113 protein-coding genes are annotated in these 110,850 nt (G+C 68.9%); 52 read left to right on the top strand and 61 right to left on the bottom strand.

What is annotated here, in order from left to right:
- Positions 1-151: 151 nt before the first annotated feature.
- Both glpK and ACZ63D_RS08255 read right to left on the bottom strand, forming a co-directional pair.
- Positions 152-1,660, bottom strand: a complete 1,509-nt coding sequence (gene glpK / locus ACZ63D_RS08260) for a glycerol kinase GlpK (RefSeq protein WP_465353564.1) — start codon at positions 1,658-1,660, stop codon at positions 152-154.
- A 22-nt stretch (positions 1,661-1,682) separates the two neighbouring features.
- Positions 1,683-2,432 carry an MIP/aquaporin family protein gene (locus ACZ63D_RS08255; RefSeq protein WP_465353727.1) on the bottom strand — a complete coding sequence of 250 codons (750 nt, stop codon included), beginning with the start codon at positions 2,430-2,432 and terminating at the stop codon, positions 1,683-1,685.
- A 213-nt stretch (positions 2,433-2,645) separates the two neighbouring features.
- Between ACZ63D_RS08255 and ACZ63D_RS08250 the strand changes: the two genes are divergently transcribed.
- Positions 2,646-4,415, top strand: coding sequence for a glycerol-3-phosphate dehydrogenase/oxidase (locus ACZ63D_RS08250; protein WP_465353563.1), 1,770 nt, complete (start codon positions 2,646-2,648; stop codon positions 4,413-4,415).
- Positions 4,416-4,448: 33 nt separating this feature from the next.
- Here the strand turns inward: ACZ63D_RS08250 and ACZ63D_RS08245 are convergent, their stop codons facing one another.
- Positions 4,449-4,982 carry a GNAT family N-acetyltransferase gene (locus tag ACZ63D_RS08245; RefSeq protein ID WP_465353562.1) on the bottom strand — a complete coding sequence of 178 codons (534 nt, stop codon included), beginning with the start codon at positions 4,980-4,982 and terminating at the stop codon, positions 4,449-4,451.
- A gap of 107 nt (positions 4,983-5,089) precedes the next feature.
- On the opposite strand from ACZ63D_RS08245, the gene ACZ63D_RS08240 reads away from it, so the two are divergent.
- A complete protein-coding gene (locus ACZ63D_RS08240; RefSeq protein WP_465353561.1) occupies positions 5,090-6,541 on the top strand; it encodes a class I adenylate-forming enzyme family protein in 1,452 nt (483 codons plus the stop codon).
- Position 6,542: 1 nt separating this feature from the next.
- On the opposite strand, the gene ACZ63D_RS08235 is transcribed toward ACZ63D_RS08240, so the two are convergent.
- The 5 genes from ACZ63D_RS08235 to ACZ63D_RS08215 form a co-directional block, all read right to left on the bottom strand.
- On the bottom strand, positions 6,543-7,814 hold the full coding sequence (locus ACZ63D_RS08235; protein ID WP_465353560.1) for a sensor histidine kinase: 1,272 nt from the start codon (positions 7,812-7,814) through the stop codon (positions 6,543-6,545).
- Entirely contained in the window at positions 7,799-8,188 is a 390-nt protein-coding gene (locus ACZ63D_RS08230) for a DUF1707 SHOCT-like domain-containing protein (protein WP_465353559.1), read from the bottom strand. Before ACZ63D_RS08230 ends, ACZ63D_RS08235 begins: the two co-directional genes overlap by 16 nt.
- Before the next feature lie 8 nt (positions 8,189-8,196).
- Complete coding sequence (locus tag ACZ63D_RS08225) at positions 8,197-8,763, bottom strand: DUF1707 SHOCT-like domain-containing protein (RefSeq protein WP_465353558.1); 567 nt, start codon at positions 8,761-8,763, stop codon at positions 8,197-8,199.
- A gap of 54 nt (positions 8,764-8,817) precedes the next feature.
- The gene (locus ACZ63D_RS08220; RefSeq protein ID WP_465353557.1) at positions 8,818-10,611 is read right to left on the bottom strand and encodes an acetyl/propionyl/methylcrotonyl-CoA carboxylase subunit alpha; all 1,794 of its coding nucleotides are present in this window, start codon (positions 10,609-10,611) and stop codon (positions 8,818-8,820) included.
- Positions 10,612-10,712: 101 nt separating this feature from the next.
- Positions 10,713-11,012: an SAV_915 family protein gene (locus tag ACZ63D_RS08215; protein WP_037816056.1), complete on the bottom strand. Its 300-nt coding sequence runs from the start codon at positions 11,010-11,012 to the stop codon at positions 10,713-10,715.
- Positions 11,013-11,062: 50 nt separating this feature from the next.
- Between ACZ63D_RS08215 and ACZ63D_RS08210 the strand changes: the two genes are divergently transcribed.
- Positions 11,063-11,791, top strand: a complete 729-nt coding sequence (locus ACZ63D_RS08210; RefSeq protein WP_465353556.1) for a hypothetical protein — start codon at positions 11,063-11,065, stop codon at positions 11,789-11,791.
- A gap of 4 nt (positions 11,792-11,795) precedes the next feature.
- On the opposite strand, the gene ACZ63D_RS08205 is transcribed toward ACZ63D_RS08210, so the two are convergent.
- From ACZ63D_RS08205 to ACZ63D_RS08190, 4 genes are all read right to left on the bottom strand, one after another.
- Positions 11,796-13,142: a dicarboxylate/amino acid:cation symporter gene (locus ACZ63D_RS08205; protein ID WP_465353555.1), complete on the bottom strand. Its 1,347-nt coding sequence runs from the start codon at positions 13,140-13,142 to the stop codon at positions 11,796-11,798.
- A gap of 103 nt (positions 13,143-13,245) precedes the next feature.
- Positions 13,246-13,857 carry a Maf family protein gene (locus ACZ63D_RS08200; RefSeq protein WP_465353554.1) on the bottom strand — a complete coding sequence of 204 codons (612 nt, stop codon included), beginning with the start codon at positions 13,855-13,857 and terminating at the stop codon, positions 13,246-13,248.
- A 448-nt stretch (positions 13,858-14,305) separates the two neighbouring features.
- Positions 14,306-15,925 (bottom strand): DHA2 family efflux MFS transporter permease subunit, encoded by a 1,620-nt coding sequence (locus ACZ63D_RS08195; RefSeq protein ID WP_465353553.1) that lies wholly within the window; start codon positions 15,923-15,925, stop codon positions 14,306-14,308.
- Entirely contained in the window at positions 15,906-16,514 is a 609-nt protein-coding gene (locus tag ACZ63D_RS08190) for a PadR family transcriptional regulator (protein WP_465353552.1), read from the bottom strand. Before ACZ63D_RS08190 ends, ACZ63D_RS08195 begins: the two co-directional genes overlap by 20 nt.
- Positions 16,515-16,782: 268 nt before the next feature.
- On the opposite strand from ACZ63D_RS08190, the gene ACZ63D_RS08185 reads away from it, so the two are divergent.
- Entirely contained in the window at positions 16,783-17,499 is a 717-nt protein-coding gene (locus ACZ63D_RS08185) for a tyrosine-protein phosphatase (RefSeq protein WP_465353551.1), read from the top strand.
- On the opposite strand, the gene ACZ63D_RS08180 is transcribed toward ACZ63D_RS08185, so the two are convergent.
- Positions 17,489-18,790, bottom strand: a complete 1,302-nt coding sequence (locus ACZ63D_RS08180) for an MFS transporter (protein ID WP_465353550.1) — start codon at positions 18,788-18,790, stop codon at positions 17,489-17,491. The genes ACZ63D_RS08185 and ACZ63D_RS08180 overlap by 11 nt on opposite strands.
- A 73-nt stretch (positions 18,791-18,863) precedes the next feature.
- On the opposite strand from ACZ63D_RS08180, the gene ACZ63D_RS08175 reads away from it, so the two are divergent.
- Together ACZ63D_RS08175 and ACZ63D_RS08170 are read left to right on the top strand one after the other, a co-directional pair.
- Entirely contained in the window at positions 18,864-19,475 is a 612-nt protein-coding gene (locus tag ACZ63D_RS08175; RefSeq protein WP_465353549.1) for a TetR/AcrR family transcriptional regulator, read from the top strand.
- 12 nt (positions 19,476-19,487) lie between these two features.
- Positions 19,488-19,892 carry a hypothetical protein gene (locus ACZ63D_RS08170; protein ID WP_465353548.1) on the top strand — a complete coding sequence of 135 codons (405 nt, stop codon included), beginning with the start codon at positions 19,488-19,490 and terminating at the stop codon, positions 19,890-19,892.
- A gap of 46 nt (positions 19,893-19,938) precedes the next feature.
- Here ACZ63D_RS08170 and ACZ63D_RS08165 read toward each other — a convergent pair whose 3' ends face one another.
- The 3 genes from ACZ63D_RS08165 to ACZ63D_RS08155 are packed head-to-tail and all read right to left on the bottom strand — an operon-like array spanning position 19,939 to position 23,355.
- On the bottom strand, positions 19,939-20,151 hold the full coding sequence (locus ACZ63D_RS08165) for an acyl-CoA carboxylase epsilon subunit (RefSeq protein WP_465353547.1): 213 nt from the start codon (positions 20,149-20,151) through the stop codon (positions 19,939-19,941).
- A gap of 7 nt (positions 20,152-20,158) precedes the next feature.
- Positions 20,159-21,796 carry an acyl-CoA carboxylase subunit beta gene (locus ACZ63D_RS08160; RefSeq protein WP_465353546.1) on the bottom strand — a complete coding sequence of 546 codons (1,638 nt, stop codon included), beginning with the start codon at positions 21,794-21,796 and terminating at the stop codon, positions 20,159-20,161.
- A 14-nt stretch (positions 21,797-21,810) separates the two neighbouring features.
- On the bottom strand, positions 21,811-23,355 hold the full coding sequence (locus ACZ63D_RS08155) for a hypothetical protein (RefSeq protein WP_465353545.1): 1,545 nt from the start codon (positions 23,353-23,355) through the stop codon (positions 21,811-21,813).
- An 83-nt stretch (positions 23,356-23,438) separates the two neighbouring features.
- Between ACZ63D_RS08155 and ACZ63D_RS08150 the strand changes: the two genes are divergently transcribed.
- The gene (locus ACZ63D_RS08150) at positions 23,439-24,257 is read left to right on the top strand and encodes a GNAT family N-acetyltransferase (protein WP_465353544.1); all 819 of its coding nucleotides are present in this window, start codon (positions 23,439-23,441) and stop codon (positions 24,255-24,257) included.
- Here ACZ63D_RS08150 and ACZ63D_RS08145 read toward each other — a convergent pair.
- Entirely contained in the window at positions 24,254-25,129 is an 876-nt protein-coding gene (locus ACZ63D_RS08145) for an SRPBCC family protein (RefSeq protein ID WP_465353543.1), read from the bottom strand. The two genes, ACZ63D_RS08150 and ACZ63D_RS08145, sit on opposite strands and share 4 nt — an antisense overlap.
- A 31-nt stretch (positions 25,130-25,160) precedes the next feature.
- Entirely contained in the window at positions 25,161-25,862 is a 702-nt protein-coding gene (locus ACZ63D_RS08140; protein WP_465353542.1) for an NAD(P)H-dependent oxidoreductase, read from the bottom strand.
- 70 nt (positions 25,863-25,932) lie between these two features.
- On the opposite strand from ACZ63D_RS08140, the gene ACZ63D_RS08135 reads away from it, so the two are divergent.
- Complete coding sequence (locus ACZ63D_RS08135) at positions 25,933-26,916, top strand: GlxA family transcriptional regulator (protein WP_465353541.1); 984 nt, start codon at positions 25,933-25,935, stop codon at positions 26,914-26,916.
- 125 nt (positions 26,917-27,041) lie between these two features.
- Here the strand turns inward: ACZ63D_RS08135 and ACZ63D_RS08130 are convergent, their stop codons facing one another.
- From ACZ63D_RS08130 to ACZ63D_RS08120, 3 genes are all read right to left on the bottom strand, one after another.
- On the bottom strand, positions 27,042-27,881 hold the full coding sequence (locus tag ACZ63D_RS08130; protein ID WP_465353540.1) for an NBR1-Ig-like domain-containing protein: 840 nt from the start codon (positions 27,879-27,881) through the stop codon (positions 27,042-27,044).
- A gap of 111 nt (positions 27,882-27,992) precedes the next feature.
- Positions 27,993-28,829 carry an alkaline phosphatase family protein gene (locus ACZ63D_RS08125; protein ID WP_465353539.1) on the bottom strand — a complete coding sequence of 279 codons (837 nt, stop codon included), beginning with the start codon at positions 28,827-28,829 and terminating at the stop codon, positions 27,993-27,995.
- A gap of 134 nt (positions 28,830-28,963) precedes the next feature.
- Positions 28,964-29,824: an alpha/beta fold hydrolase gene (locus ACZ63D_RS08120; protein ID WP_465353538.1), complete on the bottom strand. Its 861-nt coding sequence runs from the start codon at positions 29,822-29,824 to the stop codon at positions 28,964-28,966.
- A gap of 70 nt (positions 29,825-29,894) precedes the next feature.
- On the opposite strand from ACZ63D_RS08120, the gene ACZ63D_RS08115 reads away from it, so the two are divergent.
- The gene (locus ACZ63D_RS08115; RefSeq protein ID WP_465353537.1) at positions 29,895-32,834 is read left to right on the top strand and encodes a BTAD domain-containing putative transcriptional regulator; all 2,940 of its coding nucleotides are present in this window, start codon (positions 29,895-29,897) and stop codon (positions 32,832-32,834) included.
- On the opposite strand, the gene ACZ63D_RS08110 is transcribed toward ACZ63D_RS08115, so the two are convergent.
- The gene (locus ACZ63D_RS08110; protein WP_465353536.1) at positions 32,794-33,321 is read right to left on the bottom strand and encodes a hypothetical protein; all 528 of its coding nucleotides are present in this window, start codon (positions 33,319-33,321) and stop codon (positions 32,794-32,796) included. The two genes, ACZ63D_RS08115 and ACZ63D_RS08110, sit on opposite strands and share 41 nt — an antisense overlap.
- Positions 33,322-33,478: 157 nt before the next feature.
- A complete protein-coding gene (locus tag ACZ63D_RS08105; RefSeq protein ID WP_465353535.1) occupies positions 33,479-33,985 on the bottom strand; it encodes a winged helix-turn-helix transcriptional regulator in 507 nt (168 codons plus the stop codon).
- Between the two features lie 72 nt (positions 33,986-34,057).
- Here ACZ63D_RS08105 and ACZ63D_RS08100 point away from each other — a divergent pair, with 72 nt between their 5' ends.
- Both ACZ63D_RS08100 and ACZ63D_RS08095 read left to right on the top strand, forming a co-directional pair.
- Complete coding sequence (locus ACZ63D_RS08100) at positions 34,058-34,828, top strand: SDR family oxidoreductase (protein ID WP_465353534.1); 771 nt, start codon at positions 34,058-34,060, stop codon at positions 34,826-34,828.
- Between the two features lie 19 nt (positions 34,829-34,847).
- Entirely contained in the window at positions 34,848-35,177 is a 330-nt protein-coding gene (locus tag ACZ63D_RS08095; RefSeq protein WP_465353533.1) for a nuclear transport factor 2 family protein, read from the top strand.
- Positions 35,178-35,203: 26 nt separating this feature from the next.
- Here the strand turns inward: ACZ63D_RS08095 and ACZ63D_RS08090 are convergent, their stop codons facing one another.
- Entirely contained in the window at positions 35,204-36,310 is a 1,107-nt protein-coding gene (locus ACZ63D_RS08090) for a C40 family peptidase (protein WP_465353532.1), read from the bottom strand.
- An 80-nt stretch (positions 36,311-36,390) separates the two neighbouring features.
- Here ACZ63D_RS08090 and ACZ63D_RS08085 point away from each other — a divergent pair, with 80 nt between their 5' ends.
- From ACZ63D_RS08085 to ACZ63D_RS08060, 6 genes are all read left to right on the top strand, one after another.
- Positions 36,391-37,200 carry a biotin--[acetyl-CoA-carboxylase] ligase gene (locus ACZ63D_RS08085; RefSeq protein WP_465353531.1) on the top strand — a complete coding sequence of 270 codons (810 nt, stop codon included), beginning with the start codon at positions 36,391-36,393 and terminating at the stop codon, positions 37,198-37,200.
- Between the two features lie 83 nt (positions 37,201-37,283).
- Complete coding sequence (locus ACZ63D_RS08080) at positions 37,284-37,859, top strand: PH domain-containing protein (RefSeq protein ID WP_465353530.1); 576 nt, start codon at positions 37,284-37,286, stop codon at positions 37,857-37,859.
- Position 37,860: 1 nt separating this feature from the next.
- Positions 37,861-38,790, top strand: a complete 930-nt coding sequence (locus tag ACZ63D_RS08075; RefSeq protein ID WP_465353529.1) for a hydroxymethylglutaryl-CoA lyase — start codon at positions 37,861-37,863, stop codon at positions 38,788-38,790.
- The gene (locus ACZ63D_RS08070) at positions 38,780-39,355 is read left to right on the top strand and encodes a GNAT family N-acetyltransferase (protein WP_465353528.1); all 576 of its coding nucleotides are present in this window, start codon (positions 38,780-38,782) and stop codon (positions 39,353-39,355) included. The genes ACZ63D_RS08075 and ACZ63D_RS08070 overlap by 11 nt, the downstream gene beginning before the upstream one ends.
- 82 nt (positions 39,356-39,437) lie before the next feature.
- Positions 39,438-40,238 carry a TNT domain-containing protein gene (locus ACZ63D_RS08065; protein ID WP_465353527.1) on the top strand — a complete coding sequence of 267 codons (801 nt, stop codon included), beginning with the start codon at positions 39,438-39,440 and terminating at the stop codon, positions 40,236-40,238.
- Entirely contained in the window at positions 40,235-40,498 is a 264-nt protein-coding gene (locus ACZ63D_RS08060) for a hypothetical protein (RefSeq protein WP_465353526.1), read from the top strand. Before ACZ63D_RS08065 ends, ACZ63D_RS08060 begins: the two co-directional genes overlap by 4 nt.
- On the opposite strand, the gene hisN is transcribed toward ACZ63D_RS08060, so the two are convergent.
- Positions 40,492-41,283, bottom strand: a complete 792-nt coding sequence (gene hisN, locus ACZ63D_RS08055) for a histidinol-phosphatase (protein ID WP_465353525.1) — start codon at positions 41,281-41,283, stop codon at positions 40,492-40,494. The two genes, ACZ63D_RS08060 and hisN, sit on opposite strands and share 7 nt — an antisense overlap.
- A gap of 42 nt (positions 41,284-41,325) precedes the next feature.
- Between hisN and ACZ63D_RS08050 the strand changes: the two genes are divergently transcribed.
- Together ACZ63D_RS08050 and ACZ63D_RS08045 are read left to right on the top strand one after the other, a co-directional pair.
- On the top strand, positions 41,326-42,027 hold the full coding sequence (locus tag ACZ63D_RS08050; protein WP_009072764.1) for a response regulator transcription factor: 702 nt from the start codon (positions 41,326-41,328) through the stop codon (positions 42,025-42,027).
- 12 nt (positions 42,028-42,039) lie between these two features.
- Positions 42,040-43,323, top strand: a complete 1,284-nt coding sequence (locus tag ACZ63D_RS08045; RefSeq protein ID WP_465353726.1) for an ATP-binding protein — start codon at positions 42,040-42,042, stop codon at positions 43,321-43,323.
- Here the strand turns inward: ACZ63D_RS08045 and ACZ63D_RS08040 are convergent.
- From ACZ63D_RS08040 to ACZ63D_RS08025, 4 genes are read right to left on the bottom strand one after another with little or no spacing between them, the layout of a single operon-like run.
- Positions 43,247-43,951 (bottom strand): HAD family hydrolase, encoded by a 705-nt coding sequence (locus ACZ63D_RS08040; protein ID WP_465353524.1) that lies wholly within the window; start codon positions 43,949-43,951, stop codon positions 43,247-43,249. The genes ACZ63D_RS08045 and ACZ63D_RS08040 overlap by 77 nt on opposite strands.
- Complete coding sequence (locus tag ACZ63D_RS08035) at positions 43,948-44,472, bottom strand: GtrA family protein (protein ID WP_182894448.1); 525 nt, start codon at positions 44,470-44,472, stop codon at positions 43,948-43,950. The genes ACZ63D_RS08040 and ACZ63D_RS08035 overlap by 4 nt, the downstream gene beginning before the upstream one ends.
- Before the next feature lie 37 nt (positions 44,473-44,509).
- Complete coding sequence (locus ACZ63D_RS08030) at positions 44,510-45,010, bottom strand: GtrA family protein (RefSeq protein WP_465353523.1); 501 nt, start codon at positions 45,008-45,010, stop codon at positions 44,510-44,512.
- Between the two features lie 10 nt (positions 45,011-45,020).
- Complete coding sequence (locus ACZ63D_RS08025; RefSeq protein WP_465353522.1) at positions 45,021-47,291, bottom strand: sigma-70 family RNA polymerase sigma factor; 2,271 nt, start codon at positions 47,289-47,291, stop codon at positions 45,021-45,023.
- Positions 47,292-47,547: 256 nt separating this feature from the next.
- Between ACZ63D_RS08025 and ACZ63D_RS08020 the strand changes: the two genes are divergently transcribed.
- Together ACZ63D_RS08020 and ACZ63D_RS08015 are read left to right on the top strand one after the other, a co-directional pair.
- Positions 47,548-48,399: a GGDEF domain-containing protein gene (locus tag ACZ63D_RS08020; RefSeq protein WP_465353521.1), complete on the top strand. Its 852-nt coding sequence runs from the start codon at positions 47,548-47,550 to the stop codon at positions 48,397-48,399.
- Between the two features lie 53 nt (positions 48,400-48,452).
- Positions 48,453-49,787 carry a glycosyltransferase 87 family protein gene (locus ACZ63D_RS08015; protein ID WP_465353520.1) on the top strand — a complete coding sequence of 445 codons (1,335 nt, stop codon included), beginning with the start codon at positions 48,453-48,455 and terminating at the stop codon, positions 49,785-49,787.
- Between the two features lie 171 nt (positions 49,788-49,958).
- Here ACZ63D_RS08015 and ACZ63D_RS08010 read toward each other — a convergent pair whose 3' ends face one another.
- Complete coding sequence (locus ACZ63D_RS08010; RefSeq protein WP_465353519.1) at positions 49,959-50,321, bottom strand: hypothetical protein; 363 nt, start codon at positions 50,319-50,321, stop codon at positions 49,959-49,961.
- A gap of 774 nt (positions 50,322-51,095) precedes the next feature.
- Between ACZ63D_RS08010 and ACZ63D_RS08005 the strand changes: the two genes are divergently transcribed.
- Both ACZ63D_RS08005 and purE read left to right on the top strand, forming a co-directional pair.
- Positions 51,096-52,280 carry a 5-(carboxyamino)imidazole ribonucleotide synthase gene (locus tag ACZ63D_RS08005; RefSeq protein WP_465353518.1) on the top strand — a complete coding sequence of 395 codons (1,185 nt, stop codon included), beginning with the start codon at positions 51,096-51,098 and terminating at the stop codon, positions 52,278-52,280.
- Between the two features lie 11 nt (positions 52,281-52,291).
- On the top strand, positions 52,292-52,789 hold the full coding sequence (gene purE / locus ACZ63D_RS08000) for a 5-(carboxyamino)imidazole ribonucleotide mutase (protein WP_465353517.1): 498 nt from the start codon (positions 52,292-52,294) through the stop codon (positions 52,787-52,789).
- Between the two features lie 51 nt (positions 52,790-52,840).
- Here purE and ACZ63D_RS07995 read toward each other — a convergent pair whose 3' ends face one another.
- Complete coding sequence (locus ACZ63D_RS07995; protein WP_465353516.1) at positions 52,841-54,514, bottom strand: class I adenylate-forming enzyme family protein; 1,674 nt, start codon at positions 54,512-54,514, stop codon at positions 52,841-52,843.
- Between the two features lie 119 nt (positions 54,515-54,633).
- Between ACZ63D_RS07995 and ACZ63D_RS07990 the strand changes: the two genes are divergently transcribed.
- The 7 genes from ACZ63D_RS07990 to ACZ63D_RS07960 all read left to right on the top strand — a co-directional run bounded on the left by ACZ63D_RS07990 (position 54,634) and on the right by ACZ63D_RS07960 (position 60,931).
- The gene (locus tag ACZ63D_RS07990) at positions 54,634-55,791 is read left to right on the top strand and encodes an acyl-CoA dehydrogenase family protein (protein ID WP_465353515.1); all 1,158 of its coding nucleotides are present in this window, start codon (positions 54,634-54,636) and stop codon (positions 55,789-55,791) included.
- A gap of 303 nt (positions 55,792-56,094) precedes the next feature.
- A complete protein-coding gene (locus ACZ63D_RS07985; RefSeq protein ID WP_465353514.1) occupies positions 56,095-56,568 on the top strand; it encodes a hypothetical protein in 474 nt (157 codons plus the stop codon).
- The gene (locus ACZ63D_RS07980) at positions 56,565-57,206 is read left to right on the top strand and encodes a DUF3558 domain-containing protein (protein WP_465353513.1); all 642 of its coding nucleotides are present in this window, start codon (positions 56,565-56,567) and stop codon (positions 57,204-57,206) included. The genes ACZ63D_RS07985 and ACZ63D_RS07980 overlap by 4 nt, the downstream gene beginning before the upstream one ends.
- Before the next feature lie 3 nt (positions 57,207-57,209).
- The gene (locus ACZ63D_RS07975) at positions 57,210-58,676 is read left to right on the top strand and encodes a hypothetical protein (protein WP_465353512.1); all 1,467 of its coding nucleotides are present in this window, start codon (positions 57,210-57,212) and stop codon (positions 58,674-58,676) included.
- An 8-nt stretch (positions 58,677-58,684) separates the two neighbouring features.
- The gene (locus tag ACZ63D_RS07970; protein ID WP_465353511.1) at positions 58,685-59,419 is read left to right on the top strand and encodes an ESX secretion-associated protein EspG; all 735 of its coding nucleotides are present in this window, start codon (positions 58,685-58,687) and stop codon (positions 59,417-59,419) included.
- Between the two features lie 75 nt (positions 59,420-59,494).
- Positions 59,495-60,424, top strand: a complete 930-nt coding sequence (locus tag ACZ63D_RS07965) for an esterase/lipase family protein (protein WP_465353510.1) — start codon at positions 59,495-59,497, stop codon at positions 60,422-60,424.
- An 84-nt stretch (positions 60,425-60,508) separates the two neighbouring features.
- Positions 60,509-60,931 (top strand): hypothetical protein, encoded by a 423-nt coding sequence (locus ACZ63D_RS07960; RefSeq protein WP_465353509.1) that lies wholly within the window; start codon positions 60,509-60,511, stop codon positions 60,929-60,931.
- Here ACZ63D_RS07960 and ACZ63D_RS07955 read toward each other — a convergent pair.
- Positions 60,867-62,771, bottom strand: coding sequence for a GTP-binding protein (locus ACZ63D_RS07955; RefSeq protein ID WP_465353508.1), 1,905 nt, complete (start codon positions 62,769-62,771; stop codon positions 60,867-60,869). The genes ACZ63D_RS07960 and ACZ63D_RS07955 overlap by 65 nt on opposite strands.
- Before the next feature lie 280 nt (positions 62,772-63,051).
- On the opposite strand from ACZ63D_RS07955, the gene ACZ63D_RS07950 reads away from it, so the two are divergent.
- A complete protein-coding gene (locus tag ACZ63D_RS07950; protein WP_465353507.1) occupies positions 63,052-63,480 on the top strand; it encodes a DoxX family protein in 429 nt (142 codons plus the stop codon).
- Between the two features lie 42 nt (positions 63,481-63,522).
- Here the strand turns inward: ACZ63D_RS07950 and ACZ63D_RS07945 are convergent, their stop codons facing one another.
- From ACZ63D_RS07945 to ACZ63D_RS07935, 3 genes are all read right to left on the bottom strand, one after another.
- Entirely contained in the window at positions 63,523-64,227 is a 705-nt protein-coding gene (locus ACZ63D_RS07945; protein ID WP_465353506.1) for a TIGR03089 family protein, read from the bottom strand.
- Between the two features lie 22 nt (positions 64,228-64,249).
- Entirely contained in the window at positions 64,250-65,692 is a 1,443-nt protein-coding gene (locus ACZ63D_RS07940) for an LCP family protein (RefSeq protein WP_465353505.1), read from the bottom strand.
- A 64-nt stretch (positions 65,693-65,756) separates the two neighbouring features.
- Positions 65,757-67,283 (bottom strand): LCP family protein, encoded by a 1,527-nt coding sequence (locus ACZ63D_RS07935; protein ID WP_465353504.1) that lies wholly within the window; start codon positions 67,281-67,283, stop codon positions 65,757-65,759.
- Between the two features lie 117 nt (positions 67,284-67,400).
- On the opposite strand from ACZ63D_RS07935, the gene rfbB reads away from it, so the two are divergent.
- Together rfbB and rfbD are read left to right on the top strand one after the other, a co-directional pair.
- Positions 67,401-68,393 (top strand): dTDP-glucose 4,6-dehydratase, encoded by a 993-nt coding sequence (gene rfbB / locus ACZ63D_RS07930; RefSeq protein ID WP_465353503.1) that lies wholly within the window; start codon positions 67,401-67,403, stop codon positions 68,391-68,393.
- A 29-nt stretch (positions 68,394-68,422) separates the two neighbouring features.
- On the top strand, positions 68,423-69,307 hold the full coding sequence (rfbD, locus tag ACZ63D_RS07925) for a dTDP-4-dehydrorhamnose reductase (protein WP_465353502.1): 885 nt from the start codon (positions 68,423-68,425) through the stop codon (positions 69,305-69,307).
- A gap of 348 nt (positions 69,308-69,655) precedes the next feature.
- Here rfbD and ACZ63D_RS07920 read toward each other — a convergent pair whose 3' ends face one another.
- From ACZ63D_RS07920 to ACZ63D_RS07910, 3 genes are read right to left on the bottom strand one after another with little or no spacing between them, the layout of a single operon-like run.
- Positions 69,656-70,750 (bottom strand): glycosyltransferase family 4 protein, encoded by a 1,095-nt coding sequence (locus ACZ63D_RS07920; protein ID WP_465353501.1) that lies wholly within the window; start codon positions 70,748-70,750, stop codon positions 69,656-69,658.
- Entirely contained in the window at positions 70,743-73,256 is a 2,514-nt protein-coding gene (locus ACZ63D_RS07915) for a glycosyltransferase (RefSeq protein ID WP_465353500.1), read from the bottom strand. Before ACZ63D_RS07915 ends, ACZ63D_RS07920 begins: the two co-directional genes overlap by 8 nt.
- Positions 73,257-73,287: 31 nt before the next feature.
- On the bottom strand, positions 73,288-74,217 hold the full coding sequence (locus tag ACZ63D_RS07910; RefSeq protein ID WP_465353499.1) for a glycosyltransferase family 2 protein: 930 nt from the start codon (positions 74,215-74,217) through the stop codon (positions 73,288-73,290).
- Positions 74,218-74,235: 18 nt separating this feature from the next.
- Between ACZ63D_RS07910 and ACZ63D_RS07905 the strand changes: the two genes are divergently transcribed.
- On the top strand, positions 74,236-75,321 hold the full coding sequence (locus tag ACZ63D_RS07905; protein WP_465353498.1) for a glycosyltransferase family 4 protein: 1,086 nt from the start codon (positions 74,236-74,238) through the stop codon (positions 75,319-75,321).
- A 325-nt stretch (positions 75,322-75,646) separates the two neighbouring features.
- Positions 75,647-76,777: a glycosyltransferase family 4 protein gene (locus ACZ63D_RS07900; RefSeq protein ID WP_465353725.1), complete on the top strand. Its 1,131-nt coding sequence runs from the start codon at positions 75,647-75,649 to the stop codon at positions 76,775-76,777.
- Here ACZ63D_RS07900 and ACZ63D_RS07895 read toward each other — a convergent pair.
- The 3 genes from ACZ63D_RS07895 to ACZ63D_RS07885 are packed head-to-tail and all read right to left on the bottom strand — an operon-like array spanning position 76,774 to position 78,794.
- Positions 76,774-77,748, bottom strand: a complete 975-nt coding sequence (locus tag ACZ63D_RS07895; protein WP_465353497.1) for an amidohydrolase family protein — start codon at positions 77,746-77,748, stop codon at positions 76,774-76,776. The genes ACZ63D_RS07900 and ACZ63D_RS07895 overlap by 4 nt on opposite strands.
- 47 nt (positions 77,749-77,795) lie before the next feature.
- Positions 77,796-78,125: a hypothetical protein gene (locus ACZ63D_RS07890; RefSeq protein ID WP_465353496.1), complete on the bottom strand. Its 330-nt coding sequence runs from the start codon at positions 78,123-78,125 to the stop codon at positions 77,796-77,798.
- A 33-nt stretch (positions 78,126-78,158) separates the two neighbouring features.
- Positions 78,159-78,794: an SRPBCC family protein gene (locus ACZ63D_RS07885; RefSeq protein ID WP_465353495.1), complete on the bottom strand. Its 636-nt coding sequence runs from the start codon at positions 78,792-78,794 to the stop codon at positions 78,159-78,161.
- A gap of 134 nt (positions 78,795-78,928) precedes the next feature.
- Here ACZ63D_RS07885 and ACZ63D_RS07880 point away from each other — a divergent pair, with 134 nt between their 5' ends.
- Together ACZ63D_RS07880 and ACZ63D_RS07875 are read left to right on the top strand one after the other, a co-directional pair.
- Positions 78,929-79,564 (top strand): TetR/AcrR family transcriptional regulator, encoded by a 636-nt coding sequence (locus ACZ63D_RS07880; protein ID WP_465353494.1) that lies wholly within the window; start codon positions 78,929-78,931, stop codon positions 79,562-79,564.
- A gap of 70 nt (positions 79,565-79,634) precedes the next feature.
- Positions 79,635-80,498 carry a glycosyltransferase family 2 protein gene (locus tag ACZ63D_RS07875; protein WP_465353493.1) on the top strand — a complete coding sequence of 288 codons (864 nt, stop codon included), beginning with the start codon at positions 79,635-79,637 and terminating at the stop codon, positions 80,496-80,498.
- A 127-nt stretch (positions 80,499-80,625) separates the two neighbouring features.
- Here ACZ63D_RS07875 and ACZ63D_RS07870 read toward each other — a convergent pair whose 3' ends face one another.
- Positions 80,626-81,120, bottom strand: a complete 495-nt coding sequence (locus ACZ63D_RS07870) for a hypothetical protein (protein WP_465353492.1) — start codon at positions 81,118-81,120, stop codon at positions 80,626-80,628.
- 140 nt (positions 81,121-81,260) lie between these two features.
- Between ACZ63D_RS07870 and manB the strand changes: the two genes are divergently transcribed.
- Together manB and ACZ63D_RS07860 are read left to right on the top strand one after the other, a co-directional pair.
- Positions 81,261-82,340 carry a mannose-1-phosphate guanylyltransferase gene (manB, locus tag ACZ63D_RS07865; RefSeq protein ID WP_465353491.1) on the top strand — a complete coding sequence of 360 codons (1,080 nt, stop codon included), beginning with the start codon at positions 81,261-81,263 and terminating at the stop codon, positions 82,338-82,340.
- Positions 82,340-83,233, top strand: a complete 894-nt coding sequence (locus ACZ63D_RS07860; RefSeq protein WP_465353490.1) for a DNA-3-methyladenine glycosylase family protein — start codon at positions 82,340-82,342, stop codon at positions 83,231-83,233. The genes manB and ACZ63D_RS07860 overlap by 1 nt, the downstream gene beginning before the upstream one ends.
- 1 nt (position 83,234) lies before the next feature.
- Here ACZ63D_RS07860 and ACZ63D_RS07855 read toward each other — a convergent pair whose 3' ends face one another.
- Genes ACZ63D_RS07855 through ACZ63D_RS07825 form a run of 7 tightly spaced genes read right to left on the bottom strand, consistent with a single transcriptional unit; the run spans position 83,235 to position 87,966 of the window.
- Positions 83,235-83,585 carry a hypothetical protein gene (locus tag ACZ63D_RS07855; protein ID WP_465353489.1) on the bottom strand — a complete coding sequence of 117 codons (351 nt, stop codon included), beginning with the start codon at positions 83,583-83,585 and terminating at the stop codon, positions 83,235-83,237.
- Positions 83,586-83,634: 49 nt separating this feature from the next.
- A complete protein-coding gene (locus ACZ63D_RS07850) occupies positions 83,635-83,901 on the bottom strand; it encodes a hypothetical protein (RefSeq protein ID WP_465353488.1) in 267 nt (88 codons plus the stop codon).
- 59 nt (positions 83,902-83,960) lie between these two features.
- Positions 83,961-84,314: a GntR family transcriptional regulator gene (locus tag ACZ63D_RS07845; protein ID WP_465353487.1), complete on the bottom strand. Its 354-nt coding sequence runs from the start codon at positions 84,312-84,314 to the stop codon at positions 83,961-83,963.
- A 50-nt stretch (positions 84,315-84,364) separates the two neighbouring features.
- Positions 84,365-84,892, bottom strand: coding sequence for an NUDIX hydrolase (locus tag ACZ63D_RS07840; RefSeq protein WP_465353486.1), 528 nt, complete (start codon positions 84,890-84,892; stop codon positions 84,365-84,367).
- Entirely contained in the window at positions 84,889-86,283 is a 1,395-nt protein-coding gene (locus ACZ63D_RS07835) for a coenzyme F420-0:L-glutamate ligase (protein ID WP_465353485.1), read from the bottom strand. The genes ACZ63D_RS07840 and ACZ63D_RS07835 overlap by 4 nt, the downstream gene beginning before the upstream one ends.
- Positions 86,219-87,220, bottom strand: coding sequence for a 2-phospho-L-lactate transferase (gene cofD, locus ACZ63D_RS07830; RefSeq protein WP_465353484.1), 1,002 nt, complete (start codon positions 87,218-87,220; stop codon positions 86,219-86,221). The genes ACZ63D_RS07835 and cofD overlap by 65 nt, the downstream gene beginning before the upstream one ends.
- Positions 87,217-87,966, bottom strand: a complete 750-nt coding sequence (locus ACZ63D_RS07825) for a GNAT family N-acetyltransferase (RefSeq protein WP_465353483.1) — start codon at positions 87,964-87,966, stop codon at positions 87,217-87,219. Before ACZ63D_RS07825 ends, cofD begins: the two co-directional genes overlap by 4 nt.
- A 46-nt stretch (positions 87,967-88,012) precedes the next feature.
- Here ACZ63D_RS07825 and ACZ63D_RS07820 point away from each other — a divergent pair, with 46 nt between their 5' ends.
- From ACZ63D_RS07820 to dapC, 3 genes are all read left to right on the top strand, one after another.
- Positions 88,013-88,186 (top strand): hypothetical protein, encoded by a 174-nt coding sequence (locus ACZ63D_RS07820; RefSeq protein WP_167441895.1) that lies wholly within the window; start codon positions 88,013-88,015, stop codon positions 88,184-88,186.
- Between the two features lie 120 nt (positions 88,187-88,306).
- The gene (fdxA, locus tag ACZ63D_RS07815; RefSeq protein ID WP_009072848.1) at positions 88,307-88,627 is read left to right on the top strand and encodes a ferredoxin; all 321 of its coding nucleotides are present in this window, start codon (positions 88,307-88,309) and stop codon (positions 88,625-88,627) included.
- A complete protein-coding gene (dapC, locus tag ACZ63D_RS07810) occupies positions 88,624-89,712 on the top strand; it encodes a succinyldiaminopimelate transaminase (protein WP_465353482.1) in 1,089 nt (362 codons plus the stop codon). Before fdxA ends, dapC begins: the two co-directional genes overlap by 4 nt.
- A 3-nt stretch (positions 89,713-89,715) precedes the next feature.
- On the opposite strand, the gene ACZ63D_RS07805 is transcribed toward dapC, so the two are convergent.
- Both ACZ63D_RS07805 and ACZ63D_RS07800 read right to left on the bottom strand, forming a co-directional pair.
- Complete coding sequence (locus ACZ63D_RS07805) at positions 89,716-90,069, bottom strand: DoxX family protein (RefSeq protein ID WP_465353481.1); 354 nt, start codon at positions 90,067-90,069, stop codon at positions 89,716-89,718.
- Between the two features lie 72 nt (positions 90,070-90,141).
- Positions 90,142-90,762: a TetR/AcrR family transcriptional regulator gene (locus ACZ63D_RS07800; protein ID WP_465353480.1), complete on the bottom strand. Its 621-nt coding sequence runs from the start codon at positions 90,760-90,762 to the stop codon at positions 90,142-90,144.
- 87 nt (positions 90,763-90,849) lie between these two features.
- Between ACZ63D_RS07800 and ACZ63D_RS07795 the strand changes: the two genes are divergently transcribed.
- The gene (locus tag ACZ63D_RS07795; RefSeq protein WP_465353479.1) at positions 90,850-92,247 is read left to right on the top strand and encodes an FAD-dependent monooxygenase; all 1,398 of its coding nucleotides are present in this window, start codon (positions 90,850-90,852) and stop codon (positions 92,245-92,247) included.
- On the opposite strand, the gene ACZ63D_RS07790 is transcribed toward ACZ63D_RS07795, so the two are convergent.
- From ACZ63D_RS07790 to ACZ63D_RS07780, 3 genes are all read right to left on the bottom strand, one after another.
- Complete coding sequence (locus ACZ63D_RS07790; protein WP_465353478.1) at positions 92,240-93,190, bottom strand: CHAD domain-containing protein; 951 nt, start codon at positions 93,188-93,190, stop codon at positions 92,240-92,242. The genes ACZ63D_RS07795 and ACZ63D_RS07790 overlap by 8 nt on opposite strands.
- A gap of 98 nt (positions 93,191-93,288) precedes the next feature.
- Positions 93,289-94,269: a 2,3,4,5-tetrahydropyridine-2,6-dicarboxylate N-succinyltransferase gene (gene dapD, locus ACZ63D_RS07785; RefSeq protein ID WP_465353477.1), complete on the bottom strand. Its 981-nt coding sequence runs from the start codon at positions 94,267-94,269 to the stop codon at positions 93,289-93,291.
- Between the two features lie 29 nt (positions 94,270-94,298).
- The gene (locus ACZ63D_RS07780) at positions 94,299-94,739 is read right to left on the bottom strand and encodes a hypothetical protein (protein WP_465353476.1); all 441 of its coding nucleotides are present in this window, start codon (positions 94,737-94,739) and stop codon (positions 94,299-94,301) included.
- A gap of 42 nt (positions 94,740-94,781) precedes the next feature.
- On the opposite strand from ACZ63D_RS07780, the gene dapE reads away from it, so the two are divergent.
- Positions 94,782-95,855, top strand: coding sequence for a succinyl-diaminopimelate desuccinylase (dapE, locus tag ACZ63D_RS07775; protein ID WP_465353475.1), 1,074 nt, complete (start codon positions 94,782-94,784; stop codon positions 95,853-95,855).
- A 292-nt stretch (positions 95,856-96,147) separates the two neighbouring features.
- On the opposite strand, the gene ACZ63D_RS07770 is transcribed toward dapE, so the two are convergent.
- Together ACZ63D_RS07770 and ACZ63D_RS07765 are read right to left on the bottom strand one after the other, a co-directional pair.
- Entirely contained in the window at positions 96,148-97,206 is a 1,059-nt protein-coding gene (locus ACZ63D_RS07770; RefSeq protein ID WP_465353474.1) for a chitinase, read from the bottom strand.
- A 192-nt stretch (positions 97,207-97,398) separates the two neighbouring features.
- Positions 97,399-99,486 carry a M4 family metallopeptidase gene (locus ACZ63D_RS07765; protein ID WP_465353473.1) on the bottom strand — a complete coding sequence of 696 codons (2,088 nt, stop codon included), beginning with the start codon at positions 99,484-99,486 and terminating at the stop codon, positions 97,399-97,401.
- A gap of 360 nt (positions 99,487-99,846) precedes the next feature.
- On the opposite strand from ACZ63D_RS07765, the gene ACZ63D_RS07760 reads away from it, so the two are divergent.
- Positions 99,847-100,632, top strand: coding sequence for an LOG family protein (locus ACZ63D_RS07760; RefSeq protein ID WP_465353472.1), 786 nt, complete (start codon positions 99,847-99,849; stop codon positions 100,630-100,632).
- Positions 100,632-101,174 carry an LOG family protein gene (locus tag ACZ63D_RS07755; protein WP_465353471.1) on the top strand — a complete coding sequence of 181 codons (543 nt, stop codon included), beginning with the start codon at positions 100,632-100,634 and terminating at the stop codon, positions 101,172-101,174. The genes ACZ63D_RS07760 and ACZ63D_RS07755 overlap by 1 nt, the downstream gene beginning before the upstream one ends.
- Positions 101,175-101,179: 5 nt before the next feature.
- On the opposite strand, the gene ACZ63D_RS07750 is transcribed toward ACZ63D_RS07755, so the two are convergent.
- A complete protein-coding gene (locus ACZ63D_RS07750) occupies positions 101,180-101,854 on the bottom strand; it encodes a lysophospholipid acyltransferase family protein (protein WP_465353724.1) in 675 nt (224 codons plus the stop codon).
- Positions 101,855-101,908: 54 nt separating this feature from the next.
- Between ACZ63D_RS07750 and ACZ63D_RS07745 the strand changes: the two genes are divergently transcribed.
- Positions 101,909-102,814 carry a glucosyl-3-phosphoglycerate synthase gene (locus tag ACZ63D_RS07745; protein ID WP_465353470.1) on the top strand — a complete coding sequence of 302 codons (906 nt, stop codon included), beginning with the start codon at positions 101,909-101,911 and terminating at the stop codon, positions 102,812-102,814.
- Positions 102,815-102,918: 104 nt separating this feature from the next.
- Here the strand turns inward: ACZ63D_RS07745 and cydC are convergent, their stop codons facing one another.
- The 4 genes from cydC to ACZ63D_RS07725 are packed head-to-tail and all read right to left on the bottom strand — an operon-like array spanning position 102,919 to position 108,087.
- Positions 102,919-104,439 (bottom strand): thiol reductant ABC exporter subunit CydC, encoded by a 1,521-nt coding sequence (cydC, locus tag ACZ63D_RS07740; protein WP_465353469.1) that lies wholly within the window; start codon positions 104,437-104,439, stop codon positions 102,919-102,921.
- Entirely contained in the window at positions 104,436-105,935 is a 1,500-nt protein-coding gene (cydD, locus tag ACZ63D_RS07735) for a thiol reductant ABC exporter subunit CydD (protein WP_465353468.1), read from the bottom strand. The genes cydC and cydD overlap by 4 nt, the downstream gene beginning before the upstream one ends.
- A 13-nt stretch (positions 105,936-105,948) precedes the next feature.
- Entirely contained in the window at positions 105,949-106,926 is a 978-nt protein-coding gene (gene cydB / locus ACZ63D_RS07730; protein WP_465353467.1) for a cytochrome d ubiquinol oxidase subunit II, read from the bottom strand.
- Positions 106,927-106,929: 3 nt separating this feature from the next.
- Complete coding sequence (locus ACZ63D_RS07725; RefSeq protein ID WP_465353466.1) at positions 106,930-108,087, bottom strand: cytochrome ubiquinol oxidase subunit I; 1,158 nt, start codon at positions 108,085-108,087, stop codon at positions 106,930-106,932.
- 140 nt (positions 108,088-108,227) lie between these two features.
- Between ACZ63D_RS07725 and ACZ63D_RS07720 the strand changes: the two genes are divergently transcribed.
- From ACZ63D_RS07720 to ACZ63D_RS07700, 5 genes are read left to right on the top strand one after another with little or no spacing between them, the layout of a single operon-like run.
- Positions 108,228-108,545 (top strand): helix-turn-helix transcriptional regulator, encoded by a 318-nt coding sequence (locus tag ACZ63D_RS07720; RefSeq protein WP_465353465.1) that lies wholly within the window; start codon positions 108,228-108,230, stop codon positions 108,543-108,545.
- On the top strand, positions 108,542-109,240 hold the full coding sequence (locus ACZ63D_RS07715; RefSeq protein WP_465353464.1) for a permease prefix domain 1-containing protein: 699 nt from the start codon (positions 108,542-108,544) through the stop codon (positions 109,238-109,240). Before ACZ63D_RS07720 ends, ACZ63D_RS07715 begins: the two co-directional genes overlap by 4 nt.
- Positions 109,237-109,566: a DivIVA domain-containing protein gene (locus ACZ63D_RS07710; protein WP_465353463.1), complete on the top strand. Its 330-nt coding sequence runs from the start codon at positions 109,237-109,239 to the stop codon at positions 109,564-109,566. Before ACZ63D_RS07715 ends, ACZ63D_RS07710 begins: the two co-directional genes overlap by 4 nt.
- Entirely contained in the window at positions 109,559-110,014 is a 456-nt protein-coding gene (locus ACZ63D_RS07705) for an SRPBCC family protein (protein ID WP_465353462.1), read from the top strand. Before ACZ63D_RS07710 ends, ACZ63D_RS07705 begins: the two co-directional genes overlap by 8 nt.
- A complete protein-coding gene (locus tag ACZ63D_RS07700) occupies positions 110,011-110,574 on the top strand; it encodes a DNA-3-methyladenine glycosylase I (protein ID WP_465353461.1) in 564 nt (187 codons plus the stop codon). The genes ACZ63D_RS07705 and ACZ63D_RS07700 overlap by 4 nt, the downstream gene beginning before the upstream one ends.
- The last annotated feature ends 276 nt before the right edge of the window (positions 110,575-110,850 follow it).

The following is a 110,850-nucleotide window of genomic DNA, read 5'->3' as shown; positions in this document are numbered from 1 at the left end:
GCGGTCCCGGGCACCGGAACCAGCACCGGGGCCGCCGCATCCGGTCGAATCGGCCTACCCGCGCATGGTCCGAAACGCAGAGAGGGGAACCCGAGGGAATCCGCTCCCTCAAAGTTCCCCTCCCCGCCGATCTGCCGACTAAAGCCGAGGATCAGTCCTCCACCCAGTCGAAGGTCTTCGTCACCGCCTTCTTCCAGTTGCGGTATTCCTTCTCCCGCCGGGACTCGTCCATCGACGGGTCCCACTGCTTGTCCTTCGCCCAGTTCGTCCGGATGTCGTCCTCCGACTCCCAGAACCCGACCGCCAGCCCGGCCGCGTAGGCCGCGCCCAGTGCGGTCGTCTCATTCACCACCGGGCGGATCACCGGCACGCCGAGGATGTCCGCCTGGAACTGCATCAGCAGTTCGTTCACGACCATCCCGCCGTCGACCTTCAGCGACTTCAGCGGGACACCCGAGTCGGCGTTCATCGCGTCGATCACCTCACGCGACTGGAACGCCGTCGCCTCCAGCACCGCCCGCGAGATGTGGCCCTTGTTCACGAAGCGGGTCAGGCCGACGATCGCGCCGCGGGCGTCGGAGCGCCAGTACGGGGCGAACAGGCCCGAGAACGCCGGGACGAAGTACGCGCCGCCGTTGTCGTCGACCGTCCGGGCGAATTCCTCGATCTGCGCCGCCGACGAAATCAACCCCAGGTTGTCCCGCAGCCACTGCACCAGCGAACCGGTGACCGCGACCGAACCCTCCAGCGCGTACACCGTGTCGTTCGAGCCGATCTTGTAGCAGACCGTCGTCAGCAGGCCGTTTTCCGACAGCACCTTCTCCGTGCCGGTGTTCAGCAGCACGAAGTTGCCGGTGCCGTAAGTGTTCTTGGCCTCGCCCGGCGAGAGGCACGCCTGGCCGAACGTCGCCGCCTGCTGGTCGCCGAGGATTCCGGCGATCGGCACCTCGGCCAGCGCCCCGCGCGGGCGGACCTTGCCGTACACCTCCGACGACGACCGGATTTCCGGCAGCATCGACAGCGGGATCCCCATTTCCGCCGCGATTTCCTCGTCCCACTGCAGGGTGTCGAGGTCCATCAGCAGCGTGCGCGACGCGTTCGTCGGGTCGGTCACGTGCACGCCGCCGTCGGTGCCGCCGGTCATGTTCCACAGCACCCAGGTGTCCATGTTGCCGAACACCAGATCGCCCGCCTCGGCCCTGGCCCGCGCGCCCTCGACGTTGTCGAGGATCCACTTGATCTTCGGGCCGGAGAAATACGTCGCGAGCGGCAGACCGGTCTTCTCGCGGTAGCGCTCCTGGCCGCCGCCGAGCGCGCCCAGTTCGCCGGCGATCTTGTCGGTGCGAGTGTCCTGCCAGACGATCGCGTTGTACACCGGCTTCCCGGTTTTGCGGTCCCACACCAGCGCCGTTTCACGCTGGTTGGTGATGCCCACCGCGGCGATGTCGGTCGGCCGCAGGTCGGCCTTGGCGAGCGCGCCCGCGGCGACCGCGCGGGTGTTTTCCCAGATTTCCTCGGCGTTGTGCTCGACCCAGCCCGCCTGCGGGAAGATCTGCTCGTGCTCGCGCTGGTCGACCGCGACGACGCGGCCGGAGTGGTCGAAGATCATGCAACGCGTCGACGTGGTGCCCTGGTCGATCGCGGCGACGTACGAAGTCATGGATTTCCTCCGGAAAGCTGGATCAGGTCAGGTTGTGCACGGCCAGGTACACCAGCGCCGCCAGCGCCGCGCCGACGAGCGGTCCGAGGACCGGCACCCACGAGTAGTTCCAGTCAGGATCGCGCTTGCCCTTGATCGGAAGCAGGAACGCGTACGCGATCCGCGGGCCGAGGTCGCGGGCCGGGTTGATGGCGTAGCCGGTCGGTCCGCCGAGCGAGATGCCGATCACCAGCACGACGAACGACACCCCGGCGTAGCCGAGCGCGGTGTTGCCGAAGGTCGGCGTCCCGTCCCCGGCGACCTTGTAAGCCGGGGTCAGCAGGATCCAGCCGACGAGAACGAACGTGCCGATGATCTCGGTCACCAGGTTCCACGCCTTGTTCCGGATCTGCGGGGCGGTGGAGAAAATGCCGAGCGTTTCCTCCGGATTCGGATGGTCGTCGAACTGCAGTTTGTAGGTCAGCCAGCACAGCACGGCGCCGAGAATCGCGCCGACCATTTCCCCGATCAGGTAGAACGGCACGTCCGCCCACGAAACCTTGCCCGAAATGGCCAGGCCGAGAGTGACCGCCGGGTTCAGGTGCGCGCCGGTCGGGGCGGCGAGGCTGGCCCCGGCGAACACGCCGAAGGCCCACCCGAAAGTGATGAACAGGGTTCCGGCCTGAAAGCCGTTGTTCTTGCGCAGCACGACGTTGGCCACCACGCCGTTGCCCAACAACAGGAGCACTGCTGTGCCCAGCGTCTCCCAGACGATGATCGCACCCGGACTCAGACTTGGACTCACGCTCTCCGCACCTCCACACTGGACAGTCTGTGCAGGGCCGATCACGTCCGGCCACAGCCCCGTCGCCGGCCCCAGTCCGCGGCACGTTACCGGTGCGTACGCGCGCAATCCATAAGCCGGGCGAAGCAATGTGACCATGATCGTCATGGGTTCCGCCACACGTGTCACCTCGGGGTCAGCGGACGATCACGCAAGCGTGCGATGCTGGAGAAGGTGGAGCACGAGGAGGAACGAGTGGTGACGAACCCGCAGAATGGCAGCGACCCGGCCCAGCTGGGTCCGGTGGGCCGGGAGGAATCCTGGCGGCGCTTCGGCGACGAGACCTTCGACCTGGTCGTGATCGGCGGCGGCGTCGTCGGCGCGGGCACGGCGCTCGACGCGGCGACGCGCGGCCTGCGGGTGGCGCTCGTCGAAGCGCGCGACCTGGCGTCCGGCACGTCCAGCCGGTCGAGCAAGCTCTTCCACGGCGGCCTGCGTTATCTCGAGCAGCTCGAGTTCGGCCTGGTGCGCGAGGCGCTGCACGAGCGCGAGCTGATGCTGACGAAAATCGCGCCGCACCTGGTGAAGCCGGTGAGCTTCCTGTACCCGCTGACGCACCGGATCTGGGAGCGTCCGTACACCGCGGCCGGGCTGCTGATGTACGACACGATGGGCGGAGCCCGGTCGGTGCCGGGCCAGAAACATCTCACCCGTGCGGGTGCCCTCCGAATGGTCCCCGCGCTCAAGCGGTCCGCCCTGATCGGCGGCATCCGCTATTACGACGCGCAGGCGGACGACGCCCGGCACACGATGACCGTCGCGCGCACCGCGGCGCACTACGGCGCGGTGGTCCGGACCTCCACCCAGGTCGTCGGCTTCCTGCGCGAGGCGGACCGGATTTCCGGCGTCCGCGTGCGCGACGTCGAGGACGGCCGCGAGACGGAGATCCACGCCGGCGCGGTGGTCAACTGCACCGGCGTGTGGACCGACGAACTGCAGCGGCTGTCCGGCGGCCGCGGCCGGTTCCGCGTGCGCGCCAGCAAGGGCGTGCACATCGTGGTCCCGCGCGACCGGATCGTGTCGGAGTCCGGGATGATCCTGCGCACCGAGAAGTCGGTGCTGTTCGTGATCCCGTGGCGCAACCACTGGATCGTCGGCACCACCGACACCGACTGGAACCTCGACCTCGCGCACCCGGCGGCCACCAAGCACGACATCGACTACCTGCTCGAACACGTGAACTCGGTGCTCGCGACGCCGCTGACGCACGACGACATCGAAGGCGTGTACGCGGGTCTGCGGCCGCTGCTGGCCGGGGAGAGCGAAGAGACGTCGAAGCTGTCGCGCGAGCACGCGGTCGCGCGGGTCGCGCCGGGCCTGGTCGCGATCGCGGGCGGCAAGTACACGACGTACCGGGTGATGGCGGCCGACGCCGTCGACGCCGCGGTGGTCGACCTTCCGGGCCGCCCGCCGTCGTCCATCACCGACAAGGTCCCGCTGCTCGGCGCGGACGGCTACCACGCGCTGGTCAACCAGGCCGACCACCTGGCCGCGGAGCACGGGCTGCACCCGTACCGCGTGCGGCACCTGCTCGACCGTTACGGCTCGCTGGTGCACGAGGTGCTGGCGCTCGCCGCGGACCGGCCGGAGCTGCTCAAGCCGATCGAGTCGGCACCCGATTACCTCGGCGTCGAGGTCGTGTACGCGGCCAGTCACGAGGGCGCGCTGCACCTGGAAGACGTCCTCGCGCGGCGCACGCGGATCTCGATCGAGTACGCCCACCGCGGCGTCGATTGCGCCGAGCAGGTCGCCCAGCTGGTGGCCGGCGTGCTGGGCTGGTCGGAAGACGAGACCAAGCGCGAGGTCGAGGTCTACCGGGCGCGGGTCGAGGCGGAGCGGGATTCGCAGCTGCAGCCGACGGACGAGTCGGCGGACGCGCTGCGGGCCGCCGCGCCGGAGGCCCGGGCCGGGCTGATCGAGCCGGTCAGCTGAGCTTTCTCGTGAGTGCCGGGGGCAACCCGGCACTCACGAGGGCTTGCGCACCCAGCGGATGAGCGTTTCCCCGGTGGGCGAGGGCCGGTCTTCGGGGCCGACCCGGGTGAACCCGGCCCGCTGCGCGACGACCTCGGACGCGGTGTTGCTTTCGTCGTGCCGGTAGGCGATTTCGTGCAGGCCGAGGCGGGCGAAGCCGAACTGGATCGCGGCCGAAAGCGCCACTGCCGCAATGCCTTTGCCCCGTTCGGCCGGATGCGTCCACACCGAAGCCTCGGCGGTGCCGAAGTCGAGGTCCAGATCGCGCAGCCCGACCTCGCCGAGCAGCCGGCCGGTTTCCGGTTCGGCCACGGCCCACGAGCAGCGCTCGTCGCACGCCCACTGCGCGGCGCGCAGAGTCACGTACTCGGTGGCTTCGTCCGGGGTGCGCAGCTGGTAGTTCAGCACATACCGCCGATGCCGCGGGTCCGCGAACGCCTCCATCAGCGCGGGCCGGTCGTCGAGTTGCCGGTCCGCGCGGAGCTGACGCAGGTAGTACGCGCCCGCGTTGATTTCCACGGGTTCCACGACTCGAGCCTAACCGCCCGGAGACGGGAAACGGCTGCGTGCCGCGTCACTGCGGCGTAGCGGAAAAGCAGTCGCGACGTGCTGAACGGGCTGGCAGCGTTGCGGATATGCCGGACAATCTGCTCCAGTTCGCCGTCGAACACTCTCGCCGACACGGGTGGGACCGCCTTCCCGCTTTCCTCGCCGACGACCGGATGTGGACCTTCGCCGACGTCTACGCGGGGGCCGCCCGATTCGCGGGCGGCTACCGAACCACCGGACTGCGCCGCGGCGACCGCGTTCTGCTCGCCCTTCCCGACAGCATCGAGATGGTCTGGGGCCTGCTTGGCGCGTGGCAGTCCGGGATCGTCGCGATTCCGGTGAATGTCCAGATGAGCCAAGCGGATCTGGCCCGGGACGTCCGCACCGCCGAACCCGCGTTGATCGTCGCCGATCCGGAGACCGCGGGCTGGCTCGACGACGCCGGTCTCGCCCCGACCGCCGGTGCGCGGCAATTGGCCGCCGCGGAGCCGGAGCCGGACTTCGCGCCGGGCGGGGACCATCCGTCGCACGCGCTGTTCACGTCCGGGACGACCGGGGCGCCCAAACTGTGCTTCTACCTGCACAGCAACTTCGAACCGGCGATGCTTCGCACGGACGGGGCCGGGACGGTCGCGTTGTCGATCTCGCGGATGTGTTTCTCCGGCGGGCTGCTCGCCTCGGTGCTGGCCACGATGTGCACTGGCCAGACGTCGGTGCTCTCGCGGGCGCACCCGAGCCCGGCCGCTGCGCTGGAGCTGATCCGCCGCCACGACATCGCGACGCTTTTCGCGCCGCCGAGTTTCTTCGCGCGTCTGCTGCTTGAGCCGGGACACGCCGAGACACTCGGGCGATTGCGCGGCGTGATGTGCGTCGGTGAGGTGCTGTCCGCGCGGTTGTGCGAGAAATTGCTGCCGATCTTCGGCGATCGGCTGGTGAATCTCTACGGTGCCACCGAAGCCGGTGGGTACGCGGTGGGCCGTCCGGCGGATTACACCGACGCGTCAGCGGTCGGGCCGGTCTTCCCGGGGCGTTCGGCACGCGTAGTGGTCGACGGCCAGGAGGCGGCGGGGATACCGGGCGAACTGCAGTTTCGGGTCCCGTACGCCACTCGGGGTGTCGCTCGCGGCGGTCTTGGCCCGGATCAGGTGACCGACGTCTGGTGGCCGACCGGCGATCTCGGCTCGATCGACGCACAGGGCATCGTCCACGTGTATGGCCGACTGGACGACGTCGAAGTGATCGGCGGGCAGAACGTGGTCCCCGGCGAGGTCGAACAGCTCCTCGGAAGCCATCCAGAGGTGCTGGAGGCGGCGGTCAGCGCGGTGCGGCGCGAGGCGGGGGACACGACGCTGCGCGCTTATGTGGTCACCGCTTCGGGGACCGGCGATGACAAGTTGAGCGCGGAATTGATCGCGCTGACCCGGGAACGCTTGTCGTGGTACAAGGTGCCGCAGGACATAACTTGGCTGGAAGCGTTGCCACGCAACGAAAACGGCAAGGTATTACGACGACAGCTCCGTGCGATGGGTGGGCAGTGACTTAAGCGGGCGAAGGGATCGCCGGGAACTCCGCGTGCACGGCGGTCCCTTCCCCGGGCGCGGACTCGATGGTCAGCGAACCGGCCACCCGTCGCACCCGCTGGAGCATCGCTTCCAGCCCGAACCCGGTGCCGTCGCCGCGGTCGCCGGGGGCGAAACCTCTTCCGTCGTCGCGGATGTCGAGCATGACCAGCTCGCTGGTGTAGGTGAGGGTGACGCCGATCCGCGTGGCGCGTGCGTGCTTTTCCGCGTTGGCCAAGGCTTCCTGGGCCACCCGGTACAACGCCACCTCCAGTTCGGGCAGCAACGGCTGTGCGTCGCCTTCGACATCGGCGGTCACCTTGACGCCGGAGGTATCGGACACTCGATTCGCCAAGCCCGCCAACGCTTCCGGCAGATGCGAATCCGCCAACGGCTCCGGCCGCAACGCCTGGACCGCGCGGCGCGCTTCGGTGAGACTGTCCTTCGCGAGCGTGTGCACGTGGTCGAGATGCCGTTGCCGATCCGCCGCTTCGGTAGCCCGGTCGGCGGCCTGCAATTGGGTGACGATGCCGGTCAATCCTTGAGCGACGGTATCGTGAATTTCGCGGGCCATTCGCTGCCGCTCGTCGAGTACTCCGGCCTCGCGGGCTTGGGTGAGCAGTTGTGCGTGCAGCGCCGCGTTTTCCGTCAACGCTGTTTCCAGCTGCGCGTTCGATCGCGCGAGTTTTTCATTGGTGCGACGGCGTTGTTCGTTCTCCGCGCCGACGAACCACGCGACGTACAGAATCGGCCCGACAATCGACACCGCGGTGATCCACGGCGGTGATGGCTGCCAAATTCCCTTGGCCAGCAACGGAACCACTGCCGTGGCGGCCGCCGCGAAGATGCTCCAGCGCGTCGGGAACAACACGAACGCGATCGGGTAGCCGATTGAAGCGAAGGCGGTGAACGGGTCCAGCCGGGAGGTCAGGATGGTCGCACCGGCCAGCAGCACGGCAAAGAATCCGATGGCCAGCAACGGGTTTCGCGTGCGTCGCGGGAAAACCGGGATCAGCCCCAGCAGCCACAGTCCGCTCGCCGCGGCGAGAAGCAGCGTGGTGCGCCATTGCGCGGGGTCGCCGTGCGGTTGTCCGGCGGCGATGATCGTGCACACGGCGAGCGCCAGGATGCCGATCCCGGCGAAAACGGGGCCCGCCCACCGTTCGGCCTTCGGATCGACCGAACCCGGCCGCAGCCCCATCATCGGGCTGAGCCGCGGCGCGTGCTCTCGCGTGCTCAGCGCCGCCGCCATCCGCTGAACAGGAGCAGCAGCAACGGCAGCGCGAACACGATCAGCACCCGCCCGCGTGTCACGATCAGCACGAGGATCGCGAAAGCGATCGAAAGCGGCAGGGAGTACCGCATCACGAACCCGCCGAGCCTGCCGTTTCCACTGTCACGGGACGGCGCGACCGGTTCCGGCCGGGCCGTGGCCAGCAGCGCGCTCGGCCGCGGCGAGGGCAGGTCGTCGAACAACGGCACCAGTTCGCTCACCAGCTTGGCCGAGGTGACCTTCGCCGAGCGGCTGCCGTATTCGTCGATGTCGAGGCGTCCGGTGCGGACGTGCTCGGAGAGGACGTCCAGCGCGTCCTGGCGTTCGGCGTCGCTCAGCCGCAGGTCAGCCATGGTCCGCCTCAGCGGTCCAACCGGCGCTGGCGCCGGTATTCGTCCCGCATCGCCCGGAATTCCTCGCGACGCACCCGATGCTGGTCGTGGCGGTGCCGGTCATGGCGGTGATGGTCATGGTGCTCGAAACCCTTGCCCCACAGCGCGCGACCGACCGCGGTCAGCGCGATCGGCGCGAAAATCACCGGCCACCCCGCGGAGCCGGTGGCGATCAGGGCGATCGCCGCGATCCACACCAGCGGAACCAAAGCGGCGACGACGCGTTGCCCCGGCGACCATTCCTGCTGCCGCGCGGCCACCTCGCCGGACGCCGCGGGCTGCGGCACGGGCACCGGAGCCGGAGCCGGTTCCGGCGCGGCGGTCGCGCCCGCGCCGAACACCGGATGCGGCACCGGCAGGTCGGTGAACAACTCGCCCAGCTCGCCCCGGGTTTTGGCCGCGGTGATCCGGGCGGACCGCTCGCCGAACTCGTCGATATCGATCCGCCCCGCGCTCATGTGCTCGCCGAGCGCGTGCAGCGCGGACTCTCGCTCCTGGTCGCTGATCCGCAGCTGCGGAGACGGAACCTCAGTCACGTAGTCGATGGTATGCCGCGCGAGCGCGCGGCACCCACGACATTCAGCACAACTTCAGTCCTTGAGTTCCAACAGTTGCGTTCCCTGCGTCACCGCGGAGCCGATCTCGACCGAAAGCCCGGTGACGGTGCCCGCTTTGTGTGCGGTGACCGGGTTTTCCATCTTCATCGCCTCAAGCACCACGATCAGCTCGCCCGCCTCGACCTGCTGGCCTTCCTCGACCGCGATCTTCACGATGGTGCCCTGCATCGGTGCGGTGACCGCGTCGCCACTCACCGCTGCCTTCGCGCCGCCAGCCCGCTTGCGAGGCTTGGCTTTCGCCGCCGCGGGCGCGCCGCCGCCTTCGAGGGCGAATCCGCCCGGCAGCGACACTTCGAGCCGGCGTCCGCCGACCTCGACCACGACGTTCTGCCGCGGCGCCTCTTCCTCGGCCTCGACGTCCGGCGCGGTGAACGGCTCGATCTGGTTGTCGAACTCGGTCTCGATCCAGCGGGTGTGCACGCTGAACCCGTTCTCGTCGCCGATGAACGCCGGGTCGTTCACGATCACGCGGTCGAACGGCAACACCGTCGCCATGCCCTCGACCTCGAACTCGGCCAGCGCGCGACGGCTGCGCTCCAGCGCGTTCTGCCGGTCCGAACCGGTGACGATCAGCTTGGCCAGCATCGAGTCGAACTGGCCGCCGATCACGCTGCCGGATTCGACGCCGGAATCGACGCGCACGCCCGGACCGGACGGGGCGACGAACTTGGTGACCGTGCCCGGCGCGGGCAGGAAGCCGCGGCCGGCGTCCTCGCCGTTGATGCGGAACTCGATCGAGTGGCCGCGCGGCACCGGGTCCTCGGTGATCCGCAGCTTCTCGCCGCGGGCGATCCGGAACATCTCGCGGACGAGGTCGATGCCGGTGGTCTCCTCCGAAACCGGGTGCTCGACCTGCAGCCGGGTGTTCACCTCGAGGAAGGAAATGGTGCCGTCGACCGCGACGAGGTATTCGACGGTGCCCGCACCGTAGTAGCCGGCCTCCTTGCAGATGGCCTTGGCGGACTCGTGGATCCGGGCGCGCTGGTCGTCGGACAGGTACGGCGCGGGGGCCTCTTCCACCAGCTTCTGGTGGCGGCGCTGCAGCGAACAGTCGCGGGTGCCGACGACGATCGCGTTGCCGTGCTGGTCGGCCAGCACCTGCGCTTCAACGTGCCGCGGCTTGTCGAGGTAGCGCTCCACGAAGCACTCGCCGCGGCCGAACGCGGCCACCGCCTCGCGCGTCGCGGACTCGAACAGCTCCGGGATTTCTTCGCGAGTACGGGCGACTTTCAGGCCGCGGCCGCCGCCGCCGAACGCCGCCTTGATCGCGACCGGCAGGCCGTGTTCGTCGGCGAACGCGATGATCTCGTCGGCGTCCTTCACCGGCTCCTTGGTGCCGGGCACCAGCGGCGCGCCCGCGCGCATCGCGATGTGCCGCGCGGTCACCTTGTCGCCGAGGTCGCGGATCGACTGCGGGCTCGGCCCGATCCAGGTCAGGCCCGCGTCGAGGACGGCCTGGGCGAATTCGGCGTTCTCGGAAAGGAAACCGTAGCCGGGGTGGACCGAATCGGCGCCGGAGCGCTTGGCGGCGTCGAGGATCTTGTCGATCGAGAGGTAGCTCTCGGCCGCGGTGCTCCCGCCGAGCGCGAACGCCTCGTCGGCGAGGCGCACGTGCGGAGCGTCGCGGTCCGGGTCGGCGTATACGGCCACGCTCTGCAGGCCCGCGTCCTTCGCGGCCCGGATCACGCGAACCGCGATCTCGCCCCGGTTCGCGATCAGGACCTTGGTCACCGGACCGCCTGTGCTCGCGGTGTCCTGCTCGCTCACCACATACCTCCCGTGCCCGTCGCGGCGCTGCTGGTCAACCGGGAGTCTACGGACCCCGGCGGGGCCTGGATTGAGAGGTGGACCACCCAGTTCGGTCCTGTTTATACCCGCCCGGCGGGGGCCTGGTGCCGCAGTTCGGCCGGTAGTTCGGAGTCGAGCACGATCACGTCGTAGGGGTTGACCTGGTGCACCAGCGCCAGGTTCTCGGTGTTGACCAGGATCCACGGCTGGTGTTCGCCGCAGCAGTCGACGAGGCGGTCGAGCGCGGTGAAGGCGACCAGCGCGGTGCGGCCGTCGGGCGTGCGGCGCAGTTCGACGTTGGCTCCGGTCTGGCCGTCGGTGGTCGGGCCGGTGGGGCCGGTCGGCAGGTAAAGGGCCGGAGGCAGATTGGGGTTCGTCACTCCGACAACATAGACGGACACGGTCCGCAAGGTCGCTTACAGTCTCGGATATGCGGATTTGGCCGAAGCGCGTCCCGCGATCCGCGCTGCTCACCGCCGTTCTCGCGGCGGTGGTCACGGCGGCGGCGCTCGTCGTGGTCGTCGTGCTGCGCCCGAAGCCGGACGGCGCGGTGACCATGGCGCCGCGCGAGCCCGCGCCGACTTCGGCGGACGGACCGTCCTCGACCTGCGGCAACGGTCCGTGCCGTCAGCTGGCCGCGGTGAGCGTCGGCGGTACCCCGGTCGTGTTGCTGGCGGACGCCTCGGGCGGATGGGGCCGGGTCCAGGTCGGACAGCAGCCGGGCACCGAGTTCGAGCTGGCGATCACGAATCTGGGTGCGAAGCTGACGGCGACTTCCTTGCGCTGCATCGACGGATCGACCGCCGCGTGCCTGATCCGCGGCGACGCGGCCGGCGGCTCCTATGGAGAACTGCTCACTGAATCCGGCGGAGTGTGGCGCGACTACGGCAAACCGTATTTCTCCGACGCCGGTTCGCTGTCGCTCTACGACGTCAGCCAGGACGGCCGTCCGGACGTGATCGTCGTCCGGCACGAATGCCCGCAGGCGGTGTCCGGCACACCGCGCTGCCAGGCCGCGCCGGTGGTGGCGGAGGTATACGAACTCGACGGCGAGGTGATGGGCTGCACGAGCACCGTCACCTCGCCGTCGAATTTCCGCGGCTGGCCGGACGTCGAGCTGAGGAAATCCCAGCTGCGGCGTTGTTCCGGCAACTCCTGAGACCTCAGGCGGTCGCGGGCCGGGCCGCGCCGCCCTCGTCGCGGTGGTTCGGGCGAGCGGTGTGCGTGCTGAGGATTTCGTCGTCGAGCAAGCCCTCGCTGCGCGCGACGATCGTCGGGACCACGATCTGACCCGCGACATTCGTGGCGGTGCGCATCATGTCCATGATCGGGTTCACCGAGTAGATCAGCGCGATGCCGAGCGCGACCTGCTTGGCGTCGAGGCCGATGAACGCCGTGGTCAGGGTGAGCGCGGTCAGCCAGCCGGTGGTGCCCGCGGTGGCCAGCGCGCCGACCACGGCGACGACCACGATCCCGACGTACTGGCCGAAGCTCAGCGGCACCCCGGCGAGGTTGGCGATGAAGATCGCGCCGATCGCCGGGAACACCGCGGCGCAACCGTCCATTTTGGTCGCGCTGGCGAGCGGCGTGGCGAACGCGGCGTACCCGGGGTCGACGCCGAGGTTCACCGCGGACTGCCGGGTCAGCGGCAGCGTGGCCGAGCTCGACTGCGAAGCGAAGGCGAACTGGATCGCGGTGCCCGCCTTGGCGAAGAACGTCAGCGGGCTCACCTTGGCGACGAACTGCAGCAGGATCGGGTAGACCACGAACAGGACCAGCAGGCAGCCGACGTACACCGCGAGCGTGGTCGACAGCAGCGGGCGGAACAGCGCGTCGCCGTAGTTGGAGACCGCGGCGCCGATCAGGCCGATGATGCCGATGGGCGCGAGCCGCACGATCCAGCCGAGGTAGCGCTGGACGATCTCGAAGACACTGGTGGTGAAGTCGACGAACGGCTTCGCCTTGTCGCCAAGGCTGTAGGCGGCGGCACCGATCACGACGGCGAGGAAGAGCACCTGGAGCGTGCTGCCCTCGGCGAAGGCGGAGAAGAAGTTCTCCGGCAGCAGGCCCTTGATGAAGGCGTCCCAGGAACCCCAGTGGCTCATGCTCTTCGCGGCCTTGTCGGCGTTCTTCGCGGTGGCCGCGACGCCCTCGCCGAGCCCGCCGGAGCCGGGGTTGAACAGCTTGCCGATCGCGATCCCGATCAGCGAGGCGATGAACGACGTGATGGCGAACCACAGCACGGTCTTGCCGCCGAGCCGCGCGGCGGTCCGGCCGCCGCCGAGGCCGCGCAGGCTGTTGATGCCGACCACGATCGCGGTGAAGACCAGCGGAATCACCGCGATCTGCAGCAGCGTCGTGAAGATCGTGCCGATGTGGTCGAGGGTGTCGGTCAGCCAGCCGGCTTCAGTCGTCCGCGCGAGCACGCCGAGACCGGCGCCCACGACGAGCGAGCCGAGAACGGCCGCGGCGAACACGCGCGGTTTGGTGTACGTCCTGACGAAGGACATGTGCCACCCCAGGGAGGTCGAGAGTTTCCGCTGGCCCGGGTGCGGGCCGGGATCGACTTTCCCTGATCACTCGTCCGAGTGACACATCGTCCCAATATGTGAACTAGTTCCACATTTCGGTGACGCTGACGCCCACCTCGGCGAGGAGCTGGCGCAGCAGCGGAAGACTGATCCCGATCACACTGGACGGGTCCCCCTCGACACCTTCGACGAACCACCCGCCGAGCGCGTCGAGCGTGAACGCCCCCGCGACGTGCAGTGGTTCGCCCGTGGCGACATAGGCGTCGATCTCGGCCTGGCTGGGGTTGGCGAAGTGCACGGTGGTGGACCGGGTGCCGGAGGCTTCCTTGGTGCGCTGCCCGCCATCGAGCCGGACCACGGCGTGCCCGGTCAGCAGGACACCGGAACCACCGGCCATCCGGGCCCAGCGCTGCTTCGCGACCTCGGCGGTGGCGGGTTTCCCGACCATTTCGCCGCCGATGGAGAGCATCGAATCGCAGGCGACGATCACGACGTCGGGTTCGGAGACCATCTCGACGACGGCGTTGGCCTTGGCTTTGGCAAGGGCTGAAACCAGTTCGGCGGGCGCCGGATCGGTGAGCGAGGCGGCGACGGCGTCCTCGTCGACACCGGACACGACGACGGCCGGATCCAGACCGGCGGCGCGCAGCACGGCGAGGCGGGCGGGGGACTGGGAGGCGAGGACTAGACGCACGGTCGAACGCTACCTCGGTGAGGCGGGGTGGGCGGGTGTGGGCCGGGGTCGGGTCGCCGAGTTGGTCTGCGGATGGAGCTGCCTAGGCGAGCTGGGAGGTCGCGTCCGGCTGCTGAGGATCTGGACCTCGCCGTACGCGGGGTTTGCGGCGAGCGGCAATCGCGACATCGCCGCTGCGCGATCCGAGCTGCTTTGCTCACTCCGGGCTGGGGAGTGCGCTGAGGAGCGAACGCACCATCGCCGCTGCGGGGTGTGGGCGTGTTTGAGCTTCTGCGCTGTGCCCACTCGGGGTCGGGTGCGCGCTGAACGGGAGGTTCCTTCGCGCGGTCGCCGATTACTCGATCGCGTCCTGACTTTTGCGTCAGAGCTTGGCCAGCCCGGCTCTTCTCTCACCGCCTGACTCGCCCCGGCTGGATCGCGCCCAGCCAGGGCGAGCAAGGTCATCCGTTCATCGCACCGGTTCCGGGGTCGGGGCGGTCGGCGCTGGCATGTGCGGCCGAGGCGACACGCGGCGCAGTGCCGCTGCCGACAAGACTCCCAGTACCAGCACCGCGATCGGCAGGATCAGCGTCGCGCGGGTGGCGTCGGTGAGTCCATTGTGGACTACCTCGGTGGCGAGGCGGCCCGCTTGCTCGGCGATTCCCGCCGGGAGTCCGGGGATCGTGGCTGGGCCGCCGGAGCCGCCGAATTCGCCGGTTGAGGCGGCGGCGTGGGCGATTCCTTCGGCGAACGGGGCGCGGTATTGCTCGGGCAGTTGCGCGGCCGCGGCGGTGGCCTCGCTGGTGATCGAGGCGCTGATCCTCGCCTGCAGGAGCACGCCGATCGCGGCGCTGCCCAGGACGCCGCCTACCTGCCGGGCGGTGTTGAAGATCCCCGACGCGGTTCCGGTGAGCCGCGGCTCTACCGACGCCATCGTCAGGTTGCTCATCGGCGAGAAGATGCAGCCGACGCCCAGGCCGCACACCAGCAACGCCGGGATCAGGGTCCACTGGCTCGTGTCCGGCCGCGCCTGCAGCGCGACGATGCCGATGCCCGCGGCCAGCAATACCAGACCGCCCATCACCAGGTACTTGCCGTTGATCTTGTCCGAGGCGCGGCCGACAAACGGCGCGATCACGCCGGACAGCAGCGACATCGGGGCGGTGAGCAGGCCGGCCATGGTGGGGGAGAGGCCGAGCACCGTCTGGATGTAGATGATCAGCGGCAGGAACATGCCGGTCATGGTGAAGCCGACCGTCGTCGCGGTGAGTGTGCCCGCGGAAAAGTTGCGGTTCCCGAACACCGCCAGCGGGACCAGCGGTTCGCGGCGGTTGTAGTGCTGCCACAGCACGAAGGCGATCAGCAGCACCACGCCGGCCCCGATGATTTCGAAGACCGTGATGCCGCCGAACACCGTGCCCCAGTCGTACTGCTGTCCATTTTGGACGCCGAACACGACGCAGAACAGCCCGGCGGCGGACAGCAGGATGCCGAGCAGATCGAACGAGTGAGAGTGCTTCGGCTGCCAGTCCGGCACCAGCCATAGTGTCAGCGCGATGGCGATGACGCCGATCGGCACGTTCACGTAGAAGATCCACTCCCAGCCGAGGTGCTGCACCAGCACGCCGCCCAGCAGCGGACCGGTGATCGTGGCCAGACCGGCCACGCCGCCCCACGCGCCCATCGCCGCGCCGCGTTTCGCGGGCGGGAACAGGTGGCTGATGAACGCCAGCGTCTGCGGCGTCATCAGCGCGGCGCCAAGGCCTTGCACGGCACGGGCGGCGATCAGCATCTCGACGTTGCCGGAAAGCCCGCACCACAGCGACGACGCGGTGAACACGACGAGCCCGGCGACGAACACCCGTTTCGGGCCGAAGCGGTCGCCGAGGCGGCTGGTGAACAGCATCGGCACGGCGTAGGTGAGCAGGTAGACGCTGATCACCCACACCACCGAGTTCAGCCCGGCTCCGAGGTGCTGCAGCATGGCGGGCACCGCGATGGACACGATCGTGGTGTCCAGCAGAATCATGAAGAACCCGATGCAGAGCGCGCTGAGCGCGGCCCACGGGTTAACCGGTCTTGCGTTCATCGTTTTCCTTGAGCTTGAGTTTGGTGTCCTGGAAAGGGATCCGGCCGCTGTCGAGGTCCGCGAACAGCTGCTCGATCCACGCCAGCTCGAACTTCCGCTGCGCCACGCTGTAGCGGAAATCGAGCCAATAGATTTCGGGGGTGCCGTCGGCTTCCAGCCGCTCGATGATCACTTCGTCGGCGGCCACGCCCGCGCGCAGCCGGGTGATCCGGTGTTCCAGTTCGAGCAGCGCCACGTCGTGTCCGAGGTCGTCGATCACGGCGAGGCCGCTGAGTACGTCGCTGTAGTCCGGCACCACGTCGCCCAGCATTTGCCGGGCTCGTTCCTGGAAGGCGTCTTTGCCCGCGGCTGTCATCGCGTACACCGTGCGCTCCGGCCGTTTGCCGTCTCGCTGTGTCTCGACCGCATCGATGAAACCGTTGCGCTGCAACCGGTCCACGGTGTGATAGAGCGAGCCGGCCTTGAGCTTCACGCGGGTTTCGATGTGCCGTTCCCGCATGAGCTGGGCCATTTCATACGGGTGCATCGGCCGCTCGTGCAGCAGCTCGAGCACGGCGACGCCCAGTGCCGTGAGCTTGGCCGCGACCATGACGGTGTTCCTCCAGGGGTGCGATCGAGTGATCCAACGTGGGTTATTCCACGTGGACTATACGGTGTGGAACAAGCGGCGGTCCAGTGTGATCTGCGCTGGTGAGCAGCTTGTCGCTGACGGTGATGGGTGCTGCGTGATGGGTCGAGCGTAACCAGGGGTACCGACAAAAACCGGCGATCGCCTGTTCGACGGCCCTTTCGGCACCGCTGTCGAGACCGGCTAAGGCCGATTGCCCGTGGCGGGCGATTCAGGCCAGCATCGGCTGATGAGCGAGAACCGGGCAGTGGAGTGGGAAGGCTTTTTCAACACCAGAGACCTCGGCGGTCTCCGGACCCGATCCGGCACTCGCACCCAGCCCGCGCGGTTCTACCGGTCCGCGACGCTCCGGTTCGTCACCGGCGCTGGCTGGGCCCAGGCGCGAGAATCCGGTCTCCGCACCATCGTCGACCTGCGAAACCCGGCAGAGATCGCCACTTACGCCGCCACCGTGCCGCCCGGGATGGCGCGCCTCGAAGTCCCGCTGGACGACGTCGAAGACACCGAGTTCTGGCAGTACATCGCCGACGAGCAACTCGACGGAACCCCGCTGTACTACCGCGTTTTCCTGGACCGCAAAGCAGAACGCTGCGCCGCCGTCCTGAAAGCGCTGGCCCAGGCCGACGGCGCTGTGCTCTTCCACTGTACATCCGGCCGAGACCGCACCGGCCTCATCTCGCTTCTTCTGCTCGCCTTGGCCGACGTCGACCCGGAAACCATCGCCGCCGATTACGCCCTCTCGACCGCAGCAGTCCTCCCGCTGCACCGGGCGCTAGGCATGAAAGAACAAACCGCACTGCTCGAAGCGGCTTTAGCCCGCCGTCAAACGACCGTCCGCGAGACAGTGCTGGCCACTCTCGACGGGTTCGACGTCCGCGATTACCTCGTCCGCGCCGGAATGGCCGCGGACGAGGTCGATCGTCTCCGGGACCGGCTCAGTCGGTGACCTGGTGCAGTTGCCGCGCCCGCCGGCTGCCCAGCGAGTACCAGCCGGCGATCGCGGTGCCGACGGTGAGCGAGGCCGCGCTGATGCCCAGCGACCAGTGCACCCCCACCGCGGAACCGAGCAGCCCCACGGTGAATCCGCTGCCCGCCCGGAGTCCGTTGGCGGACACGCTGTACACGCCGATCACCCGGCCGCGTTCCTCCGGTTTCGCCAGCAACTGCACGACGGTCTGGCCGATCGACATCGACGCCAGGTTCGCCACCCCGCCGATCACCAGCAGTGCCACCGCGATCGGGTAGCTGGCGGTCATCGCGAAGAACAGGCTCGACACCCCGTAGATCGCGGTGCTGACGACCGCGGCGGGCACGCTCGGTTTGATTTTCCCGGTCGCCTCCAGCAGGATCCCGCCGATCACGCCGCCCGCGCCGTTGGCGAAAAGCAGGACGCCGTAGGCGGTTCCGGCGCTGCCCGCGCCGAGATCCTGCGCGAAGATCGGCATCGAACTCTGCATCGAAGCACCGACGAAGAACGCGCCGAGCCCGGCGAGGATGATCATCCCGACCATCGTCGGGTTGCCGCTGATTTCCTTGAGAACCCGCACCGAATCCCGCAGTCCGACCCGTGGCCTGCGGACGATTCCGCCGTCTCGGGTGTGTCCGGTGAACTTGGTGCGGAACAGGAACACGGTCAGCGGCAAGTAGAACGCGACGTTCACGAAAATGCCCGCCACCGGCCCGAGCCCGAGCAGCAGCGCGGAACCGACGACCGGGCCGAAGAGAATGCCGAGGCTGCGGAAGGTGGCGTTGAGCCGGACCGCGCTCGGCAGTTCGGTCGGTCCGACGAAATCGTGCAGCATCAGCTGTTCGCCCGGTCCCCAGATCGCGCCGGCGCAACCGTGCAAGATCAGCAGTACGCAGGCGTTCCACACTTCGAGCGTGTCGGTGACGATCAGGACGCCCCATGCCACGGACACCGTCATGAACAGCGCCTGTGCGGCCTGGATGATCCGGCGGCAGTCGTGCCGGTCGGCCAGCCCGCCGAAATACACCGAGAACAGCAGGAACGGCACCCAGTGGCTGATCACCTCGAACCCGGTGAGCGCGGGCGACTGGAACTTCTCCCACAGCACCCAATAGGTGATGACGTGCTCGATATTGTCGGCCATCATGGCCAGGCCGGTGCCGATCAGATACGGACGGCAGTCCTTGTTGTACAGCGCCGCGAATTTGCGCGGGGCTGCGGCGACCCCGGAATCGGGTTGGTGCGTCGGCACCCCGCACGCGGAACACATGACTGGGAACCCCCTAGTGAGCTGGTACCCGCAACGCTAGACGAGACGTTGCGTCTTGGCTAGACTTCGGCACGTGGGTGACGTCACTGAGCCCGGCGCGCGCCGGCATCACGGGAACCGCTACGGCCGCAGCGAGAACGCGCGCCGCGCGGTCCTGCACGCGGTCGACGATCTGCTGGTCGAGGTCGGATTCGCCCGGCTGACGATGGAGGGCATCGCGGCCAGGGCGGGCGTCGGGAAACAGACCGTCTACCGCTGGTGGCCGTCCAAAGTGGACATTCTGCTCGAGGCACTCGGTGACGACCTCGCCGAGGAACTTTCCCCGCCCGACTCCGGTGACGTCCGCAAGGACCTCTGCGCCCATCTCGCCGCGATCGCGACGTTCCTGACCACCGCCGACGCCGGTGCGGTGTTCCGCGCCCTGCTCGGCCAGGCCCAGCACGACCCGGACTTGGCGCGCCAGCTGCGCGAGGTGCACATCCGCGACCAGCACGCGCGCGACCGGCTGCCGCTCGAACGCGCCGTCGCCCGCGGCGAACTGCCGCCGGATCTCGACCTGGACAGCGCGGTCGAGCAGCTCGTCGGGCCGATCCACTACCGCGTGCTGGTCACCGGCGCGCCGGTGCCGCCGGAGTTCACAGATGGCCTGGTTGAGCGATTCCTGCGGGGGCATCGGCCCGAGTAGGCTTCCGGAAACATGGGAACGGTCTTCTGGCTGGTCGGCGTGGCCGTAGCCGCCGCGGCCGCAGCAGGGATCATCTGGATTTTCCGGGACCGCGCGGGCGGGCTTGACCAGCGGTTGCGCGCGGCCGAGCAGGCGTCGCGCTGGCGATTCCTGCAGCAGCAGTGGGAGTCGGAACCGATGGCCCGGCTCGCGACTGTCCAGCAGGTGCACGCGCTCACCCAGAACGGCGGCTGCCAGGTCCGGATCGTCTGGACCGACAGCTACCACGCCGAGGACGTCGAAATCGAGCACGACCAGGCCGACGCGGGCGACTATCTGTTGCTGCGCGGCGTCGGGCCGCTCGGTTCGATCACCCGGCAGGAACTGCTGGCGCACGCGGGCGCGGACGCGCCGGACTGGGCTCAGCGCGGGCGGTGACTTTCTCGGTCGTGAGTGCTGGCTCGCACCGGCACTCACGAGAGGTTCAGCGAGGCAAGGCCGAAGCGCGCCAAGCCCCGTCGCCAGCCGTCACCGGTGCGTGCAGCGCGGCTGTCCGATCGCCCCACCACGACGTCCGGCGCCGCGCGGGAGCGGGGGCCGAGGCCGAAGCGGCCACGGCCACCACCGCGGTGAGCGCGGCGAGTTCGGCGTCGTCCGGATTGCCGCGGACGACGCGGAGCAGCGGGGTGTCGGTCATCGCGGCCTCACAGGGGAATGTTGCCGTGCTTCTTGGGCGGCAGGGATTCGCGCTTCGTGCGCAGCAGGCTCAGCGCCTTGGCGATGTGACCGCGGGTGTGCGCGGGCGCGATCACCGAGTCGACGTAGCCGCGTTCGGCTGCCGCGTACGGGTTGAGCAGAGTGTCTTCATACTCCTGGATCAGGTCGGCGCGCAAGGCGTCGACGTCCCGGCCCTCCGCCGCCGCGTTGGCCAGCGTCTTGCGGTGCACGATGTTCGCCGCGCCCTGTGCTCCCATGACCGCGACCTGCGCGGTGGGCCACGCCAGGTTGATGTCCGCACCGAGGTGCTTGGAGCCCATGACGTCGTACGCGCCGCCGTACGCCTTGCGCGTGATCACCGTGATCAGCGGGACGGTCGCTTCCGCGTACGCGTAGATCAGCTTCGCGCCGCGGCGGATGATGCCGTTCCACTCCTGGTCGGTACCGGGGAGGAAGCCGGGCACGTCCACGAAGGTGAGGACCGGGATGTTGAACGCGTCGCAGGTCCGCACGAACCGGGCGGCCTTCTCGGACGCGTCGATGTCGAGGCAGCCGGCGAACTGCGTCGGCTGGTTCGCGACGACGCCGACGCTCTGCCCGTCGACCCGGCCGAACCCGACCAGGATGTTGGGCGCGAACAGCTCGTGCACCTCGAGGAATTCGCCGTCGTCGAGCACGCGGGTGACGACCTCGTGCATGTCGTACGGCGTGTTCGGCGAGTCCGGGATGAGCGTGTCCAGCTCGCGGTCGGTGTCGGTGACGTTCTCGAAGAAGCCGGCGGGCGGCTGGTTCGCGTCGAACTCCGGCGGCTCGGACAGGTTGTTCTGCGGCAGGTAGGAGAGCAGTTCCTTGACGTAGGCGATGGCGTCCTCGTCGTCGGAGCCGAGGTAGTGCGCGACCCCCGACTTGGTGTTGTGCGTACGCCCGCCGCCGAGTTCCTCGAAGGTGACGTCCTCGCCGGTCACCGTCTTCACGACGTCCGGTCCGGTGATGAACATCTGCGACGTCTCGTCCACCATCACGATGAAGTCGGTGAGCGCCGGGGAGTAGACGTGCCCGCCCGCGTTCGCGCCCATGATCAGCGAGATCTGCGGGATCACGCCCGAGGCCATGGTGTTGCGGCGGAAGATCTCGCCGTACAGGCCGAGCGAGACGACGCCCTCCTGGATCCGCGCGCCGCCGCCCTCGTTGATGCCGATGATCGGACGGCCGGTCTTGATCGCCAGGTCCATCACCTTGACGATCTTCTCGCCGTAGACCTCGCCGAGCGCGCCGCCGAACACGGTGACGTCCTGGCTGAACACGCACACCGGACGTCCGTCGATCGTGCCGTACCCGGTCACGACGCCGTCGCCGTACGGGCGGTTCTTCTCCAGCCCGAAGTTGGTGGAGCGGTGCCGCGCCAGCTCGTCCAGCTCGACGAACGAGCCCTCGTCGAGCAGCAGATCGATCCGCTCGCGGGCGGTTTTCTTGCCCTTGGCGTGCTGTTTCTCGATCGCACGCGCCGAACCGGCGTGCACGGCCTCGTCGTAGCGGCGATAGAGATCCGCGAGCTTGCCGGCCGTCGTGTGGATGTCCGGTTCTCCCTCGGGCGGCGTCCCGAGCGGCTGCGTCGCACTGCTCATGTGGCGGAGCTTAGCTACTGCGCGGTTGCCGCGCGTGTGGCGTAGGACTCTCTCCTCGCTGTTTCGCAGACCAGCACGCGGCCGTCGAGCGTGCCGATGACGAGCCGGTCCGGGGCCTGGGCGCTCATCGAGAGCGGGACGACGGGGTGGCCGTTGACCCGCAGGTGCTGGCGTCCCAGTTCGCGGCCGTTGGCTGCGTCGAGGGCGACGATCTCGCCGGAGTTGAACGCGACGTAGACGGTGTACCCGATGGTGTCGATCGCGGTGACCTGGTGGTCCGCGGTGAAGACCCACTGGGCTTTTCCGTCGGGGTACGAGCGGCGGACGACGCAGGAGTTGCCGGGCAGGAGTCCGGCTCCGTCGTGGATCGCGGTGGCGTGGACGATCGAGCCGTCGACGAACACGCCGGGGCCGCCGAACAGGTGCCTGCCTTGGGCGGCGTCCCATTCCAGCGGGAACAAACGCTCGGTTCGCCGCCGTGCCGGATCGAAGGCGACGACCCATTTGTCCTGGTGCGCTCGTGGTCCCATGCCTTGCAGGAACAACAGCGTGGGGGAGCGGCGGACATCGAAGAAGTGGTTGAACAGGTCGTAGCCGCCGAGGTCGAAGCGGCTTTCCGGGGACAGAACCTCGGTCGGTCCGGTCGGGGGCCGGATCGCGAGTTGTCCGGTTTCGTCGGTGGTGAGCACGATGGGGTGGTCGAGAGTGCGGAGCCGGGTGGCGTGCCCGTCGGACAGCTGAACGCGTTCGACCGTCGATGCGGATGGCTTCCAGCCAGACCAGGTGGCGAGGACGGCGGCGTCCTCCTCGTGGTCGACGAAGAGCTGGCAGCCGACGCCCGAGGCGGGCACGGACCATGCGCGTTCGCCGTCGGCCGACCAGCACTCCGCGGCGACGTGCTCGAGACTGGCGAGAATCCGTCCGTCGCTCAGCGCGGCGACCGCCCATACCTGCCGCCGGGTCCTTTCCCGCGAGACTGGTGTTACGGCCGGTGTCGTCGCGGGGCCGTCGACCCGCAGCGAGCGGGCTTCCACGGCTCGCCAGTCCGGCACGGTGATCATGGCGGCCATCGCGGGGGAGCCGAGGTCTTCCTCGTCGTCCTCGTTGAGCACCGAAATTTTCGCTTCGAGAGTGTGGTGATTCCGCCAGCGAAGTTCGGTGACCTCGCGGCGGTCCTTCAGCAGAGAGGTCGCGCGGCCGGATTCGAGGTCGAGGATGGTCAGCTCGCCCTCATAGAAGTAACCGCCGTCGTAGGACCCGGAGCCGATGGCCAGGATTGGCAGCTCCGGATGGAACGCCAGCGCATTGACCGGCCAATGCAGGCTCACGAGGTGAACGCATTCGAGCGTGTCGGCACGATAGACGCCGACGCGGTTCCAGGCGGTCGGCTCGGATGAACTCGCCACGCTGTGCCCGGCCCACAGCGGACGTCCCAGCGCACCCCCGGCGGCCACATAACCCGTGCGGGGATCGATCTCGGTCAGCCGCACTTCGCCGACTTCGGCGAACCGGCCGTCGCCGAGAACCTGCTGGACGGTCAGCACTTCGGAGTCGGTCACCAGCAAAGCCTATGCCGGGCGTCAGTTGAATTTTCGGCGTCGGCCTGGCCAAAACGGCCGTTGTCCGGCCTAGGGTGGGCAGCGTGCTGCTCGCCGACGCTTCGGTCCGCTCGCTCGGGCCCGCCGACCTGTCCGCTTGCCTTGACCTCGGAACCGATCGCGGGTGGCCGCGCGAGGAACGGAAATGGGCGATGCTGCTGGACGTCGGCCGCGGATACGGCATCGACGCACCGGACGGCGGTCTCGCCGCGGCGGCGGTGCTGACCCGGACTGGGCCGACCGCGTCAGTGTCGATGGTCGTTGTCGCGAAGGGATTCGAGAGGCAGGGACTCGGCCGTCGCGTGACGGCACAGGCGCTCGACGAAGCCGGTGATGCTGTCGTTTCCTTGCACGCCACGGAAAACGCGCGTCCGTTGTACGAATCGATGGGCTTCGAACTCGACGGCGGCTGCAACGACCATCGAGGCCGCTTTACTGACGACGGTGGTCCGGCGGCGCGGCCGATCGGCCCGGCCGACGTGGCGCGAGTGTACGAATTGGACAGTGCCGCACACGGCTTCGCGCGGCGGGAGTTGTTGAACCGCATGCTGTTCGAGGCCGAGCACGTCCACGTGACCGACGACGGTTACGCGCTCGGCACCGTCCAAGCCGGGGTGCTGGTGATCGGTCCGGTGGTGGCCGCGGACGAGGACCAGGCCCGTGCCTTGATCCGCGGCATCGCCCGCACCACGCCTGGCGATCTCCGGCTCGCGGTGGACCACCGGTTCCCGGAACTGTCGGCGTGGTGCGAGGCGCGCGGGCTGGCGGTCCACGCTCCGGCGCCACGGCTGGTGCTTCACGGAAAAGCGTTGCCCGGCCCGGCCGAAGTGCGGTTTTCGCCGTACAACACCGCGCTCGGCTAGCTGTACCGCTTCCGAACCTCGGCCTTCCGCTCCGGCGACCACGGCTCCGGCTCGACGCCGAACGTCCCGGCGAACAACGCGTTCAGCTGCTCGTGCCGTGCGGTCAGCAGGTCCGGCAGCTGCTCGGCCAGTCCGTCCGGGACGGTCTGGGTCAGCTCCACCCGCACCCCGTCCAGCGGGTCCGCAGTCACTTCCCAGCGCACGCGCCCGGCCGGTTTCCCGTCGTGCAGCCAGGTGTAGGACAGCACCTCCGGGGCCCGCGACTCCAGCACTTCCGCCCCGGTTTCCGGCTGGGGCAGCCGTTTCCAGACGTCCTCGACCGAGGGCCAGACCAGGTCCCGGCGGAACCGGATCGTCCCGCCGTCCAGGACTTCACCGTCTTCCAGGCCGAATTCCTCGATGTAGTGCACCATTCGCGCGTGCCAGTCGGCCGGCGTTTCCGGGGTCCGGCCGTCCAGCGCGGCTTCGAGGGAATCGAGGCAGGCGACCCAGCCGGTGACGTGCCGTCCGGCGCCGAGCAGCGCGATATCCGGTTCGCCGCGGTTGAAGACGTGCGTGAAAGCGAGTTTGCTGCCCGTCCCGTCGGCGGACACCTCGATCCGGATCAGGTCCGAGTTCCAGGTGAACTCGAAGACCTCAGGCGGCCGGTAGCCGACGATCTCGCCCTCGCTGACGTCCCCGGTTTCGGTGAAGGTGAACGTGATCTTCCCGCCCGGCGCCGGGGTGTCCGGCAGGGCGACCGCGGCCGGGAACCAGTGCGCCAGTTCCTCGGGCGAGGTGACCGCGTGCCACACCTTCTCCGGCGGATGGGCCAGGGTCCGTTCGAGTTTCACGCTGGGTCGGCCGCCAGGAGTGGTTCGCAGGATCGCCATGCCGGTATATAACCACGGAGGTATATACGGGTCAAGCCGTCAGATGCGCCGCATACCCGGTCTGACCTGGGGCGACCTCGGGTCGCAGGACGAGCCGCCGGTCGTAGTCGCCGCCGTCCTGCGTGCGGTACGGCAGCGGATCGGCCGTTTCCAGGGAGTGCAAACGTTTGCGCAGCTGCTCGACGACGCAGTCGAACTTCTCCGGCGTCATCCGGTTCGTGCCGGTCACCTTCAACGGCGGCAGGACCGTCATGCCGGTGTAGAAGAGCGTGCCGTGCTGGACGTTGAACAGCAGGTCGTCCAGCGAACCGTGCGCGCCGCGCGGGCCGAGGCTGTCCTCGTGCGCTCCGGCGGTGACGATGACCATCGCGCGTTTCCCGGCCAGCACGCCGTTGCCGTAGCGCAGGGTGTGACCGGTTTCGTCGCGGTAGTCGTAGCCGTAGCCCTGCACGAAAACGCGGTCGAACCAGCCTTTCAGGATGGCTGGGGTGTCCGCCCACCAGAGCGGGAATTGGACGATGACGGTGTCGGCCCAGTCGAGCTTTTCGTGTTCGATCCGGACGTCCTCGGGCACGGTCGCGATCTCGTCGACGATGGGGTTCCAGTGCATGGCGTAGAGGTCGGATTCGCGCACGTCGTGGCCGAGTTCGCGCAGTGTCGCGACGCCTTCGTCGCGAAGCGCGCCGTTGAGCGAGGCGGGGTCAGGATGGGCGTAGATCCACAAGACGTTCATGAGGTCAGGGTGCAACCGGCTAAACGCTCGAAACAGTGGCCCGATGGCCACCTTGTGCAAGAATCGGGCCATGGCTGTTTTTCGGCATCCGGAGCGGCACAAGGTCGCGGTGCTGGTGCGGCACGGCATGCTCGTGATGGAGCTCGGCATCGTCCACCGGCTGTTCGGCCAGGCCAAATCCGCTGAGGGCGAGCGGCTGTACGAGGTCGTCACCTGCACGCCGGAGCCCGGCGACATCCGCACCGACTCGGACTTCGCCATCCCGGTCGCGCAGGGTCCGGAGGCGGTGGCCGAGGCCGACACGGTGATCGTGCCCGCGTCGTCGCTGGAATACGAGCCCACCGGACGGCAACTGACCGCGCAGCTCGAGCACGCGATGAACCTCGTGCGCCCGGACAGCCGGATCGCCTCGATCTGCACCGGCGCGTACGTGCTTGCCGCGATGGGTCTGCTCGACGGCCGCCGCGCGACCACGCACTGGCGTTCGGCATGCGAGTTCCAGCTCGAATATCCGCGCGTGCACCTCGACCCGGACGTGCTCTACACCGAGGACGGCAACGTTTTCACCTCGGCGGGCGTCGCGTCCGGCATCGATCTTTGCCTGCACATGATCCGGCGCGATTTCGGTGCGGCGGTCGCCAACGAGGTCGCTCGCGGCACGGTCGTCTCGCCGCATCGCGAGGGCGGACAGGCTCAGTTCATCCGGCGTCCGGTGCCGGAGCCGCGGTCGTCATCCACCTCCGCCGCGCGAGCCTGGGCGCTGGAACATCTCGACCAGCCGATCACACTGCGCGACCTGGCGATGCGCGAGTCGATGAGCACACGGACGTTCACCCGGCGGTTCCGGGACGAGGTCGGGATGTCGGCGCTGCAATGGCTGACCCAGCAGCGAGTGGAGCGCGCGCGGCAGTTGCTGGAGGAATCGGAGCTGCCGGTCGACCGAGTCGCCGCGGCGTGCGGATTCGGGACGGCGGCGTCGCTGCGCCAGCACTTGCAAGCCGCGCTCGGGGTTTCGCCGAGCGCCTACCGGACCACCTTCCGGCGCCCAGCCTGAACTCGGCGGTCCGTGGCAGCGCTGACCGCGGCTGCCACGGACCGACCCCCAGCGGCACTCATCCTGACGAGCTTGCTGGGGTGTTCGGTACCCCGGCGACCAGGTCTTACAGAATCTGACACGCGTCAGGAGACGACCGTCACCAGGACATACACCGGACGGCGGGTCGAGAAGAACTCCGTGCCCTTCGCGTCGACCATCTTCCAGCCGATCCAGCAGCGCCCCGGCGCGGGCGAAGCGGTCAGCGGGACGCTCACCATCACGTGGTCGCCGGGCGGGGTGTCGCCGATCAGCACCCGGTCCGGGGTGCGGCAGGAGCCGGGGCTCGGCGGCAGGTCCATCCGCTGCAGGTACCGCTGATGCCAGGGCACCGAGCCGGTGTTCTCCAGCTCCCACACCTTCTGGACGGTCTCGCCGACGTGGAGGACGGTGCCGTCGGGCACGGTCACGTCACCGACGAATTTGGAGTTGTCGCCGGGGACGCGCGCACCGACGTCGACCAAGCCGCCGCGGTTCAGTTTCGGCACCACGATCGCGGCGACCGCGGCGAGCAGCACGACGGCGAACGCGACCGCGGCCAGCGTGTACTTGCGGCGGCGCCGGGGCTTTTCCGGAGCGATCGGCTCTGCGGTGATCAGCACCGGTTCCGTCGACGTGACCTCGGCCGTCTTAACGACGGCGACCGAGGCCGGTTCAGCGACGGTGACCTCGGGTGCCGGCGGCACGCCTTTGAGTTCTTCCCAGCGTCGCCGCCACTGTTGTTCGTCCGCGTCGCATGCTCGGACGAACTCGCGCGTGGTGTCCCACGACGGGAACCGGGTGCCGCGAACCGCCTCGTGCAGCGTGGTGTGCGAGATCCGCCCGGAGCGGTCGGCCATCTTGCGGAACGACGGATTCCCGGCTCGCGCGCGCAGCGCGGCCAGTTCCGCGGAGAGCACCTCGGCGGCAGATTGCCCGTCGCCCATTGCTCTCCCTGGTTGTCAGATCCGCTGGTCGGACAAGTCTGACATTCCAGTTCGGCACAGCTGGGCGCACCCCGGCCGCGACCACGCGGAGGTGGCCGCGACCGGCGGGCGTCACTGCCAGGCGTCGGTGATCGGCGTCTCGTTCGCCGCGTTGCCGATGCCGGGGAGACCGTTGGCGGCCTCCAAGGTGCGCAGCACGGTGTAGTGGTTGATCGTTTCCGAGTAGTCGCCCTGCTTCACGTGCGCGCCGGTGAACGACGTGTAGATCTGGTTCGCCGAGGTGCCTTCGTCCTCGTCGAACGTCACGATCAGCAGGCTGTTGTGCGTCTTCGCCCACTGGGCGTAGCCGTCGAGGTTGTTCTTCAGCCAGGTGTCGCCGGTCTCGACCGAGCAGTCGTGCATGTCGTTGCACATGTTCGGCGTAACGAACGCGACGCTGGGCAGCTGCGAGTAGTCCGACGGGAACCGGGAGTAGCGCAGGTTGCTCGACGCGGGCACGTTCGAGAAGTCGACCCAGCTGTTGTGCTTGCGCCGGTACTTGCCGGACGAACAGCCGGTGTAGCCGTCCGAGGGCATGGACTCCGAGTAGCCGGTGAAGGTCTTCCCCGCGCCGGCGAGCTGCGAACCGAGGTTGTCCACGTTGCCGAGGTTCTGCGGGCAGGTGTCGTCGGTGACGCCTTGGGTGTCGCCCGAGAACAGTGCGACGTAGTTCGGCTGGCTCGGGTGGGTGAGTGCGTGGGAATCGGTGAAGTTCGCGCCCTGCGCGGCGAGCGAGGCGAAGTACGGCGCGGTGGTCGAGTCGATCGACGTCGACGACTCGTTCTCGAACATCACGAGCACGATGTGGTCGAAGGTCGGCACGGTCGCCGCGGCTGAGGCGGGCTGGGCGGCGGTCGCCGCTCCGAGAATCGCCGTCGCGACGGCGGCCACGATCCGCTTGCGGAACACAGGTCCTCCAAGGTCGGTCGGGAAACGCGCTCAGGTGGGAGCGGCATAGACCGTGCCATGGCGGAGCTGTCCCGGAGAGTGGTCGGTGGGTGAATAACTGGCGACCACTCGTCCGGGGCACGACTTTCGGCGGGTCAGCGCGCGAGCAGGTCCCGCAGTGATTTCGTAACGGTGGCAGGGGAAGTCTCGGCCATGAAATGTCCACTGTGCACGGTTTCGTGCACGAGGTCCGGTGCCCACGACCGCCAGAGCGCGACCGCGTCGTAGCCCAGCGCGACACCCCAATCCTGCTGCAGCACCGTGGTCGGCATCTTCAGCTGGTTGCCCGCGTCGCGGTCGGCGCGGTCGTGTTCGATGTCGATGCCCGCGGAGGCGCGGTAGTCGGCGACGATCGACGGGACCGCGTCGCGGCTCGCTTCGAGATACCGGGCGCGGATGTCGGCCGGGATGGCTTCCGGGTCGGCGCCCCACTGGTCGAGGAAGTAGCTGAAGAACGCGTCGGGAGCGCCGCTGATCAGCTGCTCGGGCAGGCCGGGCGGCTGCGCCATCAGGTAGAGGTGGAAGGCGACGGACGCGCTGACGCCCTGCAGGACGTCCCACATGTCCAGCGTCGGCAGCACGTCGAGAATGGCCAGGTGGGAGACGTGGTCCGGGTGGTCGAGGCCGGCGCGGATCGCGACGAGCGCGCCGCGGTCGTGTCCGGCGAGCGCGAACTTTTCGTGTCCGAAGGCACGTGCGAGGGCGACGACGTCGGCGGCCATGGTCCGCTTCGAGTAGGTCTCGCCGTCGTCGGCGGGCTTGTCGCTGTCGCCGTAGCCGCGCAGGTCCGGGCAGAGGACGGTGTGGTCGGCGGCGAGGTCGGCGGCGACGTGCCGCCACATCAGGTGGGTTTGCGGGAAGCCGTGCAGCAGGACGACGGGCGAGCCGGAGCCCGCGACCGCCACGTTGAGGGACACGCCGTCGGCGACGGGCACTCGCTGGTATTCGAAGTTCATGCGACCCAGCGTGCGCCGGGCCGATCAGCAACCGATCAGCAACGACCGAGCTGATTACAGTACGGAAGCGATGACCATCTCGTTCTCGGTGCTCGGCCCGTTGGCGGCCTACGACGCGCGCGGGCCGGTTGCGCTGCCCGGGCCGCGGCATCGCGCCGTGCTCGCGCGCCTGCTCGTCGCCCGCGGGCAGGTGGTTTCGACGGACGCGCTGGTCGACGCGTTGTGGGGAGCGCCGCGGGAGGGTGCCGTGGGCGCGGTGCAGACGTTCGTCGGCGCGTTGCGGCGTTCGCTCGAACCGGACCGGCCGCCGCGGACGCCTGCGAAGCTGCTGGTCACCGCCGGGCCGGGGTATGCGTTGCGTGCTGAACCGGAGCAGGTCGACGCGTGGCGGTTCGAGGCGTTGCTGCGGGGGACGCCGTCGGTCGCGCAGCTGGACGAGGCGCTCGGCTGGTGGCGCGGCGAACCGTACGCGGAGTTCGCCGACGAGCCGTGGGCGCGTGCCGAACGGGCCCGGCTGGACGAACTTCGCTTGCTCGCGCTGGAACGTCGGGCGGCTGGTCTGCTGGATCTCGGGCGAGCCGCCGAAGCGGTGCCGGATCTGGAGTCCCTTGTGGACGCTCATCCGCTGCGCGAGGAAGCGTGGCGGCTGCTCGCGCTCGCGCTGTACCGCGCCGGACGCCAGGGTGACGCGCTTGCCGCGCTGCGTCGCGCGCGAGCCGGGCTGGCGGCGGAGCTGGGAGTCGACCCCGGTCCGGCGTTGCGGCAGGTGGAGCAGGACATCCTCGCGCAGGCCCCGCGGCTGGCGCCGGCCGTTCCCGGTTGGCTGGCCGGGCGGGACGCGGAACTGGCGCGGCTCGCCGAGGTCGCGGCGGAAGTGGCGGACCGCAAGCGATTCCGGCTCGTGCTGGTGTCCGGCGAGGCGGGAGCGGGCAAGACGGCGCTGGTCGAGGAATTCGCCGCGCGGCTGGGCTGGACTACCGCGTGGGGTCCGAACCCGGACGGTGCCGGGGTCCCGCCCGCCTGGCCGTGGACGCGGATTCTCGCCGCGCTGGGCGAACCTGTTCCGCCGCGAGCGACGGGCGGCGATCCGGCGGTAGCGCGATTCGAATGGCATCAGGCGATGACCGCGCGGATCGCCGACGTGGCGCGCCGGGGTCCGCTGCTGCTCGTGCTGGACGATTTGCATTGGGCAGGCGAGGAAACCCTGGCACTGCTGACGTCGATGACCGCGGCTCCGGTGCTGTTGATCGCGACGTATCGGACCACCGAAGTCTCTGCCGAACTCACCGCAGCGTTAGGCAGGCTCGCGCGCGCGGACCCGGTCCGGCTGTATCTGGGCGGGCTTTCGGTCGAGGCGGTTGCTGAGCTGGTGGGTTCCGAGTCTGCTGCGGTGATTCACCGGCGGTCTGGCGGAAACCCGTTCTTCGTCAAGGAACTCGCCCGCGCGCTGGATGCCGAAGGCGACCTTCCAGACGGAGTACGCGACGTCGTCCGGAACCGGATCGCCGCGCTGCCCGACCACGTGCGTGCGGTGCTCGGGAAGGCCGCGGTGATCGGCGCGGACGTCGACCTCGGCCTGCTCGGCGACGTCCTTGATGAGCTGGAAACCGCTGTACAGGCGGGTTTTCTGGTCGAAAGCGGGCCGAGAGCGTTCCGGTTCGCGCACTCGCTGGTCCGCGATGCCGTCTACGACGACCTTTCCTTGGCTCGGCGCGCGCAGCTACACCGTGAAGTCGGCGAGACCTTGGCCAGCCGTCGGCCGTCGGAGATTTCCCTGCTGGCCCATCACTTCCTGCTCGCCGGGGACGACCGCGGCACCGCCTACGCGCAGGCCGCCGCGGAACGAGCCGAACGGGATTTCGCGCCCCACGAAGCACTTCGGCTCTGGCAAGCCGCTTTGGCACAGGGTCCGCGTACGGTGGAATTGCTGATGGGACTCGCCCGGACGTCCGCGTTCACCGGCTCCTTGGCCGCCGCGCGCCGCTACCGCGCCGAAGCCCTGGACCTGGCCGGCGACGATTCCGCTTTGACCATCCGGGTTTTGACCGCCTTCGACGTCCCCGGGATCTGGACCGAGAACGACGACCCCGCGCTGGCGCGACGCATCGCCGACGCCGCCGAACGCGTCCACACCGACGATCCGCTCATCCGCGCCCGGCTGCTGGCGACCATCGCGCTGGAACTGCGGAACGAAGGCGGTCAACGCGCGTACGACGCGGCCGTCGAAGCGGAAAAACTGGCACGCGCCGCCGGTGATCCAGCTCTGTTGGCGTTGGCGTTGAACGCCCGCTGGACGCAGACTTTCACCCGCGCTGGCCTGGCCCCGGAACGCGCCCGGATTGGCGAGGAACTGGTCGAACTGGCTGCCCGGCACCGGTTGGTGACCTTCGAGGTGCTCGGGCACCTGGTGTTGATGCAGGCCTGCTCAGCGCTCGCTGACTTCGCAGCCGCGGACACCCACGCGGCCGCAGCGGATCGGCTGGGGGAGCAGTACGACCTGCCGCTCGTCAGCGTGTTCACCGACTGGTACCGCGCGCTCCGCTTGGCCGTCACCGGTCCGGTCGCCGCCGCGGAAGCCGCCTACCGCAGTGCCGCGGCCCGGTTGTCCGGCAGCGGAATGTCCGGAGTGGACCGTGGACTGCTGCCGCTGGCCCGGCATTGCCTCTACGTCCAGCACGGCCTGGAGTCCACAATGGACTTCACGGTGCCGCGGGACCGCCCGGATCTGTTCCTGGAACTGCGCGCGTGCCTCACCTGGTCGACCGGGGACGCACACGAGCTGTACGCCCGGCTGGCTCCCGCGGAAAACGAACTGGCCGGCGCCGGTTCCGGCGTGGTGACGCTCGGTCCGGTCGCCTATTACCTTGGCGAGCTGGCCGTCCGGCTGGGGCTGCCGCCCGGCGAGCACTATCGCAAGGCCGCCGAAGTGGCCCGCCGCGCCGGTGCCTCGCAGTGGGTCGAGGCGGCGCTCAGTCGACTACGTACCACTTCCCGCCGCGATTCTCCATAACCGCGTCGCCGAGGTCGCTGTCGGTGAACTTGACGGAAGCCTTCACCGCGCGCGCCGGAATCTCGACCCGCTTGGCCCCCTCTTTGATCTTGGAGCGGTCGACCGTGGCGGTCTGCAAAGCCTTCTTCTGCGTGGGAGAGATCAGCTGAAACGCCAGCGGCATCGTCTTCTCGCACGGCCCCATGCCCTGGTCCTCCGCCTTCTTGGCGGCCGGGCCGGCGATCTCGCAGACCGTCGCGAGATCCTGCCTGCCCGCCGCGTGCATGAAGGCTTCGTACCGCTCGACCGCGTCCCCGTCAGACGTCTCCGCCGCGGCTGACGACGACGGTGCCGCGGAGGTCGACGGCTGTGCCGCCGAGGACGACGTGGGTGCGGCCGTGGTCGAGGGGGCTGGAGCCGGAGACGCGGTGCCGCCGCTTTCGCCGGAGCAGCTGGAGATCAGCAGGGCAGCGCCCACGGCGAGAAAGGGGAGGATGCGAGCGGACATGGCGTGCCTTTCCCGTCAGGAAGAATGCTCCGGAGCATAAGCGACAGACGGGTGCTTCGTGCGGAAACAGGAACGTTGCCGCGGCATAGGCGACTTGCGCGGGTGCTGATCTTCCCCGCGTGGAGTCGTTCATCGATCCGGACGTCCCGCTGCCGGGCTACTCGCGCACCTCGCTTCGACGACCGACGCGGAGGTAGCGCTCGCGGAAGGGGGCGCTGGCGGCGGGTCCGGCAGTGAAGACGAAATCGTCGCCGTCCACGCGTCGTCCGGTCGACTGGTCGACCAGGACGGGCTCCACCTCGTTCCCGGTCGCCGCGTCGACCAGGATCATGCTGCGCTCGGACGGGTCGAGCCGGGAGTTACCCCAAGCGGCGAGCGCGACGATCACGGGCCGCAGCGACCGGCCGAGGTCGGTGAGCAGGTACTCGTATCGGACCGGATTGCTCTGGTAAGGCTTCTTCTCCAGCAGTCCGTTCTCCACGAGCGATTTGAGCCTGCTGGTGAGCATGCTGGTGGAGATCTTCAGATTGGCCTGGAACTGGTCGAACCGGCTGTAGCCGTCGAAGCAGTCGTGCAGAAGCAGCAGCGTCCACCATTCGCCGACGTAGCTCAGTGCCGTGGACAGCGGACATTCGCGGTCCTCCGGCCTGATCTTGGGTGCCATGGTTGTCCGCCCTTCCGGTCACTGCTAATGTCGAAGTCACTGGGTTCTATTTTAGCAGTCAGGGGGCTGGGCGTGACCGATGGATGTTTGCTGGGCAAGCGCGCCCTGGTCACGGGCGGGACGAAGGGGGCGGGCGCGGCTGTCGCGGAACGGCTGCGCGAAGCGGGAGCCACCGTGATCGTCACCGCGCGGAGCAAACCCGAGCACTGCCCGGAGCCCTTCATCGCCGCGGACATCTCGACCGTCGAGGGCACCGAAGCGGTAGTCGCCGCGGTGGTGGCCGACGGAGGCGTGGACATCCTCGTGCACGTCGTCGGCGGTTCTCGCGCTCCCTCAGGCGGTTTCGCCGCGTTGTCCGACAAAGACTGGGCTGAGGAACTGAACCTCAACCTGCTCAGCGCCGTGCGGCTCGACCGCGGCCTGACCCCGCTGATGGTCGAACGCGGCAAGGGCGCCGTCGTGCACGTGTCCTCGATCCAGCGCACGATGCCGCTCTACGACGGCACGTTGGGATACGCCGCGGCGAAGGCGGCGTTGACGACGTACAGCAAGGGACTCTCGAACGAAGTCGCCCCCAAGGGCGTGCGGGTCAACACCGTATCGCCGGGGTTCATCCGGACCGGTGCGGCCGACGCCTTGATCGCGCGGATCGCTGAGGGCCGCGGCATCAGTGCCGAGGCCGCGCTGACCTCTCTCATGGATTCGCTGGGCGGTATCCCGCTGGGTCGCCCGGCCGAACCCGGGGAAATCGCCGAACTGGTGGCTTTCCTCGTGTCGGACCGGGCCTCGGCCATCACCGGCGCCGAGTACGTCATCGACGGCGGCACCGTCCCCACTGTCTGACCCGAACAGGAGAACCAGGATGACCACCACTGCCGTCCCCCGGATTGTCCGGCGCTATTTCGAACTTGCCCCCGCCAAGGACACCGAGAAGTACTTCGCGCTGTTCGCCGACGACGCTCTCGTCGAGGACGAAGGCAAGGAGTACGCGGGAATCGACGCCATTCGCGGCTGGCGCACCGAGGTTCCTCGAGTCGAGTACGCGATCACCGGCGTCGAACCGGCCGCCGAGGGGGTGGTCGTGACGTGCACGATCACCGGAGATTTCCCCGGCAGCCCGTTCCCCGGACTCAAGTTTCGCTTCGAGCAGTTCGACGACGACCAGGTGAAGGTCCTGCGCATCCGGCCCTGAACCGACCAACCGCGGCAGCTCCGGCGTCAGTTCGCCGGATGCCCCGCCCCGGCGTAGTCGTCGCCGGGCCGGTGGAACGTGTGGATCTGAATCGCCTGCCCCTCGGTCGGCGCGTTGATCATCAGGCCATTCCCCAGATACAGCCCCACGTGGTGAATGTGTGCGGGGCTGCCGTAAAAGACGAGATCGCCCAGCTGCGGTTCCTGCCCGCCCGGAACCGGCGGCACCGAACGGAACTGGCTGTCCGCCGTGCGCGGCAAGGAAACCCCGGCACTGTCGTAAGACGCCTTGGTGAGACCCGAGCAGTCGAATCCGGCCGCACCCGCGTCGGGGCCATTGCCGCCCCACACGTACGGCAGGCCGAGCTGCCCGAGAGCGAAGCGCGCGGCGTGCACCGAAGGCGCGTTGGACTTCGCCGGGTCGAGGGAAAGCGTCGCGTACAGCTGGGCGTAGCCGAGCACTCGCTGCCGGAACAGCTCCATCCCGCTGCCGTTCTGATACCCGGCCACGGCTTTCCACCAGCCATTGCCCGCCGACAAGTCGACGCCGCTCGCGCACAGTGCGCGGCCCGCGGCGACGGACGCGGCCGACGGGTCGGTCAGCGCAGGGTTCGCGATGCCCGGGATCTGCGCGCCGTACTTCTTCCACTGCTGCGTCGAAAGCCCCATCGGCTCACCGGTGCCGCGGCCGTGGTTGTTGCCCGCGACGCCGAGGCCCGCCAGGGTGACCCACGACAGGTGGCAGTCCGGACGCTCCTTGCGCATGGTCAGCTCGCCATTGGCGTACCCGAGCAGCGCGGGAGCCGGGATGTCCAGCGGCCCGGCGAGCGAATCGGCCCACTTCTGCAACGGGGCCGGGCCACCGCCTCCGCCTGCCGCGCCCTGCGCCGGTTCCTGAGCTTGCACCGGTGCGCTCGCCTGCAGCACCGAAGGCCCGCTGACGGTCTGCGTCGGCTGCGTGGGCGCGGTGAGCGCGGCCTGCGCCGGAACGGGAGCGGGCTGGTCGCGTCCGGCCACCAGCCAGCCCGCGGTGGCGAGCCCGGCGACCAGCGGCAACGCCACGAGCCCGCGATACAGCGCGCCGCGAGCCCAGGTGGGCTTCGGCGGCGCGGCGGTGGGGTTCTCCGGCGGCACGGCGTCCAATCTAGAAGAGCGCACCTCTGCCTAACGAGCGAACGGCTTGCACGTTAGGGGGACTCTCATATTGTGGGCATATGGCTGAACTCGACGCGGCGCGGCTGCGGGACGGACTCGGCGGCCGCTACGCCCGCCTCGACGTCGTGGAGACGACCGGTTCCACCAACGCTGACCTGCGGGAAGCCCTCGTCGCGGGCGCGGCGGACCGGACCGTTCTGCTGGCCGAACACCAAACCGCCGGTGTGGGCCGGCGGGCTCGTTCGTGGAGTTCGCCGAAGGGAGCCGGGCTGTACCTGAGCATCGCGTTGCGCCCGGCGGGGGTGCCGTTCTCCGCGCTCGGTTCGCTTTCCGTGGTAGCCGGGCTCGCGGTGCACGCGCTCGCCACCGATCTGGGCGTCGACGTCGCCCTCAAATGGCCTAACGACGTGCTCGCCGGACCCGAGCGGGCGAAGTGCGCGGGCATCCTCGCGGAGGCTGTCGGCACCGAGGACGCGGCCGTCGTGCTCGGTATCGGGCTGAACGTCCTGCCGCTCGGCGACGACGTTCCCGCTGGCCCGGGCGGGCTGCCCGCGACCTCGCTCGCCGAACAGGGCGCGACGACCACCGACCGCACCGAGGTCGCGCTCGGCCTGCTGACCAGGTTCGACGACCTCGAACGCCGCTGGCGCACTGCGGGCGGAGACCTCACCGAAGCCGGTTTGCTCGGCGACTACCGCGCCCGGTGCGCGACGCTCGGCCAGGACGTCCAGGTGCAACTGCCGGACGGGTCGACGCTCACCGGCCGCGCCGCGGACCTGGACGCGTCCGGCCAGTTGCAGGTCGACGTCCCCGACGGGCGGAGGCTGACTGTTTTCGCCGGTGATGTGGTGCACGTCCGCCCGGCTTGACCGGAACGGGCGCGCCCGCGCGAGGCTCGCGCCGGTACGGTGGATCCACCACATCGGCACACATTCGCAGGGGAGCGCCCGCCGTGGCCTATCCGGACGATTTGCTCAGCCAGAACGAACGCGTGGTGGTGCACAGCCACCCGCATTTCAAGATGCTGATCTTCCCGTTCCTGGCGTTCGTGATCACCGTCGGCGCGGCGGTGTGGCTGCTCGTGGTCGCCAAGGACTTCGCCGGGCCGTGGAACAACATCACGATGATCGCGGTCGCCGTGGTGGCGCTGATCTTCGTCGTGTGGCTGTTCCTCTCGCCGCTGGTCCGCTGGCGCACGACGCATTTCATCGTGACCACCGACCGGCTGATCGCGCGCGAGGGCGTGCTCAAGCGCACCGGCATCGACATCCCGCTGTCGCGGATCAACAGCGTGCAGTTCGAGCACGGCCTGCTCGACCGGATCTTCGGCTGCGGCACGCTCATCATCGAGTCGGCCTCGGACGAGCCGCTGCGCTTCGATGACATTCCCCACGTCGAGCACGTGCACACGGTCATTTACCGCGAAGTCAACGACAATCCCTACGACGACTACCACGGCGCGCCCGGTCCGCAGGACACCGAACCTCTGCCCCCGCGCGGCCGGGAACCGCGCGGAAGGAGACGCTGACGTGGGTGCTCGAGAGGTCGGCCTGCCGGAACGGGTCCCCGCGGGCGGGCTGCCGCCGCGGGTCGAGATCTGGGAGGTCGGGGCGCGCGACGGGCTGCAGAACGAAAGCTCGGTCGTGCCGGTCGAGGTCAAGCTCGAATTCCTGGACCGCCTCGCCGGCTCCGGGCTGACCACGCTCGAGGCGACCAGCTTCGTGCACCCGAAGTGGGTACCGCAGCTCGCCGACGCCGAACAGCTGCTCGCCGGGCTCGACCGCCACGACGGCGTCCGCTACCCGGTGCTGGTGCCGAACGACCGCGGCCTCAACCGCGCGCTCGACGCGGGCGTTGACCACATCGCGATCTTCGCCAGCGCTACCGAGACCTTCGCCCAGCGCAACCTGAACTCGACCTTCGACGACCAGTTCGGCATGTTCGAACCGGTCGTCACGCGGGCCCGCAAGGAGGGGCTCGAGGTCCGCGGCTACCTGTCGATGTGCTTCGGCGACCCGTGGGAGGGCGTGGTCGACGTGCAGCAGGTCGTGCGGGCGGGCAAGCGGCTGCTCGACTTCGGCTGCTCGCAGCTTTCGCTCGGCGACACCATCGGCGTCGCGACCACGAACCAGGTCACCCGGCTGATCGAGGCGTTCGGCGACACGTCGGCGCTGGCCGTGCACTTCCACGACACCTACGGCCAGGCGCTGGCCAACACCGAAGCCGCGCTGCGCGCCGGGGTGTCCACTGTGGACTCGTCGGCCGGCGGGCTCGGCGGCTGCCCGTACGCCGAGTCGGCGACCGGCAACCTGGCGACCGAGGATCTGGTCTGGCTGCTGGAAGGGCTCGGCGTGGAACACGGCGTCGACCTCGGCAAGCTCGTGGAGACCAGCGTGTGGATGGCCGGGCAGCTGGGCCGCCCGTCGCCTTCGCGGGTCGTGAACGCGCTTGCCGGATAACGCTCCCGAATTCGTCCCGCTCGACGCGGAGACCTGGCCGTTGTTCGAGCGGCTCTTCGGGCCGGGCGGGGTGCAGGGCGGCTGCTGGTGCTCGTTCTTCCGGCTCACCGGGCCGGACTACAAAGCAGCCGGTCGCGAGGGCCGCAAGGAACACGTTCGCGCTGAGGCTCAGGGCGGGAAACCGTTGGGGCTCTTGGCAATCGTCGACGGCGAACCGCTCGGCTGGGTGGCCGTGTCGCCGCGGAAGGACAATCCGCGGCTGGCGCGGTCGCGCGTGATGGCGTCCGATGAACCCGGCGTGGTCTGGTCGGTGACCTGCTTCTACATCCACCGGCGCGGCCGTCGGCGCGGGCTGGCGACGGCGTTGCTGCGGGCTGCCGTGGACTACGCGGCCGAGCAGGGCGCGGAGAGCGTCGAGGGGTATCCGGTGGAGGCCGGGACCCGGTCGTCTTCGGACCTCTACCACGGCACGATCGGCATGTTCGCCGACGCGGGGTTCGAGGTGGAAGAGAAGCGCGGCCTGGCCCGCGCGTTGGTGCGGCGGCGGATCACCGTCGCCCGATAAGGTGGGTTTCCCGCTCGCCCGGAACCTTCTGGTGCGGGGGAGCGTCCGATCCGGTGCCGGCACGACCGAGAAGAGGGTGCCAGTGTCCGACCAGCCCGAACCGGCAGACACCGACGTCGCTACCGGCCCGGTGCGCGTGCCCGCCCAGTACGGCGGGCTGCTTGAACGCGGCTTCGACGAGGTGCCCACCCCGCCCTCGGGGACCGGAGTGCTGCCCGCGCAAAGCCGTCCGCCGGTCGGTTCTCCGCGCACCGACCGGGAAAGCGTGCTGGCGTTGTTCGCGGTGCACATGTTCCCGCTCGGGCATTTGCCGGTGGCGGCGGACCGTCCGGACCGGCAGTTGCCGCTGCCCTCGGACGGGGCTGCTCGGCGTCCGCTGTTCGACCATCCGGAATCGGCGTTGCTGGACGACACCGCGGTGCTCGGGTACGTCAAGCAGGGCTTCCGTCGTTCGCCCGCGCCGCCGGTGGATCCGGAGCCGCCCGCGGCGGTCGTCGACGGCTATGTGCCGCCGGAGGGTCCTGAATGGGAGCGCCGGTTCGTAGTCGGCGCCGAGTACGTGTGGCCGCCCGCGGAGGGTTGCGTCGAAGAGCCGAATCCGGTGGTACTGCCGGAAAACACGTCGCTGGACCGCTTCGGCAGCGACCACGGCCGGGTGTTCGCGCCGGACGGCACGCCGTTCGCGAAGCGGGCTTTGCCGCCCGCCGCACTGCGTTCCGGCTACCGGCGCTACCGCGTGGCCAAGCCGATGCCGGTATGGCAGGCCACGTCGGCGGAATGGTTCGACGGACCGGGCGGCGGAATCCGCTACCGTGCGGTGCTTTCCGCGGACGAACTGGTCACGCTGGGATTCTTGGTCGACGTCACGCGGGAGGCACGATGAACGCCCACTCGATTCGGAAGTGGCTCGACGTCATCGGAGTGCCCGAGGAAGTCGTGTCGATCGGCCGCGAGGCGGACAACACGTGGTGCCTGCTGCCGACCTCGGACGGCGGCTGGGAAGTGTTCTGGCGCGAGCAGGGCAACCGCTACGACTGGGCCGCGTTCACCTCCGAGCAGGTCGCCTGCCACTACCTCTTCGGCAGGCTGACCTGGTCACAGGTGGCGCGCGGCGCGGTCGGCGTGCTGCCCGGCGCTCACTGACGGCGCAGAACAGCCAGCGCCTCGTCGTGCAGGAGGCCGTTCGTGGACAGCGCTGAGCCGCCCTCGTAGGTCTCCGCACCGGAAAGATCGGTGAACCGGCCGCCCGCCTCGGTGACGATCACCTGCGCGGCGGCGACGTCCCACGGGTTCACGACGCACTCGGCCGCGACATCCATCGCGCCCTCGGCGACAAGGCAGTGGCTCCAGAAATCGCCGAACGCGCGGGACTCCCAGCACGCCTCGGTGAGCGCGAGGTACTTCTCGCGGGAGTGGTACTCGGTCCAGCTGTTCAAGTCCGTCGTGGACAGATAGGCGTCGCCGAGCGTCGCCACCTTCGACACCGACATCCGTCGTTCGCCCGCCGCGTCGCGCAGGTGCGCGCCTTCGCCGCGAGCCGCCCACCAGCGCCGGCCCAGCAGCGGTGCGCTGATCATGCCGACCACCGGCGTGCCGTCCTCGACGAGAGCGATCAGCGTCGCCCAGACCGGGACGCCACGGAGGAAGTTCTTGGTCCCGTCGATCGGATCGATCACCCACGCCCGGCCCTGGCTGCCCGCGGAGCCGCCGCGTTCTTCGCCCGCGACCGTGTCGCCAGGCCGCTCGGCGGCGAGGATTTCGCGGATCGCGTCTTCGACCGCGGTGTCGGCGTCGGTCACCGGAGTGCGGTCCGGTTTCGCGGACACCGCGAGGTCGAGCGCACGGAAACGGGCAGTGGTCAGCGCGTCGGCGGCGTCCGCCAGCCGGGTGGCGAGAGCGAGGTCATCCGAGTAGGCAGGCACGGTCACGATGGTTTCACGCCCGTTCGCCGTAAGGTTGGCCAGGTGAGCATGGTCCTACTTGCCGAAGACGATCCGGCCATCGCCGAGCCGCTGTCCCGCGCGCTGCACCGGGAGGGGTACGAGATCGAGGTCGTCACCGACGGGCCGGCGGTGCTGGCCGCGACCGCCGCGCACCGGGTCGACCTGCTCGTGCTCGACCTCGGGCTGCCCGGGATGGACGGGCTGGAGGTGTGCCGCAGACTGCGCGCGAGCGGCACCGAACTGCCGGTGCTGATGCTCACCGCGCGCACCGACGAGGTCGATTTCGTCGTCGGCCTCGACGCGGGCGCGGACGATTACGTGGCCAAGCCGTTCCGGCTCGCCGAACTGCTCGCGCGGATCCGCGCGCTGTTGCGCCGCCGGGTGCCGGAGGTGCTGGAGGCAGGCGGCGTCCGGATGGACCTCGGCGCGCGACTGGTCACTGTGGACTCGCACGAGGTGCAGCTGGCGAACAAGGAGTTCGAACTGCTGCGCGTGCTGATGAGCCGGGCCGGGCAGGTCGTCAGCCGCGACGAGATCCTCGCCGAGGTGTGGAACGACCTCGAGTCCAAGACGTCGAAGACGCTCGACATGCACATGTCCTGGCTGCGCCGCAAACTCGCGGTCGCCGCCGACGAGGCGGCGGGCAGGCAGGCGAAACCGGCGCATTCCGACGCCGAACGGCGCATCGCGACCGTGCGCGGCGTCGGGTTCCGGTTCAATGTCGAGTAGCCGCCGATGAGCATGCGCCGCCGGATCCTGCTGGCGATCCTCCTCGCCGTGCTGGTCACCGCGGCCGTGCTGGGCATCCCGCTCGGCGTCACCGCGTGGCGGCTGGTGGAGAACCTCAACCGGGAAAGCCTGGCCGAACGCGCGCGCAACATCGCCGCGACAGTGGACACCCAGGTCGCGAACGGCCAGGAAATCGACCTGGAGCAATTCCGGGTCGGAGTTCCCGACGGCGGCATGCTGATCGTGCGCGCCGAGGGTTTCAGCGAAAAACACCTCGGCGCGAACCCCGGCCCCGACCCGGTGGTCGAATCGGTGCCGACCGCTCGCAGCGGCACGGTGCTGCTGGCGATCCCGAGCGGTCCGGTGCGCACGAAGCAGACGCAGGTGACGCTGCTGGTCGTGCTGCTGGTGGTGCTCTCGGTCGGCACCGGCACCGTGGTGGCGACCGTGACCGCGCGCCGTCTGGCGAAACCGCTCCGGCACGTCGCCGACCGAGCCTCCCGCCTCGGCGGCGGCGATTTCCGTCCCGATCCGAGCCGTTACCGCGTGGCCGAGCTGGACATGGTCGCGGAGGCCCTGGACACGTCGGGATCCGCCTTGGCGCAGCTCGTGCAGCGGGAACGGCAGCTGGTCGGGGATGTCTCGCACCAGCTGCGCAGCCGGTTGACCGCGCTGCAACTGCGATTGGAACCGCTGACTGGCCACGAGGACCCGGATGTCGCCGAGGAGTCCCGGGCAGCGCAGGAACAGGCGGACCGCCTCGCCCAGGCTTTGGATGAACTGCTGGCCGCCGCCCGAGCCGCACGCGAGGTAGACGCCGAGCCGGTGGATCTGCCGGTGACGCTGCCCGCTGTCGCGGAGGAATGGCGGCAGCTGCTGCGGGTCGAGGGCCGGAATTTGCGACTCAAGGTCGCGGACGGCTTGATGGTGCGCGTGACCCCAGCGCGGCTGCGCGAGGTGATCGGCGTGCTGCTGGACAACGCCCTCCGCCATGGCGCGGGAACGGTCACGCTGTCCGCCCGCCGCGGCGACGCGGAGGGAACCGTGGTGATCGAGGTCGCCGACACCGGCTCTGGGGTGCCCGATGACATCGCACCGCACATTTTCGAACGCGGTTTTTCCGGTGGCGGTTCGACCGGGGTGGGTTTGGCCCTGGCGCGCGCTCTGGTCGAGGCGGATGGCGGACGGCTGGAATTGTCGAATAAGCGTCCGGCGATTTTCAGCCTGTTTTTGAAGGTGCCGCGCCCGGACGAGGTGGGCGAAGTGCGATGGCCCGCCGAGCCGGTTCCTCGCTGAGAATCTGGACGGCTTCCGCCAGGTCAGCAGCGACGCGGTGCGGCGGTTGACCAGGCGGCCACGTGCGGTGGTGGCTGATCCAGAGCGTGCGCAGTCCGGCGTTGTGCCCGCCTGCGATGTCGAGGCTCGGGCTGTCGCCGATGACCCAATCGTCGGGCGTCAGCGTGGTTCCGCAGTTTTGCGCGGCGAGATGGAAGATGCGTGGATCGGGTTTGCGCAGACCGACGGTGTCGGAAATGCAGTAGCCGTCAACTGCTTTGGCGAGGCCGGTGCGGTGGAGCTTCGCCAGCTGGTTGTCCTGCATTCCATTGGTGACAATGCCGATTCGCCATCCGGCGGCGCGCAGGGCGTCGAGCCCTTCCAACGCGTGCGGGTAAAGCTGCACCAGCTGCGGGATCCTCGCGCGGTAGCTCGCCCACAACTGCCCCGCTGACTCGGCCAAGCCGAACTTCTGCCGGACTTCGGCGAAAAACCGGACCATCGGCCCTTCGCGCCGCGCGGCGATCAGCCAATCCGCCGCGTCACCGGGAAGGCGGTACTGCGTAGCGAATTCCCTGGCCCAGCGGGAAAACGCACCGCTGAGATCGGTCAGCGTGTCGTCCAGATCGAACAGCGCCAGCCGCGTCACCGGGGAAGCCGGGTCACCCCGTCCTTCCGCCGTTCCCCCAGCTCGTCCGGGAACACCCACTTCTTGAACCCCCAGAACCGGAACACCATCGCCAGCAGCATGCCGATGATCGACCCGCTCGCGAAGTCCGCGACCTCCTGCACGAACCGCGACACGTGCGGCACTTCCAGGTGCAGCCAGTAGCGCGAGATCAGCAGCGGAATGAGGTTCACCACCACCGCGACCCCGCTGATCAGGAAGAACAGCGTCGCCTCGTGGGCGCGTTCCCGGCCGCCGCGGGTGCGGAACGACCATTCGCGGTTGAGCACGTACGACACGATCGTCGCGACGATGATCGCGATCGCCTTCGCCGTGGTCGGTTTCGACTCCAGCACGCTGAGCTTCAGCAGGTACCAGACGCCGTTGTCGACCAGGAAGGTCGTGCCGCCCACGATCGCGAACTTCAGCAGCTCCCGGTGCCGCACGAGCACGGAGCGCAATGGCTCGGGCGTGCGGGCGAGCACGGTTTCGACGACGGTCACGTAACGCAGTCTAGAGAATTCGAGGTCACGCCAGGTCTCAGGCGGCCTTACGGTCCGGAATATCCGGATTGTCATTCCGCGCTGATTCCGGCCGGGCGCCCTCCGTGGGGAACACCCACTTTTTGAACGCCCACCAGCGGAACAGCGTCCCCAGCAGGGTGCCGAGAATCATCCCGCTGACGAAGTCGGCGACCTCCTGCCCGACCAGGCTCACGTGCGGCGCCTGCAGTTGCAGCACGTAGCGCGAAACCCACTGCGGCAACGCGTTCAGCCCGAGCGCGACCCCGCTGATCAGGAAGAACAACGTCGCCTCGTGGGCGCGTTCCCGGCCACCACGAGTGCGGAACGCCCATTCGCGGTTCGCGACGTAGGAAAAGATCGTGGCGATCAGCACACCGACGATCAGCGCCGTGACCGGATGGGTCCGCAGCACGGTGAATTTCAGGCCGTAGGTGATCGTCATCGTGATGACGAAGCTCGTGCCGCCGACCAGGGCGAAACGGGCCAGCTCACGGTGCTTCGCCAGGAGTTCGCGCACCTCGCGGACGCTACTCCGTGAACCAGCCGAAGAACCCCCGGGGTTCGACCGACGGCGGACGTTTGCCGTGGTTACCGGGATTGCCCGGCTTGCCGTTCGAACCAGGGTTCGGCGGCGCGCTCGTGGTCGCGGCCGGGCTGCTCGACGTCGGGTCCGAGGTCTCTTCGTCATCGGAGGACGGCGTGCTCGGCGGGGTGACGCTGGGCTTGTGGTGCTTCGACGAACTCGGCGCGTGGCTCTTCGAGGTCGTGGTCGGCGAGGTCGGCGGCAGTGGAACCGACGTGGTCGACAGCGGCCCGATCGTCGGGTCGTGGCACATGTTCCACCAGCAGCCGAGCGGCACCGACACCGGTGCGGCCGAGGCGCTGCCCAGCGACGCGTTGACGGTGATTGTGAGCGGGCCGTCGAACGGCTTGCGGTCCACCTCCACCAAGAGGTACGCCATCTCGCCCGGAGCGAGCGGTTTGGCACTGGTGCAGCTCGTGCTCGTCTCGCTGGTTGAGCAGTTGAACTTTTTCAAGCCGAGCTGCCAGGTGGTGCCGTGGTCGAAGGTGATCGTGACGGGCTTCGTGCTCTGTCCGGTGTTCCGCACGTTGGCCCTGAGGTCAGGATGGAACCAAAGGCCGAGCTTGTCGACCGACAGCGACAGCGCGTCCTTCGGAGGATTGACCTTCACCTGGACATTGACTTCGACCTTCACCGAAACACCCGCGGTGACCGTTCCCGTCACCGCGCCGCCCGTCGCGTTCTCGTCCGCCTCCAGCCGGAACATCAGCACAGCCGACTGGCCCGGCTGCAAACCGCTGCCGGTCTTGCACGTGACTGTGCCCGTGCCGCCCGGGCACGCGACCTGCATCGGCCCGGACTGCGCGGCCGCTTCGCTGGAGTACGTGCCGACCGCGCCGCCGCCGTTCGCCTGCACGGCCCGTACGCCTTGCGGCAGGTTCAGCGTCGCCTGGACCGGATCGGACACCGCGTTTCCGTTGTTGCGCACCGTGATCGGCAAGGCGACCGGCTTCCCGCCCGGCTGGAGGACGACCCCGCCCGGCGGCATGACCGCGGACAGGTCCGGCTTCGGAGCGGGAGGCGGATTGGGGGCGGGCGGCTGCGCCGGCGGAGCCGCCGGAGGTGCGGCGGGCGGCGGCACAGCGGGGGGTGCGGGCTGGGCAGGCGGCGGTGCCGGGGGAGCGGGCGGTGCGGCCGGAGGAGCTTGGGGAGCGGGCGGCGGCGCAGGTGCGGCCGGGGCGGCCGGAGGCGCGGGTGCCTGCTGAGCAGCCGGGATGGTCTGCGTCCCACCGCCAGCGGCCAGCGCGACCGCGACGGCGGCCACCATCGCCGCCCCGGACAAGGCGACCCCGGCGAACTGACGAGGCGCGGAAGCAGCGGCTGCCGCACCCGCCTTGGCCCCGCCTGCCGCGGCGGCTCCCGCACTGACGGCGGCGGCACCGGCAGTGGCCGCGCTCGCCTTGGCCGCGCCGATCGTGGCGAGGTAGCCGAGTGCGGCACCACCGAGAACGATCGGGGCGATGATCGCGCGCAGGCTGCCGTTGACGTCGGCCAATTCGGCCGCCAGCACCCGGCACTTTTCGCATTCGTCGAGGTGGTTCTCCACCTGGGAACGCTCGCGTTTGGACAGTCCGTCGCGCGTCCAGGCCCCGAGCCGGTCGGCCGTCGCCCGGCAGCGGTCCGCACTGGTTTCCTGCAGGTGGACCTGCAGATACGCCTGGCGAAGCCCTTCCCGGGCGCGGTACGCGAGCGCGGAGACGCCGTTCGCGGTCAGCCCGAGCAGTGGCGCGACCTCGGCCGGGCTCTGCTGCTCGATCTCGGTGTGCCACAGCACCGCCTGCCAGCGTTCCGGCAGCCGCGCGAACGCTTTCGCGGCCATCGTGCGCTCGAGGCCCGCGACGGCGGTGTCGGAAAACGGCACGGTGAGCGCCTCGCCGGCAGCGCCGCCGACGTCGGTCATGTCCTCGTTGAGATCGATCCGGCGGTCGCGGCGCGTCTTGTCATACGCAGTGTGGCGCAGCGCGGTAAGCAGATACGCACGGAAGGCGCTGTCCGGGCCCTTCCCGCCACGCAGCGTGTCCAAAACCTTCGAAAACGCCTCCGACACGAGGTCGTCGGCCTCCGAACTGGACCGCGCGAGCTGGCGGGCGAGGTTGTGCGCGGCCCCGCTGTGCCGCTCGTAGAGCGGACCGTAGGACGCGATCTTTCCCGCGCGCACCTCTGCGATCAGCTCGGCGTCGCTCTTACCGGAGAGATCGGCGGGAACGGTGGACACGGGGCTCCTTCAAGGCTGCGCGCGCGGCGGACTCCACGCGCCTTACTCGCTACAACGCACACCAAGTGTGACGGATGCGGCGACACTCGTCACGCCGTGGTCCGGCACATGCCTCGGTAGGCGCAGCGGTTTCACCTTCTCGTCTGGGGATTAAGCGAAAAAGATCGGGGGAAAACGCGTCACGAGCGCGCTCCCCGCGCGTCCCCTCCGTGATTGGGGACAAGATCGACAGGGACCGGAAGGAGCTGGGGGTTCGGTGGACGTACCGGCGACCGGGGCGCGGTTCGGCTCCGCAGGCGACTCGTCGGGGGACGAGACGCGTGCGCGGTTCGAGCGGGACCGCCATTTGCGGGCATTGCGAGCTCGCTGGCGAACAGCCAGTCTCGCGGCCGGCTGGCGTTTCCCGAGCGATTGGGCACTGCCCGAAGTCGACGCGGTGTGCGCGGCGGTGGTCCGGCACGGCTCGACGGGCGCGGAAAACGCGCTGGCCGGACTGGGCCGGGCGCGGGCAGCGGCCGGGGCGGGCCTGTCGGAAACGCTCTCCGACCTGGCCGCTCTGCACGCGGTGCTCGCCGACCCGGATGCGGTCGACGGATTCGTCGCGCCGGATGTCGACGCAACTCCGGCACGGCTGCTTCGCTTGACCGCACTGGCCTGGGCAGACGTCGCCACCGACCAGCTCGTGCACACCGAGGTCACCGACCCGCTCACCGGCCTGCCGTCCGCGGCGTACCTGCGAACCCGGCTCGCCGAGATCTACCGCGGCGGTGCCAGCGAAGCGAACGTGCTGCTCACCGTGTCGCTGGACCTGACGTCGGTCTCCGGTTGGCCCCGGCTGACCGCGATGATCCTCGCCGCGGACGCCGTCCGGGCCGTCTTCGACACCGGCGAGTGCTACGCGACGATCGGCCCGTCCGCGGTCGCGGTGCTGGCCGAACGCGACGAACGCCTGGCCACGCGCGGAGTCGCGCTGCGCAGGGCGCTCAACGAACGCCTATCCGTGGACCCACAGCTGCGCGACGTCGCCCGTCCGCTCGTCTCGGCCGTGCGGTTGCCCGGGACGCACGACCGCGCGTGCGAGCTGCTGACGGAATTGGCGCACAGCTGAGCCCCGGTCACCCTTCCTGACCAGCATTCCCGCACTCGTGCTTTCCTGGTGTGGTGACCAGGACCGTACCCTCCGCTTCCGACAGCGAAGCTCCGGTGAATCGATCCGGGCAGCCCCGGCTGGCTCTCCGCCGATCTCTGGCACGGCTGTCCGTGCGCCCGCGGTCGATGCTGATCTTCGCCGTTTTCCCGGTGCTGGCGATCGCGATCGGGTTCTGGGGCTGGACGCACGACTGGAACCTCGGCGTGGACAGCGCGGTCTACCGGGCGGGCGCGCTGCAACTGCTGCGCGGGGACAACCTCTACGACGCGAACACCCTGCCCACCGAACCGGGCTGGGCCCTGCTGCCGTTCACCTACCCGCCGACCGCGGCCTTGTTGTTCGCGCCGCTCGCGCTAGTGCCAGTGCAGGTGGCCTGGGGTTTCCTGACCGTGGTCTCGCTCGGCGCACTCGCGCTGTCGATCCGCATCGCGATCGGCGCCCTGCCCCGCCCGGCCGCCGACGGCCCCCGCTGGTGGGCCTCGCCCGCCCGGTCGACGATCGTGTTCTTCCTGGTCTTCCTCGGTTTCGAACCGGTGTGGCGGACGATCTTCCTCGGCCAGATCAACCTGATCCTGATGGCGATGGTCCTGCTGGACCTGCTCGTGATCTGCGCGCGCGGCAGCCGCTGGGGCGGAGTGCTGGTGGGCCTCGCCGCGGCGGTCAAACTGACCCCGATCGTGTTCATCGGCCATCTGCTGGTGACCGGCCGCTGGAAAGACGCCCTGCGCGGCCTGGCGACTTTTGTCGGGATGCAGGCGCTGCTATTCCTGATCAACCCGCACGATTCGTGGAAATACTGGACCAAAACGCTCCCCGACACCGGCCGCATCGGCCCCGTGCACTGGGCGGGCAACCAGTCGCTGAACGCACTGATGAACCGCGCCACGGACCTCGCCCCCTGGGCCTCCAGCGCGGCGACCGCAATCGGTCTCGTCCTGGCCATTCCGGCACTGTGGCTGATGTTCCGCTTCCACCGGCGCGGACAGGCGCTGGCCGCACTGCTCGTCACGGCGTTCTGGATTCTGCTGATCTCGCCGATTTCCTGGTCGCACCACTGGGTCTGGGTCGCGCCGCTGGTCGTGCTGCTGGTGTCCAGGTTGCCGAAAACCACTCCCGCGACCGCCTGGAAACGGTGGCTGGGCACGTTCCTGGTGGCGTTCGTGTTCGTCAGTTGCGTGTTGCTGATCTTGCCGAATGGGCGGAATGTCGAGCTGCATTGGAAGGTGTGGCAGAACATTCTCGGCGACGCGTACATCCTGACGCCGGTGGTGCTGGCCGTCGCACTGGCGGCGCGGTGGGGGTTGCAACGGCGGGCTCGCAACCGGGCGGAGCCGGAGCCTTCCTAGCCTCTCTTTTTAGCTGGCCAGAGGGCTTTTTGCGGTTTTTGTCGGTGGCGGCGGTTACTGTCTGGATCGCGGTGGTTACGCGGCCGTCCGGAGCCTCGGCTCGCGGGCGGGCACGGCCATCGTTCTGATCCGGTGCGTGATGCGGGCAGATCAACCGAATAGTGTGCTTTGTCAGTCCGCTGAACCGCCGTAGAAGTCGCCCAGCGCGGTGCGGGTGTACTGGATCAGCAATTCGGCGTGCGCGAAGTCGTCCGGAAGACATTCGCGAGCCGCGGCGAGCAACTCGTCGAACCGATACGGCGGTGTGACGGCCTGGGCGAGCGGGTGCCGTTCGCGGAGCTGCTTCATCAGCTCGGCGAGGTAAATCACGGCCGAGTGGGAGTCGGTGGTCCAGAGCCAGGCGAGCACGTCGCCGAATCCCTGGGGAAAGGCCAGCGGCCGGGGTGCGCCGGTGAGCATCCCGGTGGCCACCCCGGGGAGACTCGCTTGGCGGAGAGCGTGCAGAACCGGCCGCGGGAGGGTGACAGAGTCCATCCGGCCATTCTCCTGCCGGGGGCGGTTTGGGGTGGGGTTTGGCTTCCCGGGGTGTTGGCTGCTGGGTGGTCGAGGTGCCGTTGGATGGCTGTCCCCAGTCCGATTCGCCCGGTGCGCGGCCCGGCCGGTTCGCTGGGGGTGCCCGGACCCGACCGGTTCTCCGGGGCGCTCCGCTTGGCCGGTCCCTGGCGTCGGGTTCGTCCGGGCGTGGCCGGTTCCCGAGGTCGGTCCGTGGATCCCAGTCGTTCGGCGATCTCGCCCCGGCCAGTGCCCGCCTTTGCCTCGGGCGTTCGCTGGGTGCGTCCAGGCTCGGCCTGGTTCTCGGCACCGGGTTCGTCCGGGCGTGGTCCTTTCCCGATGTCAGTCTGCGGATCCCGGTCGTTCGGCCATCTCGCCGCCGATCACCGCCCGCCTTCGCCCGGGCGTTCGTTGGTGTGCCCTGGCCCGGCCGGTTCTCCGGGTCGCCCTGGCTCGGCCGGTCCCTGGCGTCGGGTTCGCCCGGGCACGGTCGTTCCCGATGTCAGTCCGTGCATCCCAGCCGTTCGGCCATCTCGCCTCGACCAGCGCCCGCCTTTGCCGGGCGTTCGCTGGGTGTGCCCTGGCCCGGCCGGTTCCCCAGGTCGCCCGGCTCGGCTGGCTCCCCGCACCAGGTTCGCCCGGTTCCCGAGCCCAGCGCGTGAACCCCAGCCGTCCGGCCATCCCCCGCCAACCACCCGCCTCCGCCGCAGGTCGCCGGTGGTCCGCCAGTTCTCGCCCAGTAACCTGGGCGGCGTTATGGACAAACGAACCGGTCTTCCCATCGTCGGCATGGTGGGCGGCGGGCAGCTCGCCCGCATGACGCAGCAGGCGGCGATTTCCCTCGGCCAGTCGTTGAAGGTGCTGGCGGCCGACGAGGGCGACGCGGCGGCCCTCGTAGCCAGCGACGTCGTCATCGGCCACCACACCGACCTCGACGCACTGATCGACTTCGCGCGGCAGGTCGACGTGGTCACCTTCGACCACGAGCACGTGCCCGGCGAGCACCTGCTCACCCTCGCCACCGAGGGCTTCGTCGTCCGCCCCGCGCCCACCGCGCTCGGGTTCGCGCAGAACAAGCTCGTCATGCGCGAGATGATGGCCGGGCTCGGCGTGCCCGGTCCCGCGTTCGCCGAAGTGTCCAAAGTGGACGACGTGGTGGCGTTCGGCGGCGAGCACGGCTGGCCGGTGGTGCTGAAGGCGTCGCGCGGCGGGTACGACGGCCGGGGTGTCTGGATGCTCGACACCGCGCAGCAGGCCCGCGAGACCGTGCCCGAACTTCTCGAAGCCGGCACCGAACTGCTGGTCGAGGAAAAGGTCGCGATGAAGCGCGAGCTGTCCGCGCTGGTCGCGCGCTCCCCGTTCGGCCAGGGCGCGGCGTACCCCGTCGTCGAGACCGTGCAGACGAACGGCATCAACACCGAGGTCCTCGCTCCGGCTCCGGGGCTGGCCGAGTCGCGGGTGCACGAGGCGCAGGAGCTGGCGCTGCGCATCGCGTCGACGCTCGACGTCACCGGCCTGCTCGCGGTCGAGCTGTTCGAGACCGAGTCCGGTCTGCTGGTCAACGAGCTGGCGATGCGCCCGCACAACTCCGGTCACTGGACCATGGACGGCTCGCGCACGTCGCAGTTCGAACAGCATTTGCGCGGCGTCCTGGACTACCCCCTCGGCCGCACCGACCTGATCGCCCCGGCGTGCGTGATGGCGAACGTGCTCGGCGCGGACGTCTCGCCGCAGATGGGCCCGGACGAGCGCGTGCACCATCTGTTCGCGCGATTCCCCGAGGTGAAGATCCACCTCTACGGCAAGCAGGACCGGCCCGGCCGCAAGCTCGGGCACGTCAACTTCATCGGCGACCGCATGGACGACCTGCGCAACCGCGCGCTGCTGTCCGCGCACTGGCTGTCCCACGCCGTCTGGCTCGACGGCTACGAGATCCACTGAAAGGGAACACAATGGCGCCGCAGGTGGGCGTGATCATGGGCAGCGACTCCGACTGGCCGGTGATGGAGGCCGCGGGGCAAGCGCTGGACGAGTTCGGCGTCGAGTACGAGGTCGGCGTGTATTCGGCGCACCGTACCCCGCAGCGGATGCTTGACTACGCGAAGTCCGCGGCGGACCGGGGCATCCGCACGATCATCGCGGGCGCGGGCGGTGCCGCGCACCTGCCGGGCATGGTCGCGTCGGCGACGGTGCTGCCGGTGATCGGGGTGCCGGTTCCGTTGAAGTACCTGGACGGCATGGACTCGCTGCTGTCGATCGTGCAGATGCCCGCCGGCATCCCGGTTGCCACGGTCTCCGTCGGCGGGGCGCGCAACGCCGGTCTTCTCGCGGTCCGCATGCTCGCCGCGGCTGACCTGCAGCTCCAGGCGAAGCTGACGCAGTTCCAGGAAGACCTGGAGCAGCTGGTGCTCGACAAGGACGCCAAACTCCGCGAAAAAGCAGGCAAATAGGTCGGGCGCGTGGATGCCGCTCTCGCACCGGCATCCGCGCACACCGCTGGCTCAAGCCGGGTCGGGCAGCTGCTTCCGCAGTTCGCGTTTGAGCACCTTGCCCGCCGCCGACACCGGGATCTCGGCCACGAAATGCAGTTCTCGCAGGCGTTTGTACGGCAGCACCTTCTCGTTCACCGCCGCCATCAGCTGCTCGGCGTCCACTGAGGAATCCGGCTCGCGCACCACGAACGCCACCGGCAGTTCACCGACCTCCGGGCTCGGCCTGCCGACCACCGCCGCGGACAGCACGCCCGGCGAGGCGCTGAGCAGTTCCTCCAGTTCGCGCGGAAAGACGTTGTATCCCTTGTACAGCAGCATGTCTTTCTTGCGATCCACAATGGACAGATAGCCGTCGGCGTCGAGCACGCCGATGTCGCCGGTGTGCAGCCATCCGCCGACGAGTGCGGCAGCGGTTTCTTCCGGACGGTTCCGGTACCCGCGCATCACCTGCGGCCCGCGCAAGCACACCTCGCCCTCTTGCCCGGGCGGCACCGGCTCCTCGCTGCCGTCCGCGACGAGCTTGACCTCGGTGTCGAAGATCGGCCTGCCGACCGACCCGACTTTGCGGACGCCGGACCGGTAACTCGGAGAGATCACCGCACCCATCGTCACCTCGGTGAGCCCGTACCCTTCGGCGATCACGGCGTCCGGGAATCGCTGCCGCAGCGCGCGGATCATTTCGTGGCTCATCGGTGCCGCACCGGAGCCGATGTTGCGCACCGAGGACAGGTCGGCGGTGTGGAACTCAGGCGTCGCCAGCAGCGCAGCGAACAGAGCGGGAGCTCCACCGATCAGCGTGACCCGCAAGCGCTCAGCGTCAGCGACGTAGGCAGCCGGATCGAACCGGGCGTGCAGCACGGTCGTCCCACCGCCCAGCAGCGGACCGTTGAGCCCCGCGATCACGCCCATCGCGTGGAACCACGGCATCAGGTTGATCGCGGTGCCGGTGCCAAGGCGGGTCGGCCATTCGTCCGGGCTGCCGATCTGGTCGATCGTCAGGTCGCCGTTGGCGTCGAGCGCCGGTATCGAGCCGGTCGACCAGCAGGTGTGCTGCAGCGTGTTCGTGACGACGTTGCGGTGCGTGAGCTCGACGCCCTTGGACCGTCCTGTCGTGCCGCCCGTGTAGGAGAGATGAGCGAGATCGCGGTCCACGTCGATCGTCACGTCCGGCCTGGTCGCGGGCTGGTCAGCGAAAAACTCGCGGAACTCCACGCTCCTCTCGCCGAGCTCGCCGGCAGGCGAGACGACGATCGTGAGCCGCGCCGGAATCCGGTCGGCGACCGCTGCGAGCGCGCCCGCGACCGGTCCGAACGTCACCACGGCGGTGGCCCCGCAGTCGGTGAGCTGGAAGGCGAGGTCGTCCGGCGGAAGCAGCGGGTTCGTCGGGCTGAACGTCGCCCCCGCCAGCAGAATGCCGTGGTAGGCGATCGGATACGCGAGACAGTTCGGCAGATGCACGGCGACCACGTCGCCCCGGCCGATGCCGCGGGCAAGCAACGCCTGCGCGAACCGGCACGCCGCCTGCCAGGTCTGGGCGAACGTGAGCTGGTCGTCGCCCATCGCGAACGCGACCCGGTCGCCGTAGCGCGTCGCGGCACCGGCGAGCAGCGAACCGATCGGCACCTCGGGGTAGTCGAGGGAAGCGGGCAATCCGGGCGGCGGGGTCGATGCTGTGGGAGCCATCACGTGACCATACGAACGGTGAGGCCGAGGACACAAGCAGCGAGCCGCCGCGCTGGGAGTGAACGCGGGCTAACATCGGGGGACTTTCTCCCGTTTCGCTGCAGAAGAGGTGACTGAAGGTGGCCGAGGGCCTGTATCAGCTGGCCGAGGAGCACGAGGAACTGCGGGCCGCGGTCCGGGCTCTAGCCGAAAAGGAGATCGCGCCGTACGCGGCCGAGGTCGACGAGCAGGAGCGCTACCCGGTCGAGGCCAACGAAGCGCTCGTCAAGGCAGGGTTCAACGCCGTCCACATCGGCGAGGAGTACGACGGCCAGGGCGCCGACGCCATCGGCGCGTGCATCGTGATCGAAGAGGTAGCCCGCGTCGACGCATCCGCGTCCCTGATCCCGGCGGTCAACAAGCTGGGCACGCAGCCGATCGTCCTGTCCGGTTCGGAAGACTTGAAGAAGCTGGTCCTGCCGTCGATCGCCTCGGGCGACGCATCGGCGTCGTACGCACTGTCGGAGCGCGAAGCCGGCTCGGACACCGCGTCCATGCGCACGCGCGCCCGCCTCGACGGCGACCACTGGGTCCTCAACGGCACCAAATGCTGGATCACCAACGCCGGCGAATCGTCGTGGTACACGGTGATGGCCGTGACCGATCCGAACGCGGAAAAGAAAGCCAACGGCATTTCCGCTTTCGTCGTGCACAAGGACGACCCGGGTTTCTCGGTAGGCCCGAAGGAAAAGAAACTGGGCATCAAGGGCTCCCCGACCCGTGAAATCTACTTCGAAAACTGCACCATCCCCGCCGATCGCATCATCGGCGAACCGGGCACCGGCCTGAAAACCGCCCTGCGCACCCTGGACCACACCCGCCCGACCATTGGCGCACAAGCACTGGGAATCGCCCAGGGCGCCCTGGACGCAGCCATCGCGTACGTCAAGGAACGCAAGCAGTTCGGCAAGGCAATCGCAGATTTCCAAGGAATCCAGTTCATGCTGGCTGACATGGGAACGAAAATCGAAGCCGCCCGCCACTTGGTGTACGCCTCCGCCGCGGCCTCCGAGCGCGGAGACAAGCGCGCCAGCTTCACCGCGTCGGCAGCCAAGGCATACGCGTCCGACGTGGCAATGTCAGTGACGACAGATGCCGTGCAACTGTTCGGCGGGGCGGGCTACACGCGCGACTTCCCGGTGGAACGGATGATGCGCGACGCGAAGATTACCCAGATTTATGAAGGCACGAACCAGATCCAGAAGGTCGTCATGGCCCGGGCTTTGCTAAAGGGCTGAGTCTTCGCTGGCTTGGCTTAAGAGCCCCACTGCCCGGATCGGGTGGTGGGGCTCCTTTTTATGCTCGAACTAGCCGTGTCCGGGGGCCGCGATTTGGCTTCGGTTGAGTCGAGGACGTGGAGGGCCTGACGGTTCGAGTCTCTGGAGGCGTCACGGTTCGCGCTGCTCGGCAGGTGCGCGTTGGAGTGAGTTTGGCTGATTCCGCCACCCCGCTGTGAGCAGTTGGTTACAGTGACGGCCGGAGGGGTCTCGGGACTGGTTGCCTGGTCGAGAGACGGTGCGGGGTGCACGGGAGGGACGGGCGTGGCTGAGAACGAACCGGGGAAAGCCCTGGAAACAGCAGGTTGGCTGACCGGATTGCCGATCACGGTGGTGGGCACGGCGATGAACGTGGCCAAGGGGGTGTCGGACGCCGCTGCCGTGGCATCTGCCGTGAAGTCGGGGGCCGGGTTCACGCTGAGTCCTGATGAAGCGCGCTCCCTGCTCGAGCGGGCGAAGCGACTTCGCGACAACCTGGCAATGATGCGACCGAAAACGGTGTCCTTGACGCAGCTCACGCCACCGGCGCAAGACCCGGGCAGCATGGGGTTCAACCAGCAGGTGGTCAAGACCTTCGCGGATGGCAAGGACGCGAACGACAATATGCATAAGTACATGGTGGAACTCATTGATCGCCTGGAAAAGGCGTTGGGCATTGTCAGTGAGTCGGATAGTCAAGCGGCGGGAGATATGAAGGCTGTAGGACACGACGGCCAGGGCGGGGGGCTCGCGGTATGAAGACTCGAGTGCTTCTTGTGTCCGCGGGCGTGGTCGCGGTGATCGCTTCGGCCACGGCGTGCTCTGGTGGTTCGACGCCAAAACCCACTCCCGGTTCGGCTAGTGCTTCCGTGCCTACGTCAGCGGCCGGGAAAACTCTGCCGTACGCGGGCGCTCCCAAGGTAGAGAATCCGCTGCCCGCGTCAGTGTTGTCGGGGCACCCCTGCGATGGCGCGCTCACTCCTGACCAGGTGGGCAAGATTCTGGTGCAGAAGCCGCAAGGAAAGCACGACGACGAGCCTTCGCTTGGCCCGCAATGCCACTGGCTCAATAGCGATGCCGGGGCAGTCGCTACGGTCTTGTACGTCACAAAAGTATCAGACGGTCTGAGCGCGGTTTACGCGAATTCGAAGCCGCAGTCCACGTTGTGGCGTGAGCTCCCGTCTATCCAGGGATTTCCCGCAGTTGCCCACTCTAATTTGAGCAAGGATACGGCGAAGGAATTCTGTCAGGTCAGTGTCGGAATCAGCGACCAGCATGACGTTGATGTCTCGGTTACCCTCGGCAAGTCGAAAGTGGGCGGGCCGGACCCATGCGACGTCACTGCTCAGGTGGCGGACATGGTCGTCACTAACTTGAAGCAGAAGGCCGGTGCGTGACCGATGGGTTTCTTCGATTTCATCGGAGAAGGCGCGAAGTGGATCGGCGACCGGATCGATGACGCGGACAACTGGGTCAATGATCGGCTTAAGGACGCCGGGGGTTGGTTCTCCGACTTCTACCACGGCAATCTTGGCGATCAGGCGGTGCCAGCGCCGGTAATCGTGCAGCAGGTGCAGGAGGGGCCGGGTACCTCGTCGTGGGACAGCGGTAGTGCGACCGTGCGGGACGTGACCCAGGAACACAACCAGAACAGCGACGACGCGCAGCAGATCACCACCATGCTGGAATCCGTCTGGACTGGCGATGGTGCGGACGCGGCGCGGGCTCGGCTCAGGCCGTTGTCGGACGCGTCGTCCACTTCCGCGCAGGCTTATGTGGTCAATGGGCAAAAGCTGGTCGACACCACGCACGGCTACAACGACATGAAGATCGCGTTGCAGGCCATGCCTCCGGTCCCTCCGCACAAAAATCTCTGGGATCAGGGGACTCCGTGGGACACCGATACCGAGAAGCAGATCAACGAGTACAACGCAGCCGCCAATCACAACGTCGAGCGGTATCAGAAGTACGCTGATCAGGCCAAGACCAACGGTCAAGGGCTGAGTAGCAATTACGGCCAGGTTTCCGCGTTCGATGGGCAGAATCTCAAGATCGATTCTGGTGGCGATCACTCCAAAGGCAAGACCGGGTCGCATGAGAGGGCTTATCGCGGGCCGGGGCAGGAAACTGGTGGGCCGGGGAGTGGGCCTGGGGCCAGCGGAGGGTTGGGGAACGGCCCGGGGACCAGCGGATGGTCGGGGGGAAGTGGGCCGGGCGTTGGTGGGCCTGGAGCGTTTCACCCGGGGAGCGGCGGGAGCAGCGGGAGTACCGGGAGCAGCGGTAACGGCTCAGTGCCGCCAGGCGGAGTGGTGCCGGGGTATCACCCGGGAGACAGTGACCGGACGTCGACGGCTGGGTGGACTCCGCCGTCGGTTGATCGGGTGGGCGGGACGGAGTGGACTCCGTCGACCTCCTTCGGGACTGGGGGCGGGAGTAGCAACAGCAGCAGCGGTTGGACACCGGCTGGGTTTGGGCCGCTGGGTGGCGGCGGGAGTGAAGCTGGGATCGGCGCGGGGCGCAGTGGTGGGAGTGAAGCTGGAACCGGCGCGGGGCGCGGTGGCGGGATTGCGGCGCGGCTAGGCGGCGGATCAGGCGGAGCACCAGGCGCGGGAACCGGCGCGGGTGAGGAAGCTGCGGCCCGCGGGGCGGCAGGTGCGGCGGGGAAGGGTGCGGCCGGAGCCAAGGGAAGCCCGGGGATGGGCGGGATGGCCGGCGGCGGCAAGGGTAAAGGCGAGGAAGACAAAGAACACCAGCGCAAGTACGGAATCGACGACGACTCGGCCTTCTCCCTGGTCGACGAGAACGGCGAGCGCGCCCTCGACCCCCGCACCGGGTTGCCTCCGACGCCTCCGACGATTGGTGGTTGAGGGGCTCGATGACGATCATCGACAGGCCGTTGCGCATGCCGCGGCCGGTGTTCTTGGCGCTTTGGCACGAGGAAAATCTGGGGAAAGCACCGGTAGTCGTCGAAGACACTCCGATGTACTTGACCGAGGAAGGCGCGGCCGAGCGGGCGAAGCGGACGCGGGAGCTGCTCAGGGAGCTTGGCGACACGGCGGAGGCGTTGCGCGCGACGCTCAAGCTGCTCGCCACCGCGCGGCATGAGGTCTACGGGTGGACTGATTTCGGCACCCATCAGGAAGACAACGGGGCGATTCTCGTCGCGGCGACCAAACCAGACGCCGTCCGGCTGATCACTGACGCCGAGTTCGTTCAGCTCGACCCGGTGTCGCCGGACGAGCTCGCGGCTTGTTTGGTCATGGCGATGCCGGAGTGTCCTCCGGCGGCGATCCGGGCGATGCAGATCAGCCGGGAGTACTACGACAACGGCGGGGCGGATCCGCTGGCCGAGGAAGGCGGCGAGGCGGATGAGTTGCGGTATCTGATGCGGGCGCCGCGGGACGCGGTGCATCAGTTGCATGCCGCGGTCCGGGACGAGCGCGGCAATCGCCGGTACAGCTCGCCGTTGTCGGTGATCGATCTCAGCGGGCGGGGGCGGATGGTGAGCTTCCAGACCACCCGCGGCGGGGAGGCGCGGATCAGTGTCCACCCGGGAAACCGGGCCTCCTTGATCGATGCGGTGAACCGAAAACTCGTCAGTTTGCGATAAAAACAAATAACCGCGTTTCCCTTTCTCGTGTTCCGCGTTAACCAAGGCGTCGGGTTCACAGAGAGGTGAAACGGAATGGGCGTACGCGCGTTCGGACGGGGCATGGTCCTCCTGGCGGCGACGGTGGTCGCGCTTGGCGGCGGCACGGCGGTGGCCGCGACCGGGAAAGACCCGAGTGGTCCGGTGCAGCCGAACATCATCGCCGCGGCGATCTACTCAGCTGGGCAGCCGACGATCGCGCCGCCGGGGGCCAACGACTGGAACTGCAAACCCTCCGCGGAGCATCCGAATCCGGTGCTGCTGTCCAACGGCACCACGGCCAACGCGTACGAGAACTGGGCGAATCTGTCCCAGCGGCTCGCCGACGAGGGGTACTGCGTGTTCGCGGGGAACTTCGGCGGGTCGCCGGGGGCGTTCCTGCAGACGGTCGGGCCGGTGGCGGGGACGGCAGGGCAGCTCGCGACTTTCGGGGACAAGATTCTCCAGGCCACCGGAGCCTCGAAGCTTGACGTGGTCGGGCATTCGCAGGGCGGGATGAACCCGCGCTACTGGATCAGGTATCTCGGCGGCGCGAGCAAGATCGGCAAGCTGATCGGGCTGTCTCCGTCCAATTACGGCACCAACCTGTTCGGGTTGCTCACCGCGATCCAGGCGATTCCGCCTGCCCGGGATCTCGTCGGCGCGGCCTGTGCGGCTTGCAACGAACAGTCCACGGGGTCCGCGTTCCTCACCGACCTCAACGCGGGCGGCGACACCGTTCCGGGGGTCGACTACACGGTCATCCAGACCCGGTATGACGACGTTGTCACCCCGTATACCAACGCCTTCCTCAAGCCCGCGCCCAACGTGAAAAACCTCGTCCTCCAGGACGTCTGCGGGCTCGACTACACCGACCACCTCGGCATCACCTACGACCCGATCGCACAGCGCGAGGTGCTCAACGCCCTCGACCCGGAGCACGCGAAAAAGCCCAACTGCCTGTTCGTGCCCCCGGTGATCAGCTGAGATACCCCCGCCGCGGGGTATAAACGCGAACACTTCCGCCGACTTGGTTGTGCGGACTCCGGCGTCGATGTCACAGTCGGTGACATGTTCTGGCTGCTCCCCGACACCTGGACGCCGCACGACGAGGCCGAGCTGGTCGCCGGATGGCGGCTCTGGCTCGAGCTGAGCGACCGCGCGTGGCCCACCGCGTCGTGGGACGGCACCCCGTCCGGCGCGGTGGGTCCGTTGCGCGAGCTGCTCGACGCGTGCGACGAAATCGAACGCACGTGCCGCGAAACGGCGGAGCCGTCCGCGGAGTTCTCGGACCTCGTCCAGCCGGTGGTGTTGTGTGCGAGTGCGGTGATCTGCCTGTGGTGGGACGACCACGCACCGCTCGATGCCACGCGCGCGAAGGCGCTCCACGAGGACCTACGCCGGTTTTCGGCCCTCGCGGAGCGCGTTCTCACGCTGTTGTCCGCCCACGGCGGCTGGACGGAACTCGACCTGGCCCGCCGCCACCCGGCTTGAGCCGGTATTCGGCGAAATTGGTGACGAGTGTGCCCTCGCCTTGGGTGAGCGCGGGCAAGGCCTGTTCCAGTTCGTGTGCGGAGGCGGCCGGGAGATGACCGTCCACAGTGCACCGGTCACCGGCGATCACTGGCTCGCCGGGCACCGCGCGCAGTTCGACGAGCTTGCGCAGCACCGCGCTGATCGCGGAGGCCGGTGCTTCGAGTTCGAACGCGTGCACCGGTTCGTACACCCTGGTTCCGGCCTGGCGAAGGGCTTCCCGCAGCACCAACCGGGTCATGCCGCGGAAATCCCCAGCGGTGCTGACTGGTGGATAGAACGCGGTATCGGTGAGCGTGACTACGCAGTCGATGATTTCCCGGCCGTGCAAGCCTTCGCGCAGGACCTCGTGCACGGTTTCCTCGATGGCCGTGTGGAAGGAAAGCGGCAGCGAACCGAGTTCGACCTCCAGCCGGTAATCGGTGCCGGAGCCGGGCGGTCCGGGTTCGACGCGCAGACCGACGGTGGCCCAGAAGAACACGCGCTCGCCGGGTGCGGGGTGTCGTACGCGGTGTCCAGTCCCATGTAGACGATCGACCAGCAGCGGTCGCGACTCTTCGAATTCGGCGGCAATGCCGAACTCTTCGGCGAGGGTCGTGCGGATTACTTCCTTTTGCACTTCACCGTACAGGCGGACGGTGATTTCCTGGTCCTGTCGGCGGATGCTGATCAACGGGTCCTGTTCGGACAGTCGCGTCAGCGCGGTGTACAGCGCGCTGGTCTGGTCTGGATCGACTGGGTACACCAGCGTTTCCAGGCTCGGCGGAGCGAAGAACCGGTCCTGCGAAAGGTCGGCGCTTTCGCCTAGCCGGTCGCCGATCCGGATTTCCGGCAGACCCCAGACTCGCGCGACATCACCGGCCAGCGCCTCGCCGGACACCGGGGTCGCGCCGTGCTCGAACACGCGCACGGCGGACGGGCGGCCGACGCCTTCCGTTCCTAAGCGTCGGAAAGGCACCGGCCGGCGTGCTGCCAGGGTGCCGGAAAACATTCGCACGTAGGCAATTTTCTCGCCGGAGCGGCCGCGTTCGATTTTGAAGACACTGGCGTCGAGCGGCCCGTCCCCGCGGCGTTCGCGGGACGGCAGCAGTTCGTAAACCCCGGCGATGAGATCGCGAACGCCAGCTCCGGTGACTGCCGAGCCGAAGAAGACCGGATACACCGACGCGGCGGAGACCTGGCGCACCAGTGCTTTTCGGTAATCCGTAACAGAGGCTGTACCGGCTACATAGGACTCAAGGAAGGCGTCGTCTCCGGCGAGAGCGTCGGCTAGGCGGTCGTCAAAGGGCAGCGATGTCGGGCGCGCGTCGGCGGTGCCGATTCCCGTTACCGTGCTCATCGCGACACACTGCGGCGAAAGCTTGGTACGTAAGGAGTCCAGCAACGACGCTTCCCGCGCCCCGGTGCGGTCGATCTTGTTCACGAACACCAGCACCGGAATGCCGAGGCGGACGAGCGTGCGCATCAGCACGCGGGTCTGGGCTTGCACGCCTTCCACCGCGGACACCACGAGCACCGCGCCGTCGAGCACGCCGACGGCGCGTTCGACCTCCGCGATGAAATCGGGGTGGCCGGGGGTGTCCACGAGGCTGAGCCGGTGGCCGGGGGTGCTGACCGCGACGACGGCGGACTTGATGGTGATGCCGCGCCGGCGTTCGAGTTCGAGCGAATCGGTCTGGGTGTCGCCGTCGTCGACCCGGCCGGCGTGGTCGATCACGCCGGTCTCGAACAGCAGACGTTCGGTGAGGCTGGTTTTACCTGCGTCGATGTGCGCCAGAATGCCGATGGTCAGTGCTTTCATGCGTGCGGAAGTCCTCAGATGCGGGAGACAGGCCGAACTGGGGTCGATCGGACTGTCGGCGCATCGGGGCTCCTCGCGGGTCGGCAACACGAAAACACGACCGCGAGCAGCGCGCACCCGCGGTCACCGGCACGGTAGCGCTGGACCGGGCGCGGTGTACAGCGAGTTTTCGGTGCCTGTCGGTTTCCTGTCGATCACTGGCTGACACCCCCGCGGCGGTGTTCGGTGCCTTACCGTGGGCCGGGTCAGTTGAATTTTCACCTATCGGGGAGCTGTCTCCATGTTGACTCGAGTCAAGGACGTCGCGCTGCTGCTCGGCCGGATCGGCGTCGCGGTGGTGTTCTTCGCCCACGGCCTGCAGAAATGGAACAGCGGTGTCGGAGCGACCGCCGACATGTTCAGCCAGATCGGCATCCCGCTGCCGAGCGTCTCCGCGTTCCTCGTGATCGTGCTCGAACTGCTCGGGTCGATCGCCTTCGTCGTGGGCTTCCTGCTGCCGGTGGTCGCCATCGGCTACGCGATCGACATGGCCGGCGCGCTGATCTCGGTGCACGCGGCACACGGCCTGACCGGCGAGGGCGGCTACGAGCTGGTGCTGGTGCTCGGCCTCACCGCGCTGGCGCTGGGCTTCAACGGCGGTCGGCTGTCCCTGGACCACGTGCTGTTCCGGCGTCGCCGCCAGGGTGCGGCCGAGCTGCAGAACGCCTGAGCGTCGCGGTGAGCGCTGACCCCGCGGTCAGCGCTCACGCGGTCAGGCAGTCAGGTCGGCGGTGGTGCGTTCGGCCTCGCGACGGGCGGACAGCTTCGCCGGGTCGGCGTTCGTCACCTGGACCAGGTGCGCGCTGGCGGCGAGCGGGACGAGCAGGCCGTCCAGCACCCCCTCCGGCACCGTCCAGTCCATCGTGGACAAAACTCGATCCGCCGCGGTCAGGCCGAGTTTCGCCGCGCGCGCAGTGGCTTCCGCCCACACTTCGTCCACAGTGGAGGAACCGAGGGCCGGGGTGTCGCCGGGGGTCGGCTGCATCGGGACGAACTGGTCGCCGGACATCCGGGCCTCGGCGAGGTAGTCGAGCGCTCCGCCGGACGGCGGCGTGGACAGGCCGCGGCCCATCGGGTCGAGCGACACCACGGCGACCGCCGGGGCGTCGATCTCCTCGTCCGGGCTGGTGAACACCACTCGCGCGCCGTCCGGCTCCGCGACCACGCGGGCTCCGCACCACCACGCGCCGAGCAGCACGCCCGCGGTCTGCCAATGCGCGGGCAGCCGCACCGCGACGGCGTCGCCCGGCTCGACGTCGAACTCGTCGACCAGCCAGTTCGCCGTTTTCGCGGCCCAGTTCTGCATTGTCGCCACGGACAGCTCGACACGGCTGCCGAGCCGGTCGTCGTAGTGCGTGATCAGCGGTTTCGCCGGCGAGGCCAGAAGCGGACGCAGCAGCTGCTCGGTGAGGCTCATGCTCCCCAGGCTAGTCGCGGCGTCAGTCGACGCAGGGCACGCCCGGGATTCCGGAGTCCAAGCCCTGCACCGCCGCCCCGGCCGCCGCGCCGCCGCCCCCGGAGCTAGTGCGCCCGGCCAGTCCCGCGACGAATTTCTGCACTGTCGCCGGGTCGACCTCGACGATGCTCTGCCCGTCCTCGCTGCGGCCGTTCGTGGTGATCACCGGGATCGTGGCGAAGGTCAGGTCGCCGGACGCGATGCCCTTGATCTGCTGGGCGAATTCGAGCACGTCGAGGTTGTCGTCGAGCACTATCGACCGGTGCACCGCGTCGATCAGGCTGTTGAGCATGGCCGGGTTCGTCAGCGTGCCCGCCGAGAGCACCTTGTGCACCGCGGAGGACAGGAACGCCTGCTGGCGCTTGATCCGGTCGAGGTCGCCGTTCGGCAGGTTCTTGCGCTGGCGCACGAAGGACAGCGCCTCGCCGCCGGTCACGGTCTGCACGCCGCGGCGGAAGTTCGCGCCGGAGTCCTTGTCCGACGTGGCGTGGTTGAGGCACACCGGCACGCCGCCGACGGCCTCGGTGAGCAGATAGAACCCGAGCAGGTTGACCTCGGCGTAGTGGTCGATGCGGACCTGGGTGAGGTCCTGCACGGTCTGGACCAATGCCCGGCGCCCGGCCCCGTCGGAATCGCGGGCGATCTTCGCCTGGTCGTGCTCGCCCCGCGCGCGTTCCTCTTCGGCGGCGTGCGCCTTGGCGACGCCGTACGCGGAGTTGATCTTCGCCTTGCCGCGGCCGGGAATGTCGACCCAGGTGTCGCGTGGGATCGACATCGCGGACGCTTTGCCGCCGTTCTTCGGGATCCGCACCAGGATGATGGTGTCGGTGTTGATCCCGGACGTGCTTTCGGTGCGCAGCGATTTCAGCATGCTCAACGGCAGCGGATTGCCCTGCTGGTCGGTGCGCGCGTCGCTGCCGACGAGCAGGATGTCGGTGCCGCCGTCGTCGGCGGGCGGGGCCGGGGGTTCGCCCGCGCGCGGCGTGAGGACGTCGGTGGTGGCGACGTTGTCCTGCAGTTTGTCCTTGGTGACGTACGCGTAGCCGGTCGCGCCCAGCGCGACCAGGGAGACCAGTCCGATCGCGACGCGGCGGGTGATTCGGGTGGCCCGGCCGGTGCGGCGGCGCGGTTCCTCCGCCGAGGCCGGGTTCGACGGCTGCGGGAGGTCGAGGCGCGGGTGCGGCGAGGGTTTCCACTCGGAAGTGGCTTCGTCCTCGGCTGCGGCACCCTCGGTAACCGGTTCGGCTTCGTCGGTGGCTGAACTTTCGGAAACCGGCTCGGCCGTCTCCGCGGCTGGCTCAGCGGCAGCGTGTTTCGGCTCCGTTGTTCCGTCGGATCGACGGCCCGAGGTGTCGGAGGCGTCGGAAACCGCCGGACTGTCGGCGGAATCCGCCGTCCGGTCCGGTTTGTCCTGGTTTTCGCTCACCCCGGCTACCTCCCCGCTCACCAGCGTACGGCCTGCGGTGCGCCGCCACGCTGGGTGCTCGACTCTAGTTGATGCAGGGGACATCGCCCGCCGTGATCAGCGGTGCGGGTGAGGTCGAAGGTGCGGACGAAGGCGGTGCCGCGGGCGGTGTCGCAGGCGGAGCCGAGGACGTCGTGGCCGACGCCGCGGCGGTGTCCCGCGCGTCCTTGCCGAGGATCACCCGGACGTGCCCAGCGGCGACGTCGGCGTCCGGTTCGGCCTGTGCGGTGCCGCCGAGGGCTTGCCGGACCAGATCGGCGGCAGTCTCGTCCGACGGGTGGTAGCGCAGCACGGTCGTCGCGCGGGTGGACAGCTTCGTGCTCGTGCCGAGCTGGAAACCCTTGCTCTGCAACAAACCTCGCAGCTGGTCGGCGGCACCTGAACCGGAGCCGTCGAACAGTTCGACGGTGACCTGCCCGGCACCGGCGAGCGGTGCGTCGCTGGGGGCCGGCTCGCTGCCGTCGGAGATCAGCCGGTTGATCTCGGCGCGGACCTTCGCCTGGTCGACGCGCAGCACGTCCGCGCCGCCCATGACCGCGTTGCCCTCGGTGGGGATGGTGTGGAATTCGACGTTTCCGCCGGTCAGCCCGCGCATCTGCTCGACGAACTCGGACAGGTCCCAGCCCGCCGACAGCACCACGGACTTCTTCACCGCTTCGATGAGCTGCGCGACCCGCACCGGGTTGGCCAGCACCTCGGACGAGAGCACTTTGTTCGCCAGCCCGGACAGGAACGCCTGCTGGCGGGCGATCCGGTCGAGGTCGCCGTTCTGCAGGCCGTAGCGCTGCCGGACGAACGCGAGCGCCTGCACGCCCTCGATGGTCTGCTTCCCGGCGGGCAGGTCGACGCCCGACTTCTTTTCCTTCACCGCGTTCTTGAGGCACACCTGGACGCCGCCGATGGCCTTCGTGACCTCGTAGAAGCTGGCCAGGTTCACCTCGGCGTAGCGGTCGATCATGCCCGGTTTGCCGATGAACTTCTCGAGCGTCGCGACCAGGTTCTTGCGGCCGGCGAGCTTGGCCTGCTCGTCGACGTTCTTGAGGTCGGTGTTGCCCTTGGCCTGCAGGGTCTTCGCGGTGTCGTTGTAGGCGTAGACGTACGCGCTGTTCAGCTTGTGCTTGCCGAAGCCGCCGGTGATTTCGACGTAGGAGTCGCGGGGGAAGGAGATGGCGATCGCGTGCTCCCCGTTCTGCGGGATGTGCACGAGAATCATCGTGTCGGTCTGCTTTTCGCCGTCGGACTCGCCGGCGTGCAGCATGTCGAGCACCTCGCGGGGCAGCGGGTTGCCCTGCGCGTCGGTGCGGCTGTCCTGACCGACCAGGAGGATGTCGATCGCGCCGTCGAGCGGTTTCGCGTGCGGCTGCTGTTCTCCGAAGATCGCCGTGGTGGAGAAACCGGACTGCGGGTCGCCGATGAACTGCCAGCCGTACCAGGTCAGCGCCAGCACGACCACGGACACGACGGACAGCAGGATCTTCCCGCTCCGCCGCAGCACGACGACCGCGCCGCGACCGCGGTGCACCGGCAGCGGCGTAGCCGGCCCTTCGGCCACTGTTCCTCCCCAGGATGCCCCGCGCGTTTCGCGCTTTGCCGAACTCTACCGACTCTCAAGTAAGCCACCCGTAGGCTGGTGGCGAGAGTGCCCGGTCGGGCGGAAGGGTGGATAAGCATGCGGGTCCTGGTCACGGGCGGTGCCGGGTTCATCGGTTCGCACTACGTGCGGCAGGTGTTGTCGGGGGCGTATCCGACCCTGGCCGACGCCGAGGTCGTGGTGCTCGACAAGCTCACCTACGCGGGCAACGAGGCCAACCTCGCCCCGGTCGCCGACAGCCCGCGGTTGCGCTTCGTGCGCGGCGACATCTGTGACACCGCGCAGGTCGCTGAATTGATGCACGGCGTCGACCTGGTCGTCCACTTCGCCGCGGAGTCCCATGTGGACCGCTCGATCCTCGGGTCGGCGGACTTCGTGCTGACCAACGTGCTGGGCACGCAGACGTTGCTGCAGGCGGCGCTGGAGGCGCGGGTCGGGAAGTTCGTGCACGTCTCGACGGACGAGGTGTACGGGTCCATCCAGGACGGTTCGTGGTCGGAAGACCACGTACTGGAGCCGAATTCGCCGTATTCCGCGTCGAAGGCCTCGTCGGATCTGATCGCCCGCTCGTACTTCCGCACGCACGGCTTGCCGGTGTGCGTCACGCGGTGCTCGAACAATTACGGCCCGTACCAGTTCCCGGAAAAGGTCATCCCGCTGTTCGCGACGAACCTGCTGGACGGCAAGAAGGTCCCGCTGTACGGCGACGGCCTGAACGTCCGCGACTGGCTGCACGTGGACGACCACTGCCAGGGCATCCAGCTGGTCGCAGACGGCGGCCGTCCCGGCGAGATCTACAACATCGGCGGCGGCACCGAACTGACCAACCGGGAACTGACCGAACGCCTGCTCGCCGCGGTCGGCGTCGGCTGGGAAATGGTCGAACCGGTAGCCGACCGCAAGGGCCACGACCGGCGGTACTCGGTCGACATCGCGAAGATCAGCGGCGAACTCGGTTACGCTCCGCGGGTGTCGTTCGAGGACGGTCTGGCGGAGACCGTGCGCTGGTATGCCGACAACCGCGCATGGTGGGAACCGCTGAAGGCCCGCGCCGCGCTCGGCACGTCCTGAAAAACTCTTTCGCAGTAGGAGGTACGCCGGTGCGGCTGGCAGTGCTCGTGCCCGGCGGTTCCGGTCAGCTAGGCCGGGACCTGGTGAATACCGCGGGCCCGGAAACGGAGGTGCTGGCACCTTCGTCGGCGGACCTGGATGTCACGGCGACGGGCCAGGTGATCAGCGCGGTCGGCGAACTGGCCGAGCGAGCGCGCGCGGCCGGGGCGACGCCAGTGGTGATCAACGCCGCGGCTTACACGGCGGTCGACGCCGCGGAGACCGACGAGGCCCGCGCGTTCGCGGTGAACGTCGACGGCCCGAGGGTCCTGGCAGCGGCTTGCACTTCCCGGCGAGTGCCGTTGATTCACCTCTCTTCGGATTACGTTTTTCCCGGAGACGGGGACCGCCCGTACGAGGTGGATGACGCACTAGGCCCGAAGAACGCTTATGGCCGGACCAAAGCCGCGGGGGAGGATGCGGTCCTAGGCTCCGGAGCGTCGGCCTGGGTAGTGCGAACCAGCTGGATTTACGGAAAAACCGGAACCAACTTCGTAGAAACCATCCGACGCCTGGAATCGGAACGAGACGAACTGTCCGTAGTAGACGATCAAATCGGCGCACCCACCTGGTCAGCCGACCTGGCCCAAGGCCTGTGGGAGCTAGCTGAAGCGATTGCCGACGGCCGACCCCCCGCCGGAAAAATCCTGCACTGCACCGGCGGCGGAAAAACCTCCTGGTACGGCTTCGCCAAAGCCATCTTCGAAGAAATCGGCGCAGACCCCACCCGAGTCAAACCCTGCACCACCGACGAATTCCCCCGCCCAGCAGCCCGCCCCGCCTACTCCCTACTCTCCAACGCCTCCTGGCGAGACGCAGGACTAACTCCGCTGAGGGATTGGCGCGCGGCTTTAAACTCGTACCTCCAGGCCTAACCAGAGAAAGCCCCACCCCTCCCCCGCACCCCGATACGAAGCCAAAACGCAGTCTGGGTCGTCTTGTCAAGGTACTCTTTCCCGCCTTGACAAGACGACCCAGACTGTAGTCACAATGACAGCTTCGGGGTGCCTTTCTCCTGTGCTTCTTTTCCCCGGCTTCGCCGGGGTCTGGCTTTTAGGTGGCCCCACCCCGATTATTTGATTGTCACTACGGTCTGAGGTGCTTGTCAAGGCGGGAAAGAGTACCTTGACAAGCACCTCAGACCGCGTGCTCGGCGGGGATCGGGGTTGCGGGGAGGGGTCTGGGTGGTTGCGCGGGTTATGTTTTTACGCGCGGGTTTTTCTTTACGCTTCGGTCGCTTCGGTCGCTTGGCGGTAAGCGTCCAGTGTGCGTAATGCGGTGTTGTGCCAGGTGAAGCTTGCTGCGTGGGTTCTGCGGGCGGTGGAGGTGGCTAGGCCGTGGGGGTCGGTTACGGCTTGGCGCAGGGCTTCTGCCAGGCCGTCTACGTCGTCGTAGGGGACTAGGGTGGCGCAGTCTCCGGCGACTTCGCGGAGGGCGGGGATGTCGGTGCAGACGACGGGGATGTCCGAGGCCATTGCTTCCAGGACTGGGAGTCCGAAGCCTTCGTCGCGGGAGGGGAGGACTAGGGCGGCGGCACCGGCGACGACGGTTCGCAGGTCCACATCGGACAGATAGCCGGTCTGTCCGGACCTTGGCAGGCGCGGGAATGGGCCGGGGCCAGCGAAGACCAATGGCGGTAGGTCCGGTGCGGCGGCGTGGGCGGCGGCTAGCCAGTCCAAACCCTTGCGCGGTCCGGCGGCACCGGCGAACAGCAGGTACTTTTCCGGCAACCGCAACTTCGCCCGTACTCCGTCGTCCGGCGGTCGGGCCGTAAACCAAGCCGGATTCACTCCTAGCGGAGTGGCGATGATCTTGTCCCGATTCACATCCAGCTTTTCCGCAACCGAATCCGCGACGGCCTCGGTGGGCGTACAGATGACGTTCGCCCGATGTGCGCCTCGCCGGACCAGCTCCGGCAGGGTTCGGTCCGAGTGGGCCAGTTCCTGTGGGGCGTCGATAAAGGCCAGATCGTGAATGGTCAAAACCGCAGCGGCTCGAAGACGGCCAGGCAACACGAAGTTCGTCCCGTGCACCACGTCTGTTGGCCCAGCGAACAGCTCCACCGGTGGCAGCTGGCTGCGCAGCCAGGTCGCCCGCAACAGGCGGGCGGAAACCGGCATTCCGCGTGCCTGCACCCCATGCGGCAACACATGCCGTAGCTTTCGCCAGCCCCGCAAGGTGAACGCGACAGCGCGAAGGTCCACTTCGGACATCGAGGCCAGCTCTTCGCTCAGTGCCGCCGTGTACCGGCCAATGCCGGTCCGGGAACCGAGCAGGGGAGTGCCGTCCAGCAGGACGCGCAGGGGACGATCAGCCACGGCGCAACCGCTCCCGCGCCACTTTCGTGACCCGTCCCGCTGCTCGCCTCGCCAGTTCGCCCGGGCCGCCAGCGGCGAGATATTCGCGCACCAGAGCCAAATCCCGGCGCACCATCGCCGCGCCGCGCACCGGGTCGCTGACCGTCAGATCCGCGCTGCCGGGCAATCGGTCCGCGGCCGGACGTGGGTTGCGGCAGAATTCCACCAGCGGTTTCAGTGCCTCCGGCCACGCGTATCGCTGCGCGACCACCCGGATTCGTTCGACGCACGCGTCGGCGAATTCCCGGTCGTACAAGGACTTTTCCAACGCATCCGCCAGCGCGCCAGCGTCTTCGGCGGGGACCACGACGCCGAGGTCTTCCGCGCGGATGAGGTCGGCGAACGCGTCACCGTCCGTTGTCACGATTGGCAGACCGGCCCACAGGTAATCGAGAACCCGGGTGCGGAAAGCGAAAGTCGTTTCGACGTGTTCGTAATGCGTGGTTACGCCGCAGTCCGCGTCGAGAAGCCAGTTCTGCCGGTCCGAGTACGGGACCCACTGCTCGTTGAAGAAGACGTGCTTGTCGGTGAGGCCCAGCGAATCCGCGAGCCGCACCGTCTTGGCGCCGATGTCCATCTCGGCGACCTCGGGGTTCGGGTGCTTCATGCCGAGGAACACGAGACGGGCGTCGTCGCGGCGGTGGCGGAGCAGGTCGAACGCGCGGATCAGGGTCAGCGGGTCGAACCAGCTGTAGACGCCGCCCGCCCACAGGACCACGCGGTCGGATTCGCCGATGCCCAGCGCGGAGCGCAGGCCGGGGCCGGTGCGCGTCGGGGCTTGCGGGGAGAGGCCGAACGGGACGACGGCGAGCAGCGACTGAGTGGTCGGGTCGGCGTCGTAGAGCCGAGGGGACAACCGGCCGAGTGCGGCGAGGTGGCCCAGCCAGAAATGGCGCTGGCGTTCCGAGGCGCAGAGGAAGAAGTCGGCTCGTTCGAGCTGGGCGTCCAGGACGCGGGTGACGCCGGCGAGGTCGAGCGCGCGCTGGTCGTCGGGGGCGTCCTTGCCCTGTTCCAGCAGCTCCAGGTGCATCGGGTCGTAGACGTCAGCGACCACGATCTTGTGCTCGTGCTGCTTCTTCAACGAAGGCGCGAGCTCCAGCACATGCCCTTGCAGGATCACGACGTCCGCCCAGTCGATCGGGCCGTCGAGGTCGCGGTGCTTGCCCGAGCTGACCTGGAAGGCCGCGGGCGGAGGGGAGACCAGCGGGTTGGTGGTGATGAGGTGCACGTCGTGCTCGGCGGACAGCGTCGAGGCGATGTTCCACGCCCGGATCGCCGGCCCCGCCATCCGCTCGGTGATCGAATCGCCGGTCAGCACGAGGATCTTGCGGCGCTGGCCGAAGACGTCCTTGATACCGAAGGCTTCGACGAGGATTTCGTGCGCGCGCAGATAGTCCGGCAGCGGGTACGCGGGCTCAAGTGCCTTGCGCAGCAAGGGAAGCAGGTCGGCGTCGGTGCGCACGCGCGCGGCTTGCTCGACCGCGCGGGACTCCGCCAGCGAAGGCATCATCTCGACAAACCGGTCCACCGCCAGCACTCCGGCGAGCGTGGTGCGCGGGACCGAGACGTCCGAAGTGTCGACCGGGCCGACACCCTTTTCCAAATTGAGCTGCTCTGGGTCGATACCACCGCGCGCGGTCGCTCGGCGGACGGCCAGGGCGAGTGCCGCGGGGAGGGCGCGGGCCAGGGATTCGTCGGAGAGGTTCTTGTACAGCGCGGCCAGTGCGTTGCGTTCCAGCAGGAATGTCTCGCGGCCGGTGTCCGGCGCGTCGACGGCGGCCATGGTGCCGTGGTGGCGGTGGTAGGTGAGCGATTCCGGCACGTAGCGGACGCGCCAGCCGCGCAGGTTGAGCCGCCAGCCGAGGTCGACGTCCTCGTAGAACATGAAGAAGCGCTCGTCGAAGCCGCCGAGTTCGGCGAATACCGAGGCGCGGACGAACATCGCCGAGCCGGTGCCGAAGAGGACGTCCTTGGCGACGTCGTGCTCGGCTTCGGGCACCTCCGCGAGCGGGCTGCCGGCGTGGCGCTTGTAGCCCATGCCGAACCAGGTCAGACCCGCGTCCACGAAGTCGGTGCCGGTGCCGTCCCAGTCGAGGACCTTGCTCGCCACCGCGGCGACGGTCGGCTGCGCGCGCAGTTCGGCGACAGCCGCGGAGACCCACGCCGGAGCAGGGCGCGCGTCGTTGTTGAGGAAGCCGAGGACGGTTCCGTTCGCGTGCTGCGCGCCGAGGTTGCAGCCGCCCGCGAAACCGGTGTTGACCGGCGATTCGATGAGCTGAACTTCCGGCACCGCGGCGCGGATGCGGGCCACGTCGTCGCCGCCGGACGCGTTGTCGACGCAGATCAGCTCGACATTTGCGTAGTCCAGGTCGGTTCGCAGCGCCCGCAGGCAGGTGATGGTGTCGTCGGCGCCGCGGTAGTTCACCACGATCACCGAGACGAGCGGTTGCGGGTCCCCCACTGCCAAGACGAGCTCCTCCGTCGAATTTCCGCCCAGCTTAAAGGCCAGCCCAGGCATCCCAGATCGCGCCTCGGCCCAGCGCCGAGATCCGGCTCACGCGACCGCGTTCCCGCAGCGTGCGGGGGAGCCGGAGAACAACCTCCGCCAGCACCCGCGACCGCTGCGCCGGATCGAAGTTCGCCGCGTCCGGACGGTGCCGGCGCAGCGGAAGCAAAGCGGTGATCGCGGCGAAGCGGGCCAGCTCGCGAAGGGCGACTTTCGCAGGTGCGCAGCGCACCAGCATGAGCAGGCGGTTGCGCTCGTTCCAGCGGTGAAATCGCGGTGAACCAGGCTTCGTGCTGGCACCGTGCAGATGCTGAACGCGTGCCTTCGGCGCGGCGACGACGTGCCATCCGGCCAGCCGCAGCCGCCACGCGGTGTCGGTGTCCTCGTAGTAACAGAAGAAGCTCGCCGGGACCCCGCCGACCGCGCGCACAGCGTCAGTGCGCAGCAGCGCGGCACCGCCGCAGAAGCCGAAGACCTCGTCGCTGGGTTCGGTGAGATCGGCCCCGTGGCCGTCGGCGGTGAGCCGGACGCCGGTGGACTGCGTGCTTCCGTCGGGCCGTTCGAGCCGGGACGTGACGGCGGCGGCGAGCGGCTGGCTGTCGAGGGTGTCTTCGAGGTTGGCGAGCCAGTCCGGTTCGGGCGCGGCGTCGTCGTTGAGCCAGGCGACGCGCGGGGTGTCGATCCGGTCGAGCGCGTGGGCCATCGCACCGGCGTAACCGGTGTTGCGGCGCAGCCGGAGGACCTCCGGACGGCTCGGGTGCCCGGCCAGAATCGTTGCGCTGCCGTCGGTTGAGGCGTTGTCCACCACGAGTGTCCGATGTGGACGGTCCTGGGCGGCGAGCGCGTCGAGGCACGCGGTGAGGTGGTCGGCCCCCCGCCAGGTCACCACGACGACGGTGGTGCCGGATTCCCCGCTGGTCACCTGGGAGAGAATAGCGGCGTGCCCGAACTGGTCGTGATCGCCGAGCAGCTGCTCGCCCCCGTTCCGGGTGGCACCGGCCGGTACACCGCCGAACTGCTGCCCGCGCTCGCCCGCACCGCGCCGCCCGGCTGGACCGTGTCCAGCGTGGTCGCGCGGCACGCGGACGTCTCCGCGGCCCGGATCGAAGGCGTCGAAGGCCCGCGGGTGCTGCCGCTGCCGCCGCGAGCGCTGGTCGCGCTGTGGCAGCTGGGTCTGCGCTGGTGGCCGGGCGGTGACGCAGTGCACGCGCCGACCCCGTTCGCGCCGCCCCGTGCCCCGGCTGGCCGAACGCTCACCGTCACCGTGCATGACACGGTGCCGTGGACGCATCCGGAGACCCTGACCGCGCGCGGCGTCAGCTGGCACCGGTCGATGATCGCTCGGGCCGCGCGGCGGTCGTCCGGGCTGATCGTGCCGACCCGAGCGGTCGCCGACGAGCTGGCGGTGCTGCTGGAACTGGACGTTCCGGTGCGGGTCGTGCCCCACGGCGTGACCGTGCCGGAGGGAGCCGCTCGGCTTGATCTGCCGTCGCGGTACGTGCTGGCGGTCGGCACGATCGAACCGCGCAAGGGCATGGACGTGCTGGTCGACGCGGTGGCGCAGCTCGACGGTGCCGAAGAGGTCGGTGACGTCGGCCTGGTGCTCGCCGGCCAGCCCGGCTGGGGCGGAATCGACCCGGTGCGGCTCGCGGCCGACCGCGGCCTGAAATCGGTGCGGGTGCTGGGAAAGGTGACCGACGCGGAACTGGCGACAGCGATGCGCGGCGCGAGCGTACTGGCGATGCCGAGCCTCGCCGAGGGCTTCGGGCTGCCGCTGCTGGAAGCGATGGCGATCGGGGTGCCGGTGGTGCACACCGACGTCCCAGCCCTGGTCGAGGTGGCTGGCGGGGCGGGAGTGGTGGTGCCGCGCGGGGACGTGGACGCGCTGGCCCGGGCGCTGAAAGAGGTGCTGCTGTCGCCGGACAAGGCGGCGGAGCTGTCGAAGCTGGGGCGCGAGCGGGCGCGGACGTTCACCTGGCGGGCCGCGGCGGAGGCAGTGTGGGCGGCGCATCGGCGGCCGGGCTGAGGGTGAGGCGCGTGGCCGCGCGTTGGCTGCTGAGCTGGCAGTCGACGCCGCAGTGGAGGGGGTCGGTCGGTGTCGGGGGTAGGGGCTTGAACGGCTTGGCGGTCGCATAGGCGGGAGCGCGCACGCAGGGCTGGTGACCCGGGGGTATCGGCAGCCGGGTGCCGACGGAGTTCAGGCCGCGAGGCGTGACACGAATGGGTGAACCCAGACGGGTGAGCGCAGGTGGGCGAGGGTGGCGGCGCCCGGAGGCGGCGGGAGTTTGCCGGTTCCTGACCTGTGCGGTGGGTGATCGCCGTACGCTGCACTCGTGACCGGTGATCCCCGTGTGCTGATCGACGCGACCGCGGTGCCCGCGGATCGGGGTGGGGTCGGTCGTTACGTGGATTCGCTCGTCGGTGCGCTCGATCAGGACGGGGCCCGGCTGACGGTGGTCTGCCAGCCGCGTGACCTGCCGCTTTACGGGCAGCTCGCGCCTCGGTCCCGGGTCGTCGCGGCATCGCCCGCGACCTCGACGCGCACGGCTCGGCTGACGTGGGAACAAGCCACTCTGCCGCGGCTCGTGCGCCGGCTCGCTGCCGACGTCGTGCATTCGCCGCACTACACGATGCCGCTCGCCAGCGGGGCCGCCTCGGTGGTCACGCTGCACGACGCGACGTTCTTCACCGACGCGGTCCTGCACTCGTCGGTCAAGGCCCGGTTCTTCCGCGCGTGGACCGCCACCGCGCTTCGCCGGGCGACACTCTGCGTAGTTCCCAGTCACGCGACAGCGGTAGAACTGGCTCGGGTGAGCCCGGTGCGGCGGGCGGAGCTGGAGATCATCCATCACGGCGTCGACAGTGAGCGGTTCCATCCGCCGTCCCCGGAGGAGGTCGCGGCGGCGCGGAAGGCGATCGGGCTCGGCGCGACGCCGTATATCGCGTTCCTCGGCGCGCTCGAACCGCGGAAAAACGTGCCCGCGCTGATCCGCGGTTACGCCCGTGCGGTCGCCGGGCAGCGGGACGCCCCGGCGCTCGTGCTCGCCGGTCAGCCCGGCTGGGACACCCAGGTGGAGCGGGCGCTGGACGCGGTGCCGCACCGGCTACGCGTGATTCGCGCGGGGTATCTCCCGTTCGGCACGCTCGCCGGATTCCTTGGCGGCGCGGAACTCGTGGCCTATCCGAGCCTCGGTGAAGGCTTCGGGCTGCCGGTGCTCGAAGCGATGGCCTGCGGTGCCGCGGTACTGACCACGCGCCGGCTTTCGCTGCCGGAAGTCGGCGGCGACGCGGTGGCGTACTGCGGGGTCGGCGCGGGCGATGTCGCCGCGGCGTTGACGGAACTGCTGGCCGATCCGTCGCGTCGCTCAGTGCTGGCTTCCGCGGCGCAGCGGCGCGCCAAGGAATTTTCGTGGGCGACAACGGCGGATCGGCACCGCGAGGCTTACGGAAAAGCCTGGCATCAGCATTTGCGCAATCGTTAGCGGAGACCGTAAAGGGATTCCGCGTTGGCGTGCGCGATCTTTTCCCGGTCTTCCTCGCGAGGCAATTTCTCCAGGAATTCCGTGATGGCCGCGGCTTGCAGCCGGTGGAACGGATAATCGCCGGAGAGCAGGATGCGGTCGGCGGTCGTGTATTCGAGAGCGTTGCGCAGCATTCGAGGGACGAGCATTCCGCTGGTCGCCAGGTGAATGTTCGTGCGGAAATACTCGGAGACGCGCCGTTCGAGATGCGTGGCCGTATGCGACAGGCTGTCGATGCGGTCGAGCGCGAACAGGACCACCTCGCCCCAATGCCCGAGGACGACCTGCAGATCCGGATGCCGGTCGAAGGTTCCGCGCAGGATCAGCCGGAGCACGGCGAGCCCGGCCTCGTAATGCCAGCCGAGGCCGTAGGTGGCGAGCCCGAGGTCGAGCTCCGGGCTGAATCCGCTGTAGGAAGCCTGGCGAACGGGCTCCACCGGGATCTGCGGGTGCACGAACACCGGCCGTCCGAGTGCGGCCGCCGCGCCGAGCAGTTCGTCGTACGCGGGATCGTCGAGGGGACGGTCGCCGCTGCGGCCGTACGACATGACCCCTACGTGCGCCGGATCCTTCGCCGTCCGTTGGAGTTCGGCGAGTGCCGCGTCCGGATCGGACATCGGCAGCGTCGTCATGGCCCGAAAGCGATCGGGGTGCTTAGCGACGCCTTCGCTGACGAGATCGTTCGCCTCGCGGCTCAGCTCGATGCCTTGCGGGGCCGGGCATCCGTGCGTTCCCGGCGGCGCGATCGAGAGGACCTGGACGTCGATGCCCGCCTCGTCCATCCACGCGACGCGCTGGTCGCCGATGTCGAGCAGCCGCTCGGTGAGGTCGCCCCGGTCGTTCAGCGCGATGCTCGGGTCGCCGGATTCGGTGCGCAGCATCCGGTCGATGCCGGGAGTGGTCCAGTGTTCCTCGATGGCGACGGTTTTCATCGGCCCCCTCTTTCCCGGCTGGTGGTTTCGAAGCTACCAGTTTTCTGTTACCCCACCTCGACTCTCGCGCGTACGTGATGGGCGAGAGCGACCGCGACTCCGCTCGCGACGAAAAACGCGGTGACCGCCGGATTCATGGATTTAGACAAACTCGGCGCGCTTTCCGGACTTAACGCCCAAAGCGCGAGCACTCCGAGATAAACCGCGGCGAGTCCGGCGGACCACCAGCGCAGGGCGTGCGGCTGGGATGTGCGCAGGCTGGAAAGGACCAGCGCGATCAGCGGGAGGCCGGAAAGCAACGCGAACTGCCCGAGGACGAGCGCGGGAACGGACCAGGCGGTGATCAGGACGGGCAGCGAGGCACGAGACGCGGACATGACGATTCTCCTTCGCGGGTTTGGATTCGCGGTTCAGCGGTGGCAGTGGGCTTCGGCGGCGGTCTTGAGATCGGCGAGCCAGAGATCCAGTCCCGGGGCCAGGTACTTGATCGCGGTGGCCGGATCGGCCTCGATCTGCTGCCCGGTCCAGCTTTCTTCGGTGCGGACGACGACCCCGCCGCGCACCGGGACGAAGGTCCAGACGTGCGTGCCCTTGTCGATCCGCAGGCCCTGGCCGATCGCCGGGCCGGACCACCGGACGCACTGGCCGGGCTTGACCTGGTGCACGGTCGACGTGATGACCAGCGTGGTGGCCGGGGTCGAGGGCGTGGCCGGGGCGGGCGTCGTCCAGCGGAACTGCGAACCCGGGTGCAGCCGGCCGTGGTCGAGACGCTTCACGCTGATGACCGGCTTCTGCCAGGAAGGCCAGCTTTCGACGTCGGTGTGCAGCCGCCACACGGTGCTCAGCGGGGCCTTGATGAAGGTCTCCGCGCGGTGGTGGATCTGGGCCGCCGGATCGATGCCTTTGCCTTGGCAGGTCACCGAACCGGAAGCCGGGTGCGCGGAGGCGGCTTGGGCGGGCGCGGCGGCCCCCAGCAGTCCGGCGGCAAGCGGGAGGGCGAGGAGAGCGGCCCGCAGGCTGCGGCGGCCAGGCGTGGTGTTCGACATCAGTAATACTCCCTAGTGTTAGTTAATAGTATTAACTCTGGTTAATACCGTACAAGGCCGCTGCCGTGAACGTCAATAGCGGGAGTGAAGGGGCTTAACTACACTGGGCGGAGAGGAACGAAGGGGAACGGCCGATGACCGAAAAGGCACCGCGGGAGCGCTACCGCGAGCAGGTGCGCGAGGAGATCAAGCAGCACGCCCGGCAGCAGATCGCCGAGGCGGGGCTGCCAGCGTTGTCGCTCACCGCGATCGCCAAGCAGATGAGCATGACCGTGCCCGCGTTGTACCGGTACTACCGCGGCCGGGACGAACTGATCACCGCGTTGATCCGGGACGCGTTCCGGAGCCTCGCCGACACCGTCCGGGCCGCGGCGGATTCCGGGACGGACCTGCTGGGCCTGGCGCACGTCATCCGGGACTGGGCCAAGGCCGATCCGCAGCGGTACTTCCTGATCTACGGCACGCCGGTGCCCGGCTATCACGCGCCGCCGGACACGACGGCGATCTCCAACGAGGTGATGGAAGTCCTGATCGAGGCGAGCGCGGGCGGCGGAGAGCCGGAGCCCCAGACGGCGTTCCACAAGCATCTGGAAACCCATCGCGAGTGGGTGGCGGACGACGCCGTCGAGACCGGCGCGGCGCGGCGGGCGCTGTCCTTCTGGACCCGGCTGCACGGGGTGCTCTCGCTCGAACTGGCTGGCCACTTCACCGGCATGAAGTTCGATCCGGGCCTGCTGATCGACGACGAACTGGCCGGATTGAACGCGTGAACGAGAGTCACCTTGGGTGACCGGGTCGGTGGGCTGACGTAGCCGTCCGTGAGCAGTGGACAATGGCGCGGTGACTGAGCAGCGCACGTATGGTGACCGCGTCGGCGTCGTGACCGTGACCTACTTCCCCGGCGAAACGCTCGAGAAGTTCCTCGACACGCTCGACAAGGCGACTGACCGCGACGTACATGTCGTCGTCGCCGACAACGCGTCCACCGACGGCGCTCCGGAGAAGGCCGCCGAACGCGAGAACGTCACGCTCGTCAGCATCGGCGAGAACGTCGGCTACGGGACGGCCGCCAACCGCGGTGTCGCGGCGCTCGACGACAGCTACGGCTGGGTCGTCGTGGTCAACCCGGACCTCGAATGGGAGCCGGGTTCGCTCGACGCGCTGCTCGAAGTCGCGCAGCGCTGGCCGCGCGGGGCCGCGTTCGGGCCGCTGATCCACGACCTCGACGGGACCGTCTACCCGTCCGCGCGGCTGCTGCCGTCGTTCGGGCGCGGGATCGGGCACGCCGTGTTCGGCAAGATCTGGCCGGGCAACCCGTGGACCCGCGAATACCGCCAGGAGAACGCCGCGCCGACCGAGCGCACGTCCGGCTGGCTGTCCGGCTCCTGCCAGCTTTTCCGGCGCGAGGCGTTCGACTCCGTCGGCGGCTTCGACACCCGCTACTTCATGTACTTCGAGGACGTCGACCTCGGCGACCGGCTCGCGAAGGCGGGCTGGCAGAACGTCTACGCGCCGTCGTCGAGCGTGATGCACATCGGCGGCCACTCGACGGCGCGCGCGTCGGCGAAGATGCTGCGCGCCCACCACGCGAGCGCCTACCGCTACCTCGCCGACCGGCACCAGGGGCTGCTGTGGAAGCCGGTGCTGGCGGCGGTGAAGCTCGGGCTGGCGCTGCGCGTGAAGCGGGAGACCCGCAAGGGCTGAGGAGTCCGCAAAGGACACCCGGGCAACCGGACTGCCTCCGGGGCCGTCCGGATGCTCAGCGGCCGCAACACTTTGCGGTCGTAAAGATCTTCGTCAGGGCCTGGGGGAGCTTCCCCGGGCGGGGAGATCACAGCCCGTCGAGCCGCCGGGACAGATTGGACCGTCCGCTGGTCTGCTTGATCGTCGGGACCAGGCCGGTCATTTCCTCCTCGGCCGGTTCCTTCAGTGGGCTCGCCACCGGCTTCGCCTGCGGGCGCGGGACCAGCGGCGTCGTCGTCTGCGGACCGGCCGGGTTCGGCACCGTCGGCTGCGGCAGGGTGTTCTGCGAGCCGGTGTTCTGCGGGCCCGGGACCTCGAGCGGCCGCGTCGGCGTCGGCTGAGCCAGCGGATGCGGCGACGGCTGGGTGCGCGTGCCCGCGGCCAGCGGATGGTCGTTCTCTTCGATCAGCGACGCGGGCAGCTGCGTCGTCGTATCGGGGTCCAGCCCGGAGACCACCGAGGCGGAGATCTGCTGGGTGCTGGAGGAATCCATCGGTGACGTCATGTTGTCCGGCGTCACCACGAAGGCGCCGCGGGATCGTGCGCGTGCGAGCAGAGCGTCCGCGCGATCGCGGGGGTCCATTCCCCTCGGCCTCCCGACTGACCCGGGGCCTCTAGGGAAAGGCCCGCCTGTTTCCTGTCTAGGGTAGGCCCTCGGGGCCCGCGCCGCCCACGTTTCCCGCGGCTTGTCGCTCAGCGGTGCGTGATACAAAGGAGATTTCTGTGACGTCCGAGGTCGAGGTCGACGCCGTCGTACTGGTCGGCGGCCAGGGCACGCGGCTGCGCCCGCTCACGCTGTCCGCGCCGAAGCCGATGCTGCCGACGGCGGGAACGCCCTACCTGAGCCACCTGTTCTCCCGCATCCGCGCGGCCGGGATCCGGCACGTGGTGCTCGGCACGTCGTACCGGGCCGAGGTGTTCGAGGAGTACTTCGGCGACGGGTCCGCGCACGGCCTGGAACTCGAGTACGTGGTGGAGGAAGAGCCGCTCGACACCGGCGGCGCCATCCGCAACGTCTACGACCGGCTGCGCGCCGACCACGCGATCGTCTTCAACGGCGACATCCTTTCCGGCGCCGACCTGAACGCCCAGCTGCGCACCCACCTCGACGCCGGCGCGGACGTGACCCTCCACCTCCAGCGCGTGCCGGACCCGAGCCGGTTCGGTTCGGTGCCGACCGACTCCGACGGCCGGGTCACCGCCTTCCTGGAGAAAACCCAGAACCCGCCGACGGACCAGATCAACGCTGGCTGCTACGTCTTCCGCCGTCCGGTGATCGAGACCATCCCGGCCGGGCGGCGGGTGTCGGTCGAACGCGAGACGTTCCCCGGGCTCCTCGAAAACGGGGCGCATCTGCACGGATTTGTCGATTCTTCGTACTGGCTCGACGTTGGCACCCCGGAGGCGTTCGTCCGGGGCAGCGCCGATCTGGTCCGGGGTATCGCGCCCACGTCCGCGCTGGCCGGGCCGACCGGCGATTTTCTCGCGCTGGATGGGGCTTCCATCTTTACTGGGGCGAAACTCACCGGCGGCACGACGATCGGTGCGCGGGCCGTGGTCGGGAAGGACGCGACGGTGTCCGGTTCGGTCGTGTTCGACGACGCGGTGATCGACCCGGGCGCCATTGTGGAGAACTCGGTGCTGGGCCGCGGCGCGCGGGTCGGCGAGGGCGCGGTGCTGCGCGGCGTGGTGCTCGGCGACGGCGCGTCGGTGGGGGCTCGCTGCGAACTGCTCGACGGCGTCCGGATCTGGCCCGGCGTTTCGGTGCCGGACGGCGGCATCCGGTTTTCGAGCGACGCGTGATGGAGTGGCGGCCGGGGTTTCCGGTGGATCTGGCCGAAGTGCTGGGTCCGCTGAGCCGTGGGCGCGGCTCGCTGAACTTCCGGCGCGACCGCGGCGTCTGGTGGCTGGCCGCGAACACGCCCGGCGGCAAGGGAACGCTGGCGTTGCTGCACCGGCCGGACGGCGTCGTCGAGGCCGAAGCTTGGGGCGACGGCGCGGAGTTCTTGCTCGAGGGCGTGCCCGCGTTGCTCGGCGCGGACGATGACGACACCGGGTTCGTCGCGCACCACGACGTGATCGCGCAAGCCCGCCGCGATGCGCCGGGACTGCGGATCGGCTCGACCGGGCGGGTGTGGGACGCGCTGGTGCTGGCGATCCTCGAACAGAAGGTGAGCGGCAAAGAAGCGATCCGGTCCTGGGCGGAGCTGTGCCGGTGGTTCGGCACGCGCGCCCCCGGGCCGGGGCCGGACTACCTGCGGGTGCCGCCGGATCCGGCGGCCATTCGGTCCATTGTGGACTGGAACTGGCACAAGATCGGGGTGGACGTCAAGCGCAGGACTGCCCTGATCGAGGCGGCCCGGGTGGCCCCGCGGCTGGAGGAAGCGGTGCGGCTGCGCGGGGCCGAGGGGCGCGCGTGGCTGCGGAAGGTGCGGGGCATCGGCGTGTGGACGGCGGCGGAGATCGCCCAGCGCGCGTGGGGCGACCCGGACGCGGTCAGTTTCGGCGACTACAACATCCCGGCGATGGTCGGGCACACGCTGCTCGGCCGGAAGATCGACGACGAGGAAATGGCTCAGGTGCTGGAGCCGTATGCGCCGCAGCGGCAGCGGGCGATCCGGTACCTGGGGGCGGCCGGGGCTCGGCGGCCGCGGTTCGGGCCGCGGATCGAGCTGCGGGATTACCGGGCGATGTGAGTCAGCGCGGCGGGTACGGATTCCCCGGGTTTTGGCCCTGCGGCGGGACCCCGGGTTGCGGCGGGTACTGGGCGCCGGGCGGGTATTGGGTGCCGGGCGGGTACTGGGCGTTCGGATACTGCGGGCCGGGCGGCGGGTAGCCCGGCTGGCCGGGGTAGCCCTGCGGCCCCGCGTTCGGCGGGTAACCAGGGTAGTTCTGGCCGGGCGGCGGGAAGCCCTGCTGCGGCGGGAAGTAGCCCGGCGGCGGGTTGTTCCGTTTGCGTTTGTTCGAAGCCTGCACCGCCAGCACGATCGCGACCACTAGACCGGCCAGCAACAGCAGAACGATGAGATGCCACGGCCGGACAGCCACGGTGAAGACCCTCCCCTGGTCGAAGTTGTAACGCAGGCCGGAAAGCGGCTCAGCCCTGCGGATTCTGCGGCGGGTACTGCTGGCCGGGCTGCTGCGGGTACTGCTGCTGACCAGGCTGCTGCGGATACTGCCCCTGCTGCGGATACTGGCCCTGCGGCGGGAACTGCTGCGGCGGGTACTGGTCCTGCGGCTGCTGACCGTACGGAGCGCCCGGCCCGGCCTGCGGCGGCTGCTTGGGCCGCCCCACCGTGAATTTCAGGACCAGGACCACTACCAGCAACAGGATCAGCGCGCCCGGCAGGATGTAGTTCAGCATGGGGTTTCCCCTCGGATCGGGCACGGATTCTGGACGTCGATGCTAATTCCTCGCCGCGGTCAGCGCAGGGCAGCCGCCGCGATCGCGACGCCTTGTTCCGCGGACAGACCCAGCCCTCGGATCACCTCGGCGTACGTGGCCGCGGCGGCTTGGGCCCGGGACAGGGTTTCGTCGCCGGTCGCGCCGACGAAAGTGCCTGCTCTGCCCCGGGTTTCCAGCAGCCCGGCTTCCTCCAGTTCGCGGTACGCGCGGGCCACGGTGTTCGGCGCGATGCCCAGTTCCGCGGCCAGACCGCGCACGGTCGGGAGTTTCGTGCCGACGGCGAGGGTGCCGTCGTTGATCTGAGTGGCCAGCGAGGCCCGGACCTGTTCGAACGGCGGAACGGGCGAAGCCGGGTCGTAGCTGATGCTCATCGTTGCCGCCGTTTCCTCCGGATGCTCACCGCCGGGTCTATGCGCCCAGGTTAACGGGCGGCGGCGATCAGTTCGGCCAGATCTTCCGAACCCGCGGGCAGCGCGTCGACTGGCCACCAGCGCAGGTCGTCGGACTCCTCGCTGCGCACGGGTTCCGCGCCGGGCGGGGCGTGCACCACGTACCGGACGTCGAAATGCCGGGTCGGGACGCCGAGGGAGCAGGTGATCGGGTGGACGTCCAGGTGCACCGGCGTTTCGCCGATCACCAAGCCCGCCATGCCGGATTCCTCGGTCGCCTCGCGCAGCGCGGCGTCGGCCAGCGACGCGTCGGACGGTTCGCAGTGGCCGCCGAGTTGTAGCCAGCGGCCGACGCGCGGGTGCAGGGTCAGCAAGACCTGCGTGCCGGTCGAGTCGAGGACCACCGCGGACGCGGTCAGGTGCCCAGCCTCACAGGAACGCTGGCAAGTGTCCGCACGCGACGCGAGGAAGCCGAGAAACGCTTGCCGCAGCGACTCTTGCGCCGGGGCCTCAGGCTTCCATTCGGTCAGCGCGGCGACGGCGGATTCGTGCAGGGTCATCGTTCGATCAGCCAATCGCCGGTGGAGAGCGGTCCGCGCGGGGGAGCGGGTTCGGCCGGGTGCCCGATCGCGACGGCGCCGAGCGGATGCCACCGTTCATCCAAGTCCAAAGTGGACCGGACCAGGTCGGCGGCGAAAATAGTCGAGCCGATCCAGCACGAGCCGAGGTCTTCGGCGGCTAGCGCGACCAGGAGGCCCTGCACCGCCGCCCCGGCGGCGACGGTGAACATGGTGCGCTCGTGCCGGTTCCGCCGGTCGTCGCGATAGGTGTGCGCGCCTTCGGGAAGCAGGAACGGGATCACCAGTTCTGGCGCGCGGTACAGAATGTCGCCGCGGGACAGGCGTTTCGCGATCTGCTCGGGGGTGAATCCGTCGCTGGTCAGATCGGCTTCCCAGGAGGCGCGCATCGCGTCGAGGAGTTTGCGGCGCAGGCCTTCGTCGCGCAGCCAGATGAACCGCACGGGGTGCGTGTGGTGCGGCGCGGGAGCGGTGAGCGCGGACGCGACGGCGCGCCGCAGTGCCTCCGGATCCACCGGCTCGTCGCTGAACTGCCGGACCGAACGTCGGTGCGGTACCGCTTCCCGTCGTCCCTGCGCGATGGATTCGTTGGTGCCCAAGCGAAAGAGGTCGGTGTCGACCGGGCGGATCAGGTCTCGCGCGGTGGAGCCGTCATCATGGATTTGCAGGCCGCGCACGACTGCCACCGGCAGGCCGCCGAGCTTGCCCTTCACCAGATCCGCCGCCGCGGCGATTTCGTCCGCGACCGCGATTTCCGTAACGGCCAGCTCGTTGCCCTGTGAATCGATCTGTCCGGCGTAGCCGTGCAGCACGCGCAGGCCGGACGCGCCGATCGCGGCGTCCGTCTGGCCGACCCGCCAGGCCCGGCCCATGGTGTCGGTGACGACCACGGCCACCTCGACGCCCAGCCGTTCACGCAAACCGTTGCGCAGAGCCAAAGCGGACGCGTCCGGGTCCGCGGGCAGCAAGGCCACCTCGTCGCCGCGCACGTTCGACGCGTCGATCCCGGCCGCCGCCTGCACGATGCCCAGGTTGTTCTCGGTGATCAGCGTGCGTGCGATCCGGGCGACGACCCGCACCGACTCTTCCTCGATCAGCTTGCGCCGGGCCGCGTCACGCTCCTCGGGATCGCTCGGCACGCGCACGAGCCGACCCTCGACCTTCGAGAACGCCTTGCTGGTCACCACGACCACGTCGCCGGAACGCAGCCACGGAGCGGCAGACACGATGGCGCCGGTCAGGTCGTCGCCGGGACGGAACTCCGGCAGACCCGGAACAGGCAGAATCTCGATCTTCTGGGAAGCGTGATCAGCCAAGGGAAACTCCAGCCACGTCGAGCGCCGCGCGGACCATGTCCGCCGTCGCGTCCACATCGGACATCAGCAGCGGCACCGAGCGCACGTCCACGCCGGGCACCGTGACCTCGTGATCCTCCGGAGCGACGAGCCAGCCGTCGAGCACTCCGCCGTCGGTTCGCGCGCCGTAGTGGCGGCCGACCGCCTCCGCCGAGGTTTCCACGCCGATCGCGGTGAGGCACGCGTCGGCCATGCCGCGCAACGCTTTCCCGCCGATGATCGGCGACACCCCGACGACCTTCGCGCGAGACTTCCGCAGGGCTTCGCGCACCCCGGGAACCCCGAGCGTCGTGCCGACCGACACGACCGGGTTCGAGGGCGCGAACAGCACGACGTCCGCCTCGGCCAGTGCTTCGAGCACGCCGGGGCCGGGTTTGGCCTCGTCGTTGCCGACCGCGACGATCGAATGCGCGGGCACGCCGGCCCGGTAGCGCACCCACCACTCCTGGAAGTGCACGGCCTTCTGCTGCTCCGGCTGATCCGGATCGTCGATCACGACGTGCGTCTCGACCCGGTCGTCCGACATCGGCAGCAGCCGCACGCCGGGTTGCCAGCGGTCGCACAGCGCCTCGGTCACCTGGGACAGCGGATAGCCCGCGCGCAGCATCCGCGACCGGATCAGGTGCGTCGCGATGTCCTTGTCGCCGAGCCCGAACCAGGTCGGCTCCGCGCCGTAGGCGGCGAGTTCCTCCTTGACCGTCCAGGTCTCGCCCGCGTGGCCCCAGCCGCGTTCGGAGTCGATGCCGCCGCCGAGGGTGTACATGCAGGTGTCGAGATCCGGGCAGATGCGCAGGCCGTGCATCCACACGTCGTCGCCGGTGTTGACCAGCGCGGTGATCTCGTGCGGGGACTCGGACGACCCTTCCGAGCCGATCGCGGGCAGTCCGAGTGCGGTTTTGACCCCGAGCAGGAAGCGGGCGCCGCCCACCCCGCCAACCAGTACGACGATCTTCACGACTGGCGATCCTCGCACGTCCGCGGCGCCGGGCCCCAGTACCGGTACCTGTGGTGCTCCGAACAGCCCAGCGCGGAATACAACGCGAGCGCGCCGGTGTTGCCCACCGCCACTTGCAGGACCCACTTCTCGGCTCCATGCGCGCGGCCCCAATCGGCGAGCGCGTGCAGCACCGTGGTGGCCAGGCCGCGGCGGCGAAACTCCGGCGCGACCGCGAGCCGAGCGACGTGCAGCCAGTCGTCGACGATCGCGCCGCGCACCGCGCCCGCGGTCACGCCGTCCGCCTGGACCACGCCGTAACCGACCTTTCCGGTGGTCACGACGTGCCGCTGGGCGGAACTCGGCGCAGTGGTGTGCAGGGCCAACTCCCACCATTCCGGCGTCGCCTGGTCGAGGACCTCCGCGTCCGGCGAAGGCCCGGAGGGCAGCGGCCCGGTCAGCACCGACACCTGGTGCCCGGCGGCGTGCTCGACCTGCTCGCGCCACCCCGCCGCGGCCACCGCGCGCTCCAGTTCGCTGTCTTCCAGCACCTGGACCGCGGGCGGGATGCCGCGGGCGTGGGCGAAGTCACATACGGCCTCGAGCGCGTCCGGGACCGCGCGGCCGGGGTCGCCGACGGCGAGTGTGCTGTTCGCGCGCCCGGTGAAGCCGTCCGCCCAGCGCAAAGTCCATTCCCCGAGCGGCTCCTCGACCACCGCCGGCCAGGCTTTCGAGCACACGATTTCGAGCTTTTCCCGGGAGTTCACGGTTAGATTGTGACGGAGAGAGCTGTCCCGTTCCGCAGGAGAACCCATGAGCTACGCGCGCAAGGACGACCGGCACAACGATGAGCTTGTCGACGAGATCGCCGACGGGTTCAAGCGGACTCTCGAGGAGAAACGCGAGGACGGCAAACCCGCCGGTCCCGCTTTCGCCATTACCGGCGATGCCCGGAACGCGCCGAAACCGCGTCGCCGGGACCGCTGAGCGGCGCGGATCCGCCCCGTTTCCAGGGGTGGGATAAGGGTCGCCTAACCACCACCGGGGGCCAGGGAAGCGCGTAATGTCCGCACCGACCGGCCCAGCAGGAGAAGCCAGGAGTACGCAGTGACCTACGTGATCGCCGAGCCCTGCGTCGACGTGCTCGACAAGGCGTGTATCGACGAGTGCCCCGTGGACTGCATCTACGAGGGCGAGCGGATGTTGTACATCCACCCGGACGAGTGCGTCGACTGCGGCGCCTGCGAGCCGGTCTGCCCGGTCGAGGCCATCTACTACGAGGACGACGTCCCGGACAACTGGTCCGACTACACCAAGGCGAACGTCGACTTCTTCAACGAGCTGGGCTCGCCCGGCGGCGCGTCGAAGGTCGGCAAGACCGCGCACGACCCGGGGTTCATCAAGGCTCTGCCCCCGCAGGGCGAATGACCCGGCTGCCCGACTTCCCCTGGGATTCGCTCGCCGAGGTCAAGGCCCGAGCGCAGGCGCATCCCGGGGGCATTGTCGACCTTTCCGTCGGCACGCCCGTCGACCCGGTGCCGGACTCGATCCGCGCCGCGCTCGCGTCGGTGTCGGAGATCCCTGGCTACCCGGCCACGCACGGCACGCCTGAGCTGCGTGAAGCGGCTGTCGAGGCGCTGGAGCGGCGGTACGGGATCACCGGCGTCGAGCCGGACGCCGTGCTGCCGACGATCGGGTCGAAAGAGGCGGTGGCCTGGCTGCCGCGGCTGCTCGGCTTCGGTCCGGGCGACGTGGTGGTCATCCCGGAGCTGGCGTACCCGACGTACGAGGTCGGCGCGCTGCTCGCGGGGGCCGAGGTGGTGCGCGCGGACGGGCTGACCCAGCTCGGCCCGCGCCGCCCGGCGATGATCTGGCTGAACTCGCCGTCGAACCCCACCGGCCGCGTGCTCGGCGTGGACCACCTGCGCAAGGTGGTCGAATGGGCGCGCGAACGCGGCACCGTCGTGGTGTCCGACGAGTGCTACCTCTCGCTCGGCTGGGAGGCCGAACCGCTGTCGGTGCTGCATCCGTCCGTCCACGGTGGACAGACGGACGGCCTGCTCGCGGTGCATTCGCTGTCCAAGTCGGCGAACCTCGCGAGCTATCGCGCCGGATTCGTGACCGGCGACCCGAAGCTGGTGAAGACCCTGCTGGAGGTGCGCAAGCACGCCGGCATGATCGTGCCGCGCCCGGTGCAGCAGGCGATGGTCGCCGCGCTCACCGACGACGAAGCCCTTGCCGAGCAACGCGAACGCTATCGCGCGCGGCGAGTGGTGCTGCGGAAGGCGTTGGAGGACAACGGGTTCGAGATCACGCACTCCGAGGCTGGGCTGTATCTCTGGGCGACGCGCGGGGAATCCGCGCAGGCCACGGTGGAATGGCTGGCCGAGCGCGGGATCCTGGTCGCGCCGGGCACGTTCTACGGGCCCGCGGGCAAGGACCACGTGCGGGTCGCGTTGACCTCGACCGACGAGCGCATCGAAGCGGCCGCGGAACGGCTGGCGCAGGGCTGACGGTCAGGCCGACCAGGCGAAATGCCCGGTCGCCGCGACCGCCAGCAGCAGGAAGATCGCCGGGAACGCGATGTTGTGGAACACCTTCGCGCGGACGTGGGCGCTGACCGCGCCCACGAAAAACAGCGTCAGCCCGATCGCGGCGGCCAGCCCTAGCCGGGGCCAGCCGAGCAGGCCGACTGCCAGCCCGGCGGTGCCCGCGCCTTCCAGGACCGCCAGGTAGGGGATCCATCGCGGGCCGACGCCGACCTCAGCGGAGTTCTGCAGCACGAACCGCGCGCGGACGGCTTTGGCCGCGACCTCGAAGGCGTTGATCGCGATGCAGGCGAAGGTGGCCACGAGAAGCCCGATTTCCATCGCCGCTCCTTCCGGTGGTGCTCGTCAGGTCTCACTTCCCTGACGGCCCACCCTCCGGAAAGGTGACCGCGGCTAGTAGTCGCGGCCGGTGAAACCGCGGTAGATGAACCGCGTCAGCGCCTCGACCGCTTCCTCGTCCGAGGGCGGATTCCAGCCCGCGGGCGACGGGGTCAGCAGCCACATCTGCGCGAAGTTGTCGACCAGCTGGTACATCATCGCGATGGTGAGCTGAGTGTTCGCCGGGAGCCGCAGTCCGGCCGCGGTGACGTGTTCGAGGTGGTCCTCGACGTCCGCGGCCTGAGTGACGCCGAAGTTCGCGTAGGCGGCGGCGAAGTCGTCGTTCACCATCGCCGCTTGGCGCAGGGCGAGCATCGTCGGCGCGTTGTCGCGGTAGAAATCCCAGTACTGCCGCACGTGCCAGCGGACGGCCGCCGGATCGCTGAAATCGGACAAATGGTCCTCGCCCGCGGCCTGCCGGTCGCTGTCCTCGGCCAGGTCGGCCAGCAGGGCGATGAGCAGCTCTTCCTTGCCCGCGAAGTGGTTGTAGAACGACCCCGCGGCACGGCCGGCTTCCTGGGTGATGTCGGTGATCTTCGTGTTCAGGTAGCCCTTGGCCGCGAACACGCGCTTGGCCGCTTCCTTCAGCGCCGTTTCCGTTTCGGCCGCTTTGTCCCGGCGGCTCGTGGCTGTCATCCGGCACCTCCCTTGACGCGGAACGCTATCAGCGGGCATTCTGAATCCAGATTCACTGAATTTCAATTCACCGAAGGGGCGAGGGCGATGACGGTACTGGTGGCGGGAGCGGGCCCGACGGGGCTCACGCTGGCGATCGAGCTGGCGCGGCGCGGGGTCGGCGTGCGGGTGGTGGACAAGGCGGAGCAGTACTTCGTCGGTTCGCGCGGCGACGGGCTGCAGCCGCGCACGCTGGAGGTTTTCGAGGATTTGGGCGTGCTGGACGCGGTGCTCGCCGCGGGCGCGCCGCCGTATCCGATGCGGGTGTACCTGGACGGCGAGTTCGTCATGGTGCGGCGGATGGCCGAGCCGGTCGAGCCGACGCCGGCGGTGCCGTATCCGAACGCCTGGTTCCTCGGCCAGTCGCAGACCGAGGGGATCCTTCGCGACCGGCTGGCCGAACTGGGCGTGCGGGTGGAGCTGAATACGGCGCTGACCGGTTTCGCGCAGGACGACGAGGGGGTGACCGCGGAGCTGTCGACAGGGGAGACGGTGCGGGCGGAGTACCTGGTCGGCGCGGACGGCGGGAAGAGCTTCGTGCGCAAGGCGCTGGGGATCGCGTTCGAGGGGACCACTGACGAATCGATCCGGATGCTGCTGGGCGACGTCTCGGCGGAAGGGCTCGACCACAGTTCGGGGTACTGGTTCGCGAAGGCGGACGAGCCGATGTCCGGCGTCGCGTTCACGCCGCTCGCCGGGACGCCGTATTTCCAGTTCGCCTCCCCGCTCGGCGACGGCGACGCGGGGACCTCGCTAGGCGCGTTGCAGGAGCACCTGGACCGGGTGTCCGGCGGCGGGATCCGGCTGCTCGACCTGGCGTGGTCCACGGTGTGGCGGCCGAATATCCGCTTGGCCGCGTCGTTTCGGCAGGGACGGGTGTTCCTCGCCGGGGACGCCGCGCACGCGCACCCGCCGACGGGTGGGCAGGGGCTGAACACCGGCGTGCAGGACGCGTACAACCTCGGCTGGAAGCTCGCCGACGGATCGCCCGCGCTGCTGGACAGCTACGAGACGGAACGGCGTGCGGTCGCGGCGCGGGTGCTCGGGGTGAGCAGTGCGTTGCTGGAGAAGTATAAGGAAGGCGCGGACGACGCGCACGAACGCGGCCCGGAGACGCAGCAGCTCGATGTGACTTACCGGGGCGGACCGCTGTCGCCGGTCAGCACGGGGACGTTGCGGCCGGGCGATCGGGCGCCGGACGCGCCGCTCGTGGACGCGAATGGCAAGACCGTGCGGCTGTTCGAGCTGTTCCGGGGTCCACATGCGACAGAACTGGTCTTCGGCGACGGCCCCCTCGGGACCGAACATCCGGCGTACCGCATCCTGCCGCAGGGCACCATTGGGGAATTCGTTGACGCTGGCGGGCACGCGTACGCGGCGTATGAGGGTGCGCCGGGGAAGCGGGTGCTGGTGCGGCCGGACGGCTACGTCTGGTCGGTCAGCTGACGGCCTTTTCGATGCGGTGCCACACTTCGAGCCACGTGGCCCGGGCCTGAGCACGCTTCGCCAATTCGTGCTCGACAATCCGGCCCGCCACGAAACCGACCTCGGCGTCCGCGTTGGTCAGCACGCCGCGCACCTTCTCCGCGGCGAAGACGGCGTCCTGGTGATCGCCTAGCACGTTCTGAAATTTGCGGGTCGCTTTGATCAGTTCGGCCAGCTTCGCGGCCTGCTTCTTTTTCGCCGCTGACCGGGCCAATTCGGCGGTATAGCGGAGTTTCTTGCCGTGGATGCGCAATGCGTGCAGATCGTCGTCTGGGGGATTCGGCGGCAGGGCGGCGACCGCGCGGGCGAGCTTCCGGTACGGCTTCCGCACGTCCGCGGCCAGACCGGGTTTCTCGGACGGCGTCTCGTCGATCTCGTGCTCGGCGGTGCGGGACAGCTGGGCGATGCTTTGCAACAGGGTCGCGTACCGCGGGCTCGACAACGCGCGGTTCAGCCGGCGGCGGGCGGTGGTGCGCTCGGAGACGAAACGGGACACCAGCCGTCGTCCGGCGGGCTGGTCGCGGACGTCGAACTCGGCGATCACCTCGCGCAGGTGGCCGATCAGCACGTCGTAGTCACGGACCTCGCCGAGCACCTGGCCCAGCCAGCCGAGATCGGCGCGCACCGGTTCCGCGGTGGGCCCGATCAGCGCGCTGGAGGATTTCAGCACGCTCCGCATCCGCCGTTGCGCGACGCGCATCTGGTGCAGGTCTTCCGGATCGGTGCCGGCCCGGGTGCCCGGCTCGCGGGACAGCAGTTCACGCAGTTCGTGATCGAGTTTGGCGCGTACGTGCGCGGCCGCCGGGGCTTCGGGCTCCGCTTTCACCGGTTCGGCGGGGAGCCCGAGTGCGGCCGGCGTCGTCGGTTCCGGAATGCGGCGGCGGCTGGTCGCTTCGGAAGTCACCTGGTTAATGGTAGGTGAACGACGTTGAGATCGGCGCCGGTCGAAACGGCGAGAGGGTGCCCTCCCGTCGTGGGAGCGCACCCTCTCGAAGGCGTGGATCAGTTGGCGTGCAGTGCCTCGTTCAGCTTGATGCCGACACCGCCGCGCGGCACGACCTCGACCGCGCCGGTCGCCGAATTGCGCCGGAAGACCGCGCCGGAGATGCCGGAAAGCTCACGCGCTTTAACAGTCTTGCCGTCGACCTCGACCTTGGTGCCCGCGGTGACGTACAGCCCGGCCTCGATCACCGAGTCGTCGCCGAGCGAGATGCCCGCGCCGCCGTTCGCGCCGATCAGGCAGCGTTCGCCGATCGAGATCACCTCGGTGCCGCCGCCGGACAGCGTGCCCATGATCGACGCGCCGCCGCCGATGTCGCTGCCGTCGCCGACCAACACGCCCGCCGAGATGCGGCCCTCGACCATCGAAGCGCCGAGCGTGCCCGCGTTGTAGTTCACGAAGCCCTCGTGCATCACGGTGGTGCCGGACGCGAGGTGCGCGCCGAGCCGCACGCGGTCCGCGTCGGCGATGCGGACTCCGGTCGGAAGGACGTAGTCGACCATCCGCGGGAACTTGTCCACGCCGTACACGGTGACCGCGCCGCGCGACCGCAGCCGCAGCCGGGTCTGCTCGAAGCCCTCGACCGGGCACGGGCCGTGGTTCGTCCACACGACGTTGGCCAGCAGGCCGAAGATGCCGTCGAGGCTCTGCCCGCGCGGCCGGACCAGCCGGTGCGACAGCAGGTGCAGGCGCAGGTAGACGTCGTGGGCGTCGGCGGGCGCGGCGGCAAGGCTGCCGATGGTGACGCGCACCGCGACGACCTCGACACCGCGGTCGGTGTCCGGGCCGAGCAGCGCGGCCGCGGCCTCGCCGAGCAGTTCGGTCGTCTGCTCCGCGGTCAGCCGTTCGGTGCCGCTGGTGCCTGCTTCGACCAGCTTGGGGTGCGGGTACCAGGTGTCCAGCACGGTTCCGTCAGACGTGACGGTGGCCAGCCCGACGCCGACGGCGCCGGTCGTTTCGGGGTCAGGGGTCTGCTCGCTCACGCCGGTCACGGTAGCCGAAGCTGGCCGGATCAACCTGTGGTGGCCAGCTGGTTCACCTTGTGCTTGACCTCGGTCAGCGCGGTCGAGATGGAGACGAGCGCCTGCGTGCACGCGCCGCCCGGAGTGTCGACGGTGGTGCAGCCCGCCTGGCGGAACGCCCCGACCGCCTGGTCGATCGCCGTCGCGTCGTGGTCGAGCGGCTCGTTGACGGTCTTGCCCGCCTTCGCCAGCTTGTGCACCGAACCGGCGGTGTTGCCGACCTCGGTGACGTATTTCTCACAGCCCTTGGGCAGCTGCGTCTGCGGGCCGGTGAAGCACGAGTCGGCCGACAGCGCCTCGAGCTTGGTCGGCAGGGCGTCCGGCCCCGGATCTCCCGCGCCAGGGCGGGCCTTGGGCCCGGCCTCGTTGCTGCAGCCGGTGAGGACGAGGGCGAGGACGCCGAGAGCGACCAGGGAGCTTCGCGTGCGCACGTCCTCACGGTAGCCCCCGCGCTGGCTGGGTACGGTGCCGGTATGACCTCCCTTGACCTGCGCGCCGATCCGGCCGAGCTTGCCGCTGCCCTTGTGGATGTGTTCAGCGTCTCCGGGGAGGAGGGGGAGCTGGCTGACTTGGTGCAGGCGGCGTTGGGTGAGCAGGCTCCGCATTTGGAAGTCGTGCGCAATGGGGACGCTGTTTTGGCGCGGACGAATCTTGGGCGGGGTTCGCGGGTGATTCTTGCGGGGCATTTGGATACTGTTCCGGAGAATTCTAATTTGCCTTCTCGTCGTACTGGAACTGGGGATGACGAGGTGTTGCATGGGTTGGGGTCGGTGGACATGAAGGGCGGGGATGCGGTGTTTTTGCATCTGGCCGCTACTTTGCCGGAGCCTCGGCATGATGTGACGTTTGTGTTTTATGACAATGAAGAGGTTGAGGCTGTTCGGAATGGGCTGGGGCGGATTGAGCGGGAGTTGCCGGAGTGGCTGGCTGGGGATCTCGCTGTGGTGGGGGAGCCGTCTAATGGGGTGATTGAGGCTGGGTGTCAGGGGACGTTGCGGGTCGAGGTGCGGACGGCTGGGGTTCGGGCGCATACGGCTCGGGCTTGGATGGGGTCGAACGCGATTCACGCTCTTGCTGAGCCGTTGCAGCGGTTGGCTTCTTATTCGCCTCGGGTGGTGGATATTGACGGGCTGACTTATCGGGAAGGGTTGCAGGCTACTGCGATTTCCGGTGGGGTGGCTGGGAATGTGGTGCCGGATTCTGCTGTGTTGACGGTGAATCATCGGTTTGCGCCGGATCGTGGGGCGGATGAGGCTGAGGCGCATGTGCGTGAGGTGTTTGCTGGGTTTGATGTGACGTTGGTGGATATGTCGCCGGGGGCGTTGCCGGGGTTGTCGGCGCCTGCTGCGGCGGAGTTGGTGGCTGCGGCTGGGGGGTCTGCCGCGGCTAAGTTGGGGTGGACGGATGTGGCTCGGTTCGCTGCGTTGGGGATGCCTGCGGTGAATTTCGGGCCGGGGGATCCGACGTTGGCGCATACGCAGCAGGAGTGTGTGCGGGTGGGGGAGATTCGGGAAGTGGCTTCGGTTTTGAGGCGGTTTTTGAGCTGAGGGGGCGGCGGCTCGTCGCCTGGCGGCGACATTGCGCCTGGTCCGGCGTGGGGCACCCCGAAGGTTGATTGTGCTGACGGTTCGGGGGTGCTTGTCAAGGCGGGAAAGATGCCTTGACAAGCACCCGTCGACCGCAGAGAAGGCTTCGTATCGGGGTGTGGGGGAGGGTGTGGGTGCCTGGGCCGGTGGGGTGCGTTGGTGCGGTTTTGGGGCGCAAGGGGAACCCTCACGGCAGGCGCGTGGGCTGAGGCCGGGGCGGCGCTGTGCGCAGCACCCCGGCCCACAGCGGTTTTTAGCGGCCTTGCAGCGACTTTACGTTGTCGCCGAAGGTCCAGCCTTTGGAGCCGTCCCAGTTGATTGACCAGTCCATCAGGCCTTTGAGGCCGGGGACGCTCTGGTAGGCCTGGGAAACCGAGCCGGGGTCCATGTAGCCGCCGCCTGCGCCTGGTTGGGCGGGGAGGCCGGGGACCTGCTTGTCGACTGGGACGCGGATGGTGGTGCCTTGTACGGTGAGGCCCTTGTCTAGGCACTGGGTTTGCACGGTGAAGCCTTGTACTGTTCCGGCTTCGTAGCTGTCGCCGGAGCAGCCGTACATCGAGCCGTTGTAGTACTGCATGTTCAGCCACCACAGTTGGCCGTTGTCGACGTACTTCTTGATGATCGGCAGGTATGCGCCCCAGATTGAGCCGTAGGTTACCGAGCCGCCGGTTACGTAGGCGGTTTCCGGGGCCATGGTCAGGCCGAAGCCGGACGGCATTTGCGACAGTACGCCGTCGATGATGCGTTCCAGGTTTGCCTGTGAGGCGGACAACGAGTTGATGTCGCCGCTGCTCGACAGGCCGGTTTCGATGTCGATGTCTATTCCGTCGAAGTTGTACTTCTTCAGGATCGGCACGATGGTGCTCACAAACCTGTCGGCTACCGAGCTGGACGACAGGTCAATGCCTGCCGCCGCGCCGCCGATGGACATCAGGATGGTGGCTCCGGCGTCTTTGGCCGCGCACATCTCAGCCGGCGTCGAGACCTTCACCGTGGAGTCCATGCCGTCTTCCCATTCCACGGTGCCGTCGGAGAGGATCACCGGGAACGCGGCGTTGATGACGTTGTAGCCGTGTGCGGCCATGCTGGGGTCGTTGATCGGGACCCAGCCCATGCCGGGGTGGACGCCGTTCGACGAGCCGTCCCAGTTTTCCCAGTAGCCCTGCAGGACCGGGCCGGAAGGTCTCGGCTTTACCGCGCAGGTGTCCGACTGTGGTGCGGCGGTCGCTGAGGCGGGGGCGATTCCCGCTAGCGGCAGTGCGAGCAGGGCCGCTACGGCGGTCCCGAACCAGCGTGACTTCCGTCCGTTCATCACGGCTCCCGTCCCGATAACGGTGTTGCCGCAACGGTAAGCGGCGGGGCGGGGGATGCCTACCCCCGATCGTATGGTCTAGACAAATTCGAAAACAGGGTGGTCTGGACAAGCTGAAAAACGCAGACCAGCCGGGCACGAGGCGCCGTGCCCGGCTGGTCCGGGGGTCAAGCTACGGGTGCGGTTGCTGCTTTAGCAGGCTCCGCTGTCGGTCCAGACGGCCCAGGAACCGGGCGCACCCGGCTCAGCGCCGACGGAGTACCACGACGAGGTCCACTTGTGGCTCTTGTACGAAACCACGTCGCCCGGGCCGTAGAACTTGTTCGCGTCCCACGCCGTCACGCCGCCGCAGCCGCCCGGGTTGCCGGAGCCCACGGTGAGCGTGAAGTCTGCGGTGTGGGTGGCGTTCGCGCCGGTGGCGGTGATCGTGACCTTGCTGGTGCCGTTGGCGGTGCTGGCCGTGGTGGCGATGGTCAGCGTCGCGGTGCCGCCGGACTGCACGGTCGCCGGGTTGAACGTCGCGGTGGCTCCCGAGGGCAGGCCGCTCGCGGTCAGCTTCACCGACTGCGCGTTGCCGTTGGTGATCTTGGTGGTCACCGTCGAAGTGGCCGACTGTCCAGGCTGGACGGTCGCGGTCGAGGGCGACAGGCTGACCGAGAAGTCGTTGCCCGCGGGCGGGTTGCCGGTGCAGGTGGCCTCACCGGAGACCGCGCCGACCGAAACCGCGTCCCACGCCGCCTTGGTGGCGTTGAACTCGGTGCAGCTGCCCGGGAACAGGTCGACCGCCGCCTGCAGGGTGGCCTTGCGGGCCGCCTTGTGGTTCCAGGACGAGGTCTTGTGCAGCAGGCCGTTGTAGAAGATCTTGCCTGCCTTCTGGATGCCGATGCCGGTGATGCTGCTGTTGTTGCAGGTCGGGCTCGTCGGCTGGCCGTCGGTGGGCGAGGTGCCCTCCGACAGCAGGTAGAACCAGTGGTTCTGCGGGCCCGCGGCGGCGTGCACCTCGGTGCTCGGGATCGACGACGAGTAGCAGTTCGGGTCGCCCTCGCGGCTCGGGTCGTACATGTAGCGGATCGGGCCGTTGCCGACCAGGTTCACGCCCTCGCCGACGGTGAAGTCCGGGGTGTCGACCGGGTTGTTCGCGTAGAACTCGGTCAGCGCGCCGAAAATGTCGCCGGTGGACTCGTTGAGCCCGCCGTTCTCGTTGCCCGAGCCCGCGCCGCCCGGCGTGTTCTGGAAAATGCCGTGCCCGAACTCGTGGCCGGCCACGTCCATCGACGTCGCCTGGCGCTGGTTGTCCTGCGAGTGCCCGAAGTGGGTGGACGAACCGTCCCAGTAGGCGTTGACGTCGTTCAGGCCGACCGAGGCCGGGAAACCGTTGCCGTTGCCGTCGATGCCGCTGCGGCCCAGCCAGTCCTTGAGCATGTTCCACTCGGTCTGCACCGTGAAGAGCACGTCGACGCAGCCGGTTTCGAGGTCCGTGCCCTGCCCGTTGCCCCAGCTGTTGCTGGACTTGGTGAACACCGAACCGCCCTCGCGGCCGCAGCTGATGCCCGGCCGGTTCGGGTCGCGCATCGAGTACGAGCCGCCGGAGCCGCTGGTGTCGATGTTGACCTGGCCGACGTAGTAGCTGTTGCCGTTGCCCGCCGCGGCGGGGGCCGCGGCGTTCGCGCCGGACTTCGCCGGGCTCTCGGCCTTCACGTCGTCGCGCTGGTCGAGGACCTTGCCGGTGGCGGCGTCGACGAAGACGTGCAGGTTGCTCGGCGCCTTCGCGGTGCGGCCCTTGACGACGACCTCGTAGGCCAGTTTCGGCTGTGCGCCACCGAGAACGACCAGATCAGGCTTGCTCACCGCGCTCACCGTCGGCAGCTGGGCGCGGGCGACCGAAGCCGCGCGACCCGCGTCGACAGTGGGAGTGGTGCCCACGGTGATGGCCGCGCCCTCGGCGGAGTCGGTGCCGCGCACGCGGCCCGTTCCGTCGGCGACGATCACCGCATCCCCGCCGACGACCCGCAGGCCGTCGTAGGTGCGCTCGTAGGAGTTGTAATACAACCCGGCGTCGCCCAAGGTGGTGCTGACGCGGTGCAGGCTTTCGGCCGAGCTCTTGCGGAGCGCGGTCGCGCCGGCGGCGGCCCGGTCGGCGGCCGCGATCGCGGTGGCCTGCGGGTCTGCGGAAGGTTGGGCGGGGGCCGCGGATGCCGGGGTCACCGGCAGCGCGAGCAGGGAAAGGGCGAGACCGGCGACACTTGCGATGCCGGTGGCGAGCCCTCTTCTGGACGTCATCGACAGTCCTTTCGGGGTACACGATGGGGAAAAGCGCAACGCGTTGAGCTGGGCTGATCAGGCCGCGGACACCGTGAGTAAAAAAGCGCTCACGGGGGTGGTCAATGCGCTGAACGGACCAGCGGGACCCCGGGCGCGATCAGGACTATTCCCCGCAAGCGGCCTCGTAGCAGGGAAAACACCGATTCGGGACGGGCCGGGCGACTTTCGTAGGTAGTTGCTGACAACCGGCCGTTGGTAGCAGGACCGGAACCCGCTGGTGGTCCGCTTTTCCGCCGTTCAGCCGCGGGCAACCGACCCGTCACGCTCTGGTGCCGACGCGGGCGCCCGCGGCGGCCGATCGGCCCGTAGGCTTGGCTGGTGAGCGAACAGTCTGAATTTCCCGACGGCCAGTACCCCGAACGTCCGGTGGAGCGGCACAAGGGCCCGGTGGTGCTCCGGCGCGATCGGCGCGATCAGGGCAGCACGACCGATCAGCGGCTGCTCGACTCGCGGGGTCCGAGCGACTGGGTGCACACCGACCCGTGGCGCGTGCTGCGCATCCAGGCCGAGTTCGTCGAGGGGTTCGGCGCGCTCGCCGAGGTTCCGCGCGCGGTGACCGTGTTCGGTTCGGCGCGCACCAAACGCGACAACCCGGAGTACGAACTGGGCCGCAAGATCGGAGCCGCGCTCGCCGAGGCTGGGTTCGCGGTGATGACCGGCGGCGGCCCGGGCGCGATGGAAGCGGTGAACCGCGGCGCGAACGAGGCTGGCGGGTTCTCTGTCGGGCTGGGTATCGAGCTGCCCTTCGAGCAGGGCCTGAACCCGTGGGTCGACCTCGGCGTGAACTTCCGCTATTTCTTCGCGCGCAAGACCATGTTCGTCAAGTACTCGCAGGCGTTCATCTGCCTTCCCGGCGGATTCGGCACGCTCGACGAACTGTTCGAGGCGCTCACCCTGGTCCAGACCAAGAAGGTCACGAAGTTCCCGGTCGTGCTGTTCGGCACCGAATACTGGGGCGGGCTGTACGACTGGATCGAGAAATCCGTTCTGGGCAGCGGGAAAATCGGCGAGAAGGATCTCGCTCTGCTGCACTTGACCGACGACATCGACGACGCGGTGCGGGTTGTGCAGGATTCCTATCAGGCTTGGGAGGACACGCACTGATGCGGATTTGTGTGTTCTGCGGTTCGGCGCAGGGATTTTCGCCGGAGTACGCCGAGGCGGCGGCCGGTGTCGGGAAACTGCTGGCGCAGCGGGGAATCGGCCTCGTCTACGGCGGCGCGAGCGTCGGCACCATGGGCGTGGTGGCCAACGCCGCGCTCGCCGCGGGCGGCGAAGTGCTCGGTGTGATCCCGGAAGTGCTGTCGGATGTGGAAATCGCGCACGGCGGGCTCACCGAATTGCACGTGGTCGCCGACATGCACCAGCGCAAGGCGAAAATGGCCGCGCTGTCGGACGCGTTCGTCGCCCTGCCCGGCGGCGTCGGCACCCTCGAGGAATTGTTCGAGGTGTGGACCTGGGCGCAGCTCGGCATTCACCGCAAGCCGATCGGCTTGCTCGACGTGGCCGGGTATTACTCGCCGCTGGTGGCGTTCGCCGATCAGATGGTGGAAAAGGGATTCCTGCGGCCGGAAACCCGGCAGCTGATCACCGTCGCCGCCGACGCGGAAAAGCTGGTCGACATCATGAGCCGCTCGGCCGGATAAGGCGGCTACGACGCTTTTTCGTCCGGCCGCTTGTGGTAGGTGTCGACGTATTCCTGCCCGGACAGTTCGAGGATCGCGTACATGATCTCGTCGGTCACCGACCGGCGGATCGCCGAGGACGAGTCCTGGCCCTCGTACCGCGAGAAGTCCAGCGGTTCGCCGAACCGGACCCGGATCTTGGCGAGCCGCGGGATTTTCGCGCCGTTCGGCTGGATGCCCTCGGTGCCGAACAACGCCACCGGGACCACCTTGGCCCCGGTGGACAGCGCGAGCGCGGCGACGCCGGTGTGCCCGCGGTGCAGCCGTCCGTCGAGCGAGCGGGTGCCCTCGGGGTAGATCGCGAACACGCCGCCGTCGGTGAGCACCTTGCGGCCCGCCTCGAGCGCGGCGAGCCCGGCCTGGGCGTTGCCGCGTTCGACCGGGACGTAGCCGAGCGCGTCGAGCGATTTCGCGATGAACCGGCCCTTGAGCCCCTTGCCGGTGAAGTACTCGGCCTTGCCGAGGAACCGGACCTGCCGCGGGGTAGTGAACGTGATCACACCGGTGTCGAGCGCCGCCCGGTGGTTGGAGGCGAGCAGCACCGGGCCGTCCTCGGGGATGTTCTCCACGCCCTCGACCTGAGGCCGGTAGAGCGCGCGGACCAGCGGTCCGAGCACGAAACGGACGAGCAGCGGCAGCAAGGGTTCTCCCTCCGGAGGATCGGGCACCGGCTCCAGCATGGCACGATCGCCTCCATGAGCTGGTTTCACCGTCGCACCTGGCAGGAGCCGGGGTGGAGCGCCGAGGACATCCTCGCCGCCAAACGCGGCCGGACCGTGTCGGTCGTGCTCCCGGCGCTGGACGAGGAGGAAACGGTCGCCGCGGTGGTCGCGTCGGTGCGCCCGCTGCTCGGCGGGGTCGTCGACGAGCTGGTGGTGGTCGATTCCGGTTCGACGGACGCGACGGCCGAGGTCGCCGCGGCCGCCGGCGCGCGCGTGGTGCGCCGTGAGGACGTCGTGCCGGAGCTGCCCCCGCGTCCCGGCAAGGGCGAGGTGCTGTGGCGCTCCCTCGCCGCGACGACCGGCGACGTGGTGGTCTTCCTCGACTCCGACCTGGTCGACCCGGACCCGGCGTTCGTGCCGTCACTGCTCGGCCCGCTGCTCACCGAGGACGGCGTACACCTGGTGAAGGGCTTCTACCGCCGCCCGCTGCGACTGGAAAGCACCGGCGGTGGCCGGGTCACCGAACTGCTGGCGCGGCCAGTGCTGTCCGCGCTGCGCCCGACGCTGGGGGAACTGGTGCAGCCGCTGGGCGGCGAGTACGCGGGCACGCGCGAGTTTCTGGAGTCGGTGCCGTTCGCCGGGGGGTACGGCGTGGAGATCGGCCTGCTCCTTGACGCCGAAGAACGTTACGGCCTCGACGGGCTGGCGCAGGTCAACCTCGGGGTGCGCAAACACCGCAACCGGTCGCTGCTGCAGCTTGGCGTGATGGCCCGGCAAATCCTCGGCACCGCACTGGCCCGCTGCGGAATGCCGAGCGCGGAGGCGGCACGGTTCACGCAGTTCGTCCAGGTGTCCGGGGAGTGGGTGCCGGATGTGACGGAGGTGCCGGTGGTGGATCGGCCGCCGATGCGGGACGTGCTGGCCGCTCGGCAGTCTTAATGTCCACATAGGACGTGATCGGGCGCGGTTTCCGAAGCATGGTCGGTGACGACGAGCTGGGAGGACGTCCCGACCGCGAACTCCGATGGACGCACCGATCCAGCTCACCCGTGCGCGGTGAGCGCGGCGCGCTGTGGTGCTAGCCGCCCGTCTTCGAGGGTGATGATCTGGTCGAATCCGGCGACGTGCTCGGGCCGGTGCGTTACCAGCACGACGGTTCCCCGTGCTTGAGCGAGAACCCGGGCCAGTACTTCGTCGCCGTGTGCGGGGTCGAGACCTTCCACCGGTTCGTCGAGGACCAGGACCGGCGGTGCGGCGAGTACGGCGCGCGCGAGGATCAGCCGTTGCCGCTGGCCGCCGGAGAGGGCGTCGCCGTCCTGGCCGGTGTCTCGGTCCAACGGGAGGTCGAAGCCCGCGGTTTCGCAGGCGGCGCGCAGCTCGTCGTCGGAGGCTTCGGGCTTGGCGATCAGCAGGTTGTCGCGGACGGTGGTGGCGAAGACGTGTGCGTCGGCGAGGGCTCCGGAGATGACGGCGGGATGCGGTCCTTCCAGCGACCTGCCGTCGACGGTGATCGAGCCGGACGTCGGAGAGACGAAGCCGAGCAGGACGTGCAGCAGGGTGGTTTTTCCGGCGCCGGACGGACCGAGGATGCCCAGCCGGGTGCCGGGCGGCAGGTCGAGATCGATGCCTTCAAGTGCGGCTCGGCGGCCGGGATGGCGGACACTGACGTTGGTCAGCCGGAAATGCCCTGGCCCAGGGGTCGGTTCCGGGATGGGTTCCGGTGCGGCGAGGACGGCGCGTACCCGGCTCAGCGCAGCCCGAATTTCGGGGATCCGTTCAGCGGCGGGGAGCAGTGGCAGGACCAGTTCGAACAGCGCCATCGTGGTCAGGGTGAGGGCGGCGGTGACCGGGATGCTCGCCGGGCTGAGCAGCGCGACCGCGCCGGTGGTCGCGAATTGCACGGCTACTCCGGCGGTGGTGACCAGGGCGAGGCGGCGGCCCGAGCGGCGGGATTCTTCCGCTAGCTCTTCGATGACTGCGGTGGCGCGGTCCTTTTCTCGTTGTTCCCAGCCGTAGGCGATCAGTTCACGGCGGCCGAGGACGAGTTCGACGGTGCGCTCGGCAAGCTCCCTCCGTTCGCCAGGAGTTCCTCGGGGAATGAGCAGAAGTCCCGTCGCGATGAGTCCGATGAGGACGATCACGGCGAGCGGAAGGCTTACCAGACCGGCGAAAATCACCACGGCTAGACCGACGGTGCCCGCGACGACGCCCGGTAGCGCGAGCCGGAGGATGGCGTCCTGCACTGCGTCCACATCGGACACCAGGCGCGTCACCAAATCCGCACCCGAGTGTTCGGCGACGCGGCGAGGGAGAAGCGCCTGATACACCCGGGTCCGCAGGGATCCGAGGTAGCGGAGGACAACGTCATGTCCGGCAAGACGTTCGGCGTAACGGAGTCCGCCGCGGGCCAGTGCGAAGACCCGGACGGCGACGATCGCGAGGGTGAGTGCGGCCAGCGGGGGTTGTTCGGCGGCGCGCAGGAGCAGCCAGGCCGCGGTGCCGGTCAACCCGAGTCCGGCGAGTTCGGCGCCGACGGCGAGCAGGGTCGCGCGGACGAGTTTCATACAGTCACCCCATGCTTGAGTTCAACCGTTCGCGACGCGAGGGCGGCCAGCGCCGGTCGGTGCGCGACCAGGACCGCGGTGCGGCCGGGCAGTAATTCCTTCGCTCCGGCGAGCACTGTCGCTTCCGTGCGTGCGTCGAGGCGGGCGGTGGGTTCGTCGAGCAGGACGAGTCCTGCGTCGGTGCGGGACAAGGCGCGGGCCAGGCCGACGCGTTGCCGTTGCCCGGCGGACAATCCGGCACCCAATTCGCCGATCTGCGTCGCGTAGCCGTCGGCGAGGTCGGTGACAATGTCGTCGACCGGATGTCCGCCGGTGTTTTCCTGGAGGGTGCCGCGGAAGAGCGTCGGGCGTTGCGGCAGCCACGCGGTGTCGCGCAACCAGGACGAGTGGTCGAGGGCACGCAGGTCGACGCCGTCGATGAGGACCCGGCCGGAGGTCGGCGTGACGAATCCCAGCAGTACTGCGAGCAAAGTGGATTTGCCGGAGCCGCTCGGCCCGACCAGGGCGAGGTGTTCACCCGGGCGAATCGTTAAGTCTACTTCGGACAGCGCGCAGGTTTCGCCGTAACGCACGGATACACGCTCGAAAATAACCTCCGGTGGGCCCAGTCGACGTGTTTGCGTACCGGAGCGGCGGACCGCGATGGGCGCGGCCAGGATTTCTTTCAGCGCGGTGAGTCCTTCGGCGGCGGCGTGGAATTTCGCTCCGGCGGCGCGCAGCGGCAGGTATGCCTCGGGGGCGAGAACGAGGATCAGCATCGCGGTGTGTGCGGTCATCGAACCGGACAACAGCCGGAATCCGATCGGTACCGCGACGAGCGCGATCGACAGTGTGGCGACGATTTCCAGCACCAGCGCGGACAGGAAGGCCACCTTCAGCGTCCGGATGGTGGCGTCGGCGTGCGCGTCCGCCATCTCGCGCACGATGCGAGTCTGGGCTTGCGCGCGGCCGAACAGTTTGAGTGTGGGCAGGCCGCGGACCACGTCGAGGAAGTGGCCGCCCAGTCGAGTCAGAAGTGTCCACTGTGTACGTGCTTTCGTATGTGCGCCGATCAACGCGCCGAAGAGCGGGATCAACGGAACGGTCGCGGTGACGAGCAAAGCGGACGTCAGGTCGGCGGTGAAAAGCCTTGCCAGTACCGCGATCGGGACCACCGCGGACAGCACCATCGCGGGCAAGTAGCCGGTGAGATAGGCAGCGGTGGCGTCGACGCCCTTGGTGATCCGGGTGGCGGTCACGCCGGGGTCGCCGGTCGCGTCGAGCAGCCTGCGGCGCAGTCCTGCCTGTGCCGAGGCCGCGAAGCGACTAGTGAGCAGGCCTTGGCCGACGGCGAGCAGAAGCCGTGCCCCGACGGCGACGCACAGCGCGACCGAGACGCCGCCGCCGGTGAGCAAGGTCGCCAGCCCGTCGGCCTGGACGAGCACGGCGACTGCGGTGATGGCGCCCAGCACGGCAAGCGCCGTGAGATAGCCGCGAAGGCCAGGGAGAGCGGGCATGGCTAGACCTCTTTCAGAAATGCAGCAACGACTTCTCGTCAACCGGACGTCGATGTGCCCGCCAGGTCAGCCATTGCACGACGATGAGGACGAGAAGCGCGGGCGTGGCGAACCACCCGAGCACCGCCGCCGTATCCGGCGTGGTCGCGGCCTGGTCGACCGTCAGCTGGTAACCGGTGGTGGACGAGAGGACGACCGGGAAGCGCAGCACGCCGACCAGCAAAGCCGGGCAGGCGCTCAGAAGCATGGCGGCAGGCAGTGTCAAACGCGGCCGATCGAGTCCGAAAAGGACGGTCAAGTAAGCCGCGAAGGCAAGCGCGGTGACTGCTAACGCGGCCCAGGATCCGCCGGAGAAAGCTCCCCAAACCGTCGCTACCACCAAGAAAACCCCGACCGGAAGCAGGAACGACCGAGTCAGCCGCCGAACCCGGCCAGCGATCTCCGCCGGACCGCGTACGGTGAGGAAAACTAGTCCCTGCAAGCAGAACAGTGCGACAAACCCGAGTCCCCACAGCACCGCGTACGGATTGAACAACGCCAGGACGTCGTCGACCGGACGTCCTTGCGCGTCGAGCGGAAGCCCGCGCACGAGGTTGCCGAGGAACAACCCCCACGAGACCGCCGTGACCAGCGCGCCCGCGGTGATGGCGAAGGTCCACCCGCGCCGCTTCCCCTCGGGATGCCTGCTCCGCAGCTGCACCGCCGCGGTGAACGTGACCAACCCCAGCAGCAAGAGCACGACCAGCACGTAAGCCCCGGCGAACACCCGCCCTTCCAGATGCGGGAACGCGCCGAACAGCACGCCGACCGCCGCGACCAGCCACACCTCGTTGGCCAGGAAGAACGGACCGACCGCGCCGAGCACCCGCCGTTGCCCGGCCTCGTCGCGAGAGAGCGCGGGCAGCAGCATCCCCACGCCGTAGTCGTAGCCCGCCAACGCGAAGTAGCCGCCCAGCAGCACACCGAGCACACCCCACCAGATCGTCACCACGGGTCACACTCCACTCAGGACCGGAAGTTCGGCTTCCACCGCCGCGACTGCCGGACCGCGTTTGGCGATCCGGGCAAGCAGCACCCAATCCGCGATGGCCAGCACGGCGAACAACAGCGTGAAAGCGATGAAGGAAAACAAGATCTGCCCGCCGCTGACGTGGGCGACCGCGTCCGCGGTGCGCAGCTTGCCCCACACCAGCCACGGCTGACGGCCGATTTCGCGGACCAGCCAGCCCAGGATCGCCGCGACGAACGGCACGGCGATTCCCGGCACCATCAGGAAGAGCACCGGCCGCGCCCGCAGCAGCAGGTCGCGGAACAACAGCAGCGTGCCGATCAGCGCCGCGAAGAAAGCGAAGAAGCCGACCATGATCATCAACCCCAGCGGCAGCCCGACCGCGCTCTTGAACTTGTCCGGCTGATACCCGGCCACCTCGGCGAACTGCGCGAACCCGGCCTGCACCACCAGCACGCTGCCGAGCAACGACGTCACGACACCGATCCGCAGCGACCGGCGGAAGAAGTCGATCTCGCTGGTGCGCTTGAGAAAGTGGTACGCACTGACCCCGGTCACGAAGAACCCGCCGGTCAGCAGCGCGGCCCCGATGACGTGCGGCAGCGAAGCGACCAGCGCCGGGTTGGTGAACAACGCACCGAAGTCGTCCAGCCGAAGCACTCCGTTCTCCATCCGCGAACCCACCGGGTTTTGCAGGAAGGAGTTGGCGACCATGATGAACAGCGCGGAGGCGTACGCGGTCAGCGTGACCAGCCACAGCACGGCCAGGTGCAGCCACTTGTTCATCCGCCCGCGGCCGAAGATCCACAATCCGAGGAACGTCGATTCCAGGAAGAACGCCACCAGCGTCTCGATCGCGAGCGGCGCGCCGAAAACGTCCCCGGCGAACGCGGACAGCCCGGTCCAGGTCATCCCGAACTGGAATTCCATCACGATTCCGGTGACGATTCCGAGCGCGTAGTTGACCACGTACAACCGCCCCCAGAACGCGGTCATCCGGTGCGGCTGCTCGCCGCCGCGCAGCGTCGCGCGGGTCTGCATGATCGCCACCATGGTCACCAAACCCAAGGTGAGCAGCACGAACAGGAAGTGGAACGAGGTGGTAGTCGCGAACTGGAGTCTCGCGATCGGCAGTGGGTCCATGCCGACAGAGCTTATAGGTAGCGCGGCTACATGTAGCGGAAGAACCTATGAGATCAGGGTGATCTCAGGGTTTTCCCCGGACGGTTCCGGAGGTCGCGGACATTAGCCTGGCGAGGTCAAGATGAGTAGACTGCCCACCTATGAAAGCGGATACGTTGCGCGGACACCTCGACGCGTTGCTGCTGGCCGTCCTCGACGGCCGGAAGCTGCACGGCTACGCGATCATCGAGGCACTGGCGCTGCGCAGCGACGGAGCGCTCGACCTGCCCACCGGCACGGTGTACCCGGCGTTGCGCCGGCTCGAGCGCGCCGGCTGGCTGGCCAGTGAATGGGACGTGGTGTCCGGCCGCAAACGGCGCACCTACCGGCTCACTCGCGCCGGTCAGCAAGCACTGGCCGCGGAACGGGCACAGTGGCGGGAGTTCACCACGGTGATCGGCGGAGTGCTGGAATCATGACCACGACAAGCCAGGCCAGGACGAGTCCCATTGAGAGGTACCTGGCCGAACTGGACCGCGCGCTGGTCGGCCGCCGCGGCGCGAAGGCGGATCTGCTCGCCGAGGCACACGACGGTCTGCGAGACGCGGCCGAGGCGTACCGCGAGGGCGGCTGGAGCGAGACCGAAGCGCAGCGCCGCGCGATAGCGGATTTCGGTCAGGTCCGCGAGATCGCCGACGACTACCAAGCGGAACTGAGCCTGCACAACGGCGTACGCACGCTGTGGCTGCTCGTGCTGGGGGTCCCCGCGATGGAGACGTCGTGGCAGCTGGCGCGCATCTTCACCTACGGCGCCTGGTCGCGGCTGACCACGCCGAACCCCGGCTGGTACCTGTACGTCACGCAGTTCACCCACGCCGCGATTTACGCCGTGCCGGTGCTCGGGCTCCTGGCGTTGCTGGGCACGCGCTGGCTGAGCCGCCGGTTCGACGGCGTGCGCACCGCGCGGATCAGCAGGGCACTCGGCGCGATCGGGGTCGGCCTCAACCTGTTCTCCGTGCTGCTGCTGATCGGAGCGACCGGAGCGGTCGACGCGGCGCGGCTGTTCCTCAGCGGGCCGTGCGGGCTGCTCATGGTCGCGTGGGTGGTTCTCTCCTTCCGACTTGTCGTGCTAGCGCGACGTTCCTGGCGACGGTGTGCCACGATCGTCGCGTGACGACCGCGCTGATCTACCTCGTAGTCATGCTGCTGGTGGCCGCCGTGGTGTTCCTCCTGGCCGCTGTGGTGTTCGGCCGGGGCGAGGAACTGGCGCCGCTGCCGCCGGGCAGCTCGCCCACCCGTCTGCCCGCCGAGGACATCACCGGCGAGGACGTCCGCCAGGTGCGCTTCCAGCTGGTGTTCCGCGGCTACAAGATGTCCGAAGTGGACTGGGTGCTGCGCAGGACCGGCGTGGAACTGGACGAACTGCGCGAACGGGTCGCCCGGCTCGAGGCCGCGCTGCAGCCGCGCGAAGGCGCGCACCGGAGGCAGTCGGGTGAGTGACCTGGTGCTGTCGGTCGACGTCGCGGCACCGGCTGGCACGACCTGGCTCGCGCTCACCGACTGGGCGAGGCAAGGCGAGTGGATGCTCGGCACGTCGGTGCGAGTCATCGAGGGCAACGGCCGCAGCGTCGGCTCGAAGCTGGCGGCCTTCACCGGCTTCGGCGGCATCGGTTTCACCGACACCATGGAGATCACCACCTGGGAACCGCCCCTGCGCTGCACGGTGCGCCATCTGGGCAGCCTGGTGCAGGGAACCGGGGTGTTCCAGGTGCTGTCCAAGGGAGCCGGACACTGCACATTCGTCTGGGCCGAGCACCTCAAACTGCCGTTCGGCCTCCTCGGCCGCGCGGGCTGGCCACTGGCGCGCCCGGCGTTCGCCCTGGGGGTACGGCATTCGCTGCGGCAGTTCGCGAGGTTCGCGGAAAACTATTCAATGGGGGAACAATGACGGAACTGCTGGGCGAGGACGGCATCGCCCGCTGCACCTGGGGCAACTCGGCCCCGGACTACGCCGCGTACCACGACGAGGAGTGGGGCGTCCCGCTCCACGGCGAAGCGGAGTTGTACGAACGGCTGTGCCTGGAATCCTTCCAGTCCGGCCTGTCCTGGATCACCATCCTGCGCAAACGCGAAAACTTCCGAAAAGCCTTCCGCGGCTTCGCTCCCGAGAAGGTCGCCCGCTTCGGCGAGAAGGACGTCGAACGCTTGATGCAAGACGCCGGAATCGTCCGCAACCGCGCGAAAATCGAAGCAGCGATCAAGAACGCCCGCGCAGTGGCCAACCTGGACCTCCCCCTGGACAAACTCCTGTGGTCCTTCGCCCCGGAGAAACATCGACGCCCCCGCACCATGGCCGACGTCCCCGCGATCACCGACGAATCAAAAGCCATGGCAAAAGACCTGAAAAAACGCGGCTTCGCCTTCCTAGGCCCCACCACCTGCTACGCCCTCATGCAAGCCACCGGCATGGTCGACGACCACGTAACGGGCTGCTTCCGCGCAGCCTGATCCGAGTGAGGGCCACCCTCACAGCCGCAGATTCCCTCAGGGTTCCCCTCACGCCCCGCGCCGCACCAATGTGGCATTGGGTGCATCCCACGCACCTAATGCCACTTCGGGGCGCTAGCCCCAATCCCTAAAACCGCCACCGCCCCGCCCAACCGGCCCACGCAGCCACTCCCCGCCCTGCACCCCGATACGAAGCCTTCCCTGCGGTTCGGGGGGGGGGGGGGGGGGGGGGGGTGGCGCCTGTCCACGACGCACCGAACGCCCACCCCACCCACC

The sequence above is a fragment of the Amycolatopsis sp. NPDC104775 genome (genome assembly GCF_055583325.1).
This window is presented reverse-complemented; position numbering and strand designations above follow the sequence as displayed.

Excerpts from the sequence above, each read along its gene's own strand:
- ACZ63D_RS07820 (WP_167441895.1), top strand. The coding sequence starts at position 88,013 with ATGAGCTACGCGCGCAAGGACGACCGGCACAACGATGAGCTTGTCGAC.
- purE (WP_465353517.1), top strand. The coding sequence starts at position 52,292 with ATGGCGCCGCAGGTGGGCGTGATCATGGGCAGCGACTCCGACTGGCCG.
- ACZ63D_RS08005 (WP_465353518.1), top strand. The coding sequence starts at position 51,096 with ATGGACAAACGAACCGGTCTTCCCATCGTCGGCATGGTGGGCGGCGGG.
- ACZ63D_RS08105 (WP_465353535.1), bottom strand. The coding sequence starts at position 33,985 with ATGGCACCCAAGATCAGGCCGGAGGACCGCGAATGTCCGCTGTCCACG.
- ACZ63D_RS08060 (WP_465353526.1), top strand. The coding sequence starts at position 40,235 with ATGAACGCCCACTCGATTCGGAAGTGGCTCGACGTCATCGGAGTGCCC.
- ACZ63D_RS08145 (WP_465353543.1), bottom strand. The coding sequence starts at position 25,129 with ATGGCGATCCTGCGAACCACTCCTGGCGGCCGACCCAGCGTGAAACTC.
- ACZ63D_RS07995 (WP_465353516.1), bottom strand. The coding sequence starts at position 54,514 with ATGGCTCCCACAGCATCGACCCCGCCGCCCGGATTGCCCGCTTCCCTC.
- ACZ63D_RS08195 (WP_465353553.1), bottom strand. The coding sequence starts at position 15,925 with ATGAACGCAAGACCGGTTAACCCGTGGGCCGCGCTCAGCGCGCTCTGC.
- dapE (WP_465353475.1), top strand. The coding sequence starts at position 94,782 with ATGACCTCCCTTGACCTGCGCGCCGATCCGGCCGAGCTTGCCGCTGCC.
- ACZ63D_RS07745 (WP_465353470.1), top strand. The coding sequence starts at position 101,909 with ATGAGCTGGTTTCACCGTCGCACCTGGCAGGAGCCGGGGTGGAGCGCC.
- cydC (WP_465353469.1), bottom strand. The coding sequence starts at position 104,439 with ATGAAACTCGTCCGCGCGACCCTGCTCGCCGTCGGCGCCGAACTCGCC.
- ACZ63D_RS08045 (WP_465353726.1), top strand. The coding sequence starts at position 42,040 with ATGCGCCGCCGGATCCTGCTGGCGATCCTCCTCGCCGTGCTGGTCACC.
- ACZ63D_RS07980 (WP_465353513.1), top strand. The coding sequence starts at position 56,565 with ATGAAGACTCGAGTGCTTCTTGTGTCCGCGGGCGTGGTCGCGGTGATC.
- ACZ63D_RS07715 (WP_465353464.1), top strand. The coding sequence starts at position 108,542 with ATGACCACGACAAGCCAGGCCAGGACGAGTCCCATTGAGAGGTACCTG.
- ACZ63D_RS08115 (WP_465353537.1), top strand. The coding sequence starts at position 29,895 with ATGACCATCTCGTTCTCGGTGCTCGGCCCGTTGGCGGCCTACGACGCG.
- ACZ63D_RS07850 (WP_465353488.1), bottom strand. The coding sequence starts at position 83,901 with ATGCTGAACTACATCCTGCCGGGCGCGCTGATCCTGTTGCTGGTAGTG.
- ACZ63D_RS07890 (WP_465353496.1), bottom strand. The coding sequence starts at position 78,125 with ATGTCCGCGTCTCGTGCCTCGCTGCCCGTCCTGATCACCGCCTGGTCC.
- ACZ63D_RS07945 (WP_465353506.1), bottom strand. The coding sequence starts at position 64,227 with ATGAGCCTCACCGAGCAGCTGCTGCGTCCGCTTCTGGCCTCGCCGGCG.
- ACZ63D_RS08190 (WP_465353552.1), bottom strand. The coding sequence starts at position 16,514 with ATGGTCGCGGCCAAGCTCACGGCACTGGGCGTCGCCGTGCTCGAGCTG.
- ACZ63D_RS08180 (WP_465353550.1), bottom strand. The coding sequence starts at position 18,790 with ATGTGTTCCGCGTGCGGGGTGCCGACGCACCAACCCGATTCCGGGGTC.
- ACZ63D_RS08135 (WP_465353541.1), top strand. The coding sequence starts at position 25,933 with ATGGCTGTTTTTCGGCATCCGGAGCGGCACAAGGTCGCGGTGCTGGTG.
- ACZ63D_RS07960 (WP_465353509.1), top strand. The coding sequence starts at position 60,509 with ATGTTCTGGCTGCTCCCCGACACCTGGACGCCGCACGACGAGGCCGAG.
- ACZ63D_RS07895 (WP_465353497.1), bottom strand. The coding sequence starts at position 77,748 with ATGAAAACCGTCGCCATCGAGGAACACTGGACCACTCCCGGCATCGAC.
- ACZ63D_RS08170 (WP_465353548.1), top strand. The coding sequence starts at position 19,488 with ATGGGAACGGTCTTCTGGCTGGTCGGCGTGGCCGTAGCCGCCGCGGCC.
- ACZ63D_RS07725 (WP_465353466.1), bottom strand. The coding sequence starts at position 108,087 with ATGGACCCACTGCCGATCGCGAGACTCCAGTTCGCGACTACCACCTCG.
- ACZ63D_RS07955 (WP_465353508.1), bottom strand. The coding sequence starts at position 62,771 with ATGAAAGCACTGACCATCGGCATTCTGGCGCACATCGACGCAGGTAAA.
- ACZ63D_RS07770 (WP_465353474.1), bottom strand. The coding sequence starts at position 97,206 with ATGAACGGACGGAAGTCACGCTGGTTCGGGACCGCCGTAGCGGCCCTG.
- ACZ63D_RS08210 (WP_465353556.1), top strand. The coding sequence starts at position 11,063 with ATGCGGATTTGGCCGAAGCGCGTCCCGCGATCCGCGCTGCTCACCGCC.
- ACZ63D_RS07880 (WP_465353494.1), top strand. The coding sequence starts at position 78,929 with ATGACCGAAAAGGCACCGCGGGAGCGCTACCGCGAGCAGGTGCGCGAG.
- glpK (WP_465353564.1), bottom strand. The coding sequence starts at position 1,660 with ATGACTTCGTACGTCGCCGCGATCGACCAGGGCACCACGTCGACGCGT.
- ACZ63D_RS08230 (WP_465353559.1), bottom strand. The coding sequence starts at position 8,188 with ATGGCTGACCTGCGGCTGAGCGACGCCGAACGCCAGGACGCGCTGGAC.
- ACZ63D_RS07840 (WP_465353486.1), bottom strand. The coding sequence starts at position 84,892 with ATGACCCTGCACGAATCCGCCGTCGCCGCGCTGACCGAATGGAAGCCT.
- rfbB (WP_465353503.1), top strand. The coding sequence starts at position 67,401 with ATGCGGGTCCTGGTCACGGGCGGTGCCGGGTTCATCGGTTCGCACTAC.
- ACZ63D_RS07885 (WP_465353495.1), bottom strand. The coding sequence starts at position 78,794 with ATGTCGAACACCACGCCTGGCCGCCGCAGCCTGCGGGCCGCTCTCCTC.
- cydD (WP_465353468.1), bottom strand. The coding sequence starts at position 105,935 with ATGCCCGCTCTCCCTGGCCTTCGCGGCTATCTCACGGCGCTTGCCGTG.
- ACZ63D_RS08235 (WP_465353560.1), bottom strand. The coding sequence starts at position 7,814 with ATGGCGGCGGCGCTGAGCACGCGAGAGCACGCGCCGCGGCTCAGCCCG.
- ACZ63D_RS08160 (WP_465353546.1), bottom strand. The coding sequence starts at position 21,796 with ATGAGCAGTGCGACGCAGCCGCTCGGGACGCCGCCCGAGGGAGAACCG.
- ACZ63D_RS08140 (WP_465353542.1), bottom strand. The coding sequence starts at position 25,862 with ATGAACGTCTTGTGGATCTACGCCCATCCTGACCCCGCCTCGCTCAAC.
- ACZ63D_RS08165 (WP_465353547.1), bottom strand. The coding sequence starts at position 20,151 with ATGACCGACACCCCGCTGCTCCGCGTCGTCCGCGGCAATCCGGACGAC.
- ACZ63D_RS08185 (WP_465353551.1), top strand. The coding sequence starts at position 16,783 with ATGAGCGAGAACCGGGCAGTGGAGTGGGAAGGCTTTTTCAACACCAGA.
- ACZ63D_RS08110 (WP_465353536.1), bottom strand. The coding sequence starts at position 33,321 with ATGTCCGCTCGCATCCTCCCCTTTCTCGCCGTGGGCGCTGCCCTGCTG.
- ACZ63D_RS07795 (WP_465353479.1), top strand. The coding sequence starts at position 90,850 with ATGACGGTACTGGTGGCGGGAGCGGGCCCGACGGGGCTCACGCTGGCG.
- ACZ63D_RS07965 (WP_465353510.1), top strand. The coding sequence starts at position 59,495 with ATGGGCGTACGCGCGTTCGGACGGGGCATGGTCCTCCTGGCGGCGACG.
- ACZ63D_RS07845 (WP_465353487.1), bottom strand. The coding sequence starts at position 84,314 with ATGAGCATCAGCTACGACCCGGCTTCGCCCGTTCCGCCGTTCGAACAG.
- ACZ63D_RS07835 (WP_465353485.1), bottom strand. The coding sequence starts at position 86,283 with ATGTGGACGCGACGGCGGACATGGTCCGCGCGGCGCTCGACGTGGCTG.
- ACZ63D_RS08120 (WP_465353538.1), bottom strand. The coding sequence starts at position 29,824 with ATGAACTTCGAATACCAGCGAGTGCCCGTCGCCGACGGCGTGTCCCTC.
- ACZ63D_RS07860 (WP_465353490.1), top strand. The coding sequence starts at position 82,340 with ATGGAGTGGCGGCCGGGGTTTCCGGTGGATCTGGCCGAAGTGCTGGGT.
- ACZ63D_RS08205 (WP_465353555.1), bottom strand. The coding sequence starts at position 13,142 with ATGTCCTTCGTCAGGACGTACACCAAACCGCGCGTGTTCGCCGCGGCC.
- ACZ63D_RS07700 (WP_465353461.1), top strand. The coding sequence starts at position 110,011 with ATGACGGAACTGCTGGGCGAGGACGGCATCGCCCGCTGCACCTGGGGC.
- dapC (WP_465353482.1), top strand. The coding sequence starts at position 88,624 with ATGACCCGGCTGCCCGACTTCCCCTGGGATTCGCTCGCCGAGGTCAAG.
- ACZ63D_RS08250 (WP_465353563.1), top strand. The coding sequence starts at position 2,646 with ATGCTGGAGAAGGTGGAGCACGAGGAGGAACGAGTGGTGACGAACCCG.
- ACZ63D_RS08130 (WP_465353540.1), bottom strand. The coding sequence starts at position 27,881 with ATGGGCGACGGGCAATCTGCCGCCGAGGTGCTCTCCGCGGAACTGGCC.
- ACZ63D_RS08050 (WP_009072764.1), top strand. The coding sequence starts at position 41,326 with ATGGTCCTACTTGCCGAAGACGATCCGGCCATCGCCGAGCCGCTGTCC.
- ACZ63D_RS08240 (WP_465353561.1), top strand. The coding sequence starts at position 5,090 with ATGCCGGACAATCTGCTCCAGTTCGCCGTCGAACACTCTCGCCGACAC.
- ACZ63D_RS07755 (WP_465353471.1), top strand. The coding sequence starts at position 100,632 with ATGCGGATTTGTGTGTTCTGCGGTTCGGCGCAGGGATTTTCGCCGGAG.
- ACZ63D_RS07720 (WP_465353465.1), top strand. The coding sequence starts at position 108,228 with ATGAAAGCGGATACGTTGCGCGGACACCTCGACGCGTTGCTGCTGGCC.
- ACZ63D_RS07950 (WP_465353507.1), top strand. The coding sequence starts at position 63,052 with ATGTTGACTCGAGTCAAGGACGTCGCGCTGCTGCTCGGCCGGATCGGC.
- ACZ63D_RS08095 (WP_465353533.1), top strand. The coding sequence starts at position 34,848 with ATGACCACCACTGCCGTCCCCCGGATTGTCCGGCGCTATTTCGAACTT.
- ACZ63D_RS07975 (WP_465353512.1), top strand. The coding sequence starts at position 57,210 with ATGGGTTTCTTCGATTTCATCGGAGAAGGCGCGAAGTGGATCGGCGAC.
- ACZ63D_RS08085 (WP_465353531.1), top strand. The coding sequence starts at position 36,391 with ATGGCTGAACTCGACGCGGCGCGGCTGCGGGACGGACTCGGCGGCCGC.
- ACZ63D_RS08010 (WP_465353519.1), bottom strand. The coding sequence starts at position 50,321 with ATGGACTCTGTCACCCTCCCGCGGCCGGTTCTGCACGCTCTCCGCCAA.
- ACZ63D_RS07765 (WP_465353473.1), bottom strand. The coding sequence starts at position 99,486 with ATGACGTCCAGAAGAGGGCTCGCCACCGGCATCGCAAGTGTCGCCGGT.
- ACZ63D_RS07970 (WP_465353511.1), top strand. The coding sequence starts at position 58,685 with ATGACGATCATCGACAGGCCGTTGCGCATGCCGCGGCCGGTGTTCTTG.
- ACZ63D_RS07800 (WP_465353480.1), bottom strand. The coding sequence starts at position 90,762 with ATGACAGCCACGAGCCGCCGGGACAAAGCGGCCGAAACGGAAACGGCG.
- ACZ63D_RS07805 (WP_465353481.1), bottom strand. The coding sequence starts at position 90,069 with ATGGAAATCGGGCTTCTCGTGGCCACCTTCGCCTGCATCGCGATCAAC.
- ACZ63D_RS07870 (WP_465353492.1), bottom strand. The coding sequence starts at position 81,120 with ATGGACCCCCGCGATCGCGCGGACGCTCTGCTCGCACGCGCACGATCC.